Source organism: Novosphingobium mathurense (assembly GCF_900168325.1).
Lineage (GTDB): Bacteria > Pseudomonadota > Alphaproteobacteria > Sphingomonadales > Sphingomonadaceae > Novosphingobium > Novosphingobium mathurense.
On the sequence record NZ_FVZE01000001.1, the window covers coordinates 1,244,445 to 1,359,133 of the forward strand.

103 protein-coding genes and 1 tRNA gene (2 of these 104 cut by a window edge) are annotated in these 114,689 nt (G+C 64.9%); 47 read left to right on the forward strand and 57 right to left on the reverse strand.

All coding sequences use genetic code 11. The features are described from left to right. From topA to plsY, 3 genes are all read right to left on the reverse strand, one after another. Positions 1-1,854: the 5' portion of a type I DNA topoisomerase gene (gene topA, locus B5483_RS05945; protein ID WP_079729725.1), read on the reverse strand. Its footprint begins 759 nt before the window's first position; 1,854 of the gene's 2,613 nt are visible here — the first part of the coding sequence; its start codon is at positions 1,852-1,854; the stop codon falls past the left edge of the window. A gap of 138 nt (positions 1,855-1,992) precedes the next feature. Next, positions 1,993-3,108 carry a DNA-processing protein DprA gene (gene dprA / locus B5483_RS05950; protein ID WP_079729726.1) on the reverse strand — a complete coding sequence of 372 codons (1,116 nt, stop codon included), beginning with the start codon at positions 3,106-3,108 and terminating at the stop codon, positions 1,993-1,995. A gap of 13 nt (positions 3,109-3,121) precedes the next feature. After that, positions 3,122-3,709 carry a glycerol-3-phosphate 1-O-acyltransferase PlsY gene (gene plsY / locus B5483_RS05955; RefSeq protein WP_054947642.1) on the reverse strand — a complete coding sequence of 196 codons (588 nt, stop codon included), beginning with the start codon at positions 3,707-3,709 and terminating at the stop codon, positions 3,122-3,124. 94 nt (positions 3,710-3,803) lie between these two features. On the opposite strand from plsY, the gene murI reads away from it, so the two are divergent. The 4 genes from murI (at position 3,804) to B5483_RS05975 (ending at position 8,065) form a co-directional block, all read left to right on the forward strand. Beyond that, positions 3,804-4,649: a glutamate racemase gene (gene murI / locus B5483_RS05960; protein WP_079729727.1), complete on the forward strand. Its 846-nt coding sequence runs from the start codon at positions 3,804-3,806 to the stop codon at positions 4,647-4,649. Further along, positions 4,646-5,458, forward strand: a complete 813-nt coding sequence (locus tag B5483_RS05965) for a hypothetical protein (RefSeq protein WP_079729728.1) — start codon at positions 4,646-4,648, stop codon at positions 5,456-5,458. Before murI ends, B5483_RS05965 begins: the two co-directional genes overlap by 4 nt. Before the next feature lie 102 nt (positions 5,459-5,560). Next, on the forward strand, positions 5,561-6,775 hold the full coding sequence (gene hemA, locus B5483_RS05970) for a 5-aminolevulinate synthase (RefSeq protein ID WP_054948342.1): 1,215 nt from the start codon (positions 5,561-5,563) through the stop codon (positions 6,773-6,775). A gap of 189 nt (positions 6,776-6,964) precedes the next feature. Next, entirely contained in the window at positions 6,965-8,065 is a 1,101-nt protein-coding gene (locus B5483_RS05975) for an NADH:flavin oxidoreductase/NADH oxidase (protein WP_079729896.1), read from the forward strand. 81 nt (positions 8,066-8,146) lie between these two features. Here B5483_RS05975 and B5483_RS05980 read toward each other — a convergent pair whose 3' ends face one another. The 3 genes from B5483_RS05980 to B5483_RS05990 form a co-directional block, all read right to left on the reverse strand. Then, the gene (locus tag B5483_RS05980) at positions 8,147-9,373 is read right to left on the reverse strand and encodes a type III PLP-dependent enzyme (protein ID WP_054947435.1); all 1,227 of its coding nucleotides are present in this window, start codon (positions 9,371-9,373) and stop codon (positions 8,147-8,149) included. 369 nt (positions 9,374-9,742) lie between these two features. Next, the gene (locus tag B5483_RS05985; RefSeq protein WP_079729897.1) at positions 9,743-10,945 is read right to left on the reverse strand and encodes a carboxynorspermidine decarboxylase; all 1,203 of its coding nucleotides are present in this window, start codon (positions 10,943-10,945) and stop codon (positions 9,743-9,745) included. A 128-nt stretch (positions 10,946-11,073) separates the two neighbouring features. Then, positions 11,074-12,285, reverse strand: a complete 1,212-nt coding sequence (locus B5483_RS05990) for a saccharopine dehydrogenase family protein (RefSeq protein ID WP_054947434.1) — start codon at positions 12,283-12,285, stop codon at positions 11,074-11,076. Between the two features lie 220 nt (positions 12,286-12,505). Between B5483_RS05990 and B5483_RS05995 the strand changes: the two genes are divergently transcribed. From B5483_RS05995 to B5483_RS06020, 6 genes are all read left to right on the forward strand, one after another. Further along, the gene (locus tag B5483_RS05995; RefSeq protein ID WP_054947433.1) at positions 12,506-13,723 is read left to right on the forward strand and encodes a BtaA family protein; all 1,218 of its coding nucleotides are present in this window, start codon (positions 12,506-12,508) and stop codon (positions 13,721-13,723) included. After that, positions 13,720-14,364, forward strand: a complete 645-nt coding sequence (locus tag B5483_RS06000; RefSeq protein WP_139383914.1) for a class I SAM-dependent methyltransferase — start codon at positions 13,720-13,722, stop codon at positions 14,362-14,364. Before B5483_RS05995 ends, B5483_RS06000 begins: the two co-directional genes overlap by 4 nt. Before the next feature lie 15 nt (positions 14,365-14,379). Beyond that, positions 14,380-15,345, forward strand: coding sequence for a threonine ammonia-lyase (locus B5483_RS06005; RefSeq protein WP_054947432.1), 966 nt, complete (start codon positions 14,380-14,382; stop codon positions 15,343-15,345). Positions 15,346-15,396: 51 nt separating this feature from the next. Next, positions 15,397-15,825, forward strand: coding sequence for an MAPEG family protein (locus tag B5483_RS06010; protein WP_054947431.1), 429 nt, complete (start codon positions 15,397-15,399; stop codon positions 15,823-15,825). A 77-nt stretch (positions 15,826-15,902) separates the two neighbouring features. Next, complete coding sequence (locus B5483_RS06015; RefSeq protein ID WP_041559061.1) at positions 15,903-16,133, forward strand: hypothetical protein; 231 nt, start codon at positions 15,903-15,905, stop codon at positions 16,131-16,133. A gap of 126 nt (positions 16,134-16,259) precedes the next feature. Continuing rightward, complete coding sequence (locus B5483_RS06020; protein ID WP_079729729.1) at positions 16,260-16,520, forward strand: hypothetical protein; 261 nt, start codon at positions 16,260-16,262, stop codon at positions 16,518-16,520. A gap of 31 nt (positions 16,521-16,551) precedes the next feature. Here B5483_RS06020 and B5483_RS06025 read toward each other — a convergent pair whose 3' ends face one another. The 4 genes from B5483_RS06025 to ilvD are packed head-to-tail and all read right to left on the reverse strand — an operon-like array spanning position 16,552 to position 21,521. Continuing rightward, entirely contained in the window at positions 16,552-17,820 is a 1,269-nt protein-coding gene (locus tag B5483_RS06025) for a class I SAM-dependent RNA methyltransferase (protein WP_079729730.1), read from the reverse strand. Further along, positions 17,817-19,256: an NAD(P)H-hydrate epimerase gene (locus B5483_RS06030; protein ID WP_079729731.1), complete on the reverse strand. Its 1,440-nt coding sequence runs from the start codon at positions 19,254-19,256 to the stop codon at positions 17,817-17,819. Before B5483_RS06030 ends, B5483_RS06025 begins: the two co-directional genes overlap by 4 nt. Continuing rightward, positions 19,216-19,659 carry a hypothetical protein gene (locus B5483_RS06035; protein WP_079729732.1) on the reverse strand — a complete coding sequence of 148 codons (444 nt, stop codon included), beginning with the start codon at positions 19,657-19,659 and terminating at the stop codon, positions 19,216-19,218. Before B5483_RS06035 ends, B5483_RS06030 begins: the two co-directional genes overlap by 41 nt. 5 nt (positions 19,660-19,664) lie before the next feature. Next, positions 19,665-21,521 (reverse strand): dihydroxy-acid dehydratase, encoded by a 1,857-nt coding sequence (gene ilvD / locus B5483_RS06040; RefSeq protein ID WP_054947426.1) that lies wholly within the window; start codon positions 21,519-21,521, stop codon positions 19,665-19,667. A 219-nt stretch (positions 21,522-21,740) separates the two neighbouring features. Between ilvD and B5483_RS06045 the strand changes: the two genes are divergently transcribed. After that, positions 21,741-22,166 carry a DUF3806 domain-containing protein gene (locus B5483_RS06045; protein WP_231634730.1) on the forward strand — a complete coding sequence of 142 codons (426 nt, stop codon included), beginning with the start codon at positions 21,741-21,743 and terminating at the stop codon, positions 22,164-22,166. A 65-nt stretch (positions 22,167-22,231) separates the two neighbouring features. Here the strand turns inward: B5483_RS06045 and B5483_RS06050 are convergent, their stop codons facing one another. The 3 genes from B5483_RS06050 to B5483_RS06060 all read right to left on the reverse strand — a co-directional run bounded on the left by B5483_RS06050 (position 22,232) and on the right by B5483_RS06060 (position 25,491). Then, positions 22,232-22,954 (reverse strand): N-formylglutamate amidohydrolase, encoded by a 723-nt coding sequence (locus B5483_RS06050; RefSeq protein ID WP_079729733.1) that lies wholly within the window; start codon positions 22,952-22,954, stop codon positions 22,232-22,234. Continuing rightward, entirely contained in the window at positions 22,951-23,766 is an 816-nt protein-coding gene (locus B5483_RS06055) for a 4-(cytidine 5'-diphospho)-2-C-methyl-D-erythritol kinase (protein WP_079729734.1), read from the reverse strand. Before B5483_RS06055 ends, B5483_RS06050 begins: the two co-directional genes overlap by 4 nt. Positions 23,767-23,841: 75 nt before the next feature. After that, the gene (locus tag B5483_RS06060) at positions 23,842-25,491 is read right to left on the reverse strand and encodes an electron transfer flavoprotein-ubiquinone oxidoreductase (RefSeq protein ID WP_054947422.1); all 1,650 of its coding nucleotides are present in this window, start codon (positions 25,489-25,491) and stop codon (positions 23,842-23,844) included. Positions 25,492-25,594: 103 nt separating this feature from the next. On the opposite strand from B5483_RS06060, the gene B5483_RS06065 reads away from it, so the two are divergent. From B5483_RS06065 to B5483_RS06080, 4 genes are all read left to right on the forward strand, one after another. After that, on the forward strand, positions 25,595-26,350 hold the full coding sequence (locus B5483_RS06065; RefSeq protein WP_079729735.1) for a uracil-DNA glycosylase family protein: 756 nt from the start codon (positions 25,595-25,597) through the stop codon (positions 26,348-26,350). A gap of 87 nt (positions 26,351-26,437) precedes the next feature. Further along, on the forward strand, positions 26,438-28,234 hold the full coding sequence (locus tag B5483_RS06070) for a lytic transglycosylase domain-containing protein (RefSeq protein WP_231634732.1): 1,797 nt from the start codon (positions 26,438-26,440) through the stop codon (positions 28,232-28,234). Beyond that, the gene (gene moaB / locus B5483_RS06075; protein ID WP_054947419.1) at positions 28,224-28,751 is read left to right on the forward strand and encodes a molybdenum cofactor biosynthesis protein B; all 528 of its coding nucleotides are present in this window, start codon (positions 28,224-28,226) and stop codon (positions 28,749-28,751) included. Before B5483_RS06070 ends, moaB begins: the two co-directional genes overlap by 11 nt. 117 nt (positions 28,752-28,868) lie before the next feature. Further along, entirely contained in the window at positions 28,869-30,074 is a 1,206-nt protein-coding gene (locus B5483_RS06080) for a cytochrome P450 (RefSeq protein ID WP_079729736.1), read from the forward strand. Positions 30,075-30,079: 5 nt separating this feature from the next. Here B5483_RS06080 and B5483_RS06085 read toward each other — a convergent pair whose 3' ends face one another. The 3 genes from B5483_RS06085 to B5483_RS06095 all read right to left on the reverse strand — a co-directional run bounded on the left by B5483_RS06085 (position 30,080) and on the right by B5483_RS06095 (position 33,450). Then, positions 30,080-30,922: an arylamine N-acetyltransferase family protein gene (locus tag B5483_RS06085; RefSeq protein ID WP_079729737.1), complete on the reverse strand. Its 843-nt coding sequence runs from the start codon at positions 30,920-30,922 to the stop codon at positions 30,080-30,082. A gap of 141 nt (positions 30,923-31,063) precedes the next feature. Next, entirely contained in the window at positions 31,064-32,698 is a 1,635-nt protein-coding gene (locus tag B5483_RS06090) for an alpha-D-glucose phosphate-specific phosphoglucomutase (protein ID WP_079729738.1), read from the reverse strand. Positions 32,699-32,901: 203 nt separating this feature from the next. Beyond that, on the reverse strand, positions 32,902-33,450 hold the full coding sequence (locus B5483_RS06095) for a helix-turn-helix transcriptional regulator (RefSeq protein WP_054947415.1): 549 nt from the start codon (positions 33,448-33,450) through the stop codon (positions 32,902-32,904). A gap of 384 nt (positions 33,451-33,834) precedes the next feature. Here B5483_RS06095 and purB point away from each other — a divergent pair, with 384 nt between their 5' ends. The 4 genes from purB to B5483_RS06115 all read left to right on the forward strand — a co-directional run bounded on the left by purB (position 33,835) and on the right by B5483_RS06115 (position 37,086). Beyond that, positions 33,835-35,148 (forward strand): adenylosuccinate lyase, encoded by a 1,314-nt coding sequence (purB, locus tag B5483_RS06100; protein WP_079729739.1) that lies wholly within the window; start codon positions 33,835-33,837, stop codon positions 35,146-35,148. Between the two features lie 77 nt (positions 35,149-35,225). After that, on the forward strand, positions 35,226-35,576 hold the full coding sequence (locus B5483_RS06105; protein ID WP_054947413.1) for a LapA family protein: 351 nt from the start codon (positions 35,226-35,228) through the stop codon (positions 35,574-35,576). Between the two features lie 2 nt (positions 35,577-35,578). Next, positions 35,579-36,259, forward strand: a complete 681-nt coding sequence (pyrF, locus tag B5483_RS06110) for an orotidine-5'-phosphate decarboxylase (RefSeq protein WP_054947412.1) — start codon at positions 35,579-35,581, stop codon at positions 36,257-36,259. A gap of 77 nt (positions 36,260-36,336) precedes the next feature. Then, positions 36,337-37,086, forward strand: coding sequence for an SIMPL domain-containing protein (locus B5483_RS06115; RefSeq protein ID WP_054947411.1), 750 nt, complete (start codon positions 36,337-36,339; stop codon positions 37,084-37,086). Between the two features lie 16 nt (positions 37,087-37,102). On the opposite strand, the gene B5483_RS06120 is transcribed toward B5483_RS06115, so the two are convergent. After that, positions 37,103-37,525 (reverse strand): DUF4019 domain-containing protein, encoded by a 423-nt coding sequence (locus tag B5483_RS06120; RefSeq protein WP_054947410.1) that lies wholly within the window; start codon positions 37,523-37,525, stop codon positions 37,103-37,105. A 48-nt stretch (positions 37,526-37,573) separates the two neighbouring features. Here B5483_RS06120 and B5483_RS06125 point away from each other — a divergent pair, with 48 nt between their 5' ends. Continuing rightward, entirely contained in the window at positions 37,574-38,215 is a 642-nt protein-coding gene (locus tag B5483_RS06125; protein ID WP_079729740.1) for a phosphoribosylanthranilate isomerase, read from the forward strand. 91 nt (positions 38,216-38,306) lie between these two features. Here B5483_RS06125 and B5483_RS06130 read toward each other — a convergent pair whose 3' ends face one another. Further along, positions 38,307-38,774, reverse strand: coding sequence for an outer membrane protein (locus B5483_RS06130; protein WP_054947408.1), 468 nt, complete (start codon positions 38,772-38,774; stop codon positions 38,307-38,309). Between the two features lie 248 nt (positions 38,775-39,022). Between B5483_RS06130 and trpB the strand changes: the two genes are divergently transcribed. The 3 genes from trpB to B5483_RS06145 are packed head-to-tail and all read left to right on the forward strand — an operon-like array spanning position 39,023 to position 42,383. Next, entirely contained in the window at positions 39,023-40,264 is a 1,242-nt protein-coding gene (trpB, locus tag B5483_RS06135; protein WP_054947407.1) for a tryptophan synthase subunit beta, read from the forward strand. Positions 40,265-40,267: 3 nt separating this feature from the next. Further along, positions 40,268-41,044: a tryptophan synthase subunit alpha gene (gene trpA, locus B5483_RS06140; RefSeq protein WP_054947406.1), complete on the forward strand. Its 777-nt coding sequence runs from the start codon at positions 40,268-40,270 to the stop codon at positions 41,042-41,044. Between the two features lie 4 nt (positions 41,045-41,048). Beyond that, a complete protein-coding gene (locus B5483_RS06145; protein ID WP_079729741.1) occupies positions 41,049-42,383 on the forward strand; it encodes a bifunctional folylpolyglutamate synthase/dihydrofolate synthase in 1,335 nt (444 codons plus the stop codon). A gap of 79 nt (positions 42,384-42,462) precedes the next feature. Here the strand turns inward: B5483_RS06145 and B5483_RS06150 are convergent, their stop codons facing one another. After that, positions 42,463-44,175: an AmpG family muropeptide MFS transporter gene (locus B5483_RS06150; protein ID WP_054947404.1), complete on the reverse strand. Its 1,713-nt coding sequence runs from the start codon at positions 44,173-44,175 to the stop codon at positions 42,463-42,465. A gap of 97 nt (positions 44,176-44,272) precedes the next feature. Between B5483_RS06150 and B5483_RS06155 the strand changes: the two genes are divergently transcribed. Together B5483_RS06155 and rsmD are read left to right on the forward strand one after the other, a co-directional pair. Continuing rightward, the gene (locus B5483_RS06155) at positions 44,273-45,304 is read left to right on the forward strand and encodes a pseudouridine synthase (protein ID WP_079729742.1); all 1,032 of its coding nucleotides are present in this window, start codon (positions 44,273-44,275) and stop codon (positions 45,302-45,304) included. Continuing rightward, a complete protein-coding gene (gene rsmD, locus B5483_RS06160; RefSeq protein WP_054947402.1) occupies positions 45,301-45,870 on the forward strand; it encodes a 16S rRNA (guanine(966)-N(2))-methyltransferase RsmD in 570 nt (189 codons plus the stop codon). The genes B5483_RS06155 and rsmD overlap by 4 nt, the downstream gene beginning before the upstream one ends. A gap of 67 nt (positions 45,871-45,937) precedes the next feature. On the opposite strand, the gene B5483_RS06165 is transcribed toward rsmD, so the two are convergent. After that, complete coding sequence (locus B5483_RS06165; protein WP_054947401.1) at positions 45,938-46,531, reverse strand: hypothetical protein; 594 nt, start codon at positions 46,529-46,531, stop codon at positions 45,938-45,940. A gap of 147 nt (positions 46,532-46,678) precedes the next feature. Between B5483_RS06165 and B5483_RS06170 the strand changes: the two genes are divergently transcribed. Then, a complete protein-coding gene (locus B5483_RS06170) occupies positions 46,679-48,958 on the forward strand; it encodes an ATP-dependent helicase (protein ID WP_079729900.1) in 2,280 nt (759 codons plus the stop codon). A 53-nt stretch (positions 48,959-49,011) separates the two neighbouring features. Here the strand turns inward: B5483_RS06170 and B5483_RS06175 are convergent, their stop codons facing one another. Together B5483_RS06175 and B5483_RS06180 are read right to left on the reverse strand one after the other, a co-directional pair. Further along, the gene (locus B5483_RS06175) at positions 49,012-50,352 is read right to left on the reverse strand and encodes a DEAD/DEAH box helicase (protein ID WP_079729743.1); all 1,341 of its coding nucleotides are present in this window, start codon (positions 50,350-50,352) and stop codon (positions 49,012-49,014) included. Between the two features lie 157 nt (positions 50,353-50,509). After that, a complete protein-coding gene (locus B5483_RS06180; protein WP_079729744.1) occupies positions 50,510-51,142 on the reverse strand; it encodes a hypothetical protein in 633 nt (210 codons plus the stop codon). 176 nt (positions 51,143-51,318) lie between these two features. On the opposite strand from B5483_RS06180, the gene B5483_RS06185 reads away from it, so the two are divergent. Next, on the forward strand, positions 51,319-52,740 hold the full coding sequence (locus tag B5483_RS06185) for an FAD-binding oxidoreductase (protein WP_079729745.1): 1,422 nt from the start codon (positions 51,319-51,321) through the stop codon (positions 52,738-52,740). Between the two features lie 121 nt (positions 52,741-52,861). Further along, positions 52,862-53,632, forward strand: a complete 771-nt coding sequence (locus B5483_RS06190; protein WP_054947397.1) for a SapC family protein — start codon at positions 52,862-52,864, stop codon at positions 53,630-53,632. Between the two features lie 318 nt (positions 53,633-53,950). On the opposite strand, the gene B5483_RS06195 is transcribed toward B5483_RS06190, so the two are convergent. Next, complete coding sequence (locus B5483_RS06195; RefSeq protein ID WP_079729746.1) at positions 53,951-54,904, reverse strand: N-formylglutamate amidohydrolase; 954 nt, start codon at positions 54,902-54,904, stop codon at positions 53,951-53,953. A gap of 163 nt (positions 54,905-55,067) precedes the next feature. Here B5483_RS06195 and cpdR point away from each other — a divergent pair, with 163 nt between their 5' ends. The 5 genes from cpdR (at position 55,068) to B5483_RS06220 (ending at position 58,696) form a co-directional block, all read left to right on the forward strand. Next, positions 55,068-55,442, forward strand: a complete 375-nt coding sequence (cpdR, locus tag B5483_RS06200) for a cell cycle two-component system response regulator CpdR (RefSeq protein ID WP_041559465.1) — start codon at positions 55,068-55,070, stop codon at positions 55,440-55,442. A 99-nt stretch (positions 55,443-55,541) separates the two neighbouring features. Beyond that, positions 55,542-55,616: transfer RNA gene (locus tag B5483_RS06205), tRNA-Val, on the forward strand. Positions 55,617-55,861: 245 nt separating this feature from the next. Continuing rightward, on the forward strand, positions 55,862-57,085 hold the full coding sequence (locus B5483_RS06210) for an NADP-dependent isocitrate dehydrogenase (protein ID WP_054947219.1): 1,224 nt from the start codon (positions 55,862-55,864) through the stop codon (positions 57,083-57,085). A 146-nt stretch (positions 57,086-57,231) separates the two neighbouring features. Continuing rightward, on the forward strand, positions 57,232-58,302 hold the full coding sequence (locus tag B5483_RS06215; RefSeq protein WP_079729747.1) for a PA0069 family radical SAM protein: 1,071 nt from the start codon (positions 57,232-57,234) through the stop codon (positions 58,300-58,302). A gap of 112 nt (positions 58,303-58,414) precedes the next feature. Further along, on the forward strand, positions 58,415-58,696 hold the full coding sequence (locus tag B5483_RS06220; RefSeq protein WP_054947217.1) for a hypothetical protein: 282 nt from the start codon (positions 58,415-58,417) through the stop codon (positions 58,694-58,696). A gap of 39 nt (positions 58,697-58,735) precedes the next feature. Here the strand turns inward: B5483_RS06220 and B5483_RS06225 are convergent, their stop codons facing one another. The 6 genes from B5483_RS06225 to B5483_RS06250 form a co-directional block, all read right to left on the reverse strand. Continuing rightward, on the reverse strand, positions 58,736-60,334 hold the full coding sequence (locus tag B5483_RS06225) for a long-chain fatty acid--CoA ligase (RefSeq protein WP_079729748.1): 1,599 nt from the start codon (positions 60,332-60,334) through the stop codon (positions 58,736-58,738). Positions 60,335-60,434: 100 nt separating this feature from the next. Beyond that, a complete protein-coding gene (gene dnaE, locus B5483_RS06230) occupies positions 60,435-64,040 on the reverse strand; it encodes a DNA polymerase III subunit alpha (RefSeq protein WP_079729749.1) in 3,606 nt (1,201 codons plus the stop codon). Positions 64,041-64,192: 152 nt separating this feature from the next. Then, positions 64,193-64,705, reverse strand: coding sequence for a glutathione peroxidase (locus B5483_RS06235; RefSeq protein WP_369817935.1), 513 nt, complete (start codon positions 64,703-64,705; stop codon positions 64,193-64,195). Positions 64,706-64,780: 75 nt separating this feature from the next. Then, entirely contained in the window at positions 64,781-65,065 is a 285-nt protein-coding gene (locus B5483_RS06240; protein ID WP_054947224.1) for a hypothetical protein, read from the reverse strand. A gap of 116 nt (positions 65,066-65,181) precedes the next feature. After that, positions 65,182-65,901: an ABC transporter ATP-binding protein gene (locus tag B5483_RS06245; protein ID WP_054947214.1), complete on the reverse strand. Its 720-nt coding sequence runs from the start codon at positions 65,899-65,901 to the stop codon at positions 65,182-65,184. After that, on the reverse strand, positions 65,894-67,135 hold the full coding sequence (locus B5483_RS06250; protein ID WP_054947213.1) for a lipoprotein-releasing ABC transporter permease subunit: 1,242 nt from the start codon (positions 67,133-67,135) through the stop codon (positions 65,894-65,896). Before B5483_RS06250 ends, B5483_RS06245 begins: the two co-directional genes overlap by 8 nt. Positions 67,136-67,430: 295 nt before the next feature. Here B5483_RS06250 and purF point away from each other — a divergent pair, with 295 nt between their 5' ends. The 3 genes from purF to B5483_RS06265 all read left to right on the forward strand — a co-directional run bounded on the left by purF (position 67,431) and on the right by B5483_RS06265 (position 70,048). Beyond that, the gene (gene purF / locus B5483_RS06255) at positions 67,431-68,879 is read left to right on the forward strand and encodes an amidophosphoribosyltransferase (RefSeq protein ID WP_054947212.1); all 1,449 of its coding nucleotides are present in this window, start codon (positions 67,431-67,433) and stop codon (positions 68,877-68,879) included. Between the two features lie 8 nt (positions 68,880-68,887). Beyond that, on the forward strand, positions 68,888-69,619 hold the full coding sequence (locus B5483_RS06260) for an SDR family NAD(P)-dependent oxidoreductase (protein ID WP_079729901.1): 732 nt from the start codon (positions 68,888-68,890) through the stop codon (positions 69,617-69,619). Positions 69,620-69,703: 84 nt separating this feature from the next. After that, complete coding sequence (locus B5483_RS06265) at positions 69,704-70,048, forward strand: PilZ domain-containing protein (RefSeq protein ID WP_054947211.1); 345 nt, start codon at positions 69,704-69,706, stop codon at positions 70,046-70,048. A gap of 22 nt (positions 70,049-70,070) precedes the next feature. On the opposite strand, the gene B5483_RS06270 is transcribed toward B5483_RS06265, so the two are convergent. Continuing rightward, a complete protein-coding gene (locus B5483_RS06270) occupies positions 70,071-71,378 on the reverse strand; it encodes an SAM-dependent methyltransferase (RefSeq protein WP_079729750.1) in 1,308 nt (435 codons plus the stop codon). A gap of 55 nt (positions 71,379-71,433) precedes the next feature. Then, positions 71,434-72,852, reverse strand: a complete 1,419-nt coding sequence (locus tag B5483_RS06275) for a cryptochrome/photolyase family protein (RefSeq protein ID WP_245828833.1) — start codon at positions 72,850-72,852, stop codon at positions 71,434-71,436. A 20-nt stretch (positions 72,853-72,872) separates the two neighbouring features. Here B5483_RS06275 and B5483_RS06280 point away from each other — a divergent pair, with 20 nt between their 5' ends. Then, on the forward strand, positions 72,873-73,589 hold the full coding sequence (locus tag B5483_RS06280; protein ID WP_054947208.1) for a phosphatase PAP2 family protein: 717 nt from the start codon (positions 72,873-72,875) through the stop codon (positions 73,587-73,589). A gap of 111 nt (positions 73,590-73,700) precedes the next feature. Here B5483_RS06280 and B5483_RS06285 read toward each other — a convergent pair whose 3' ends face one another. Continuing rightward, positions 73,701-74,744, reverse strand: coding sequence for a 2-oxoacid:ferredoxin oxidoreductase subunit beta (locus tag B5483_RS06285; protein WP_054947207.1), 1,044 nt, complete (start codon positions 74,742-74,744; stop codon positions 73,701-73,703). A gap of 3 nt (positions 74,745-74,747) precedes the next feature. Then, positions 74,748-76,694 (reverse strand): 2-oxoacid:acceptor oxidoreductase subunit alpha, encoded by a 1,947-nt coding sequence (locus tag B5483_RS06290; protein WP_079729903.1) that lies wholly within the window; start codon positions 76,692-76,694, stop codon positions 74,748-74,750. Positions 76,695-76,944: 250 nt separating this feature from the next. Between B5483_RS06290 and B5483_RS06295 the strand changes: the two genes are divergently transcribed. After that, positions 76,945-77,427 (forward strand): RNA pyrophosphohydrolase, encoded by a 483-nt coding sequence (locus B5483_RS06295; RefSeq protein WP_054947206.1) that lies wholly within the window; start codon positions 76,945-76,947, stop codon positions 77,425-77,427. Between the two features lie 89 nt (positions 77,428-77,516). Here the strand turns inward: B5483_RS06295 and B5483_RS06300 are convergent, their stop codons facing one another. The 4 genes from B5483_RS06300 to B5483_RS06315 all read right to left on the reverse strand — a co-directional run bounded on the left by B5483_RS06300 (position 77,517) and on the right by B5483_RS06315 (position 82,339). Continuing rightward, positions 77,517-78,059, reverse strand: a complete 543-nt coding sequence (locus B5483_RS06300; protein WP_079729751.1) for a tetratricopeptide repeat protein — start codon at positions 78,057-78,059, stop codon at positions 77,517-77,519. Positions 78,060-78,072: 13 nt separating this feature from the next. Beyond that, positions 78,073-79,245: an RsmB/NOP family class I SAM-dependent RNA methyltransferase gene (locus B5483_RS06305; protein WP_079729752.1), complete on the reverse strand. Its 1,173-nt coding sequence runs from the start codon at positions 79,243-79,245 to the stop codon at positions 78,073-78,075. A 10-nt stretch (positions 79,246-79,255) separates the two neighbouring features. Continuing rightward, the gene (gene guaB / locus B5483_RS06310) at positions 79,256-80,713 is read right to left on the reverse strand and encodes an IMP dehydrogenase (protein ID WP_054947203.1); all 1,458 of its coding nucleotides are present in this window, start codon (positions 80,711-80,713) and stop codon (positions 79,256-79,258) included. A 105-nt stretch (positions 80,714-80,818) separates the two neighbouring features. Further along, a complete protein-coding gene (locus B5483_RS06315; RefSeq protein WP_079729753.1) occupies positions 80,819-82,339 on the reverse strand; it encodes a M20/M25/M40 family metallo-hydrolase in 1,521 nt (506 codons plus the stop codon). 229 nt (positions 82,340-82,568) lie between these two features. On the opposite strand from B5483_RS06315, the gene ypfJ reads away from it, so the two are divergent. Next, on the forward strand, positions 82,569-83,435 hold the full coding sequence (ypfJ, locus tag B5483_RS06320; protein WP_079729754.1) for a KPN_02809 family neutral zinc metallopeptidase: 867 nt from the start codon (positions 82,569-82,571) through the stop codon (positions 83,433-83,435). A 51-nt stretch (positions 83,436-83,486) separates the two neighbouring features. Further along, the gene (locus tag B5483_RS06325; protein WP_079729755.1) at positions 83,487-84,158 is read left to right on the forward strand and encodes a hypothetical protein; all 672 of its coding nucleotides are present in this window, start codon (positions 83,487-83,489) and stop codon (positions 84,156-84,158) included. Positions 84,159-84,191: 33 nt separating this feature from the next. Here the strand turns inward: B5483_RS06325 and B5483_RS23645 are convergent, their stop codons facing one another. The 7 genes from B5483_RS23645 to sdhC all read right to left on the reverse strand — a co-directional run bounded on the left by B5483_RS23645 (position 84,192) and on the right by sdhC (position 90,999). Further along, the gene (locus B5483_RS23645) at positions 84,192-85,838 is read right to left on the reverse strand and encodes a M56 family metallopeptidase (RefSeq protein ID WP_079729756.1); all 1,647 of its coding nucleotides are present in this window, start codon (positions 85,836-85,838) and stop codon (positions 84,192-84,194) included. Next, the gene (locus tag B5483_RS06335; protein ID WP_054947198.1) at positions 85,835-86,233 is read right to left on the reverse strand and encodes a BlaI/MecI/CopY family transcriptional regulator; all 399 of its coding nucleotides are present in this window, start codon (positions 86,231-86,233) and stop codon (positions 85,835-85,837) included. Before B5483_RS06335 ends, B5483_RS23645 begins: the two co-directional genes overlap by 4 nt. Positions 86,234-86,295: 62 nt before the next feature. Then, positions 86,296-87,492, reverse strand: a complete 1,197-nt coding sequence (locus B5483_RS06340; RefSeq protein WP_054947197.1) for a S8 family serine peptidase — start codon at positions 87,490-87,492, stop codon at positions 86,296-86,298. Positions 87,493-87,693: 201 nt separating this feature from the next. Beyond that, complete coding sequence (locus tag B5483_RS06345; RefSeq protein ID WP_245828835.1) at positions 87,694-88,434, reverse strand: hypothetical protein; 741 nt, start codon at positions 88,432-88,434, stop codon at positions 87,694-87,696. Then, positions 88,397-90,205, reverse strand: coding sequence for a succinate dehydrogenase flavoprotein subunit (gene sdhA / locus B5483_RS06350; protein WP_054947195.1), 1,809 nt, complete (start codon positions 90,203-90,205; stop codon positions 88,397-88,399). The genes B5483_RS06345 and sdhA overlap by 38 nt, the downstream gene beginning before the upstream one ends. Further along, positions 90,205-90,591, reverse strand: a complete 387-nt coding sequence (gene sdhD, locus B5483_RS06355) for a succinate dehydrogenase, hydrophobic membrane anchor protein (protein WP_054947194.1) — start codon at positions 90,589-90,591, stop codon at positions 90,205-90,207. The genes sdhA and sdhD overlap by 1 nt, the downstream gene beginning before the upstream one ends. Before the next feature lie 12 nt (positions 90,592-90,603). Then, entirely contained in the window at positions 90,604-90,999 is a 396-nt protein-coding gene (gene sdhC / locus B5483_RS06360) for a succinate dehydrogenase, cytochrome b556 subunit (protein WP_054947221.1), read from the reverse strand. 149 nt (positions 91,000-91,148) lie between these two features. Here sdhC and blaMIM point away from each other — a divergent pair, with 149 nt between their 5' ends. From blaMIM to sciP, 3 genes are all read left to right on the forward strand, one after another. After that, on the forward strand, positions 91,149-92,069 hold the full coding sequence (gene blaMIM, locus B5483_RS06365) for an MIM family subclass B3 metallo-beta-lactamase (protein ID WP_079729758.1): 921 nt from the start codon (positions 91,149-91,151) through the stop codon (positions 92,067-92,069). Then, a complete protein-coding gene (locus B5483_RS06370) occupies positions 92,066-92,965 on the forward strand; it encodes a 50S ribosomal protein L11 methyltransferase (RefSeq protein ID WP_054947192.1) in 900 nt (299 codons plus the stop codon). The genes blaMIM and B5483_RS06370 overlap by 4 nt, the downstream gene beginning before the upstream one ends. Positions 92,966-93,523: 558 nt before the next feature. Beyond that, positions 93,524-93,826 carry a CtrA inhibitor SciP gene (gene sciP / locus B5483_RS06375; RefSeq protein ID WP_054947191.1) on the forward strand — a complete coding sequence of 101 codons (303 nt, stop codon included), beginning with the start codon at positions 93,524-93,526 and terminating at the stop codon, positions 93,824-93,826. Positions 93,827-93,890: 64 nt separating this feature from the next. On the opposite strand, the gene ligA is transcribed toward sciP, so the two are convergent. After that, complete coding sequence (gene ligA, locus B5483_RS06380) at positions 93,891-95,981, reverse strand: NAD-dependent DNA ligase LigA (RefSeq protein ID WP_245828853.1); 2,091 nt, start codon at positions 95,979-95,981, stop codon at positions 93,891-93,893. Between the two features lie 118 nt (positions 95,982-96,099). Here ligA and B5483_RS06385 point away from each other — a divergent pair, with 118 nt between their 5' ends. Next, positions 96,100-96,384 carry a DUF2165 family protein gene (locus B5483_RS06385; protein ID WP_245828837.1) on the forward strand — a complete coding sequence of 95 codons (285 nt, stop codon included), beginning with the start codon at positions 96,100-96,102 and terminating at the stop codon, positions 96,382-96,384. Here B5483_RS06385 and B5483_RS06390 read toward each other — a convergent pair. The 4 genes from B5483_RS06390 to B5483_RS06405 form a co-directional block, all read right to left on the reverse strand. After that, entirely contained in the window at positions 96,368-97,060 is a 693-nt protein-coding gene (locus B5483_RS06390) for a DUF4396 domain-containing protein (protein WP_079729760.1), read from the reverse strand. The two genes, B5483_RS06385 and B5483_RS06390, sit on opposite strands and share 17 nt — an antisense overlap. 55 nt (positions 97,061-97,115) lie before the next feature. Continuing rightward, complete coding sequence (recN, locus tag B5483_RS06395) at positions 97,116-98,780, reverse strand: DNA repair protein RecN (RefSeq protein ID WP_079729761.1); 1,665 nt, start codon at positions 98,778-98,780, stop codon at positions 97,116-97,118. A 113-nt stretch (positions 98,781-98,893) separates the two neighbouring features. Next, positions 98,894-99,337 (reverse strand): RrF2 family transcriptional regulator, encoded by a 444-nt coding sequence (locus B5483_RS06400; protein ID WP_054947188.1) that lies wholly within the window; start codon positions 99,335-99,337, stop codon positions 98,894-98,896. An 86-nt stretch (positions 99,338-99,423) separates the two neighbouring features. Then, positions 99,424-100,221 carry an outer membrane protein assembly factor BamD gene (locus B5483_RS06405; protein WP_054947187.1) on the reverse strand — a complete coding sequence of 266 codons (798 nt, stop codon included), beginning with the start codon at positions 100,219-100,221 and terminating at the stop codon, positions 99,424-99,426. A gap of 183 nt (positions 100,222-100,404) precedes the next feature. Here B5483_RS06405 and B5483_RS06410 point away from each other — a divergent pair, with 183 nt between their 5' ends. Next, the gene (locus B5483_RS06410; protein ID WP_079729762.1) at positions 100,405-102,186 is read left to right on the forward strand and encodes a cation:proton antiporter domain-containing protein; all 1,782 of its coding nucleotides are present in this window, start codon (positions 100,405-100,407) and stop codon (positions 102,184-102,186) included. Here the strand turns inward: B5483_RS06410 and B5483_RS06415 are convergent. The 7 genes from B5483_RS06415 to smpB form a co-directional block, all read right to left on the reverse strand. After that, positions 102,177-103,136: a glutaminase gene (locus tag B5483_RS06415; protein ID WP_079729763.1), complete on the reverse strand. Its 960-nt coding sequence runs from the start codon at positions 103,134-103,136 to the stop codon at positions 102,177-102,179. The two genes, B5483_RS06410 and B5483_RS06415, sit on opposite strands and share 10 nt — an antisense overlap. Positions 103,137-103,164: 28 nt before the next feature. Further along, on the reverse strand, positions 103,165-105,816 hold the full coding sequence (gene alaS / locus B5483_RS06420) for an alanine--tRNA ligase (protein WP_079729764.1): 2,652 nt from the start codon (positions 105,814-105,816) through the stop codon (positions 103,165-103,167). 213 nt (positions 105,817-106,029) lie between these two features. Beyond that, positions 106,030-107,106, reverse strand: a complete 1,077-nt coding sequence (gene recA / locus B5483_RS06425; RefSeq protein WP_054947183.1) for a recombinase RecA — start codon at positions 107,104-107,106, stop codon at positions 106,030-106,032. A gap of 200 nt (positions 107,107-107,306) precedes the next feature. Next, positions 107,307-109,700 carry a hybrid sensor histidine kinase/response regulator gene (locus B5483_RS06430; protein WP_245828855.1) on the reverse strand — a complete coding sequence of 798 codons (2,394 nt, stop codon included), beginning with the start codon at positions 109,698-109,700 and terminating at the stop codon, positions 107,307-107,309. Positions 109,701-109,756: 56 nt separating this feature from the next. Beyond that, entirely contained in the window at positions 109,757-110,338 is a 582-nt protein-coding gene (locus B5483_RS06435) for a DUF2062 domain-containing protein (RefSeq protein ID WP_054947181.1), read from the reverse strand. 41 nt (positions 110,339-110,379) lie between these two features. Continuing rightward, a complete protein-coding gene (locus B5483_RS06440) occupies positions 110,380-110,946 on the reverse strand; it encodes a DUF2062 domain-containing protein (protein WP_054947180.1) in 567 nt (188 codons plus the stop codon). Further along, positions 110,943-111,425: an SsrA-binding protein SmpB gene (smpB, locus tag B5483_RS06445; protein WP_007014746.1), complete on the reverse strand. Its 483-nt coding sequence runs from the start codon at positions 111,423-111,425 to the stop codon at positions 110,943-110,945. Before smpB ends, B5483_RS06440 begins: the two co-directional genes overlap by 4 nt. A 236-nt stretch (positions 111,426-111,661) precedes the next feature. Between smpB and B5483_RS06450 the strand changes: the two genes are divergently transcribed. Next, the gene (locus tag B5483_RS06450) at positions 111,662-113,593 is read left to right on the forward strand and encodes an alpha/beta hydrolase family protein (RefSeq protein WP_342743649.1); all 1,932 of its coding nucleotides are present in this window, start codon (positions 111,662-111,664) and stop codon (positions 113,591-113,593) included. 41 nt (positions 113,594-113,634) lie between these two features. Here B5483_RS06450 and dapA read toward each other — a convergent pair whose 3' ends face one another. Further along, positions 113,635-114,516: a 4-hydroxy-tetrahydrodipicolinate synthase gene (dapA, locus tag B5483_RS06455; protein ID WP_054947178.1), complete on the reverse strand. Its 882-nt coding sequence runs from the start codon at positions 114,514-114,516 to the stop codon at positions 113,635-113,637. Positions 114,517-114,628: 112 nt separating this feature from the next. Between dapA and B5483_RS06460 the strand changes: the two genes are divergently transcribed. Next, positions 114,629-114,689: the start of a lytic transglycosylase domain-containing protein gene (locus tag B5483_RS06460; protein WP_176167956.1), read on the forward strand. The gene runs 1,916 nt beyond the window's last position; only the first 61 of its 1,977 coding nucleotides appear in the window; its start codon is at positions 114,629-114,631; its stop codon lies beyond the right edge, outside the window.

Sequence of the window (114,689 nt, forward strand, 5' to 3'; positions counted from 1 at the left end):
GGTGAACTTGCACTCCGGATAGTTCGAACAGGCGACGAAGGCTCCGTAGCGCCCTCCGCGCAGCGCCAGTCTGCCATCGGCGCACTTGGGGCAGGCGCGCGGGTCGGACCCGTCATCCTTCGGCGGGAACAGGTAGTCGGACAGGAACTCGTCGAGCACCTCGGTCACTTCCGAGGGCTTGCGCTCCATCACCTCGTCGGACTTCGGTTTGAAGTCGCGCCAGAAAGCCTCGAGCAGTTCTTTCCACGCATGGCGACCACCCGACACGTCATCGAGTTCCTCTTCCATGCCCGCGGTGAAGTCATAGGCCACGTAGCGTTCGAAGAAGCGTTCGAGAAACGCGGTGAGAAGTCGCCCCGATTCCTCTGCGAAGAAACGGTTTTTCTCTGTGCGAACGTAATTGCGGTCCTTGAGGACCTGGATCGTCGCGGCATATGTCGAGGGACGGCCGATGCCCAGTTCCTCCAGCCGCTTGACGAGGCTTGCCTCGGAGAAGCGCGGCGGCGGCTGGGTGAAGTGCTGCTCGGCAGTCACGTCCTTCTTCGCGGGCGCATCGCCGTTGCGCATCATCGGCAGCAGGCCGGATTCGTCGTCGTCGTCCTTCTGGTCGCGCCCTTCCTCGTAGACTGCGAGGAAGCCGGGGAACTTCACGACCTGACCGGTGGCGCGCAGTTCGTTGCGCCCGGTGCCGTCGCGCAGCGTGATCGTCGTACGCTCCAGGGCGGCAGAGGCCATCTGGCTCGCCATCGCGCGCTTGAAGATCAGGTCGTAGAGGCGAGCCTCGTCGCCCGAGCCGAAACGGTCGCGTGTGAACTCGGTAGGACGGATCGCCTCGTGGGCTTCCTGCGCGTTCTTCGCCTTGGTCTCGTAGTGACGCGGCTTTTCCGGGAGATAGTGCCCGTCGTAGCGGTCCGAGATCGCCTTGCGGCAGGCGGAAATGGCCGAAGGGTCCATCTGCACGCCGTCGGTACGCATGTAGGTGATCGCGCCCGCTTCGTAGAGCGACTGCGCCACGCGCATCGTCTGGCTGGCCGAGAAGCCGAGCTTGCGCGAGGCTTCCTGCTGCAGCGTCGACGTCGTGAACGGCGGCTGCGGATTGCGGCGATGCGGCTTGGTCTCGACGTTCTCGACCTTGAAGGCGCCCTGCTCCACGGCGGCCTTGGCGCGCATCGCGGTGCCTTCGTCGCCGATGCTCAGGCGATCGAGCTTCTGGCCCTCGAAGGCGACCAGCTTGGCAGTGAAGGGCGTTCCGTCCTGCTCCATGAGCGCGGCGACGGACCAGTATTCCTGCGGCCTGAATGCCTCGATCTCACGCTCGCGGTCGACGATCAGGCGCAGCGCCACGGACTGCACGCGACCCGCAGACTTGGCACCCGGCAGCTTGCGCCAGAGGACCGGCGAAAGCGTGAAGCCGAACAGGTAGTCGAGCGCGCGGCGGGCGAGGTAGGCATCGATCAGGTCCTGATCGAGTTCGCGCGGGGCCTGCATCGCCTTGGTCACCGTGTCCTTGGTGATGGCGTTGAAGGTCACGCGCTGCACGTCCTTGGGCAGCGCGCGGCGCTTCTTGAGCAGTTCCAGCACGTGCCACGAAATCGCCTCGCCTTCGCGATCAGGGTCAGTCGCGAGGATCAGTCGGTCGGAAGCTTTCGCGGCATCGGTGATCGCGCGGACCTGCTTCTGCTTGTCCCCGTAAAGCTCCCAGTCCATTTCGAAGCCCTCGTCAGGGCGAACCGAGCCATCCTTGGGCGGAAGATCGCGGACGTGGCCGTAACTCGCCAGGACCTTGAAGTCCTTGCCCAGGTACTTTTCGATGGTTTTCGCCTTGGCCGGCGATTCGACGATGACAAGCTGCATTTCAGACTTTCGATAAGCGCTACGCGCGTGCGCATGTACGCACACATATACACACGTACAAGTTGGGTCGGGCTTTGAGCAGCCGTCAAGGGGGCATCAATCTCGCTGCGAACAAGGCCGGAAAACCATCGCCGGGGATTACGCCAGACTGACGCGGCCGCCCGCGTGACGCACCAGCGCGCCGGTGATCTCCAGTTCGAGGAGTGCGAGCTGAACCGCCGAAGCGCTGGCTCCCGACTGTCGGATCAGTTCATCCACCGGCACTGGCGCGGTGGTGAGCAGATCGGCGATCGGCGCAGGCTCTGCATCGGAAAGGTCGTCGCACAGGGCCCAGTCCGGCGCCGCTTCGCGCAGAGCGGATTGCGGCGCCCCGGCAAAGCCCCCGAGCAGCTCGGTCACGTCCTCTGCCCGCTGCACGAGTATCGCACCATCCCGGATCAGCTGGTTGCAACCGTGCGAACGCGGGTCGAGCGGCGAACCGGGGATGGCCATGACTTCCCGGCCCATCTCCCCGGCCAGCCGCGCCGTGATCAGCGAACCGGAACGCGGTGCGGCCTCGACCACCAGGGTTCCTGCACAGAGCCCGGCGATGATCCGGTTGCGCGCGGGGAAGTGCCGCGCCAGCGGATCGGTGCCCGGCGGCTGCTCGGCGATCAGCAGACCCTCTCGGGCGATACGTTCCTGCAGATCGGCGTGTTCGGGCGGATAGGTCACGTCGATGCCGCTGGCGATGACGCCCACCGTCGCACCCGATGCGCTCAGCGCGCCGTCGTGCGCGGCGCCATCGATGCCGCGGGCGAGACCCGAGACGACCGTGACGCCCGCCTCGGCGAGCTCTCCGGCGAGCGTCCGGGCCAGCCGGACAGCCGCTGCCGAAGCGTTGCGCGCGCCCACCATGGCGACGCAAGGTGCCTCAAGGATTGCGGTATCGCCCCTGACGATGAGGATCGGCGGCGCCCCCTCGCTGGCGGCAAGCAGCGGCGGATAATCGGGCGCGTCGTGAAACAGGTAGCGAGCCCCCGCACGGCGTACGGCCCGGGCTTCATCGAGGGCGACATGCTCGGGCACCGCCCGATAGCGCTTTCCGGATCGCCCCGCGATTTCGGGAAGCGCATCGACGGACCGGCGCGCATCGCCGAAGCGCGCGAGCAGGTGCGCGTAAGTGACGGGACCGACGTTGGGCGAGCGCAGCAGGCGAATGCGCGCGAGCGCTTCATCCCTGTCGATTGCGGCGAGCGTCTGCCCCCCGCTCACACGCAGGCCCCTGTCAGGACTTCTTGCTGCCGCCCACCCTCGGTTCGGTTCCGGCGCGCAGCCGCGCGATGTTCTCGCGATGCTGGAACAGCACGATCGCTGCGATCACGGCCAGCACGAGCGCGGCGTCCTGATGCCCCAGCACGAGAGCCACCAACGGAGCCACCACCGCCGCGGTCATGCCCGCGACCGAGGAAATCTTCACTGTCAGGAGCAGGCCGATCCAGGTCAGCGCATAGGCAAGCCCCACCGGCCAGGCGAGGCCGAAGGCGATGCCCGCCGTCGTCGCCACGCCCTTGCCGCCGCGAAACCTCAGCCAGACCGGGAAACAGTGCCCCAGGAAGGCGCCGAGAGCGGCCAGCCAGACCCATTCCGGCCAGACGGCCGCGGCAATCAGGACGGCGGCCAGACCCTTGAGGAGATCGAGCAGGAGCGTGGCCGCAGCCAGCCCCTTGCGTCCGGTACGCAGCACGTTGGTTGCGCCGATGTTGCCCGAACCGATCGAGCGCAAGTCGCCCGCACCGGCAATTCGGGTGATGATGAGGCCAAAGGGTACGGAGCCGAGCGCGTAGCCCAGTGCCAAAGCGAATATCCACTGCATGCGCCTCCCTTAGCCGTTTGCTCTGGAATGGCGAAGCCTAGTTGCTCTTTCGTCATGGCAGCGGTTAACAGGTCGCAAGGTTCAGGGAAAAACGATGTCCTCCGATAGTTCCAGCACCGGGCAGACCGCAGGCAAACGGGCCTGCAGCGACCCGTCCGCGCCGATTCTCCTGTTCGACTCGGGTGTGGGTGGCCTCACGGTCCTGGAAGAAGTGCGCAAGCTCCAGCCCGCCATGCCGGTGATTTACGCAGCGGATACGGCCGGTCTGCCCTATGGCTCCAAAAGCGAGGCGCAAGTCGCCGCGCGCGTCGCCGGGCTGCTCGGCCGCATGACGGAGCGTTTCAAGCCCCGACTCGTGTGCATCGCCTGCAATACCGCGTCGACGATCGCCCTTGGCATGGTTCGCGACGTTCTCGAGGTTCCGATCGTGGGCACCGTGCCCGCGATCAAGCCGGCTGCGGCAATGACGCGCAGCGGCGTGATCGGCCTGCTCGGCACCGAAGCGACGATTCGGCAAGCCTACGTCGACCGACTCGAGCACGAGTTCGCCGCCGACAAGATCCTCCTGCGCCACGGTGCTCCGGGCCTCGTCGAGGCTGCCGAAGCGAAATTGCGCGGCGAGCAAGTGGACATGAAGATCATCCGCGAGGCAGCAGAGGCCCTGCGATCGAGGCCCGACGGGGAGCGGATCGACACCGTCGTTCTCGCCTGCACGCATTTCCCGCTGCTCAGGACCGAACTGGCCGAGGTTTTCGGTCCGGATGTGCGCTTCGTGCATGGCGCCGCAGGTATCGCACGCCAGATCGCACGCCTCACTGACGGGCAGGAATGCAGTCGCCATGTACCCGACCGGGCGTTATTCACCGGCTCGGAAGGCACGCCGGATGCATACCGGGAAGCGCTGGCGCATTATGGGCTGACTGAGAGCGGTAAATTTTGACTCCAAGGCTGAACCTGTTTCTTCTGGCACTGATCCTTTTCGTCGGTGTGCCCTACTACTGGTTCCAGCTCGACGCCGACCGCTACGATGCCAGGCCCAAGTCGCTGAGCATCGCGCAGTTGCGCTCCCTTGCCGAAAGCATGCCCGGCCAAAAGCCGATCGCACTGAACTACGAGCAAGTCGGCATTCGCTACATCGTCAGCAACAGGCTCGCAGCTGGTACCGGCCTGCGCCCTGCCCGCACCGCGCTGCGGGCCTATGAGCTGATCGTGCCGGGCCATGCCCCGATCATTATCGACGGCGGCCCGACGGCCGCCGTCGCCAAGCAATACGATGTCCGCGATTTCGACAGCATGGCCGAGCGCCGGATCAACACGGCGGCTCGGAAGGCCAGCCTTTCACTGGCGCTCGTCAACCACCCGCTGCACAATGCCAACGACGGATTCAGCCTGCTGCGCGCCAGGGAGATGTTCGCGGCCAAGACGGAAGAGCCGCAAGCCGTGGCGCCAGGTGTCGTGGTCATCCCGCTTACCGGCCTCACCGTGGCTTCGAACATGGTCTACACCCGCCTTGCGGACGGGCACGAATTCCTCTTCACCGGGGATGCCGCGATGATCGACAGCAGCTGGAAGGACGTGCTGCCCCCGGCGCGCATGGTCACCGGCCACTTGCGCGCGCCGGAGCGCAGGGAAATCGTCTCCTGGTTGATGACGATCAATGCCCTGGCACGCTCCGCTCCGCATATGACCATCATATCGGGCCATGAACCGTCTGCGCTCACCTCGGCAAAGCGCGGATTCTCCAATTAAGGTGACTGAGACAACTGACTGGTCATGAACCGAAGTATAATGTAAACGGCCGCCGTCTATAGGGTAGAAGGCCCGGCACAAGTAACGCAGGACAACGCCTACGTGAACTACGAGCACATTTTCGACCAGGCCATCGAACGCCTGCACTCCGAAGGCCGCTACCGAGTCTTCATCGACATCCTGCGCAACAAGGGGGCCTACCCCAACGCACGATGCTTCGCCGGTCATAACGGCCCGAAGCCGATCACGGTCTGGTGCTCGAACGACTACCTTGCGATGGGCCAGCACCCCAAGGTCATCGAAGCGATGGAAGAGGCGCTGCACGACGTCGGCGCCGGTTCGGGCGGCACCCGCAACATCGGCGGCAACACACACTATCACATCGAGCTTGAGAGCGAGCTGGCCGACCTGCACGGCAAGCAGGGCGCGCTGCTGTTCACCTCCGGCTACGTCTCGAACGACGCCACGCTGTCGACGCTGGCCAAGCTGCTGCCCGGCTGCATCATCTTCTCGGACGAACTCAACCACGCCAGCATGATCGCGGGCATCCGCAATTCGGGCTGCGAAAAGAAGGTCTTCCGCCACAACGATCTCGAACACCTCGAGGAACTTCTGGCCGAAACCGATCCCGCAGTGCCCAAGCTGATCGCGTTCGAGTCGGTCTATTCGATGGACGGCGACATCGCCCCGATCCACGCGATCTGCGACCTGGCCGACAAGTACAACGCCCTCACCTACATCGACGAGGTTCACGCAGTCGGCATGTACGGCCCGCGCGGCGGCGGCATCACCGACCGCGACGAGGCGGCTCACCGCATCGACATCATCGAAGGTACGCTGGGCAAGGCATTCGGCGTCATGGGCGGCTACATCGCGGCCGATACCAAGATCATCGACTGCATCCGTTCGTATGCCCCGGGCTTCATCTTCACCACCTCGCTCTCGCCGGTCCTCGTTGCGGGCGTGCTCGCTTCGGTGAAGCACCTCAAGAGCTCGAGCGAGGAACGCGACGGCCAGCAGCGCTCGGCCGCCATGCTCAAGCAGATGTTCCGCGACGCGGGCCTGCCGGTCATGGATTCGACCACGCACATCGTCCCGCTGATGGTGGGCGATCCGGTCAAGGCCAAGAAGATCAGCGACATTCTGCTTGCCGAATACGGCGCCTATGTCCAGCCGATCAACTTCCCGACCGTGCCGCGCGGCACCGAGCGCCTGCGCTTCACCCCCGGCCCGGCCCATACGGAAGCCATGATGCGCGACCTGACCAACGCGCTGGTCGAGATCTGGGAGCGCATGGAGATGAAGCTGGCCGCCTGACAATCGGGCTTGACCAGGCTCTCTTTGACGCCTGCAACAATTTCTACTCCTCAGGGCTCCCCGCTGGTGCGGCGGAGCCCTTTTTTCTGATACCGCCAATCCCCAAGTGCTCCCCGTCGCGGCTGCGCGCGCCTCCTCACGGGACGCATTCGCCCTCCCCCCGACCGCGACATGATCATGAGGAATGACATGGCAAAGCTTTTCGAGCCGATTCAGGTCGGCAAACTGACCCTCGCCAACCGGATCGTCATCGCGCCGATGTGCCAGTACTCCGCCCAAGACGGTCGCATGACCGACTGGCACACGATCCACCTGGGCACCCTTGCCCAATCCGGCGCGGGCATCCTCACCATCGAGGCCGCTGCGGTCGCGCCGGAAGGACGTATCACTTACGCCGACGTCGGACTGTGGGACGATGAAACCGAAGCGGCGATGGGCAAGGTCCTCGAAAGCGTGCGGCGCTGGTCGGACATGCCGATCGCACTGCAACTCGCCCATGCGGGCCGCAAGGCCAGCACGACGCGTCCGTGGGACGGCGGCGCGCAGATCGCACCCGGCGAGGAAAACGGATGGCAGACCGTTTCAGCGTCGGCAGCGCCCTTCCAGACCCATGAGAACCCACCTGAAGCCCTCGATGCCGCTGGCCTTGCCCGCATTCGCGATGCCTTTGCGGACTCCGCACGCCGCGCTGCCCGCCTTGGCATGGATGCCATCCAGATCCACGCGGCGCACGGTTACCTGCTGCACCAGTTCCTCTCACCGCTCTCCAACCGACGCGAGGATGAATACGGCGGCAGCCTCGAAAACCGCCTGCGCTTCCCCCTCGAAGTCTACGACGCCGTGCGCGCGGCATTCCCGGCCGACAAGCCCGTGACCGTACGCGTGTCGGGCACCGACTGGGTCGACGGTGGGTGGGACGTCGAGCAGACCATCGCCTTTGCCCGCGCGCTCGAAGCGCGCGGCTGCGATGCCATCCACGTCTCCAGCGGTGGCCTGCATCCCGATCAGAAGATTCCCGTCGGCCCCAACTATCAGGTTCCGCTGGCACGAAAGGTCAAGGAGTCGGTATCGATGCCGGTCATCGCGGTCGGCCTGATTACCGAGCCGGAACAGGCAGAAGCCATCGTTGCCACCGGGGACGCCGACATGATCGCGATTGCCCGCACCGTCCTCTACGATCCGCGCTGGCCCTGGCATGCCGCCGCCAAGCTAGGCGCAAGGGTCAAGGTGTCCCCGCAGTACCTGCGTTGCCAGCCGCACACTTACAGGGACCTGTTCGAACAGGCCTGACCGGCATCGCAGCCAGAAACGAGAAAGCCCACCGCAGCCTTGCTGCGGTGGGCTTTTCAATTCCGGTCTGTGCCGTGCAGGTCAGCGCAGCGAGACGACGTTGTCCGAAACGCGCGGATCCTTGCGGCCGGTGTAGAGGCTCGCCATCGGTTCGTCCGACACGGTCACGACATCGCCCTGACCGAAGCCGTTGAAGGCCGTGCGCATGGCCGCGCCGTAAGCGCCGAGCATGCCGACCTCGATCCAGTCACCCGCCTTGATATCCGCCGGCAGCATGAAGGGGCCCTCCATGAAGTCGGCATCGTCGCAAGTCGGGCCGTAGAACGAGAATTCCTGCATTTCCGCAACGTCGATCGCAACATTATCGTTGCTGCCACCGCGCGGCAGGTGCCGTACCGGGAAGCGCCATGCGACATGCGCTGCATCGTAGAGTGCGCCGTAAGCGCCATCGTTGATGTAGAGCTCGTCGCCGCGACGCTTCTCGACCTTGACGATCAGCGAGTTGTACTCGGCCGACAGCGCCCGGCCCGGTTCGCACCAGAGTTCGGCGTTGTAGGCGATCGGCAGGGCCTCGAAGTGGCGATGGATGATCGCGAAGTAGTCCTCTAGCGGCGGCGGCTCCATGCCCGGATAGCTCGACGGGAACCCGCCGCCGACATCGATCATGTCGATGACCACGCCGGCATCGGCAATCGCGGCACGTGCGCGTTCCAGCGCCTGGACATAGGCGAAAGGCGTCATCGCCTGCGAGCCCACGTGGAAGCAGACGCCGAGCCAGTCGGCGACCTGGCGGGTCGCCTGCAGCAGCGGCGCGGCATCGGCCAGGTCGATGCCGAACTTCGAGGCCAGGCTTAGCTCCGAATACTCGGAAGAGACGCGCAGGCGCACGCAAAGGCGCAGGTCAGTGGCGACATTGCCTTCATCGTCGACGGTCGCGGCGAGGATCTTTTCCAGTTCCTCCTGCGTGTCGAGGCTGAAGGTACGCACGCCATGAACGCGATAGGCCTCGCGAATGGCGCTCGCCGTCTTGACCGGGTGCATGAAGCACAGCGTTGCCTTGGGCAGGACGCCGCGGACCATGCGCACCTCGGCAATCGAGGCGACATCGTAATGCGTGATGCCGTTATCCCACAGGATTTGCACGAGATCCGGGGAGGGATTCGCCTTCACGGCATAGAGCGACTTGCCCGGGAACTTCGTTGCAAAGAAGCGGGCAGCGCGCGCAGCAGCGTGCGGGCGGTTCAGAATAACGGGTTCGTCGGGCGCGAGGGCGCGAACTACAGCCGGTGCGTCAGGATGTTCGAGCAACTCAAGGGACCCCCAATCGGTGTGTTAGCGTCAAAAGCTGCCTTGCGGTTTGGAAGTCCCCATGGGGCAGCGAGGGGCGGGATATAAGCCTGCGGTGATGAATCGCAAGTGAAAATCCGGAGGATTCACAAAAACGTCACATAGGGTTTCCAGCCCTGCTCGGCAGGGTGGTTACCGGTGACTATCTCCTGTGATTTCCGTAGGTTACCCAGAAATCTCTCCACTCGGAAAAATGCAAACCCGAGGCGGCAAATCCGCCCCGCACACCATTATCAACGTCAGCGCTAACATGAAGGTCCCGGCGACTCGCCGCCAAGGGGACCGACAGGGCCTGTGTTGAGACGAAACGCCCCTACTCGCCTAAGCCTTTCAACTCAAGCGGTCGCGGAAATCCTCGTATGCGAACTTGCGGACGCACTCGAGCGAATCCGTTTCCGAATCCCACAACCAGATCGAAGGAAGCGGCACCCCGTTGAAGGTCGTGGTCTTGACCATCGAGTAGTGGGCCTGATCGAGAAAGGCGAAGCGTTCGCCCGGCTTGGCCTCGACCGGAAGCGCATAGTCGCCGATCACATCGCCTGCGAGACAGGACGGCCCGCCAAGACGGACCCTGCCCCCTTGCGCCTCATCGACGAGGTCGTCGCCGTCGATGGGCACTTCACCCAGCATCGCCGGGCGGTAGGGTGCCTCGATCACGTCGGGCATGTGGCAGGTTGCCGAAATGTCGGTAATCGCCACCGGCATCCCGTTGAAGCCCACGTCGAGGATCGTGCCGACGAGGATGCCGGCGTCGAGTGCCACCGCCTCACCCGGTTCCAGATAGATTTCCGCACCGGTGTCCTCGGCCATGTCGCGCAGGAACTCCACCAGCTCGTCGCGCTGGTAGTCGGCACGGGTGATGTGGTGGCCACCGCCGATGTTGATCCACTTGAACTGGCCGAAATAGGGTTCGAGATAGTCGAACACCTTGTCCCACGTCCGGTGGAGCGGTTCGAAATCCTGCTCGCACAGCGTATGCATGTGCACGCCGTCGATCATCGCGACATGCTCGTCGGTCAACTGGTCGATCGGGAAACCCAGTCGCGAATGCGGCGCGCACGGATCGTAGCGGGGCACTTCGCCCTCGGGATGCAGCGGGTTGATACGCAGCCCGATATCGAAGTCCTCACCCCGGGCACGGGCGGCCTCGATGATCGGCCAGCAACGCTCGATCTGCTGGGGCGAATTGAAGATCACGTGGTCCGAAAGGCGCAGGATCTCGTCGAGGTCGTCGGGCTTGTAGGCCGCGCAATACGTCGCGATCTCGCCGTCGTAGAACTCGGAGGCCAGCCGCGCTTCCCACAGGCCAGAAGTGCACACGCCGTCGAGATACTCGCCGATGATCGGTGCAGTCGACCACATCGAGAACGCCTTGAGCGCCGAGAGCACTTTGGCGCCCGAACGCTCGCCGATTTCGGAGAGTATGCGCAGGTTGTCGCGCAGCTTGGCGGCGTCGACGACGAAGCTGGGACTGTCGACGCGCGACAGGTCGAATTGGGCGAAGGCGCCCGGATCACCGGCTCTGGTTTCCATATCTTTCACACCTGCAGCATCGCCCCGTCACTGCGAGGCGCAATTGCGTCGAAGCAATCCGGAGCCGATCCTGCAACACCCCGGATTGCTTCGCTACTTTCGCAATAACGGCCTTGCGGCCGAAAACCTCAGAACGGCAGCGGTTCGGCCAGTTCCTCGCAGGTCCACGGCAGACCGTGCTCGTTGAGCATCGCCATGAACGGATCGGGGTCGAACTGCTCCATGTTGAACACGCCCTCACCCTTCCAGGCGCCGGTCAGCACCATGGCGGCACCGATCATCGCCGGAACGCCGGTGGTGTAGCTCACCGCCTGGTTTCCGGTTTCCTCGTAAGCGTCCTCATGGTCGCAGATGTTCTTGATGTAGAACGTCTTCTCACCCGATCCGTCGAGTGCCTCGCCGGTCGCGATATCGCCGATGTTGGTCTTGCCCTTGGTCGTCGGGCCGAGCGAGGCCGGCTCGGGCAGGACCGCCTTGAGGAACTGCAGCGGGACGATCTCGACACCGTTGTAGATGACCGGATCGATGCGGGTCATGCCCACGTTCTGCAGCACGGTCAGGTGCTTGATGTACTCGTCGCCGAAAGTCATCCAGAAGCGCGCGCGCTCCATCTCGGGGATGAACTTCGCAAGGCTTTCCAGTTCCTCATGGTACATCATGTACATGTTCTTCGGGCCGACCGCCTCGAAGTCGAACGACTGCTTCACGCCCATCGCCGGGGTCTCGACGAATTCGCCGTTCTCCCAGTGGCGCGCGGGCGCGGTCACTTCGCGGATGTTGATTTCCGGGTTGAAGTTGGTCGCGAAGGCCTGGCCGTGATCGCCGCCATTGCAGTCGAGAATGTCGAGCGTGCGGATGGTCTTGAGCTTGTGCTTCTTGAGCCACATCGCGAACACGCTGGTAACACCCGGATCGAAGCCCGAACCGAGCAGCGCCATGAGCCCGGCGTCCTTGAAGCGGTCCTGATATTCCCACTGCCAGCGGTACTCGAACTTCGCCACGTCCTTGGGCTCGTAGTTCGCCGTGTCCATGTAGTTCACGCCGGTCGCAAGGCAGGCGTCCATGATCGCCAGGTCCTGGTAAGGCAGCGCGAGATTGACGACAAGCTCGGGGCCGATCGAGCGGATCAGCGCCGAAGTGGCTTCCACATCGTCGGCGTCGATGGCGTAAGTGCCGATCGTCACGCCGGTGCGATCCTTCACCGATTCCGCAATCGCCTCGCACTTGGAGACCGTGCGGCTGGCGAGGTGGATGTCACTGAAGATATTCGGGTTCATCGCCATCTTGTGGACTGCGACCGAGCCGACGCCGCCTGCGCCGATCACCAGAACCTTGCTCACCGGGTATTCTCCTTCAATTCGCCTGCAACTGCGGCGCGCACGAACAGGTGCGAAAGGCCGCATATAGAATGCCTGTGTGACAACTCAACGCCGATCCGCGCCCGGGGTTCACGGATTTTTCGATTCCCGGGCTGTCATAAACTGCCATCGTCGCGTCATCACCCGGTCACGCACCGCGCACAAAAGCCCCAGAACCGTCAGCGGCGAAGGACTGACCCAGATGCCCAAGAGTGCCTCGACCCTCATCGAGAAGGCTGTTGTCCGCCACGAATCCCCCCGCCTCTCGCGCCTGCTCGACAAGGCTTTCGCCATGGCTTTCAAGGGCCTGGTCTATGCCCAGATCTGGGAAGACCCGGTGGCGGACATGGATGCGCTGCAGATCGGACCGGAAAGCCGCATCATCACCATCGCCAGCGGCGGCTGCAATGCACTGAGCTACCTGACGGCCAACCCGCACTCGATCACCTGCGTCGACCTCAACACCGCGCACATCGCCCTCAACAAGCTCAAGCACGCCGCGGTGCGCCACTTGCCGGACTATGCGAACGTGCGCCGCTTCATCGCCGAGGCCGATCATCCTTCCAACGTCGAGACCTACTCTCTGCTGCTCGCCCCCCATCTCGACGAGGCCACGCGCCGCTATTGGGAAGGCCGCGACATCGTCGGCCGCCGTCGGATCGGCGCCTTTACCCGGGGTATCTACAAGCACGGCCTGCTCGGCAACTTCATCGGCCTCGCCCACATCCTTGCCAGGCTGTACCGGATCGATCCGGCCGAGATCCTCGGTGCAGGATCGCTCGAGGACCAGCGCCGCGTCTTCGACGAGCGGTTCGCGCCCATCTTCGAACGGCGCCTCGTGCGCTGGCTGACCAATCACCCCGCCTCGCTGTTCGGGCTTGGCATTCCCCCCGCGCAGTACACCGCTCTGGCCGGCGAGCAGCGCATGGCCGACGTCCTGCGCGCCCGGCTCGAAAAGCTGGCGTGCCACTTTCCGGTCAACGACAACTACTTCGCCTGGCAGGCCTTCGGACGCGGCTACGGGCGCGGCGCGGAGCACCCGCTGCCGCCGTACCTGCAGCGCGGCAACCTGCCCCTCGTGCGCGAACGGCTCGACCGGCTCACCGTGCGCCACGCCAATTTCACCCAGGTCCTCGCCGAAGCCGACGATGTATCCTACGACCGCTACATCCTGCTCGACGCGCAGGACTGGATGACCGACGGGCAACTGGCCGAGCTATGGAGCCAGATCTCCCGCACTGCCCGACCGGGCTCGCGCGTGCTGTTCCGCACGGCCGCCGAGCCCTCGCTGCTGCCGGGCCGCGTGCCCGACGCCATCCTCGATCGCTGGGAATACCGCGAGGCGGAGTCGCAGGCCGCGACGCGAGCCGACCGTTCCTCGATCTATGGCGGCGTCCACCTCTACGCGTTGCGCCCGTGACCGGTTCGACACCTGCGACCGACCATGCCGCGCTGATGGACAGGGTCTATCGCGGCCAGCGCCACATTTACGACCTGACGCGCAAGTACTACCTGTTCGGCCGCGACCGGCTGATCGACGAACTCGAATGCCGCGCCAGTCACGCCGTACTCGAACTGGGCTGCGGCACCGGACGCAACCTGCAGCTCATCGCCCGACGCTGGCCCGGCGTGCAGTGCCACGGCCTCGATATCTCCGCCGAAATGCTCAAGAACGCCCGCAAGCGGCTTGGCTTTTCCGGTCACCTGGCACTCGGCGATGCCACCTGCTTCGATGCACGCAACCTGTTCGGACGCGAGGGCTTCGATCGCGTCGTCCTGTCCTATGCACTCTCGATGATCCCGGGCTGGGAAGCCGCACTGGAGCAAGCGGTCGCGGCGCTGGCCCCGGGCGGCTCCGTGCGCATCGTCGACTTCGGAGACCTCTCAGGCCTACCGACGCCGCTCGCCGGGGGATTGCGCAAGTGGCTGGCGCATTTCCACGTCACCCCGCGCGTGGAGCTGCAAACGGTGTGCGCCCGGATTGCGAACGACAGGCGCCTGAAACTGGAGCACATGCGCGGGCCGCTCGGCTATTACCAGATGGTGCATATCTCGCGCTGAGCCTATAGCGCGGCGATGAGCAATGCATCCCCCCGCAAGCCGACCGCCGAGGGCGTCAGCCTCGCCGCGCGCAAGGTCGGCGAAATCCTGCCCATGACTCCCCTGCTCCCGCTCGAGGTCGAGGGCACGACGATCTGGTGCAAGGCCGAGTGCCTGCAACCGGTCGGCGCCTTCAAGATCCGCGGCGCCTGGCATCGCCTGACGGCGTTGTCCGGGGACGAGCGCAAGCGCGGTGTCATCGGCGTGTCGAGCGGCAACCACGCCCAGGGGGTCGCCTGGGCCGCGCGCGAACTGGGCATCGCCGCAACCATCGTCATGCCTCTCGACGCACCGCAGGTGAAGCTCGCGAACACCCGCGCGCTGGGCGCAGAAGTCGTGCTCTACGACAGGCCGGGCGGCGAGGACCGCGACGAAGTGGCCGAGCGCCTTTCTGCAGAGCGCGGCGCCACCCTCGTCCATGCCTTCGGCGACCCGTGGATCATCGAGGGTCAAGGCTCCGTCGGGATCGAGATTGCCCGGCAGATGGACGGTGCGCCCGATCTCCTCGTCACACCTTGCGGCGGCGGCGGTCTTGCCGCAGGCCTTGCCCTCGCCTGCCCCGATTCGCGCGTGATCCCGGTCGAACCGGAAGGGTGGGACGACGTCTGCCGCAGCCTTGAAGCGGGCGAGATCGTCCCGGTTTCACGCGATGCGCCGCCTACCGCCTGCGATGCCCTGCAGACGCCCGCAACACGACCGGTCAATTTCGAAGTGCTCAAGGCACGTTGCCCCTTCGGCCTTGTCGCCACACCTGCGGAAATTCGGGCCGCGCAGCGTCTGGCATTCCAGAAACTGCGCCTTGTCGTCGAGCCGGGCGGTGCGGCGGCACTGGCCGCCGTTCTGGCGGGCAAGGTCGAACTGGCGCCGCGCACCGCAATCGTACTGTCCGGCGGCAATACCGATGCCGCTAGCTTTGCCGCGGTACTCGCCGGGAACGATTGACAAGTTCCCCGTCTCGGCAGACGCTTAGGCACTGGCAGAGGGGGAAATCTAATGATCGGAATGGCGATACTGCAACCGGTGGTGGCGCTGGCCGCTTGGACCATGATCATGTGGTTCTGGCTCTACGGCACCCGCATTCCGGCCCTCAGCGCCGCCAAGGTCGATCCCGAGGAACTGGTCAACGATCCCGCGCTGACGCTCGACAACATCCTGCCGGCGCAGGTGCAGTGGAAGGCCCACAATTACAACCACCTGCACGAAGCGCCGACCGTCTTCTATGCCGTAGCGATCACCCTTGCCATCATCGGCCAGGGCGACGGGCTCAATGCCCAGATCGGCTGGGCCTACGTTATCCTGCGGGTGATCCATTCGATCGTGCAGTCGACGATCAACAGGGTCACCCTGCGCTTCGGGATCTTCGCGCTCTCGAGCTTCTGCCTGATGTTCCTCGTCGCACGCGCGGCCCTCGCCATGTTCTGAGGCCCGGCAGGCTCTGGACCGAGGCGCCGAATCGGCATATTGTACTTTCAAGAAACAATGAATTTGGGAGTTCGAGCGTGGCAGCTGGTCGCTCTTTTCCGGCTATCAAGCCGGGAAAATACGCCTTCTTCGGCGTAGTGGTCTTCTTCATCCTGCTGACCCTGACCTCGCTGGTGGACAAGGTCCTCCAAACCGGGTGGGGCCTGAACTGGTACACATTCTTCGTCGGGTTCATCGCCAGCGCCTGGGGCATCGTTTCCTACCAGCTTTGCGCTTCCTGCCTGGGATGGACGAAGCGGCGCGACTGAACCCTCGGCCGCCCGCCAACCGGCACGGCCGTCACCGAATGCCCTGCCTCACTCCGTCTTGCATCACACCCCACTGCATAACATTGCAGCTTCGCGTGATGCGCGCCTGCTGCTAAGGCGTGGCGCATGGATTTCGACGACCAGCTCCGCCGCTACTTCGGCACCGAGGACCTCACCACCATTGCCCCGACCACGCTGGAGGTCGGGATCGACCGCATGAAGGTCGACTTCGGGATGGAGAAGGACCGCAGCCGCAAGTTCGCGCTGTGGACGCTGATGTACATGTTCGGCGCTGCGCCCGACCTCGACATCGCCTTCAAAAGCGAGGAAGACCGCGAGGCCGCGCGCGACTTCATGGACATGATGGCCAAGGCCGCCGGAGAATAGCGCAGCAGCGGCCCAGGCCGCCCGCGCCCGCTCAGTCCCTTACGAACAGGCTCGCCAGCTCGACGTGCGTCGACCAGCGGAACTGGCCAACCGGGCGCAGTTCGCCGAGCCGGAACCCCGCCTCGATCAGCCGTGCGGCATCGCGCGACCAGCTCGACGGGTTGCAGGAAATGTAGACCACCCGCCCGACGCTCGATTCGGCGATGCAATCCACCTGTTCGCGCGCGCCGGCGCGCGGCGGATCCAGCAGAACGGCGGCGAACTTGCCCAACTCGTCCGCCTGCAGCGGATTGCGGAACAGGTCGCGGTGAACGGCGAAAACCGGTTGCTGCGAACGATCCGCAGCGGCCTTGCAGGCAAGGTGCGCATCGCGCGCGGCCTCTGCAGCCAGCACCTTCGTGTCCGGCCCGGCCAGTGCGAAAGCGAAAGTGCCCAGCCCGGAGAACAGGTCCGCGACCGTCGGCATCCCGGCAAGCCATTCCTTCGCTGCGCCGACCAGCGTCTCCTCGCCGTCGAGCGTTGCCTGCAGGAAGCTGCCCGGAGGGAACGGCACCGAGACTTCGCCCAGCTTTACCGTGACCGGCTCGGGCTCCCAGACGACCTCATGCCCATAGCCGCCGTCCATGGTCAGGCGCGCAAGGCCATGGTCCCGCGCGAAGTCGAGCATGGCCTCGGTCGCCGCGAGCCCCTCTGTGGCCAGGCCCTTCACGCCAAGGTCAACGCCCTGCTCGACCAGCGTCATTTCGATATCGGCAGCCATGCGCGGCATGGCGCCGCCCTTTTCCGCGCGCCGTCCCTGCTTCCCGCCCTTCTTCGGCTTGGCCGCGCCCTTGCCCATCGTGATCAGCAGCTTGCGCAAGGGTGCAAGAAGCGCCGCAAGCTCAGGCGCCATCACATGGCATTCCTCCAGCTCGACAAGCCGGTGCGAACGCGCCTCGCGGAAACCGACGACGATGCGGCCACCCGAACTTTCCGCACGCAGCGACACGCGGCGGCGGCTCATCGGCGGCGAGAGATGCGGCGGCGTGATCGTCTCGGCGCCCAGCTCCTGCGAGACCGAGGCATTGGCCACGCGCGCCTCGACGAACGCGGCAAGGCTCTCTTCGTCGAGCTGCTGCAGCTGGCAGCCACCGCAACGGCCGAAATGGCGGCACGGCGGCTCCACGTGGTGCGGTCCCCATTCCAGGGTGCCGTCCTCGCGCAGCAGGTCCCCCGGGGCGGCACCCCAGGCAAATCGGCCACTTGCGGTAACGCCATCGCCCTTGGAGGCGATGCGCAGGATTTCTTCGGTTTCGCTCACAGACAGGCCGCTAGCGCAGCCGGTATCCTCTCGGCAAGCTGTCCGGCCGTGAAAGCCGGCGGACAAACCCGCGCAGCCTCGCCGTGGAGCCATATGCCCTCGCAGGCTGCCTCGAAGGCGGGCACTCCGCTCGCAACGCGGCTGGCAATGGCCCCGGCAAGCACGTCCCCGGTTCCGGCGGTCGAAAGCCACGCAGTTGCGCGCGGCGCGCAGGCCAGACGGCCATCGGGCGCGGCGATGACCGTATCCGGCCCCTTGGCAACCACGACCATACCGCTTTCCGCCGCCAGCGCGAGGGCGCGCTCGGGCCGCGAACCGCTGCCATCGAGGTCGAAGGCACGTTCGAGCGCAACCATTTCGCCTTCATGGGGCGTGGCGATCGTCGCCGCCTGCCGCTCGGCAAGTTGGCGCGGACCAAGCAGGATCAGCGCGTCGGCATCGACCACGGCAGGCACCGCATCGGCGAGTGCGATCGCCAATCTCTCGCGCGCCAGAGCGTTGCGGCCGAGGCCCGGGCCAACCAGAACTGCGCTGTTGCGGTCGTCGGCCAGCACATCGGACAGCGCGCCGGTATCGACAACGAGATCGGCAGGCGCATTGCGCTTGCTGTCGGCAAAGAGTTTCACATAGCCCGCGCCCGCGCCCTGCGCCGCTATGCTGGCAAGGATCGCCGCGCCCGGCATGGCCCCGCCCACGACGGCGAGAAGTCCGCGCTTGTACTTATGCGAATCCGGGGCCGGTGCGCCAATTGTCGGGCGCGCAACCGCGACGGCAGCACCCTCGACCGGCTCGACGCCGATCGGGACCAGCCGCAAGGCCCCCATGCGCGCCGAAGCAGGCATCAGGAAATGCGCGAACTTCCAGGCCCCCAGGGCAATCGTCAGGTCGTACTGCGGCAGGCACTCGTTGAGCAACATGCCGCTATCGGACTGGACCCCGCTCGGCAGGTCGACCGCCACCGACAGGCGGTGCGATGCCGCCAGCACGTTGACGATGGCCGCGTGCTCCGCGGTCAGGGGACGTGCTAGGCCGCTGCCGAACAGGCAGTCCACGAAGACGTCGCCTTCGAGCCGGGCATCGCCGCCAAGGCCATCGAGGGCGATCACTTTGCCCTTGTAGAGCGTCCGCGCATTTCGGGCGGCGTCCGTCTTAGGCTCGGTTGCGGCGATGACCACGGCATCGCCCCCGCGCTCGCGGATCGCCTCGGCAATCACATAGCCGTCGCCGCCGTTGTTGCCCGGACCGCACAGGACCGTGACCTTGTGCTGTCCGGCCAACCGCCAGACCCAGTCAGCAGCTCCGCGCCCCGCCACCTGCATCAGCTCGTCGACCGATGTCCCGGCATCGATCAGCGCCTGTTCGGCATCGCGCATCTGCGCGACAGTGAGGATCTGGTCAGTTTGCGTCAGATTGCAGTGCGTCTGTTCGCTGGACATCAGGTTCTCCGGTGGCATCCTGCATCGGTCGCACCTTCGCAGGGAAGACATAGCGGTCCGTGCCCACGGTTACGTCGAGCGAACCATCCCTGAGCGCGGTCACCGCCTCGTCCGCACCGTCGGCCACGGCAACGCCGCGCCCGTCGGTCAGCACTTCGAAGCGGCGAAAGGCGCCATCGGGATGATGCACGACGAGCATGAGCTTGCCGTCGACCTCGTCGCGCTCAACCGCGCAAACATCGGCCAGATTGTCAGCCCCGCTCACCGCGCAGGCGACGTGATCGGCGCCTGCGGCCGTTGCGGGCGCCTGCGGCTCCCCGCCCGAGCAGGCTACGAGCGCGAGGAACGGCAAAAGCGCGAGCGCGCCACGCGAAAGTCCGTCAACCACCGCGCAGTGCGCCATGCGGATCAGCTCCGCTTGAGCTGGCTTACGTCGCGCACTGCGCCGCGTGCGGCACTGGTGGTCATTGCCGCATAGGCCTGCAGTGCGACCGAAACCTTGCGCTTGCGCGGATGGACCGGCGCCCAGGCGTCGGCCCCGCGCGCTTCCATCCTGGCGCGACGCGTAGCCAGTTCCTCGTCCGAGATCTTGAGCGAGATGGAGCGGCCCGGAATGTCGATCTCGATCACGTCGCCGTTCTCGACCAGACCGATCGCCCCGCCTTCGGCCGCTTCGGGCGAAACGTGGCCGATCGACAGGCCCGAAGTACCGCCCGAGAAGCGTCCGTCGGTGATCAGCGCACAAGCTGCGCCGAGGCCCTTCGACTTGAGGTAGCTGGTCGGATAGAGCATTTCCTGCATGCCCGGTCCGCCCCGCGGTCCTTCGTAGCGGATGACGACAACGTCGCCGGCAACCACTTCGCCGCCGAGAATTCCGGCAACCGCCGCATCCTGGCTTTCATAGACCCGCGCCGGGCCGGTGAACTTAAGGATGCTGTCGTCCACGCCCGCCGTCTTCACGATGCAACCGTCGAGCGCGACATTGCCCGACAGGACAGCAAGGCCGCCGTCCTGGCTGAAGGCATGTTCCTTGGAACGGATCACGCCGCCTTCGCGGTCGATATCCAGTTCCTTCCAGCGGCGCGACTGGCTGAACGCGGTCTGCGTGGGCACGCCTCCCGGAGCCGCCTTGAAGAATTCCTGCACCGAGGCGTCCTTGGTGCGCACGATGTCCCAGCGCTCCAGCGCATCGCCAAGGGTGCGGCTGTGAACGGTGGGCAGATCGCGATGGATCAGTCCGGCCCGGTCCAGCTCGCCGAGGATCGCCATGATGCCGCCGGCGCGGTGAACGTCTTCCATGTGGACGTCGGACTTGGCCGGAGCGACCTTGGACAGGCACGGCACCTTGCGCGAGAGCCGGTCGATGTCGGTCATGGTGAAGTCCACGCCGGCTTCGTATGCCGCGGCAAGCAGGTGCAGCACAGTGTTGGTCGAACCGCCCATGGCGATGTCGAGGCTCATCGCGTTCTCGAAGGCGCCGAAGCTGGCGATCTTGCGCGGCAGGACGCTTTCGTCCTCCTGCTCGTAGTAGCGGTGGCACAGGTCGACGACCAGACGGCCCGCCTCGCGAAACAGCTTCTCGCGGTCGGCATGGGTGGCCAGCACCGAACCGTTGCCCGGCAGCGAAAGGCCCAGCGCTTCGGTGAGGCAGTTCATCGAGTTGGCCGTGAACATGCCCGAGCACGAACCGCAAGTCGGACAGGCCGAACGCTCGATCGCGGTGACTTCCTCGTCGGTGTAGCTCTCGTCGGCAGCGGCGACCATGGCATCGACCAGGTCGAGCGCATGTTCCTTGCCCTTGAGGACGACCTTGCCCGCTTCCATCGGCCCGCCCGAAACGAAGACCGCCGGAATGTTCAGACGCAGCGCGGCCATGAGCATGCCCGGGGTGATCTTGTCGCAGTTCGAGATGCACACCAGCGCGTCTGCGCAGTGGGCATTGGCCATGTACTCGACACTGTCGGCGATCAGGTCACGGCTCGGCAGCGAGTAGAGCATGCCGTCGTGACCCATGGCGATGCCGTCGTCGACCGCGATGGTGTTGAATTCCTTGGCAACGCCCCCCGCGGCCTCGATCTCCCCGGCGACGAGCTGGCCAAGGTCCTTGAGGTGGACGTGACCGGGCACGAACTGGGTGAAGGAATTGACCACGGCAATGATCGGCTTGCCGAAATCGCCGTCCTTCATGCCGGTCGCGCGCCACAGGCCACGGGCACCGGCCATGTTGCGGCCGTGGGTGGAAGTGCGGGAACGATAGGCAGGCATCAGCGAAACTCCGGTCGAAACAGGCGCCCCACAGGGCGCATAGATACTTGGTGCGCCCCCTACGCCATATGCGGCCGCAGCCGAAGCGAAAAAATAACATGAACTGCGCCCGCACAGCACCCTTTCTTGCGCGGCCGGCCCCCACGGCGATTGCTCACAGGCAATTCACAGGCCGGTTTTGGCCACCGGGCGCCATGCTGCTATTATGGCTCCATGGACATGCCGGAACCCCTTACCCTCGCACCCGAGGAGCAAGAGTGGCTCGATCTGGCCAGGGGATGGATCAAGGGCCACTTCGCCAACAACCCCGACGAGGCCTATGGTACGATCGAGGGCAAGCTGGCCGTGATCCGCGCCAATCTGGCGCAAGGGTGGGTCGGCCCCGAAGACACCTGGAAGCTGCAGTCGCTGGGAATCGCCATGGGAGACGCGCTGGCGCAGGACCTCATGCTCGACTGGGTCACGGTGGACGACGAGTATGGCCGCCAGCCCGCGCTCAACTGGCCGGGCACCAGCATCCTGTGCTTCCCGGTCACGATGATCTCGCAGCGCGTCGAGGAAGGCGAGCGGGTCGACATCGACATGATGTACGAACAGACGCGCGAACAGCTGAACGAGATCGCCTTCGGCGGCGAGGCGGAATAGCGCAAAGGGAGAGCTTTGCCACGGTCAGGCTAAGCCTGCCGAAACCTTCGGTCGCGTCCCCAACCCTACTCCAGCCCGATCGCCACCTGATTGCAGATGCGCGTCAGGCGCTCGGCCCACTCCTCCTGCCCGGCATCGTCGGCGATCAGGTCCTGCCGCACTTCGAGGTAGAGGTAGGGGCGCCCCTCGCTTTCGACGTGGCGGCAGATCGTCGAGTTATAGATCTTGCCCGAGTAGGGAAGCTGGTCTCCGACGATCAGGCCGTCCGCCTCCAGCAAGGGCTCGGCAAGGCGCGCGCCGCGATCGTCCTCGTCGTAGAGCAGGCCGCAGTGCCAGGGGCGCTCCTCGTCCGGCCGGGTTTCCAGCGCCGGGGTGAAGCTGTGCAGGATCAGGGTCAGTGCCTGCGGGGTGCCGTGAAGGATCTCTCCCAGCGCGTCGTGAAAGGGGCGATGGAAGCGCGCCAGTCGCGATTCCCGGTCGATGTCGAGATTGCCGGGAATGACGCGGCCGTCGCTCTTTTCGGGGATCGCGGCAGGGTCGCTCTCGTCTCGGTTGGTGTCGCACACGAGGCGGCTGACATTGCCGAGAAAGGCGGCCGTGCCGGTATTGCGCGCCATCTTCTCCGCGATCCCGGCAACGCCGATGTCGATGGCGATGTGCTCGTCCATCAGCGGCGCATCGATGCCGAGCGCGATGTCCTCCGGAACGCGGTTCGAGGCATGATCGGCAACGACGAGGATGCCGCCGAAACGCGGGGTTCCGACGATACGATAGGCTTCGTGAATCAACGCAGGGCTCCGGTCATCTGCCAGTATTCGGGATGGTCGCGCGCAATCGCCTCGGCAGCGGCCAGCATGGCATCGCAGCTGTCGTAGAGGGCAAAACAGGTCGCGCCCGAGCCGGACATGCGGGCGAGGAAGGGTTCTGTGCGCTTCAGGGCCGCCAGCACATCGGCCACCTGCGGACAGATGCCGATGGCCGGGTCCTCCAGGTCGTTGCGCCCGCAAAGCGCAATCTCGCGCAGCGAGCCTTTCGGCATCGCCCCGCGATCCTTGCCGTCCCACGCCTTGAACACCGGCCCGGTCGGCACCGGCACGCGCGGATTGACGAGCAGGACCGGGCACCCGGCGAGATCGTTTTCGGCCACTTCTTCCAGTTCGGTTCCGGTCCCCGTACCAATGCACGGCCGCGAGAGGACGCAGGCCGGCACGTCCGCGCCCAGCTTCGCCGCCTTCGCCTGCCAGTCGTCCGGCAGGCCCCGGGCCCGCTCGACCATGCGGAACACCGCGCCCGCGTCCGCCGACCCACCGCCCAGCCCCGCCGCGACAGGCAGGCGCTTGTCGAGATCGACCGCCCAGCCCTTGCCATGCGGCAGGGCCTTGAGCGCCTTGGCGACGATATTGCCGAAGGGATCGTCGATCTTCCCGGCGAATTCGCCGTGCGTCGTCAGGTGGTCGCGATCCGCGGGGGAGGCAGAGAGACGGTCGCCGTCATCGACGAAGGCGAAGAGGGTCTCCAGCTCGTGATAGCCGTCCTCACGACGCCTGCGCACGTGCAGCGCGAGGTTGATCTTCGCATAAGCGGTTTCGGAAAGAGTCATCGCCCCCTCCCTGAAACGAGTGAAGCGCCGGAGCAACCCCCGACGCTTCACTGTCATTGCGCTATGATCCGAAAATCACATGTTCGGATAGTTCGGGCCACCGCCGCCTTCGGGCGTGACCCATTCGATGTTCTGGGTCGGGTCCTTGATGTCGCAGGTCTTGCAGTGGACGCAGTTCTGCGCGTTGATCTGCAGGCGCGGCCCCGCGCCGTCCGGATCGACGAACTCGTACACGCCGGCCGGGCAGTAGCGCGCTTCCGGCCCGGCATAGACCGGCAGGTTGATCGCCGTCGGCACCGTCGGGTCCTTGAGGCGCAGGTGACAGGGCTGCTCTTCCTCGTGGTTGGTGAACGAGTAGGACACGCTGGTCAGGCGATCGAAGCTGATGACGCCGTCGGGCTTGGGATATTCGATCGGCTTGTACAGATCGGCCCGCTGCAGCGTCGAGGCGTCGGTGTGGTGCTTCATCGGCTTGGCGAGACCGAAGCCGAACAGGGTGCGCAGCCACATGTCCGCACCGGCAAGGATCGTGCCCAGTTCGCCGCCCCACTTGGCAACCATCGGCTCGGCGTTCTGCACGAGCTTGAGTTCCTTGGCGATCCAGCTTTCGCGCACGGCGGTGTCGTATTCCATGAGCGCGTCCTGCTCACGGCCCGCCTTGATCGCAGCGGCGATCGTCTCGGCGGCGAGCATGCCCGACTTCATCGCGGTGTGCGTACCCTTGATGCGCGGCACGTTGACGAAACCGGCAGAGCAACCGGCCAGCACGCCGCCCGGGAAGGCAAGCTGCGGCACCGACTGCCAACCGCCCTCGTTGATCGCACGCGCGCCATAGGCCACGCGCTTGCCGCCCTCGAGGATCTTGCGGATTTCCGGGTGCTGCTTCCAGCGCTGGAATTCCTCGAAGGGGTAGACATAAGGGTTCTTGTAGTCGAGCGCGGTCACGAAGCCGAGCGAGACCTGGTTGTTGGCCTGGTGGTACAGGAAGCCGCCGCCCCAGGAATCGCTCTCGCTGAGCGGCCAGCCCTGGGTGTGGATGACGCGGCCCGGCGCGTGCTTGTCGGGATCGATGTCCCACAGTTCCTTGATGCCAAGGCCATAGATCTGCGGCTCGCAGTTCGCCTCGAGGTCGTACTTGGCCTTGAGACGCTTGGTCAGGTGACCGCGCGCGCCTTCGCAGAAGACGGTATACTTGCCGAGCAGGTTCATGCCCGGCTGGAAGTCGTCCTTGGGGTTACCTTCCCGGTCGACACCCATGTCGCCGGTCTGGACACCGATCACCGCGCCGTTGTCGTCGTAAAGGATTTCGGCAGCCGGGAAGCCGGGGAAGATCTCGACTTCGAGTTCCTCGGCCTTTTCGGCAAGCCAGCGGCACAGGTTGCCCAGCGAGCCGGTGAAGTTGCCTTCGTTCGACATGAAGGGCGGCATCAGGATCTCGGGCATCGAGACCTTGCCCTTCTTGGTCAGGTGCCAGTGCAGGTTGTCGGTCACCGGCGTTTCGGCCAGCGGACAGCCGTCATCGGCCCAGCCCGGAAGCAGTTCGTCCAGCGCCTTGGGATCGATGGTCGCACCCGAAAGGATGTGGGCGCCGATCTCGGAACCCTTCTCCAGAACGCAGACCTGCAATTCGGGATCAACCTGCTTGAGCCGGATCGCCGTCGACAGGCCTGCCGGACCGCCGCCGACGATGACGACGTCATATGGCATCTCTTCACGTTCAATCATGGGGGCCCCCAACTCCGATCCTGTTATTCGGTATCAACTTAGTCGTACGATTAATTTCTCTTGTGCCTTGATTGCTCGTCGCCGACAGGTCAAGACCCCGGCGATGGTTCAAGCCACGAATACGCAATTTCTGGACGAAATCACAGGCGCGCTCGACTGGTGGCGGGGCGCGGGTGTGGAATATGCCTTCCTCGACGAGCCGCGCCAATGGCTGGCCCCGCCCGAAGACGAACTGGCCGACGCCTCCGCATCGCAGCGTCCCCGCCGCGCACCGGTCGAACAGGCGGAAGTGGCACCGCCGCCCAGCCGCTTCGACCCCGCGGCGCTGCCCGGCGACCTGGCCGCCTTCGGCCAGTGGTGGCTGAGCGAGCCCCTGCTCGACGATGGCTCCACCGAGGGCAGAATGCTGCCTCGGGGCCAGGCGGGCGCGAAACTGATGGTCGTCGTCGATATGCCGGAGCCCGACGACAGCGAGGCACTGCTTTCCGGACCGCAAGGCCGTCTGCTCGATGCCATGCTGGCCGCATTCGGTACGCGCCGCGACGATATCTACCTCGCAAGCGCCCTGCCCCGCGCCGCACCGGCGCCAGACTGGCCGGCGATGAACGAACGCGGGCTTGGACAAGTCCTCGTTCACCACATCAATCTGGTGGCGCCTGAGCGGCTTATCGTACTGGGAACAAACGTTCTACCGCTCATCGGGCACGAATTGCCGCAACGCTCTGCCGTTTTGCACACATTCGATCATGAAGGAGGAACGATACCTCTGCTTGCTTCGAGGGGGCTACCCGCACTGCTGGCGCAGCCGCGTTGGAAAGCCGTTCTCTGGCAGGCCTGGCTCAAGTGGACGGCCGGCTGAACCGGCCCAGCGCAGACACCACGCGGGCAGGTTGCGCCGGAACGGTCCGGGCTGCACCGGACAGGCAGAGTGATCGAACGATCGGGGATGCGAATTTTGAGTAAACTTGCCAAGGCAGGATGGATCGCCGGTATCGCCATCGCGTGCACCGCGACAGTGGCGACCGCTCCTGCATATGCGAACAGTGCCGCCGTCGACTATTTCCGCACCCGGGCGGACCGCACCGCCGTGCCGTCGCTACTGAGCCAGGACGACCGCGCCTACTACAAGCAGGTGTTCGACGCGATCGACGCCAAGAACTGGTCCAAGGTCCAGCAGATGCTGTCCGAGCGGCCCGATGGTCCGCTGCACCAGCAGGCCCGCGCCGAGTACTATCTTGCCGCTGGTTCCCCGAAGATCGAACTGCCCGACCTGCAGGATTGGCTGGCCAAGGGCACGGAGCTTCCCGGCGCCGACCAGATCTCCCGCCTCGCCCTGAAGCGCGGGGCCGATGCGATCCCCGACCTGCCCACCGAACAGCAGTTCGCCCGCCTGCCCTCGATGACCAAGCGCACCCGTCCCGCCTCGATCAGCGACGGAACGATGCCCGAGGCGATTTCCTCCAGCATCCTCGAGCGCATCAAGAACGATGACCCGATGGGCGCGCGCGTCCTGCTCGATGGGATCGATGCCGGACTGAGCAATTCGGCGCGCGCCGAATGGCGCCAGCGTGTCGCCTGGAGCTTCTACATCGAGAACCAGGACACATCGGCCTACCAGATGGCACAACTGGCTGCCCTGGGCACCGGCCCGTGGGTAGGTGAGGCATGGTGGACAGCCGGCCTCGCCGCATGGCGCCTTGGCGACTGCGACGCCGCCAGCGACGCCTTCGCCAAGGCCGCGAAAGCGTCCGAGAATGCGGAACTGACTTCCGCTTCCTATTACTGGCAGAGCCGCGCCCTCGTACGCTGCCGCCGCCCCGACCTTGCCACGGAACCCCTGCGCATGGCGGCGAAGCGCGACGAGACGCTTTACGGCATGCTGGCGAGCGAACAGCTCGGCGTGCACCTGCCCGAACAGCACGCCGGCGCTGACTTCACCCAGACCGACTGGCAATCGCTGCGCAACAACACCAATGTGCGTGCTGCCGTGGAACTGGCCGAAATCGGCGAGGTCGGCCTCGCCGACGAAGTCCTGCGCCATCAGGCGCGCATCGGCGATCCTAAACAGTACGAACCGCTCTCGCGCCTTGCACGCGACCTCGGCCTTCCTTCGACCCAGCTGTGGATGGCCTACAATGCGCCGCGCGGCGGCAAGCCCGAGCCGGCTACCCGCTTCCCCACACCGAAGTGGACGCCCATCGGCGGCTGGAAAGTCGATCCGGCGCTCGTCTATGCCCATGCGCTGCAGGAATCGATCTTCCAGACCAGCGTCGTCAGCCCCGCCGGCGCGCGCGGCCTGATGCAGATCATGCCCTCGGCCGCACGCGACCATGCGTCAGACATCGGCGTATCCGGATCGCCCAGCGATCTCAACAAGCCCGAAATCAATCTCGCCTTCGGCCAGCGGCATCTCGAAATGCTGAAGAGCGCGTCGGGGACGCAGGGCCTGCTGCCCAAGGTCATGGCAGCCTACAACGCAGGGCTCGCGCCGATCACGCGGTGGAACACCGAGATCAAGGACGACGGCGATCCGCTGCTCTGGATGGAATCGATTCCCTACTGGGAAACCCGTGGCTACGTGAACATTGTCCTGCGCAATTACTGGATGTACGAGCGCCAGGCGGGTGGCGTTTCGGAAAGCCGGGTGGCGCTCGCTCAGGACATGTGGCCGACTTTCCCCGAACTGGCCGGGTCGAAGGCCGTGCGCATGGCAGCGAACGGAGCGATCTTGCGTGGCCATTGATCTCGAGCGGACTTTCAAGCCGATAAATATTGCCCTTCTGACAGTATCCGACACCCGAGGCCCCGAAGACGACACGTCGGGCGACATTCTCGAACAGCGGATCCGGGATGCCGGCCACAAACTGGTCGAGCGGGCCATCGAACGCGACGATGCAGGTCGCATCGTCAACCGGCTGAACAACTGGATCGACGATCGCGGCATCGACGCCATCATCTCGACCGGCGGCACCGGCCTCACCGGCCGCGACGTCACGCCAGAGGCGCTCGACAAGATCAAGGACAAGGAAATTCCGGGCTTCGGGGAGCTGTTCCGCTGGCTTTCCTACAAGACCATCGGCACCTCGACCGTGCAGAGCCGCGCCTTGGCCGTGGTTGCGCGCGGGACCTACATCTTCGCCCTGCCCGGATCGAACGGCGCGGTGAAGGACGGCTGGGATGGCATTCTGGCCGAACAGCTCGACAGCCGTAACCGGCCCTGCAACTTCGTCGAGCTGATGCCGCGCCTGCGCGAAGTCTGACCGCCACTCACCGGCTTCATCGACATACCGGCCCGCACCACCTCGCCCTTGTGCGAGTAGGCTACCTGAACCTGCAGACCTAGCGTCTCACCCGAAAAGACATTGGGAGAGAGTGCGATGGCAACTGTGACGGCGAACCGTCCCGACCATGTTCCTGCAGACCGGGTTGTCGATTTCGACATCTTCGCCCCGCCCGGCGCGGAGGACGATTACTTTGCGGCCTGGGCGTCAGTACGCGGAGACCATGCACTTGTCTGGACCACGGCCAACGGCGGCCACTGGATCGCCGCCGATGGCGAGACGACGCGCAGGCTCTGGAACGATGCCGAGAACCTGTCCAACGAGGCGCTGGCAGTAACCCCGGGTCTTGGCGAAGCGATGGAGTTCATCCCGCTCCAGCAGGACGCCCCCGAGCACAAACCGTTCCGTATGGCGGTGATGAAGGGCTTCGCCAACAACCACGTCGTCGCGATGGAGCCGCTCATCCGCGAGGTCGCGCGCGAACTGACCGCGCAGATCGCCCCGCACGGCGAATGCGAGTTCATGGAGGAATACGCCGAAGTCCTGCCGATCCACATCTTCCTCACCCTGATCGACGTGCCGACGCAGGACCGCCTGCGCCTTCGTCCGCTGGGCCAGCAGCTGACCCGGCCCGACGGTTCGATGACGGTCGAGCAATTGCGCGATGCGGCCGACGGCTACTTGCGCCCCTATATCGAGGAACGGCTGCGCAATCCCGGGCAGGACCTGTTCAGCCGCATTCTCTCCATCCCCATCGAGGGCCGCGCATGGACCTTCGACGAGGCCCAGCGCATGTGCCGCAACCTGCTTTTCGGCGGGCTGGACACGGTCGTCTCGATGTTCGGCAACATCGCCCTGCACCTTGCGCGCCATCCCGAGGACCAGGACCTGCTGCGGCAACGTCCCGAGCTGATCCCGCAGGCCGCAGACGAACTGATGCGCCGCTATCCGATGGTCTCGGTCACCCGCAATCTCGTGAGGGACGTAGAGATCGACGGCATCACGCTCAAGGCAGGCGATCTCGTCTACCTCAACAGCTCGATCCACAACCTCGACACGGCCTGCTTCGACAACCCCCACAAGGTCGATTTCGAACGCAATCTCCCGCCAGTGCGCCACACCACCATGGGTGTCGGCCCGCATCGCTGCGTGGGTGCGGGGCTCGCCCGGCTGGAGGCGATCCTGTTCATCGAGGAATGGCTCAAGGGCATTCCGCCGTTCCGGGTCAAGCCCGGCTCTCCTCCGCGGTACCGCGCAGGCAATGTCGGCGCCCTGACCGAGCTACGGCTTGAGTGGGACTGACCCGCTCAGGTAAACAGCGGTAGCTCGGCGACCTCGTCGTCGGTCATCGCGATGCGGAAAAGATCGCGCAGGAGACGCCCATAATCTCGCGGATCGTCGATAGTGCGCGTCTCGCTTGTGCCGTCACGATAGACCGTCAGCTGTCTTTCGCTGAGCGCTGCAAAACCACCCGGCAGGACAATGCTGGCGATATGCAGCGCGGTGAAGCGCGTATCGGGCCGCGTCGCAGTCCAGTGATTGCCCATCTCCAGGTCATCGGGAGCAACCTGCGTGAGGTCGAAGGCGTACTGCGGCTGCCAGTCGCCGTGCGGGGCACTGCGGCCATCGGTCGCACTCACCGGCCCGGCACGTTCGAGCCGCCATTCGCCCAGCAGCGAACCCGGTTCGCCCGCGCGCAGCAGGCGATGGCGGGCACCGTCCGACGTCCCCACTTCCGCGCAGTGTTCGAGCGGCAGAGGCGGCACGAAGCTGCCTCCGAAGCCCGCATCGGCAATCCACGGCTTGCCGTCGACTTGCACAAGGAGCAGCGTGTGCGTGCGCGGCGGAGCGACACCCTCGGGAATGCCGAGCAGGACCCGTGCCAGCAACGGGCGATTTTCAGAACCCAGCAGCGTGAGCATGTCCGCATAGAGGCGGTTCTGCTCGAAGCAGTAGCCACCCCGCTCGCGCACCACGAGCTTGTCGAACACCGACGCGCTGTCGATGCGGATGCCGCGTCCCAAGCGGATATCGAGATTCTCGAAACCGATGGCGCGCCGGTGCGCGAGCTGCAACTGGGCCAGCCCGCCCGCATCGAGGGCCGGCGCTTCGCTCAGGCCGATACGGCCAAGGTACTGTTCGAGTTCCATTCGCGGCGGAATGGCATGTTCACGCGGCCTTGGGCAAGCCTGTGAATAACTCGGGGATAACCGGTGCATGGACGGGGGAAATGCTGTGCGTGAACGGGGGACTATTCAGCGCCCCCTGTCCTCCCCTTGCGATACTGCCGATCAGGTAATGACGTCAGGCGCCGTGCGTCCGGTATGTTCCACGATGCCCGCAATCGCCTCGGCTGCCACGATCTGGTCGGCCAGCATCGCCCCGGTTTCCTCGTCGAGCCTTCCGTCTGCCGGTTCGTATCTTTCGAGATAGACGCGCAAGGTCGCGCCCTGCGTGCCGGTGCCGGAGAGACGAAAGACGATGCGCGAGCCGTCCTCGAACAGCACACGGATGCCCTGGTTCTCACTGACCGAACCGTCGACCGGGTCGGAGTAGGAGAAGCTGTCGGCCAACTTCACCGTCAGGGGGCCGAAGGCATGGCCCTTGAGCACGCCAAGGCTGTCCTTGATTTCAGCCATCAGGGCATCGGCGCCGTCCTTGGCGATCCCCTCGTAGTCGTGGCGGGCGTAGTAATTGCGACCGAACCGCGCCCAATGCTCTCGGGCAAGCTGATCGACCGGGATCTGCCTTGCCGCCAAAATGTTGAGCCACAGGAGCACGGCCCAAAGGCCGTCCTTCTCGCGCACGTGATCGGAACCCGTGCCCGCGCTCTCCTCGCCGCAGATCGTCACCTTGCCCGCATCCAGCAGATTTCCGAAGAACTTCCAGCCCGTCGGCGTCTCGAAACACGGCACGCCCAGCGCTTCGGCTACGCGGTCGGCCGCGGCGCTGGTCGGCATCGAACGGGCAATTCCGGCCAGGCGTCCCTTGTAGGCCGGCGCGATCTCGATGTTGGCTGCCAGCATGGCCAGCGAATCCGAAGGCGTGATGAAGCGACCGCGCCCGATGATCAGGTTGCGGTCCCCATCGCCATCGGAGGCAGCGCCGAGGTCGGGCGCGTCCTCACCCATCATCAGGTCATGAAGTTCCTTGGCGTGGATGAGGTTGGGGTCGGGATGATGACCGCCGAAATCCTCAAGCGGCGTGCCGTTGACGACGGTGCCCTTCGCGAAGCCCAGTCTGTTCTCGAGGATTTCGACGGCATAAGGGCCGGTCACCGCGCTCATCGCATCGAAGCGCATGGTGAACCCGTCCGCGACCGCCTTGCGGATTGCGGCGAAGTCGAACAGCTCTTCCATGAGGTCCGCATAGTCGGCGACCGGATCGATCACGCTGACCGTCATCCCTGCCACTTCGACATCGCCGATCCGATCGAGATCGATGTCATCGGCCTCCACGGTGAGCCAGCGGTCGATCTCCAGCGTGCGGGCGTGGATCGCCGTGGTCACGCCCTCCGGCGCGGGACCGCCGTTGGCGATATTGTACTTGATGCCGAAATCCTCGTCCGGACCGCCGGGGTTGTGGCTGGCCGAAAGGACCAGTCCACCGCTTGCCGTGTACTTGCGGATCACGTGGCTGGCTGCCGGGGTCGAGAGAATGCCGCCGCGCCCCACGAGCACCCGACCGTAGCCGTTCGCCGCCGCCATGCGGATCACCTGCTGGATGACCGTGCGGTTATGAAACCGGCCGTCTCCACCGATAACAAGCGTCGCCCCGGGATCACGCGTCACGGAATCGAAGACGGACTGGATGAAATTCTCGGCATAGTTCGCTTGCTGGAACACCTTCACCTTCTTGCGCAGGCCGGACGTGCCGGGGGCCTGTCCATCGAAGGGCTGGGTTTGAACCGTGACGATCTGGGTCAATCCGAAGTCTCCACCGGGATGAGCTGAACAGCATAAACCAAAAAGGGATGAACCGCGGGGCAGAACCACCGGCGGAACGGCGCGATTGCACCTGCGAACACTTTCATGGCGTTTCCATTGAAGTCAAACGCCCGATGGGATGACGCGAGTGCGCAATTGGCTGAATCGAAAAGGACCGGTTCCCGGACCGATCCGACTTCGGCTCACATGACCTTGTGCAACGTCAATACGATGCCAAGCGACACAAGCACGACGAGGATCGTCCCACCGGTGATGATCAGCGCCTTCGCCAACGGACTGCGCGGCGACGGCTCCGGAAGAGGAGAAGCGGCTCGTGCTAGGCTCCCAGGTGTCAAGGGATCGACCGCGATAGCGCCACTGACGATAACAGCATCGACATCGGGCACGCGGACTTGTTCTTCACCATCGTCCACGGTCGCATCCGGCTCTTTGGACGCAGGCGCCAGTTCTATGAATGCTGGCGCTGGCTCTTCCGGCTCCGCAGTCTTTTCCTGCTCCAGCAGGTAGGTCCGGTAGGCGCGCGCCAGTTCGGCACGCGGCGGAGATCCGGTGCGATTGCGGATGCTCTCGATACGCTGATTGACGGCACTCACCGAAATGCCGAGTTCGAACGCGATTTCCTTGCTCGTGCGATTTTCCGCCACGTATCCCAGGACTTCATGCTGCTTTGGCGTCAGACTGGGAAACACATCGAGCGGACTTGGCGCCCGATCGGCGCCGTCGTCACCCATGCCCCGCCCGACAGATAGTAATGTTCATGTATAAACCCCAGTTTCGCGCCGACACCCTTTCCCGGCACTTAACTTGTTGCATTATAAGGCTGACTTTGACTTCCTAGCAAGCCAAAGAGACGAAAAAATGTCCGGCCCGGTATCGTTTCTTCCGGGGCATAAAGCGGCGCCCATCCGCGCACCCGAATGTCGAGAAGGCGCACCGGACAAGAACACGCCTGGCAACATGGCACTGCAGGCTTTCCAAGGCCTTGGCGCGCCATCGGCCGGACGAGGAGCGCAAGAACGGCGCACCGGCTTCTGCAATTCCGCCTTGCCCGCCCTTGCCTTTCGCGCGCCCTGCCCCTAGCGGCACACGCGCGTCAGGTCTGAAGGAGTCGAACCATGGTCCCCCGTTATGCCCGCCCCGCGATGTCCGCGATCTGGGAACCCGAAGCCCGTTACCGCATCTGGTTCGAGATCGAGGCTCATGCCGCCGTCAAGATGGGCGAGCTTGGCGTCGTGCCGGAAAGCGCCGGCAAGGCCCTGTGGGACTGGTGGGCCACCAACCCGGTGATCGACGTTGCCGCGATCGATGCCATCGAGGCTGTCACCAAGCATGATGTCATCGCCTTCCTCGACTGGGTCGCCCAGCAGGTAGGCCCCGAAGCGCGCTTCATGCACCAGGGCATGACCAGCTCGGACGTTCTCGACACCACCCTCAACGTCCAGCTCGTCAAGGCTGCCGACATCCTGCTTGCCGACCTCGACGACCTGCTGGCCGCGATCAAGCGCCGCGCCGAAGAGCACAAATACACCCCGACCATCGGCCGCAGCCACGGCATCCATGCCGAACCGGTCACCTTCGGCCTCAAGATGGCCGAGGCCTATGCCGAGTTCGCCCGCTGCCGCAAGCGCCTCGTCGCCGCGCGCGAAGAAATCGCCACTTGCGCCATTTCGGGTGCCGTGGGCACATTCGCCAACGTCGATCCTTCGGTCGAAGCCTATGTCGCCGAGAAGATGGGTCTCGAGATCGAACCGGTTTCGACCCAGGTCATCCCGCGCGACCGCCATGCGATGTTCTTCGCCACCCTGGCCGTGATCGCCAGCTCGATCGAGCGCATCGCCGTCGAGGTTCGCCACCTGCAGCGCACCGAAGTGCTCGAGGCCGAAGAATACTTCTCGCCGGGCCAGAAGGGCTCGTCGGCCATGCCGCACAAGCGCAACCCCGTGCTGACCGAGAACCTCACCGGCCAGGCGCGCATGATCCGCTCCTATGCCTTCCCGGCGATGGAGAACGTGGCGCTGTGGCACGAGCGTGACATCTCGCACTCCTCGGTCGAACGCTTCATCGGTCCGGACGCGACGATCACCCTCGACTTCGCGCTCGCGCGCCTCACCGGCGTGATCGACAAGCTGCTCGTCTACCCCGAACGGATGCAGAAGAATCTCGACCGCATGGGCGGCCTGGTGCACTCGCAGCGCGTCCTGCTGGCCCTCACGCAGGCGGGCCTGACCCGAGACGAGAGCTACCGCCTCGTCCAGCGCAACGCGATGAAGGTCTGGGAATCCGACGGACAGCTCAGCCTGCTCGAATTGCTCAAGGCCGATGCCGACGTTGCCAAGGCCCTGCCTGCCGAAGTGATCGAGGACAAGTTCAACCTCGACTACCACTTCAAGCACGTCGACACGATCTTCGCGCGGGTCTTCGGCAACTAAGCCTTCTGCCCGGTCTTCCAATGCCCTGATTTCACGCCTAGCATCGTGAAATTCCCTCAGGGAGCACAGGAGGAAAAATGCAGGTCATTCGTACCGTCCTGTGGATCGCGCTCACCGCGATCCTCGTGGCGTTCATTGCCATGAACTGGACCAAGGTTCCCGTGAACTTCTGGCCGCTCGACGATGGCAATTACGTCCACTTCGAATGGCCGGTGGGCGTCGTCGCCCTGCTGTTCTTCCTCCTGGGCATGCTTCCGGTCTGGCTCTACCTGCGTGCCGTGCGCTGGCGTCTGACCCGCCGCATCGCTTCGCTGGAGAACTCGATCCGGGCAAGCTCGATGCCGTCCATGACTTCGCAGCCAGGCGACACCCCGCTGGCTGCCGAACCACTCGATACGCCAACGCCCACCCCCTCTCCGGAAGCCTGAGAATGAGCAACAACCCCATCTATCTCGCCCTCGACGTGCCCCGCCTCGACGCCGCCGAAACGCTGGCGCGCAAGGTTGCGGGCCATATCGGCGGGATCAAGCTGGGGCTCGAATTCTTCTGCGCGCACGGACATCACGGCGTGCACGAGTTGCACAAGCTCGGCCTGCCGATCTTTCTCGACCTCAAGCTGCACGACATTCCCAACACGGTCGCCGCCGCGATGCAGGCGATCCACGTGCTGGAACCGGCGATCGTCACCATCCACGCCGCCGGTGGGCGCGCCATGATGGAAGACGCCAAGGCCGCTGCCGGGGAAAACTGCAAGGTCGTGGCCGTTACCGTGCTCACCAGCCTCGACGATGACGACCTGACCGCGATCGGCGTCCAGTCCGACCCCGGCGAACAGGCCCTGCGCCTTGCCGACCTCGCCCATTCGGCCGGGCTCGACGGCATCGTCTGCTCCGGCCACGAAGTCGGCGCGGTGCACAAGCAGTGGAAGGACGGATTTTTCGTCGTCCCCGGCCTGCGTCCTGACGACGGCAAGGGCAACGGCGACCAGAAGCGCATCGTCACCCCGCGCCAGGCGCGCGACAACGGCGCCAGCGTGCTGGTAATCGGCCGCCCGATCAGCCGCGCCGAAGATCCCCTCGCCGCTGCGCGGGCCATCGAAGCCACCCTGTAACGCGCGCACTCGGTTCAGCGCGCAGAAACCTCTTTCCGTCCAGATCGTTGCACGGTCACCAAGACGGAGAATACCCAATGAAACGCCTGAGCCTGATTGCCGCCGCCGCGCTTGCCACTGCCATCGCGCCGCCGGCTCTTGCCCAGCAGAGCGATGTCGTCCCTGCCATTGCCGCAGGGCACACGCTACTGACTGTCACTGCACAGGGTAGTTCCACGCGCACGCCCGACATGGCCAGCTACTCGGCCGGAGTCGCCACCCAGGGCCGCACCGCCAGCGAAGCGCTGTCCGCCAATTCGCGGCAGATGGCGCAGGTCATGGCTGCCCTGAAGAAGGCGGGCATCGCCGACAAGGACATCCAGACCAGCGACCTCAACCTAAACCCGGTCTATTCCCAGCCCAAGCGCTTGCCCGACGGCAGCTATGACAGCGACGCGCGGACCATCGTCGGCTACGAGGCCAACAACAACGTCATGGTGCGCCAACGCAAGCTCGACGACATGGGCAAGGTGATCGACGCGCTGGTCAGCGCCGGTGCCAATCAGGTCAACGGCCCCAACTTCATGCTGGCCGAGCCCGGCGCGGCAAGCAACGAATCGCGCGTCGATGCCATGAAGGAGGCCCGCGCACGCGCCGATCTTTACGCCAAGGCGGCCGGACTGCGCGTGGTACGCATCGTATCCATCAGCGAGAGCGGCGGATACTCGCCGCCGATGCCGATGGCCGTACGCATGGAAGCGAGCAAGGTCGGCGCAGCCCCGCCGGTCGCTGCGGGCGAACTGGAACTCAACACCAACGTCACGGTTCAGTTCGAACTGGCGCCCTGAGGCCTTCAGCAACCCGTCAGTTGAGCATCATGTCCTGCGACTGGATATTGTAGCGCACCAGCGCCATAGCCTTCCCTTCGCCGCGACGAAAGACGAACTCCTCGGTGCCGGTGCCTTTTGCAAACGTGGTCTGCATGATCACGGTCACGAAAGTGCCACCGGTGCCGGAATTCACGTTGAGGCTGACCTGCCTGCTGTCCCTGACGGCTCCCAGCTTGCGATGGACCGCTTCGAGCAGTTTTTCGAACTGCGCCTTGTCGGTCCCCTTGCGCAGATCCGGGTCGGCGGCGATCCAGATCTTCTTCCACTGGCCGCCATCCAAAGCGGCATGGAACTCGCCGACTTCGACCTGGGCGTCCTTCACCGACTCCTTGATCCCGCAGCCCGCAAGCATTGCGGCTGCGGCAAATGGCATTAGATAGCGCGCGACACGGTACATCTTCGTCCCCGGAATGGCTGGGGCCAATACATAGGCGACGACTGCGCGATGCCAACACCCGAGATCAAGATATGCGGTATCCGCGAGCCCGGTTCGCTCGACGCGGCGATCAGGGCGCGTGCCGCCTATGCCGGGTTCGTCTTCTTCCCCAAGAGCCCGCGCAACGTCACGCCCGCTGAAGCCGCCGCACTCTCTGCCCGCGCGCAGGGGCGCATTGCGCGCGTCGGCCTGTTCGTCGATGCGGACGATGCCATGCTCGCCGAAGCGATGGCCGCAGCCCGCCTCGACGTCCTGCAGCTCCACGGCCAGGAAACGCCCGAACGCGCAGCACAACTGCGTGCGCGCTTCGGCATTCCGGTGTGGAAGGCACTTTCGGTGGCGAGCGCCGAGGACGTGGCGCGCGCCGAGACCTATGTCGGTGCCATCGACCGGGTCCTGTTCGACGCCAAGACGCCGAAAGGCACGCTGCCCGGCGGCATGGGCCTGAGCTTCGACTGGACGCTGGTGGCGAACTGGAAGGGCCCGATGGCCTGGGGCCTCGCCGGCGGGCTGACGCCGGACAACGTTGCGCAGGCGGTCGAACTTACCGGCGCACCGCTCGTCGATACATCGTCGGGCGTGGAAAGCGCGCCGGGCGTGAAGGACAACGACCGGATCGCCGCCTTCTGCCGCGCAATCCAGGCACCCTGACGCCACAACGAGAAAGGGCGGCCCCTCATGGACCGCCCTTCCCCTGGCTTACGCTCCGAGGAGCGAATTCAGATCAGGCCTGAGCCCAAAATCAGAACTTCACGCCAACGCCGATGAGGCCGAGGTCGGCATCGGGGGTGTTGTCGCCAACGAGCAGGTGCTTGTACTCGACCTTGGCGTAGACCTTCTGGCCGAGGTCCTGCTGCCAGCCACCGCCAACGCCCACGGCGCTGTTGCAGGTACGGCAGAACTTCGACTGCCAGTTTGCCGCAGCATAGAGCTTGCTGCCCGGGAGCACCTTGAAGCCGGCGCGGCCGCCTGCACCCCACGAAACGCGGGTGTCGTCAGCCAGAACCTTGTCAGCCGAACCTTCGATGCCGACGAAAAGCTTGTCGCCGAGATCGTAGTCGTAGCCGGCTGCGACGCCCGCAACTGCATCGCTGTCGCTACCGTTCCAGATGAGGCCGGTGCGCGCCTCGATGCGGGCTTCATTGGCCATGGCGGGGGTGGCAGCAGCTGCGGCAGCAACCGCGGCGAGCGAAACAAGTGCAATACGCATATTTTATAACTCCAGAATTCTTCCCCCGACCCTCATCGGGGACGGCCCCGCTGCGCCCGCCTTCCTTGCCGCCAGATGAACAAAATAATTCAGGAAAGCTCGAAAGTGTCACAAATCCGCCATTTAAGGATACTATCGTGTTATATCCTCATGTTAAGATGCATAATTTGCAATTGAATTCGGTCGTCAGCCACCCACCGCGCGAAGGCTCTGGACTTGGCCGCGCTCGTCTGCCAAGCGGCCCGATTATGACTACCATCACGCCCGTGAATTCGCTGCGTTCCCTGCCCGACGAGACCGGCCACTTCGGCAAGTTCGGTGGTCGTTACGTCGCCGAAACGCTGATGCCGCTTATCCTCGATCTCGAGAAGGAGTATCGCAAGGCCAAGCAGGACCCTGCGTTCGAAGCAGAGTTTCAGGACCTGCTGAAGAACTTCGTCGGCCGTCCGAACCCGCTCTATTTCGCGCCGCGCCTGACGGAGCATTTCCGCAAGCTGGCGCCCGCGGGCAAGGGTCCGAAGATCTACTTCAAGCGCGAGGACCTCAATCACACCGGCGCGCACAAGATCAACAACTGCATCGGCCAGATCCTGCTGGCGATCCGCATGGGCAAGACCCGGATCATCGCAGAGACCGGCGCCGGCCAGCATGGCGTTGCCACGGCCACCGTCGCCGCCCGCTTCGGCCTGCCCTGCACCATCTTCATGGGCGCCAAGGACGTTGAGCGGCAGAAGCCCAACGTGTTCCGCATGAAGCTGCTGGGCGCGCAAGTGCAGCCCGTCACCAGCGGCGCGGAAACGCTCAAGGACGCGATGAACGAGGCCCTGCGCGACTGGGTCGCGAACGTCCACGACACGTTCTACATCATCGGCACCGCAGCAGGTCCGCACCCCTATCCGGAACTCGTTCGCGATTTCCAGAGCGTGATCGGCCACGAGACCCGCCAGCAGGTCCTCGAAGCCGAAGGTCGCCTGCCCGACATGGTCCTGGCCTGCGTCGGCGGCGGATCGAACGCGATCGGCATGTTCCACCCCTTCCTCGATGACCCGGAAGTGGCGATGGTTGGCGTCGAAGCGGCAGGCCACGGTATCGAGACCGGCCAGCACGCGGCCAGCCTCACCGGCGGCAAGCCCGGCATTCTGCACGGCAACAAGACCTACCTGCTGCAGGACGAGGACGGCCAGATCACCGAGGCACACTCGATCAGCGCCGGACTCGACTATCCCGGCCTCGGCCCCGAGCACTCCTGGCTGCATGAAAGCGGCCGCGTGCGTTACGTGCCGATCACCGATGACGAATCGCTCGAGGCGTTCCAGCTGTGCTGCGCACTCGAAGGCATCATCCCGGCGCTCGAAAGCGCCCATGCGCTGGCCGCCCTGCCCCAGCTCACCGCCGAAATGGACGAGGACAAGATCCTCGTCGTCAACGTCTCGGGCCGCGGCGACAAGGACATCTTCACCGTCGCCGAAGCGCTGGGAGTGGAACTCTAAGACATGACCCGCTTCGAAACTGCCTTTTCCAAGGGCCCTGCGCTCGTCTGCTTCATTACCGGCGGTGACGGCGATACCGCGGCCAATCTCGACGCGCTCGTCGAGGGCGGCGCCGACGTGATCGAACTGGGCATGCCCTTCACCGATCCGATGGCCGATGGCCCGGCGATCCAGGAAGCCAACCTGCGCAGCCTGGCCAAGGGCACGCGCACGGCTGACATCTTCCGCATGGCGGCCGAATTTCGCGCGCGTCACCCGCAAGTGCCGCTGGTGCTGATGGGCTATGCCAACCCGATGACGATCCGCGGCCCCGAATGGTTCGCCGAGGAGTGCCGCAAGGCCGGCGTCGACGGCGTCATCTGCGTGGACATCCCACCCGAGGAAGACGCCGAACTCGGCCCGGCACTGCGCGGAGCCGGCGTTTCGCTGATCCGCCTCGCCACGCCGACCACCGACACCGCGCGCCTTCCCGCCGTTCTCGAAGGCTCCTCCGGCTTCCTCTACTACGTCTCCGTCGCGGGGATCACCGGCATGCAGCAGGCTGCACAGGCTTCGATCGAGGATGCCGTCGCCCGCCTCAAGGCAGCCTCGGACATCCCGGTAGCCGTCGGCTTCGGCGTGCGTACGCCTGAACAGGCCGGCAAGATCGCCAAGGTCGCCGATGGCGTCGTCGTCGGCTCCGCCTTCATCGACCTGGTGAAGCAGCACGGCGACAACGCCGCCGGTCCCTTGCGCGAACTGACCGCGGCATTGGCCGAAGCGGTACATTCGGCACGCTGATCCCATGCGCGACTTTGCGGTTTCGGACGACCCCCGCGTCCAGGCCCAGCTCGATCGCCTCGGCGCACTCTCGGTGCCGCAGGGGCGCATCGGTCTCGACGTCGTGCGCGTGCTGCTCGATCGCCTCGGTAACCCGCAGCGCAACATGCCGCCGGTGTTCCACGTCGCCGGCACCAATGGCAAGGGTTCGACCTGCGCCTTCCTGCGCGCCGCGCTGGAGGCGGCGGGCAAGACCGTCCACGTCTTCACCAGCCCGCACCTCGTCCGCTTCAACGAGCGTATCCGCGTTTCGGGCAAGCTGATCGCAGACGAAACGCTGGCAGAGCTGCTGAACGAAGTGCTCGACGTTGCCGTAGCTGCCGGAATCGGCGCAAGCTTCTTCGAGGTTTCGACCGCGGCGGCCTTCCTTGCCTTTTCACGCTATCCTGCCGATGCCTGCGTGATCGAGGTCGGCCTTGGCGGACGCTTCGATGCGACCAACGTCATCGAGGCACCGGTGGTGTGCGGCATAGCGTCGCTGGGCATCGATCACGAGGCCTTCCTCCTCTCACCCGAAGACAACGTGCCGACCGATGCCATGGCCCGCATCGCCTTCGAAAAGGCAGGCATCGCCAAGTCCGGCGCGGCGCTGGTCACCCTCGACTATACCCCGGCGATGAACCAGGCGATCCAGGGTCAGGCCGCCATCGTCGGTGCGCCGGTGATCCGCCGCGGCCAGGACTGGGCGATCGTCGCGTCGCCCGAGGGCCTGACCTACTCCGACGCGCAAGGCAGCCTGCCCTTGCCGACCCCGCGCATGCCGGGCCTGCACCAGGGCGTGAACGCCGGGCTGGCCATCGCCATGCTGCGCCAACAGCAGGCCATCGACATACCGCAAGGCGCCTATGCCCAGGCCATGGAGCAAGCCAGCTGGCCTGCCCGCCTGCAACGGCTGGGCGATGGTCCTCTGACTGCGCTGCTGCCCTCGGGCACGACATGCTGGCTCGACGGCGGGCACAACCCGGATGCGGGCAATGCCATCGCCACCCACTTCCGCCGACCGACCAGAGTTCACCTCATTCTCGGCATGCTGGCCAACAAGGTGCCGCAGGCCCTGCTCGATCCACTGCGCGAAAGGCTCGCCAGCGTCACGGTCGTGCCGGTACCCGGCCACGATTGCCATGGCCTCGACGCTTTTCTCCAGGTTCCGGAAATTCCCGTCCCGGTGGCTGCGGCCAGTGTCCGAGCGGCGCTGTCGACACTCGAGATCGATCCCGCGCAGGATGAAGTCGTGCTGATCGGCGGCTCACTTTACCTTGCCGGTACCGTGCTTCGGGACAACGACGAGATTCCCGAGTAACCGAAGCAAGCACCCGCGCGCCCTGAAACAGGGGCTCTGGGTGAGCGGTGATCCACAGCAGTCCGGAGCGGCTAGCCGGTCAGGCGCCTTCCAGCGCGGTCGCGTCGATGCCCGATGCCCGGCCCAGCCGCGCAACGCGCGCCCATTCGATCAGGCACAGCACAACCGCGACCATTCCCATCGCGGTGGTAAGCAGGAACACCGGATAATATCCGTATTCTTCGATCATCTGCCCGAGCGCGCCGCGCCCGAGCGTGCCGACCAGCAGGGTCAGGGACGACAGCAGGGCGTACTGGACGGCGCTGTATCCTCTGGCGACGACCGAAGAGAGATAGGCAACGAAGGCTGCCCCGGCGATGCCCACGGCGATGTTCTCGCCCGCGATCGTCAGCATCAGCTTGGCCAGCCGCTGGTCTCCGCCAAGGTGCGAGACGAGCCAGGTGAAACCGGTCGCATCGCTGACGGCGGCCATGCGCGCGCCGCCAACGGCAAGGTCGGCATAAAGCAGGTTGGTCAGGGCGGCGATCAGAGCGCCGAAGGTCAGCGTGGCCATGCGCCCCATGACCGTCAGCAGGGTCCCACCCAGCGCCAGCCCGATGACCAGCGCACCGACGCCGAAGAACTTCGAGGCAATCGCGACTTCGTCTTTCGAATACTTCAGTTCGCCGAGGTAGAACGGATAGGCAAAGCTGCCCCAGATCGCGTCGGTGATGCGATAGGTGAGCACCAGCGCGAAGACGAGGATGACCGCCCAGCCCAGTCGCCCCACGAAATCGGTCAGGGGCAGGATCAGGGCGCGATAGCCGTGGTCGACGAAGCGGTCCATCGCGCTGCGGGCAGGCGCAGCGGCCGTCAGCACGTAGCGCCCCTTGTCCTTCATGCGCACCAGCCAGGCGGCCACCAGCGCCGGCACGACGACGGTCGCAATGACCACCAACGGCCCTTTCGTGGCAATGAAGGCGACCGAATCGGGCCGGGTTCCGGGGTCACTGCCGAGCGAGCGGACCATGAACACGCCGACGGTGATCAGTGCCCAGGCCCAGAGCAGGCCGATGCCGAAAAGCGCCCACTTGCGCACGCGCGGGTCGATCTCCCCCACATCGCGCAGCGCCAGCAGTTCGTCCTCGGCCGCGCCGATCGTGGCGGCAGTGACTTCTGCATCGGGTGCGAACAGGCCCAGCACGCCGACAAGGGCCATGATCGCACCCATCGTCGCATAGACCGTCGGCCAGTCGGTGCGCTCGGCCATGAACAGCGCCAGCGCACCGCCGACCAGCGCGGCGATGCGATAGCCCATCTGGTAGACGGTCGAGAGCATGTCGATCGTCGCTTCCTCGTCGGCGACATCGACGCGCCAGGCATCGACCACAACGTCCTGCGTTGCCGAGGCGAAGGCACCGATCCCGGCGAGCAGCGAGAACCAGCCGAGCGCGGTCAGTGGATTGAGCGTCGAGAGCACCAGCAGGATCAGCCCAAGCATGAGCTGGGCCGAAACGATCCACTGCTTGCGCTTTCCGAGCCGTTTGAGAAGCGGCAGCTCTACCCGGTCGAGCAAGGGCGACCAGAGGAACTTGAACGAGTAGGCAAGGCCGATCAGCGAGAAGACGCCCATCGTTTCCAGATCGACCCTGGCGTCGGACAGCCAGGCGTAGAGCGTGCCGAGCAGCAGTGCGTAGGGCAGACCCGATGCGAAGCCGAACAGGGCCATGAAGCCCGTCTTTCGGTTCCTGAGTGCGAGAAGGACGCGGCGCCAGCCCGGCTTCTTCGGCTGATCTGTCGCGGCTTCGGCCATTCATGAAACTCCATCGGCGTTCGAGGCTTCGGGATACGCAGGCCCCACCTGTATGGGAAGGCTGGATGAACCGGCGATCAACAGCTAAGGCGCTGCCATGGCCAGACCTCCCCAGAAACCCGGCGAACCGAGGCGCCCGCGCGCCGCGACCGGCAGCAAGCGTCCCTTCAACAGCCGTTCCGGCAAGCCCGAGGACCGTTCCGGCGGCGAAAAAGGCCGTTACGGCAATGACAAGGGCCGATCCGGCGGAGACAAAATCCGATCCTGCGGTGACAAAATCCGTCCGGGCAAGGACGACGCGCGCGGCAATGCGCCGCGCAAGCCGCGTACTGCGCGTCCCGCGGCCGCACCGCCGACACCGCGCGATCCTTCCCTACCCGAGCGCGAGGGTGAGCGCATTGCCAAGCTGCTGGCCCGCGCCGGCGTCGCCAGCCGCCGCGAAGCGGAGCGAATGATCGCAGAGGGCCGCGTAAAGCTGGACGACGAGCCGATCACCGCACCTTCAACCGTGCTGAAGGACCTGCGCGGAGTGACCGTCGACGGCAAGCCGGTGAAGGCGCCCGAGGAAACCCGCCTGTTCGTGTTCCACAAGCCTGCCGGGCTGCTGACCGCCGAACGCGATCCCGCCGGTCGCCCGACCATCTACAACGCCCTGCGCAATGCCCTGCCCGCCGGAACCGGCCGAGTCATGCCGATCGGCCGTCTCGATCTCAATACCGAGGGCCTGCTGCTGCTGACCAACGACGGCGAATTCAAGCGCCAGCTCGAACTGCCCGCCAACGGCGTCCCGCGCACCTATCGCGCGCGCGCCTTCGGCGACATTACGCAGGCCCAGCTCGAGGACCTGATCGACGGCATCGAGATCGACGGCATCCACTACGGCAAGATCGACGCCAACATGGAGCGTCGCACCGGGCGCAACCAGTGGATCGAAATGACCCTGACCGAAGGCAAGAACCGCGAAGTGCGCCGCGTGCTCGAGCATCTCGGACTGAAGGTCAGCCGGCTGCTGCGCATCTCCTATGGCCCCTTCGTGCTGGGCGACCTGCCCAAGGGCACCGTAGGCGAAGTATCGCAGCGCGATCTCGACAACTTCCGCCGCTCCCTTGGAAAGGGCAAAGGCGAATGAAGGGCGCAAGCACCGGCCTGCGAATCGTTGCCGGCACGTGGCGCGGGCGCAAGCTCGCCGCGCCCGAGGGGGACACGACGCGCCCGACCGCCGACCGCACCCGCGAGACGCTGTTCTCGATGCTGACGAGCCGCCTCGGCACGTTCGAGGGGCTGAAGGTGGCCGACCTGTTCGCAGGTTCGGGCGCGCTCGGCCTTGAAGCCCTGTCCCGCGGCGCGGCGCATTGCCTGTTCGTCGATCAGGACGCTGCCGCGATCCGGGCGATCCGGCGCAACATCGCCAACCTGCAGGCCCAGTCGCAATGCGACGTGCGGGCCTGTTCGGCGCTCTCGCTCGGCCCGGCTAAGGAGCCGCTCGACCTCGTTCTGCTCGATCCGCCTTACGATACGGGCGCGGGTGCTGTCGCCGTCGACAAACTGACGCGGCTTGGCTGGATCGGCGAATCGACCTGGGTGAGCCTTGAGACGGCACGCGGCGAGGACGTCTCTATCCGCGGGTTCGATACCGATGCCGTGCGCGATGTCGGCAAGGCACGACTTCACATCCTGCGCCGCGTCGAAGCCTGACACTACGCGGCTGTAAAAAGGGCCCCGCCAAGCGGCGAGACCCTTCCCGTGCGCAAAGGCAAGATCGTTACTTGCCGCCGGGATTGCGGCAGTTGTCCTGCACGGTCTTGCTACAGACCGGGTAATCCTTGTTCATGGCCGAGGCCGGAGGCGGCGTCAGCGCGCCCTTGTAGGGCCCGCCCTGATAGCTCTGATCCGCAGGCATCGCGGGGCGCACGGCCTGCTCGGCGGTTTCCGGTGCCGGCACTCCGGCAGTGGGGACGCCTTCGCCCGGGGGATTGGCCTGTGTCGCCGGCGTCGTCGGGGTCTGTCCGTTCAACTGCTGGATGATCGAAGTCCACGCCGCCTCGCGCTGCTGCGGGCTCATCTTGTAGACCTGTCCGCGCTGGTCGGGCGTCAGGGCCCAATAGCCCTCCTGCCGCTCGGGGACGAGCGTCCAGAAGTAGCCCTTGTACTCGTCGGGCCATGCATCGTACTCGGCCTGACGGTCTGCCGGCCAGCCATCGTACATGGCCTGCTGCTCAGCTGTCAGCGTCACCGGCGCCGCCGGACTGACCTGCGCGGAATCGCCTGCCGCGGATGGCGCATTCTGGGCCAACAGCGCATTGGGCAAGGTTGCAAGTGCGAGCGCCGATGCGCCCGCGAAAATCAAGTGTCGCATGGTCTCTCTCTTCTGTGTACCTGTTGCCAAGCGGACGTTTCGCGCTCGGGAATGTTCCATGTTTGCGGCAAAGCGGCCTTGCGCCGCGATGTTCCGTTCCCTAGTTGTTCGCATGTGAACAGCCTGCAAGATACCTCGCGCGGCGGCATGCCTGCCGAAAGCAACGATCCCCTGATCGAGGGCCTCAACGCGCCCCAGAAGGAGGCCGTGCTGACCACCGAAGGGCCGGTGCTGATGCTGGCGGGCGCGGGAACCGGCAAGACCGCCGCCCTCACCCGGCGTCTTGCCAACATCATCCGCAATCGCCTTGCCTGGCCGAGCGAAGTTCTGTGCGTCACGTTCACCAACAAGGCTGCGCGCGAGATGCGCGACCGGGTCGGCCAGCTCGTCGGCCCTGCGGTCGAAGGCATGCCATGGCTGGGCACCTTCCACGCCATCGCTGCCAAGATGCTGCGCCGCCATGCCGAACTGGTCGGCCTCGAACCCAATTACACGATCATCGACACCGACGATCAGCTGCGCCTGCTCAAGCAGCTCATCCAGGCCGAAGGGGTCGACGAAAAGCGCTTCCCCGCCCGCCAGCTGGCGGGATGCATCGATCGCTGGAAGAACCGCGGCCTCAATCCGCAGGATCTCGATGCGGCGGAAAACGAAGCCTATGCCAACGGCCGCGGCCAGAAATTCTACAGCCTTTACCAGGACCGCCTGAAGACGCTCAACGCCTGCGACTTCGGCGACCTGCTGCTGCACATGCTCAACATCCTGCGTACCAATCACGAGGTGCTGGAGCAGTACCAGCAGCGCTTCAAGTACGTCATGGTGGACGAGTATCAGGACACCAACCAGGTCCAGTACCTGTGGCTGCGCCTGATCGCGCAAGGCCGCCAGAACATCTGCGTGGTGGGTGACGACGACCAGTCGATCTATTCATGGCGCGGCGCAGAAGTCGCCAATATCCTGCGCTTTGAAAAGGATTTTCCCGGAGCGAAAGTGATCCGGCTCGAACAGAACTATCGCTCGACGCCCGAGATCCTTGCCGCCGCCTCCGGCCTCATCAACGAGAACAGCCAGCGCCTGGGCAAGACCTTGTGGACCGAGCGCCATGCCGGGGACAAGGTTCGCGTCATCGGCGTCTGGGACGCACCGGAAGAAGCGCGCCGCGTCGGCGACGAGATCGAGCGACTCGAACGCGAGGGCGCCCCGCTGGACCAGATGGCGATACTCGTGCGCGCGCAGTACCAGACGCGCGAGTTCGAAGACCGCTTCATCTCGATCGGCCTCAAGTACCGCATCGTCGGCGGCTTTCGCTTCTATGAGCGCGCGGAAATCCGCGATGCGCTGGCCTACATGCGCGTCATCGCCCAGCCCGCCGACGACCTGGCTTTCGAGCGCATCTACAATGCTCCCAAGCGCGGCCTTGGTGCCAAGGCGCTGGAGAAGCTGCACCAGCTCGCCCGCCGCCAGGGCATTCCGCTTGCCGCAGCCGCCATCGAGATCGTCGATACCGACGAACTGCCCGCGCGTGCGCGCAACACCTTCCTGTCGCTGATGCGCGACTTCGCCCGCTGGCGCGATCTGGAGAAGACGGAGAACCCGGCGGACCTGATGCGCACCGTCCTCGACGAAAGCGGCTACACCGACGCGCTGCAGGCCGAGCGGACGGCCGAAGCCTCAGGGCGACTCGAGAACCTCGTTGAACTCGCCCGCGCCATGGAAGAGTACGAAAGCCTCGGCGACTTCCTCGAGCATGTCAGCCTCGTCATGGACAACGACGCGGCCAGCGACGAGGAAAAGGTCACGATCATGACCATGCACGCCGCCAAGGGCCTGGAATTCGACCACGTGTTCCTGCCCGGATGGGAGGAAGGCGTATTTCCCTCGCAGCGCTCGCTCGACGAAGGCGGCCTTGCCAGCCTCGAGGAAGAGCGGCGCCTCGCCTACGTCGCGATCACCCGGGCGCGCCGCAAGTGCACGATCCTCCATGCCGCAAATCGGCGCATCTACGGGCAGTGGACGAGTTCGATCCCCTCGCGCTTCATTGCCGAACTGCCCGAAGATCATATCGACAGTGAGACGACCCTGACCGGCGGCGCCTCGCTGTGGCGTGCGCAATGGTCCGAACATGCCGATCCCTTCGCCGACGTCGCCCGCGCCCAACCGGCCCGCACGATGACGCGCGGCCCGGGTTGGCAGCGGGCCGCCGCGCGCGAATTCGAAACAAAGCCGCGCCGGATCGCCGAAACGACGCGCAGCGCAGCCAGCTTCGCCGCCAAGCCGCGCACCGACATCGCCATCGGCGCGCGCGTGTTTCATGAAAAGTTCGGCTACGGCACCGTGGCCGGGCAGGAAGGCAACAAGCTGGAGATCGACTTCGAACAGTCGGGACGCAAGCGCGTCATCGACAGCTTCGTCAAGCTTGCAGGCTGAGGCCGCAGGGACCGGACCGGTCCCTGCCTGCCCTCACCCGCAACCGGCCTTGATCAGGCCAGTGCGGAAACGCGGAGGAATTCGGGAACCGGACCGTTCCAGCCATCGTCGGCCGGCTCGGGCTCGCTGCGGCGCTGGCGACGTTCGCGGCGCGGTTCCTCGGTAGCAGCGCGCGGTTCGCGACGCGGTGCTCGCTCTGCCGGCTCTTCGCGCTCTTCCCTGACCTTCGATGTGCGGCGCGACTTCGGCTTTGCCTCGCGCGGCACTTCGGCGTCTTCGATCTTGAGGTCGAACAGCGGGATCTTGTGACCGGTCAGCTTCTCGACGCTGTCGATCGCTTCGGCATCTTCGGGGGCCACGAACGTGAAGGCCCGGCCCGAAGCACCGCCACGACCGGTCCGTCCGATGCGGTGGACGTAATCGTCGGGGTGCCAGGGCGTGTCGAAGTTGAAGACGTGGCTCACGCCCTTCACGTCGAGGCCGCGGGCCGCAACGTCGGAGGCGACGAGAATGTTCAGGTCGCCCGACTTGAAGCGTTCAAGTTCGGCCAGGCGCGCGGGCTGGTCCATGTCGCCATGGATTTCACCGGCGCCGAAACCGTGCCGCTTAAGGCTCTTGGCCAGTTCGCGCACGGTCGTCTTGCGATTGCAGAAGACGATCGCGGTCGAGACATTGTCGGTCTGCAGCAGGTGGCGCAGAACTTCGCGCTTCTTGCGCGCGTTCACGGCAACCTTGTGCTGGACGATGTTGATGTTCGCAGTCGCCGGACGCGCCACTTCGATATACTTCGGGTTCGACAGGAAGCGGTCGGACAGCTTCTTGATCGGCGGCGGCATCGTGGCCGAGAACAGCATCGTCTGGCGATTGGTCGGCAGCTTCGAGCAGATGTTCTCGATATCGGGAATGAAGCCCATGTCGAGCATGCGGTCGGCTTCGTCAATGACGAGCAGCTCGCAGCCGGTCAGCAGGATCTTGCCCCGCTCGAACAGGTCCATCAGGCGGCCCGGAGTCGCGATAAGGACGTCCACGCCCTCTGTCAGCGCCTTGACCTGATCGCCCATCTGCACACCGCCGATAAGCAGCGCCATCTTGAGATCGTGGTTCTTGCCGTACTTCTCGAAGTTCTCGGCAACCTGTGCGGCGAGTTCGCGAGTCGGCTCGAGGATCAGCGAGCGCGGCATCAGCGCGCGGCGGCGGCCATGCGCAAGAATGTCGATCATCGGCAACACGAAGCTGGCTGTCTTGCCGGTGCCGGTCTGGGCGATGCCGATGAGATCCTTCATCATCAGGACTGGCGGAATCGCCTGCGCCTGGATCGGAGTCGGTTCGGTATAGCCCGCGGCTTCCACCGCTTGCAGCAATTCTTCAGACAGGCCGAGATCGGCAAAGTTCATAGGCGAACAAGTTTCCGGAAATACGAGAGTAACAGGTTGCAGGGACGCTTGCGGGATTACCCATCACCACGCGCATCGTTTGTGCAACTGGCCGCGCCCTATGCGTGATCCAGCACAAAAGTCAAGGAAATCCGCGATAGAGCCGCGCACAAAGGAGTCAGTGATCGACTTCGACCAACTGGCGGATACGGGTGAGCCTGCAATTCATGCCACTGCGCGAAAGCAGCGTATCGCGGTCGATGCACAATTGTCCGTCGGACGTATGCGAAAGGTAGAAGCCGGAATAGAAGTCCCGCGCCCGGCAGGCGCGCTCGAGTTCGGCGCTGACGAGCCGCCTGTCGCGCATGAACAGGAGCAGGCGATTGTCGCCATCGGGCTGCACGCCTGCAATACCCGCGATCGAGAGACACTTGCCGATCTTGCGCTCGGAAAAGTGCGAACCGATCTCGCCATCGGGCAAGCCGACGAACATGTCCGGCGGCGCCGTGCGCGGACTGCGCGGGCTGATGCGGATCGTCATGCGCTGTTCGATCCGGATCTGCCAGGCATCCTGCGGCTCTACACGCTGGAAGGCCGAGACGGAGAACGGCCAGGCGGGAAGCGCCGCGCGGGCCTCATCGTCGAACGGCGTGGCATCGGATTCGCGCCAGGAATAGACCGCCGTGCCATCTTCGCCGGACGTCCAGGCGGCATCGAACCCGCTCTCGTCCGTCGACCGCTCGCTATCGACCAGGCTTGCTGCCGGAAGCAGCGCCATGATCGGATAAAGCATCGCAGTCGCAAGATTCATCGTCGAGCAGGTTCCCTGAACACGGTCATGCCGCTTGTGTAGCCATAGCCCATGAGCTTGAACCACCGCTTAACTCGAAACGAAAGTTCCTCACTCGGCGCAAGGCTAGGCAATGCATGCAAGCAGTTGCAAGGATTGAGGATGAAACGGCCAAATCGCTGTGGCATAGCGCACCCATGACACATGCCGACACATTCTTCGAAGAAGCCCTCGCACTGCTCGGTCCGCGCGGAATTACGCGTGACGCCGATCTCGTTGCCCCTTCGCTGACCGACTGGCGCGGACGCTATACCGGGCGCGCCATCGCCCTCGCCTCGCCCGCAAAGACCGCAGAAGTCGCCGCCCTCGTCCAGCTATGCGCGAAGCATGGCGTGCCGATCGTCCCGCAAGGCGGCAACAGCGGCATGTCGGGCGGAGCGACTCCGGACGAATCGGGCACGGCCATCGTCCTCTCGCTGCGGCGCATGAACGCCATCCGCGAGATCGACATCGAAGCCCGCCGCGCCACCTGCGAAGCCGGCGTGGTGCTCCAGACGCTGCACGAAGCAGCGGACGCCAAGGGCATGCGCTTTCCGCTCACTCTTGGCGGCAAGGGCTCTGCGACCGTGGGGGGCCTGATTTCCACCAATGCCGGCGGCTGCCAGGTCCTGCGCCATGGCTCCATGCGCGCGCTCGTTCTCGGGCTCGAAGCGGTCCTCCCCGACGGTCAGGTCTACTCGATGCTGACGCCACTGAAGAAGGACAATCGCGGCTTTGACGTCAAGCAATTGCTGATCGGCTCCGAAGGCACGATGGGTGTCGTTACCGCGGCCACGCTCAAGCTGCTGCCCGCCGTCGCGGACCGCGTGGTGATCTGGGCTGGCTTGCCCACCCTCGGGGATGCGCGCAGGCTGATGCTGTTTTGCGAGGATGCCATGGGCGATGCCCTCGAAGGTTTCGAGGTTCTCCCCCAGGCCTGCCTCGATGCCGTGCTGAACCACCTGCCCGATTCGCGCGCCCCGCTGGAGGGCCGCCACGGCTGGCATGTGCTGATCGAGGTCGTGGCCGATCGCGCTGCGGCGGACACACTGCGCGAGCGCTGCGAAGACATGATGGCCACTGCCTTCGCGCAGGAGCTGGTCGAAGACGCCGTGATGTCCGCCAGCGAAGCCCAGGCCGAAGCCTTCTGGCTCCTGCGCGAATCGATTTCTCCGGCCGAGCGCGAGCGCGGACCGGCGATGCAGCACGACATCTCGGTTCCCGTCGAGAAGATGCCTGAGTTCGTCGAGGCGACGGCGCCGATGATCGAAGCGAAATGGCCCGGCACGGAGGCCGTCGCATTCGGGCACTTGGGCGACGGCAACGTGCACTACCACGTCATTGCGCCCAACGTGCAGGACCCGCTTGCCTGGCAGACCGGCCCAGGCAAGGACATCAGCCGCTATGTCCATGATCTCGTAACCGAGTGGGGCGGCTCGATTTCCGCCGAACACGGCATCGGCCAGATGAAGCGCGACGAACTGGCCCGCCTTGGCGATCCGGTCGCGCTTTCGATGCTGCGCGCAGTCAAGCAGGCACTCGACCCGAAGGGCATTCTCAACCCCGGCAAGCTCATCTGAGCCAGCCCGCAGAAAGTCGCCGCCCGCCCGTGCGCAACGCGGGCAGCGCGCTTGCGCGCCTGCAGACCAGCCACTAAAGCGACCTATCCAAAAATCTACCCAGCCTGCGGAGAAGATCGTAATGGCCAGCGCGCCGCAAAATTCTGCCCTGCCCTTGTTCTACAAGGACCTTATCCCGCTCAATTCGCAGCAGCATGCTTCGTGGAAGACGCGCGCAACCGACAAGGCCACCTGGCTGGTCGGGGTGAACTCCGTCCCGCTTACGGTCGAGGAATTCCCGCAGGCCCAGCGCAATTTCCCGATCATCTTCACCACCGGCGACAATCCGGTTCCGCTTGCGCTGATGGGCATGAACGAAGGCGTGAATGTCTTCGTCGACGAAGACGGCAGCGTGAACAGCCCGGTCTATATTCCGGCCTATGTCCGCCGCTACCCCTTCATGCTCGCCAAGCTGCGCCCGGAGAGCGAGGAACTCTCGCTGTGCTTCGACCCGACCAGCGACCTTGTCGGCGAACTCGACGAAGGCCAGGCGCTCTTCGACGGCACCGACCCCGCCGAAGCGACCCAGAACATGCTCAAGTTCTGCGAAAACTTCGAAATCGCCGGCAACAAGACCGCCAACTTCATCGCCGAACTCAAGAAGCACGACCTGCTGATGGACGGCGAGCTGAACATCGAGACCGGCCAGGGCCAGCCGTTCAACTATCGCGGCTTCCAGATGGTCAACGAGGAAAAGCTGCGCGAGATGCGCGGCGACATCCTGCGCCAGTGGAACCAGAACGGCATGCTCCCGCTGATCTACGCACACCTGTTCTCGCTCGAGCTCGTGCGTGACATTTTCGGGCGCCAGATCAGCCAGGGCAAGGGCCCGCTGGCGCTCGCCAACGCCTGAGGCAAAAGCCGATGCGGACGAGAGTTTTGACAAATTTGTCACACTCTCGTCCAATTCGCCACGGTCACGTCGGAAACTCCGTGCAAAGCGATTCCGATTTGTTTTAAAGAACCTCTTGAATCTCGCCTCAGGCCTGCATATTATTGCAATGCCTGATCGGCGCTACCCTCATGGCCCGGTCGGGTTGGTGCACATCGTGCACCTCCTCCCTGAACCTTGGCCACCTCGTGCATCGCACGAGGTGGTTTTTTAATGTCTTGAGGGATTTTCAGAAAGCACGCCTGAAACCGCCGGATTTCGCCAGTCAGTCGGCGAATGTCATTCTGCGGCGAGCGGCCATTCCCTGCCGCCGGCCACTTGGCCCAGATCAGCGACGACAGCCGCCAGGCGCCTGACCAGATCCACCAGCACATCGGCGACTCGCGGCAGCCCTTCACCCGGCTCGGCAAGATTCGCATCGAGATAGCAACTGCGATCGATCTCGAGCTGGAAAGCATGCAGCCCACGCTGCGGCTGCGCATGACGTTCGAGCACGTAACCGCCGGCATAGGGACGGTTGTGCGCGGCCGGCAGGCCGCGCTCCGCGAAATGGGCAAAGGCCGTGGCGATCACGCTGCCATGGCAGGTTACGCCGAACCGATCGCCGACGACATATTGTGCACCCGCGACACCGAATCGACTCGGCAACGGCGGCATCGAATGCAGGTCCAGCAGCAGCGCCGCTCCCCAACGCTCACGCAGTGCGGCCAATTGCTCGGCCAGGACCTCATGATAAGGCGAGTGAATGCCCTCGACCCGGGCTGCAAGATCGTCCCTTGCGTGGCGCGAACGCCACAGCTCGCCCAGTCCGGGCAGACGCCGCGGAATCAGTCCCAACCCGCTCAGGACCCGGCGGCTCGGCATCTCGCTACTGCGCTCGGGCCGCGCCGATCGTTCGAACATTTCCCAGTCGATATCGTCGGGCGCGCGATTGAGGTCTATCATCGCCCGCGGAGCATGAGCCATCAGCAGGCTCGCCCCGGTCCGCGCCGCGATCTCCTCGCCCAGACGATCGACGTAACGGTCTTCAAGGCGCAGCGAGACCGATTCGGGATGGCGCATCTCGCGCAGCAGTCCGCTGGGATAGACCCTGCCCGCATGCGGCACGGCGACGAGCACAGGAATCGCCGAGGGCTCGGTTGCAGCGATCGTGAAAGCCGGGCTCGCCGGTGCGCCGGGAATCTGCCCTCCGGTCCGTCTTTGCGAATCGCTCTCGCCCACTTTGCTCACCATGTCCCTGAAACTGGTCTTTTCACTTTCCCGAGTCAAAGCGTCCCGTTCCCGGTCAGTCCCGAATCCAGACGAGAATGTTAACCGGTCTTGGCGTATGACCCTTCATCCGGTCGCGACGAACGCGACCTCGCTCAATGACATAGAAATACGGGACGACATGGCGATGATCCGCATCCTGCTAGCCGAAGACGATGAGGCGATGCGCACCTACCTGGCACGGGCATTGGAAAATGCCGGATACGATGTGGTTGCCGTCGATTGCGGCACGAGCGCCCTGCCCCATCTGGAAACCGAGACTTTCGACCTGCTGCTTTCGGACATCGTCATGCCCGAGATGGACGGCATCGAACTGGCGCAGCGCTGCGCAGAAGTTTCACCGATGACCAAGGTCATGTTCATTACCGGCTTTGCCGCCGTTACCCTGCGCGCCAGCCGCGAGGCACCCCAGGCCAAAGTCCTTTCCAAGCCCTTCCACCTGCGCGATCTTGTGATGGAAGTGCAGCGGGTTTTCGGCCTTCCCGAGCACGCCCGACTTTAATTGAAAAATTCCTGCCAAAGCGTCTTGCATCACCTGAAACATGACGCTAGAGGGCCAGTCCTCCGAGCGGGAACGCCCGCAAGGAGCTCTGAACGGAATGGGCGTATAGCTCAGTGGTAGAGCACTATGTTGACATCGTAGGGGTCGCAAGTTCAATCCTTGCTACGCCCACCATTCCTCAGGCCTGATGGCTAGAAACCCGTCGCGAAAGCGGCGGGTTTTCTGCTTTGGGGAACCGGCTTCATGACTGGCCGGAATTTGCCGGAGCGCACTGCCCGGCGCATCGACAAGTCTCCTGACGATCCGATCATCGCCTTTGCGCAGGCAAACTGGCGCCAAAATGCCGTTCCTTGCCTTGCTAAGCGTTCACCCTCTCCTTAAGAGACGCCCAAATTCCATCCCTAGGGGAGCTTTCAAGCATGGCAAAAATCAAGGTAGCAAATCCCATCGTAGAGATGGACGGCGATGAAATGACCCGGATCATCTGGGAATGGATCCGTGAACGTCTGATTCTCCCCTACCTCGACATCGACCTCAAGTACTACGACCTCTCGGTCACCAAGCGCGACGAGACCGACGACCAGATCACCGTCGACGCCGCCAATGCCACCAAGCAATATGGCGTTGCCGTGAAGTGCGCGACGATCACCCCCGACGAAGCCCGCGTCGAGGAATTCAGCCTCAAGAAGATGTGGAAGTCGCCCAACGGCACGATCCGCAACATCCTTGGCGGCGTTGTCTTCCGCGAGCCCATCGTGATCTCGAACGTTCCCCGCCTGGTTCCCGGCTGGACCGATCCCATCGTCGTCGGCCGTCACGCTTTCGGCGACCAGTACCGCGCCACCGACACCCTGATCCCGGGCCCCGGCAAGCTGCGCCTCGTCTGGGACGGTGAGAACGGCGACAAGATCGACCTCGACGTGTTCGACTTCCCGGCTCCGGGCGTCGCCATGGCGATGTACAACCTCGACGAATCGATCCGCGACTTCGCCCGCGCTTCGTTCAACTACGGCCTCGGCCTGAAGTGGCCGGTCTACCTGTCGACCAAGAACACGATCATGAAGGCCTACGACGGCCGCTTCAAGGATCTGTTCCAGGAAGTGTTCGACACCGAGGGCTTCGCCGAGAAGTTCAAGGAAGCCGGCATCACCTATGAGCACCGCCTGATCGACGACATGGTCGCCTCGGCGCTCAAGTGGTCGGGCAAGTTCGTCTGGGCCTGCAAGAACTACGACGGCGACGTGCAGTCGGACACCGTTGCACAGGGCTTCGGCTCGCTCGGCCTGATGACCTCGGTTCTGATGGCACCCGACGGCAAGACCGTCGAAGCGGAAGCCGCCCACGGCACCGTTACCCGTCACTACCGCCAGCACCAGCAGGGCAAGTCGACCTCGACCAACCCGATCGCCTCGATCTTCGCCTGGACGCGTGGTCTCATGTACCGCGGCAAGTTCGACAACACGCCGGAAGTCGTGAAGTTCGCCCAGACCCTCGAGCGCGTCTGCATCGAGACCGTCGAAAGCGGCGCGATGACCAAGGACCTCGCGCTGCTGATCGGCCCGGACCAGAGCTGGATGACCACCGAGCAGTTCTTCGAAGCCATCGTCGAGAACCTCGAGAAGGAAATGGCCGCCTGGGCCTGACCTTCACGGTCCTGAAATTCGCCCGGTTCCGGCTGGCGCGACAGGATGAGCCCTCCCCCTCGCGGGGAGGGCTTTTTCTTTGCCCTGCCGACACCCGGTGCATGGTGCAGCATTGACTTTTGTTCCTGTTATGTTCACATCGTGCCATGCAACCTCAGAAGGGAAGAGGCGCTGCCAGCAGGGCCCCGAGCTCTCGCTTCAACTTGCCCGGACGGGAAGCCGACGGGGACTGGCTGGACAGCGTCGCCGACATCGATGGCCCTCCCCGCAACCCGATCACGACCGTGACCGAGGAGCATCCCCGCACGATCGTGTCGTTCAACAAGTCGCCGGACATTCCCTTCGATCGCTCGATCAATGCCTATCGTGGCTGCGAGCACGGTTGCATCTACTGCTTCGCACGGCCCAGCCACGCCTTTCACGACCTTTCGCCCGGTCTCGATTTCGAAACCAAGCTCTTCGCCAAGCCCGATGCGGCAAGGCTGCTGCGCGCCACGCTGGCCAAGCCCGGCTATCGGCCGGCACCGATCGCGATGGGTACCAACACCGATCCCTACCAGCCGATCGAAGCGCAGTACCGGATCACGCGTGAGATCCTGGAGGTCTGCCTCGAGACGCGCCACCCGGTGACGATCACCACGAAGTCCGACCGGGTCCTGCGCGATCTCGACATCCTGCGCGCGATGGCACGATTCAATCTGGTCGGCGTGGGCATTTCCGTGACCAGCCTCGATGCCCAACTCTCCCGCCTGCTCGAACCGAGGGCGGCGACCCCGGCCAGACGAATCGCAGCACTGGGAAAGCTTGTCGAGGCCGGCATTCCCGCCCATGTCTCGATCGCACCGGTCATTCCGGCGATCACCGACCAGTACCTTGAGGCGATCCTGGAAGCCGCAGCCGGGCAAGGCGTGCGCGGTGCCATGTGGATCATGGTCCGCCTGCCGCACGAGGTCGCGCCGCTGTTTCGCGAATGGCTGGACGCCCACTTCCCCGACCGGGCCGCCAAGGTAATGGCAACGATTCGCGACATGCGCGGCGGCAAGGACAACGACCCGCGCTTCTTCCAGCGCATGCGCCCCAGCGGCGTTTGGGCGGACCTGTTCCGCAATCGCTTCCGGCTTGCGGCCAGACGCCACGGCTTCGGCCCACCCGACGTGCATCTGGACTGCTCGGACTTCAAGGCGCCCCATGCAAGCGGACAGTTGTCATTCCTGTAAACACGGCTCGCCTCTGAAAATACTCACCTCAGCGAAGGCAATGACACTTTTGAAACAACTCGAGGGGTGGCGGGTTCTTCGGTGCAGATAGGGAATTCAAAAGGAGGTCTTTATGGCCGAAGAATACACCACCACCGAAACCACCCGTGAATCGACGCAGGCCCCGCACACCACCGTAATTCACGAAAAGAGTTCTTCGAGCGGGACCGGAATCATCATGGCGGTCATTGTTCTTGTTGCAGTTATTGGCGGCATTTACCTGTTCAGCCAGACCTCGACCAGCGAAGCGGCGAAGGACAATGCCATTGCCAATGCAGCGAACAGCGTGGGCAATGCGGCCGAGCAGGTCGGCGATGCCGCCGAAAACGCTGCCGGTAACGTCGCCAATCGGTAATCCGAGCGAAGGCGGCTGCCCGGACGGTCGCCGCCTTCGTCATCGCGGTAGCGTGTAGTCCTTGAACTGGACGCGAAGGTCCTTCTTGCTGATCTTCCCGGTGCCGGTATGCGGAAGGGAGCTCACCAGTTCCACCGCATCGGGCAGCCACCAGCTGGCCACCTTGTCGCGCAGGAATTCGCGCACATCTTCACCGCACACATTGCTGCCGCCACGCGGCACGACAATCAGGATGGGCCGTTCGTCCCACTTGGGATGGGCAACTCCGATGGCCGCCGCTTCAACGACATCCGGGTGCCCCACTGCTGCATTTTCCAGCTCGACCGAGCTGATCCATTCCCCGCCCGACTTGATGACATCCTTGGTACGGTCGGTCAGCCTGACCGAGCCGTCCGGCAGGATCGTCGCCACGTCCCCGGTATCGAACCAGCCCTGTTCATCCGAGGCATCTTCCTCCGTCTTGAAGTAGCGCCTGATCGTCCAGTGCCCGCGCACCTGCAGCGCGCCGGAGGTCGTGCCATCGTGCGGAAGCAGCGTTTCGTGGTCGTCCAGCGAAACGATGCGAACCTCGCTGCCGTAGACGACCCTGCCCTGCAGGCATTTGCGATCGACCTGCTCGTCGAACGACAGCGCGTCCCAATCGGCCCCTTCGTAGGAGACCGTTGCGATCGGCGAAGTCTCGGTCATGCCCCAGGCATGGCCCACCCGCACGCCGCTGCGCATCAGCCGTTCCACCACGCTGCGCGGAAACGCCGCGCCGCCTGAAATGGCATATGCGATCGGGGGCATGTCCTTGCCCGTCTCGTCGAGGTGCTGAAGAAAGGCGAACCAGACCGTCGGCACGCCCGCGACATGCGAGACCTGTTCCTTCTCGATCAGCGCGCAAAGGGCCGAAGGATCGTTGACCTGGCTGTAGACCAGCTTCGCTCCCGTCGCCGCACAGCCCCACGGCATGCCCCAGTTGTTGGCATGGAACATCGGCACGATCGGCAGCACACAGGATCGCGGCTCCAGCGCCAGGCATGACGTCCCGATCATCGCCAGCGTATGCAGCATGTTCGAACGGTGCGAGTAGAGCACGCCCTTCGGGTGCCCGGTCGTGCCGCTGGTGTAGCACAGCATGCACGGGTCGCGCTCATCCCCGCTCGTCCACTGGGCCTCGCCGTCTTCGGCGCCGATCCAGTCGTCGAAGGCCGGTGCATGCTCGTGCGAATCGAAGCAGATGTAGTGCTCGATTCCCGGACACAGCGGGCGCAGGCGATCGACTATGGGCTGGAATGCCGCATCATAGATGAGCACCCGGTCTTCGGCATGGTTTATGATGAAACCGAGCTGGTCGTCGAAAAGGCGCGGATTGATCGTGTGCAGCACGCAACCGGCCCCGGGCGCGCCGTACCAGGTCACAAGATGGCGCGAATGGTTCATCGCCAGCGTCGCAACACGGTCCTGCGGCTGCAAGCCGAGGCGCCGCAGGGCCTGCACCATCTTCAGCGCATCGCGCCGAACTTCCCGCCAGTTGGTGCGGGACTGCGTTCCATCGGCCCAGTGCGTTACGATCTCGCGGTCGCCATGCTCCCGCGCGGCGTGGTCGATCAGACCCGTGACCCGCAGTTCCCAATCCTGCATCGCACCCAGCATCGGCTCTCCTCTCTCCGGCTGTGCATTTGCGCACTTATGCCTTGAGACAGGAGGGTAATCATCGGCGCGACACTAGGCCATAGGAAACCGATACTTGCGATCAGGCCGCGCGGCGCAACCCTTCCGGGCCGCGGCGAGCGGTGAGTGAAATGTTGGAAAGACCCTCGATCGTCGCGAGTTGCTCGGCAAATTCGCCGTCGAGCGCGAAGTCGCGGCCCAGCCGGACCTTCTGCTCACGCCCGTTGCCCAGCTTGAGGTTGGCGATGACCTCGCCCCCTCCCGGCGTTCCCGGACGCATCAGCAGCGCCAGTTCCTGCACCGCTTCCACCCGGTCGATATCGAGCCTGAGCAGCATGCGCGCATCGGCCTTTACCTCGGCCAACGGTCGCGCCCCGCGCACGGTCACGCGGGGCGGCTCGTCCGGGCTCGGGCTGTCGAGTTCGACGTTGAGCAGGACGCAGGTGCCTTCCTTGGCCCACTTCACGAAGTTCTCGACGAGGCTTTCCTCGAAACAGGAGGCGGAAAAGTTGCCCGACTGGTCCGAGAAATCGGCCATGACGAAGTCCTTGCCCTTGCGGGTCTTGCGCTTCTGCACGTTCTCCACGAGGGCGGCCATGACCGCCCCGGAACGCCCACCGCCACCAGATCCGCCCGCGGTCAGGCTGGCGTGGGTGCGCGCACCATTGGCCGAAGCCACAGCGCGGAACTGCTCGACCGGGTGCGCCGCGAAGTAGAAGCCGAAATTCTCGCGCTCCTTGGCCATCTGGTCCAACCGGCTCCAGGGCTCGGCATCGACAAGGCGCAGTCCCGGCTCGGCATGATCGTCGCCGCCGAACAACCCGGCCTGCCCGCTCGAACGGCTGCGCGAGGCTTCATCGGCAACAGCCAGCAGCAAGTCGGCATTGGCCAGCACCTTGGCGCGGTTCGGCTCGAGACTGTCGAGCGCACCGGCCGCGCCCAGGCTTTCAAGCTGGCGCCGGTTCATCGATCCGGCCGGAGCGCGCTTGAACAGGTCGTGCAGACTGGTGAACTTGCCGTTGGCCTCACGTTCGGCGACGATCGCGTCCATCGCCTTTTCGCCGACATTGCGGATGCCCGCGAGCGCATAGCGTACCGCGTGGCTGTCGTGGGTTTCTTCGACGATGAATTCCGCTTCCGACATGTTGATGTCGGGTGCGGCCAGTTCGATGCCGTTGCGCCGCGCGTCGTCGACGAAGATCGCCAGCTTTTCGGACTGGTGCATGTCGAAACACATCGCCGCCGCATAGAATTCGTGCGGGTAATGCGCCTTCAGCCAAGCCGTGTGATAGGCAAGCAGCGCGTAGGCGGCGGCGTGCGACTTGTTGAAGCCGTAGCCTGCGAACTTGTCGATCAAGTCGAACAGTTCGTTGGCCTTGGGCTCGTCGATGTCGGAGAGCTCCTTGCAGCCGGCCACGAAACGCGCACGCTGCTTGTCCATCTCCTCCTTCTTCTTCTTGCCCATCGCACGGCGAAGCAAGTCTGCGTCGCCGAGCGAGTAGCCGGCCAGGATCTGCGCGGCCTGCATGACCTGTTCCTGGTAGACGAAGATGCCGTAAGTCTCGGCAAGGATACCCTCGAGCTTCTCGTGCGGAAACTCGATCTGCTCCAGCCCGTTCTTGCGCCGGCCGAAGAGCGGGATGTTGTCCATCGGGCCCGGGCGATACAGCGAGACGAGCGCGATGATGTCGCCGAAGTTCGTCGGCTTCACTGCCGCCAGGGTACGGCGCATGCCTTCCGATTCCAGCTGGAACACGCCGACCGTATCGCCGCGTTTGAGCAATTCGTAGACGGCCGGATCATCCCAGCCGAGCGTCGACAGATCGATTTTGATTCCGCGCCGTTCCAGCAGGTCGCAGGCCTTGCGCAGCACCGACAGCGTCTTGAGGCCGAGGAAGTCGAACTTGACCAGCCCGGTATCCTCGACGGACTTCATGTCGAACTGGGTGACCGGCATGTCCGAACGCGGATCGCGGTAAAGCGGGACCAGCTTTTCCAGCGGACGATCGCCGATGACGACGCCCGCCGCGTGGGTCGAGGAGTTGCGCGGCAGGCCCTCGAGCTGGACGGCCAGGTCGACCATGCGGCGCACTTCGGAATCGGTGTCGTATTCACGGCGGAATTCGGCGACCGGCGGATCCTTGGTAACGCCGTGTTCCTTGCGACCGTTGAGCGCTTCGGTGAGGTTCCACGGATCAGTGGGATGGTTGGGGACCATCTTGCAAAGCGAATCGACGCGGCCATAGCCCATCTGCAGGATGCGCCCGCAGTCGCGCAGCACGGCGCGGGCCTTCATCTTGCCGAAAGTGATGATCTGCGCGACGTGGTCATGGCCGTACTTGCGCTGGACGTAGCGGATCACTTCGCCGCGCCGGGTTTCGCAGAAGTCGATGTCGAAGTCAGGCATCGAGACGCGTTCCGGGTTGAGGAAGCGTTCGAACAGCAGGCCCAGCCTGAGCGGGTCGAGGTCGGTGATGGTCAGCGCCCAGGCGACCAGCGAGCCGGCACCCGAACCACGGCCCGGGCCAACCGGAATGCCATTGTCCTTGGCCCACTTGATGAAGTCGGCAACGATCAGGAAGTAGCCGGGAAAGCCCATGCCGATGATGATCTGCGTCTCGAAATCGAGACGGTCGGCATAGTCGAGGAAATCCTCGGTCACGCCCTTTTCGCGCAAGGCTTCGTAAGCCGCCTTGCGCTCATCGCCCTTGTAGGCCAGCGCCTCGTCCAGTTCACCCTCGGTAACGTCGGGCCAGTAGGGCAGCAGGCGCCGGGCAAGGCCGCGCCGGGCATCGTCCACCAGCATCCGGGCCTCGCCCTCACGATCGCCGGCAAGGCTGGGCAGCAGCGGCTTGCGGCGCGGCGGCGCGAAGGCACAACGCTGGGCAACGACGAGCGTGTTGGCGATGGCCTCGGGCAGGTCCGCGAAAAGCTCCTGCATGACCTCGACCGGCTTGACCCAGCGTTCGGACGAAGAGCGCGGCCGGTCCGGCGCATCGACCTGCGTGGAGTTGGCGATGCACAACATGCCATCGTGCGCGGAGTGGAAGCTTGCCTCGGAATATTGCGCCGGGTTCGATCCGACCAGCGGGATGTCACGCTCATAGGCAAGCGCGATCAGGTCTTCTTCGGAGGCGTCCTCCTCGGGTTCACCGGTACGCGTGATCTCGATGTAGAGACGGTCGCCGAACAGGCCCTGCAGGGTATCGCAATAGCGCTCCGCCTGCTCGGGTCGGTCGTCGGCAAAGAGCCGCGCCAGCGCGCCCTCATTGCCGCCGGTCAGGCAGATCAGGCCATCGGTATGGCCGCGCAGCGATTCCAGCTCGACATGGGGATCGAGTTCGAGCGGGCGGTCGAGGTGGGCACGGCTGACGAGGCGGCACAGGTTGAGCCAGCCGTCGTCGTTCTGGGCGAACAGGGCCAGCCAGTCGATCGGGAGGTCCTGTCCCTGCGCAACCGCACCGGGTCGGGCGACGGCAAGGAACGTGCCGACAACGGGCTGCACGCCTGCGTCCATGCAGGCACCGGCGAAAGTCGGCGCACCGTAAAGGCCATTGCGGTCGCAGATGGCGATGGCGGGAAACTTGCGTTCCTTGGCCAGCTTGGCGATCGCCTTGGGGTCGATCGAGCCGTCCAGCATCGTGAAGCTTGAGAAGATGCGAAGCGGGACGAAAGGCGAGAACGACATAATGGGAATTTAGGCATCGCGCGCCCGCGCGATCAAGGCCGCGCTGGGGACAAAGCGGGGGATAGCGCGCAATGCCGAAACGGGAATTTGCCAGAGTGGGAATTGCGAACGCTTGCCCGGCCTACGCGCAATCGCGGAACGCGCCTGCCGGATCAGAGCAGCGCCTCGATGTCCTTTTCGAGGCTTTCCGGCTTGTCGGTCGGACTGAACCGTCGCACGACCTTGCCATCCCGGTCGATCAGGAACTTGGTGAAGTTCCATTTGATCTTCTTCGTGCCCAGCACACCGGGTGCTCCTGCCTTGAGCCAGTCGAACAACGGGTCCGCTCCCGGGCCGTTGACCTCGATCTTGCCCATGAGCGGGAACGAAAGGCCGAAATTCACTTCGCAGAATTCGGCGATCTCGTCGGCAGAGCCCGGCTCCTGCCCGCCGAACTGGTTGCAGGGAAAGGCGATCACTTCGAAGCCGCGGTCGCCGTACTTGCGCCAGAGCGCTTCGAGCCCCCTGTACTGCGGGGTGAAGCCACACTTGCTCGCCGTGTTGACCACCAGCAGGACCTTGCCCGCCTTGTCGGCAAGGCTGATCTTTTCGCCGTTGGGAAGTGTCGCATTGAAATCTGCGATAGTCTTCACGGTACCGGCCTCTTCATCGCTGATCAGTTTCAAGGAAGTGCTTTGCGGACGCCCTTTCCGCAGCAAGGCGAGGCCGGCAGTCAGCCGGCCTCAAGCCGTAACAGCAGATCAGTCGGGGCTTTTCGGGAAATCGGCGCGGCGGAAAAGCGCACGGATTTCGCCGATCGACAGGCGGTGATCGCCTTCCTTCTGGATGGCGTATTCATTCTGCTTTTCCGCAGGCAGATCCATCACGAAATCGATCAGCTGGGCCACGGTGCCGCGACGGATCGTCTTGAACCGGTGAAACAGACCGCCCCCATCGGCACATTTGTGCAATTCCGCCGAATCATTCCAGCCGAAACCGCGCGGCGCCTCCGGTTCACCCTGGATCGTGGAGGGAGTGTCGCTCATCTGCGTGGTCCTTTCGTTTTCCCTGTGGTTTTCGTTCAACTTGGGCATTGGCCGCAGCGAAATCAACGCAGATCCTTGCGGCGTCCTGCAATGATGCAGGCCCCGGAGTTGCAAGGCTATTGCAGCACACCGTCATGCAGCCGCACGACGCGGTCCATGCCCTGTGCCAGCCGTTCGTTGTGCGTGGCGACCAGAGCGGCGCTGCCCTGCCCGCGCACAAGGCGCAGGAACTGGTCGAAAACCTTGTCCGCAGTCGCCTCGTCGAGGTTGCCGGTCGGTTCGTCAGCCAGCACCAGCCGCGGCCGGTTGGCCAGGGCACGGGCCACCGCGACACGCTGCTGCTCACCGCCGGAAAGCTTGCTCGGGCGATGTTCAAGGCGTTGACCAAGACCGAGTGCGCCCAGCAGTTCGCGCGCGCGCTCCTCGCATTCCTCGCGCGGCTTGCCGGTGATCAGTTGCGGCAGCACGACATTCTCGATCGCGTTGAAATCGGGCAGCAGGTGGTGAAACTGGTAGACGAAGCCGATGTGGTCGCGCCGCACCCAGGCGCGTTCGTCCTTGCCCAGCTTGGAAGCATTGATCCCGGCGATCTCGATGTGGCCGCCAAAGCCCCCTTCGAGCAGACCGATTGCCTGCAGCATCGTCGACTTGCCCGAGCCCGACGGGCCCAGCAGCGCCACGATCTCTCCGGGACGGATCACCAGGTCGACGCCGCGCAGCACGTCGATGGTCACGCCGCCCTGCTCGAAGCTGCGGGTCAGTTTCTCGATGCGCACGACCGGGGCGCCGCGCTCGGCGCCGACGTGCGGTTCCTCGAGGTTCACCGGATCACTCATAACGCAGCACCTGCACGGGATCGGTGCTCGCCGCCTTGAAGGCCGGGTAGAGCGTGGCGAGGAAACTGAAGGCCAGCGCCATCAGGCAGATCACGGTTATCTCCACCGGATCGGAACGGGCCGGCAATTCGGTCAGGAAGCGGATCGAAGGGTCCCACAGGTTCTGTCCGGTCACGATTTCCACGAGGCGCACGATCGGCTGGCGGAAATAGAGGAAAACGAAGCCCAGGATCACGCCTGCCCCGGTGCCCAGTGCGCCGATGCAGAAGCCCGTCGTCACGAAGACCTTGAGCAGCGATTTTCGTGTCGCCCCCATCGTGCGCAGGATCGCGATGTCGCGCGTCTTCGCGCGCACCAGCATGATCAGCGAGGAAAGGATGTTGAACACCGCGACCAGCACGATGATCGAGAGCACGACGAACATCGCCACGCGCTCCACCGCCAGCGCTTCGAACAGCGAGGCGTTGATCGTCTTCCAGTCGGTAACGATGGCCTGCCCGGCGAGCTTGCGCTCCAGCGGAGCGAGAATCTGGTCGACGCGGTCGGGGTCGGTCGTGGTCACTTCGATCATGCCGATCGAATCGCCGGTCAGCAGCAGCGTCTGCGCGTCCTTCATCGGCATCACCACGAAGGCCTTGTCGTAGTCATAGACGCCGATCTCGAAGATCGCGGCAACCCGGTAGGCGATCTGGCGCGGCACGGTACCGAACGGGGTCGAGCGCCCCTGCGGATTGATCACCGTGATCATGTCACCCACCTGCGCGCCCAGGTTTTGGGCAAGCTGCGAGCCGATCGCCACGTTGTTGCTGTCGGGCTGGAGCTGGCCGAGGCTGCCGGCCTTAACCTTGTCGCGCAGCCGGGCGATGTCCTGATCGGTGTTGCCGCGCACGAGGATCGCTTCGACGCGTCCGTTGAAACTGGCCAGCAGCGGCTGCTCGATCAGCGGCGTGGCGCGGGTGACGCCGGGCGTCTTGCGCACGTCCTCGAGCACGCTCTGCCAATTATCCAGCCGGCCGCCGTATGCCTGGATGATGGCGTGACCGTTCAGGCCCACGATCTTGTCGAACAGCTCTGCGCGAAAGCCGTTCATGACACTCATGACGATCACCAGCGCCGCAACGCCGAGCATGACGGCAGCCAGGCTGATGCCCGCGACGAGCGCGATGAAGCGCTCGCCCTTTCCGGGCAACATATAACGTTTGGCGATAGTCCATTCGAAGGAAGAAAGGATCAAGCGACGGGTCCGTCTGTGATCTGGTCAATGCGCAGCTGGCATTAAGGACATGAACAAGGGCTTGCAAGCCGCGGGCGAACTTGGCCGGGGACGCGATGCGACACCGGGTTTGTGCCCAACCGACAAGCCCGCTATGTGTTCCCTCGACGAGCGGGTCGTGGCGCCGTCATGACCCGGTCACGAAGCGCGCGCAGGAGGCAAAGCTGCACAAGCCTTTTCCATCCCCCTTGCAATTGCGGGCGATCCCCGCCAAATGCGCCGCAGATATTGACGCGCCAGCGGGCCGGACGACTCCATGAACCTAACTCACCCCTTTCGTGACGCCGACGGGGACAAGCTGCGCGAAGAGTGCGGCGTGTTCGGCGTGATCGGTGCCAAGGATGCGGCAAATGTTGCCGCAGCCGGGCTCCATTCCCTGCAGCACCGCGGCCAGGAGGCCGTGGGCATCACCAGTTTCAGCGGGACGGAGTTCCACTCCCACCGCGGCCTGGGCCATGTCGCCCAGGTCTTCTCGCAGAGGGAACTGGACACGCTGCCCGGCACCATGGCCTCGGGCCATGTGCGCTATTCGACGACCGGTGGATCGGGCCTGCGCAACGTGCAGCCGCTCTTCGCCGATCTCGCTGCGGGCGGCTTCTCGATCGCCCATAACGGCAACATTTCCAATGCGATGACGCTCAAGCGCGATCTCGTGTCGAAGGGGTCGATCTTCCAGTCGACCTCCGACACCGAGGTGATCATCCACCTCGTCGCGACCAGCCGTTACCCCACCCTGCTCGACCGCTTCATCGATGCCCTGCGCATGGTCGAGGGTGCCTATTCGCTGATCTGCATGACCTCCGAGGGCATGATTGCGTGCCGCGATCCGCTGGGCATCCGCCCGCTGGTCATGGGCCGTCTCGGCGATGCCACCGTGTTCGCTTCGGAAACCGTCGCCCTCGACGTGATCGGCGCGGAATTCACCCGCGCGGTCGAGCCGGGCGAACTGGTGCAGGTCGACCACAAGGGCACGATCTCCAGCCACCGTCCGTTCGGCAGTCCGGCCCCGCGCCCCTGCATCTTCGAACACGTCTATTTCAGCCGCCCCGATTCGGTTATGGACGGCCGCTCGGTCTACGGCGTGCGCAAACAGATCGGCGTCGAACTGGCCAAGGAAGCACCGGCTCCTGCCGACATCGTGATCCCGGTGCCCGACAGCGGCGTCCCCGCCGCCATCGGCTATGCGCAGGAATCGGGCATTCCCTTCGAGCTGGGCATCATCCGTTCGCACTATGTCGGACGCACCTTCATCCAGCCGGGTGACGCTGCCCGCCATGCCGACGTGAAGCGCAAGCACAACGCCAACCGCGCCCTCGTGGAAGGCAAGCGCATCATCCTCATCGACGATTCGATCGTGCGCGGCACCACCTCGCTCAAGATCGTCGAAATGATGCGCGATGCCGGCGCTGCCGAAGTGCACATGCGCATCGCCAGCCCGCCGACCAGCCACTCGTGCTTCTATGGCGTTGACACGCCGGAACGTTCGAAGCTGCTCGCCGCGAAGATGGACATCCAGGCCATGGCCGAGTTCATCAAGGCCGACAGCCTCGCCTTCGTGTCCATCGACGGCCTCTATCGCGCCGTCGGCGAAGCGAAGCGCAACAAGAAGTGCCCGCAGTTCTGCGACGCGTGCTTCTCCGGTGAATATCCGACCAAGCTGACCGACTTCACCGAACTTCGTCCGCAACAGCTTACGGCTGCGTGACCGACACGATGAGCGACACGGGAAGCGACAAGCCGTTCGAGGGGCAGATTGCGCTCGTCACCGGTGCCAGCCGCGGCATCGGCGCCGCCACCGCGCATGCTCTGGCTGCAGCGGGGGCGCATGTCGTGCTGACCGCGCGCGATACCAAGGCGCTCGAAGGTGTCGAGCAGGCGATCTTCGAAGCCGGCGGTTCGGCCACGATCGCTCCTGTCGATCTCGTGGAGCCCGACGGCATCGCCCGCCTCGCCACGGCAATCTCGCAGCGCTGGGGCAAGCTCGACATTCTCGTCGTCAATGCCGCGATCCTGCCGGAGCTGACTTCGGTGGCGGACATCGACCAGAAGGCTTTCAACAAGGCCCTGACGACCAACGTGCTGGCTACCCAGGCGCTGATCGCCAATTTCGACCCGCTTCTGCGCAAGAGCGCCGATGCCCGGGTGATCGGCATGACCACCACGGTCGCAGGCCAGCCCCGTGCGTTCTGGGGCGCCTACGGGGCGTCAAAGGCCGCCTTCGAGGTCCTTCTGGACTGCTACGGCCAGGAAACCGCCAAGGTTTCGAAGGTCCGCGTCGCCATCGTCAATCCCGGAGCCACCCGCACCGCGATGCGCGCCCGCGCCTATCCCGGCGAAGCGCCCGCTTCGGTCAAGCCGCCCGAAGTGGTGGCCGACCGTCTGGTTGCGCTGCTTGGTGAACCGTTCCCTACGGGACATCGCGAGACCGTTAACCAGCCGGCTTAAGTCCCCGTTAACCCCTGCCTGCGATCTTTCGGAGTCATTCCGGGCATCTTGCCCGGTTTCCGGCTACGACAGGATTGCATCTCCATGGTAGGAACGGAACAGGACAAGTACGAGTTCGCCGCTCAGGAAGACCGCAGCGCACATCGCGTGAAGCTGACCATACCGGCCGGGCTCCGCCCGTCCGGGGGCCGCAGCTTCCAGACCGTCGTGCGCGATCTCTCCCTTTCCGGCTTCTCGGCCACGGCGGTCAGCCGCCTGCACCCCGGCACGCGCTGCTGGATCACCTTGCCGGGAATGGAATCGCTCTCGGCGAAAGTCATCTGGTGGGACAACGGCCTGACCGGCTGTGCCTTCGAGAACCTGCTGAGTCCGATCATTCTCGAGAATATCGTCTCGCGCTGGTCGGACGACCCGACCTACCGCAACTGACGGATCGGGAAACCGCGCCCGTTCAGCCGCGCTTGACCAGCGTGACTTGCGCGACGTCGATCCCGCCGCCGCGAAAGCCGCCCTCGCAATACATCAGGTAGAAGCGCCAGAGCCGCACGAAGCGCGCGTCGAAGCCGGACGGGAGCCGACCTTCCTCGACCGCCGCATCGAAATTGCGCCGCCATTCGCGCAAGGTCTTCGCATAGTCGAGACCGAAGCTGGTGCGGTCCTCCCACGAGAGCCCGCGTTCCTCGGCCAGCCGGTGGAATTCCGATTCCCGGATCAGCATGCCCCCGGGGAAGATGAAGGTCTGGATGAAGTCCGCGCTGCGCGCATAGCCTTCGAAGATCTCGTCGCGCATCGAGATAAGCTGGAGCCCGGCCCTGCCCCCGGCCTTGAGATTGCGCGCAATGCAGTCGAGGAAATCGGGCCAGTACTCGCGCCCCACCGCCTCGACCATCTCGACCGAAACGACCGCGTCGTACTGGCCGCCTTCGTCGCCAAGGCCGACATCGCGATAGTCCTGCTTGCGGAAATCGACGGTTCCGTTCTCGATCTCCCAGCGCCCGCGCGCATAGGCCAGCTGCTCGTCGGACAGGCTGATCGCATCGACGTGGACGGCCTCGTTCCCGGCCATGAAGGCCGCCAGGGTGCCCCAGCCGCAACCGATCTCCAACACCTTGTCGTCAGGCGCGAGATCGAGGCGCTCGACGATCGCTGCAACCTTGTTCGACTGCGCCATGTCGAGCCGGGTAACGAACTGGCTCAGCGCGTTTGGCCCGTCACCGGGTACCGCGAAGATGCCGCTCGAATAGAGCATCGTCTCGCCCAGCCACTCCTCGTAGAAGTCGTTACCAAGGTCGTAGTGGGCATGGATGTTTCGCAGCGAACCGGTGCGGGTGTTGCGATGCAGCCAGTGGACGAGCCGCGTCAGCAACCGCCATGGGCCATGGGCGCGGCCCGAATTGCCCAGCGATACGGCATTGTCCATGAACAGCGCGAACAGCGGCACCGGATCGGGACTTTCCCACTCCCCCGCATCCCACGCCTGGTACCAGCCGACCGAACCGGCCGTCGCCAGGCGTAGGATCGCGCGCCACGAATTGATCTTCACGACGGCATCGAAGCCGGACTCGCGCCCGCCCAGCAAGCGCGTCTCGCCCGAGGGCAACGTGGTCAAGATGGAGCCGCGGTCGAGGCCGCGGTCGATCTCGTCGAGGACCCGTTTGACGCCGCCCGACCAGAGCCGGGCGAACCATTGCGGTCCCACGCCAATGGCGCGGCCGCCTTCCACGAGTTCCTCACCCCTCCCGGAAACTGGCGCGTTCATGTGTTTGATATGAACACAAACTCACGGCGGGGCAATCCATCAGCAACCTTTGCAGTCAGCCTTTTGCCTTCTCCCAGGCCGCCAGCGCCCGCTCCCGGGCGGCACGATGTTCGATAATCCGCGCCGGATAGCCCTTGGGCCGGTACATCGGTCCCGGATCGTGGACCTCGGCATCGGGCAGGTCCGCAAGTTCCGGCACCCATTCGCGGATATAGGCAGCCGCGTCGAATTTCTCCGACTGGGAGAGCGGCGCCATGATCCGCACGAACATGTTGGAATCGACGCCCGATCCGGCCGTCCACTGCCAGTTTACCGCGTTCGAGGCATAGTCGGCGTCGACCAGTGTATCCCAGAACCACCGCTCCCCTTCCTGCCAGTCGATCAGCAGGTGCTTGATGAGGAAACTGGCCGCGATCATCCGCACGCGGTTGTGCATCCAGCCGGTATGCCAGAGCTGGCGCATCCCGGCATCGACGATGGGGTAACCGGTCCTGCCCTTCTGCCAGGCGCGAAGATCCTCCTGCGCCTCCTTTCCGGAGCGCCAGGGGAAGTTGTCGAAGGTATCCCGTGCCGAACGGCTGCCATAGTCGGGTAACTGCAGGATTACGTTCTGCGCATAGTCGCGCCAGCCGATCTCGCCCAGGAAGGTGGCGACCGACCCGCCCGCCGACGCGGTTGCATGCCAGACCTGCGCCGGAGAAACTTCACCGAAGTGCAGATGCCCAGACAGGAACGAAGTGCCCTCCACCGCCGGCAGGTTCCGCTGCCCTTCGTAGCGCGAGGCTTGATCGACAAAGGCGCGCAGGCGCTTCTTCGCGCCGTCCTCGCCCGGCTCCCACATGTCGCGCATGCCGCCCGCCCAGTCGGGCTGGGTCGGCAGCAAACCCCAGTCGTCGAGCTTATCGGATGCAGGCCAGCTATCGGGCGCTGCAATCTTCTGCGGCCGGCGCTGCGGTTCGGGCGGCGGCATACGCTCGCTCAACGCCCGCCAGAACGGGGTGTAGATCTTGTAGGGGTTCCCAGAGCCCGTCGTGACCGTTCCGGGCGGGGCAAGATAATTCCCGTGATGCAGATGCAGGGTCAGGCACTTGCCGACGCCTTTCTCCGCATTGCGCCACCACGGCTCGTAATGGTGCAGGGCATGGACTTGGCTGGCGCCGGTCTCCTGCGCCAGCGCCGCCAGCACGTCCTCGCACTTGCCCTTGCGCAGGATCAGCCGCGAACCCTTTTCCCGCAAGGTAGCATCGAGGCTTTCCAGGCTGTAGTGCAGCCACCAGCGCGAAGCGCCGCCCATGGCCCGGTGCCTGGGCGTCTCGTCGTCGAGGACATAGACCGGCACGACCGGGCCCAGGGCAGCGGCTGCGGCCAGTGCCGCCTGGTCCGACAGCCGCAGGTCACGGCGAAACCAGACGATGACAGGAGGGTGAGAATTGGTTGACGATTGGGCTGACATGGGACCGGAACGCGATTGCATCTGAGACGTTCCTTGACCCTATGGTAGGCGCAGACAAATCCGCAAGCTTTCCGAGTTCCAGTTACCGGATCGATCCGCGGAAGGCACTGATCGCCGCAGGCCTGTGCTGGCTCGGCCTCGCGATGATGGTCTGGGCGGTCGAGACGGGACACATTACCGCGATCGACAAGGCCGGCCTGCTGTTCTGGCGTGACAGCGACTTGCGCCCGGTCGGGCCGACGCGCCTGCTCGAAGCGGTGCGCGACGTCACTGCCCTGGGTGGCACCCTGCTGCGCAACCTGTTCACGCTTTGCGCCGTCGTCGCCCTGCTCTTCCTGAAGCTGCGGCGCGAAGCCGCTTTGCTGGCCCTGACCGTAATCGGCGGCCTGATCGCGAACAGTACGGCCAAGATCCTGGTCGGCAGGCCAAGGCCGGAAATCGTGCCCCATCTCACCGAGGCCGGCGGGATGAGCTTTCCCAGCGGCCACAGCTTCAACTCCGCCGTCGTCTATATCGCCATGGCCCTTGCCTTCGCGGCGCTGAGCCCGCGGCAATCGGTACGCATGACGGTGATCGCTGGCGCCGTGCTGGCCAGCATGGCGATTGCCTGGAGCCGGGTCTGGCTTGGAGTCCATTGGCCGAGCGACGTCATCGCGGGATGGCTGGGCGGCGCAGGCTGGGCCTTCGCCGCCTCTGCCCTGCTCTATCGGCCCGCACAGATGACGGCCGATCGCCTGGAACACGCGGAGCGCGATTGAAATTGCGCCGCGCCAGGATTCGAAATTGGAGAAGTAGTCGCGGCACCCCTTCGGGGCCGCCCATGAGCGCGAGGTGAAAGCGGCCCTCGGGCCGCTCTCACCCCGGCGTCATCAGTCCATCAGCCCGTGCGCTGCGTCCTTTTCCTCGACAGTCCAGGTCTGGCCCTTCGAGAGCAGCTTGCCCAGGTTGGCAGTCTTGCCTTCGATCAGCTTCGCGCGTTCGGCCACGACTTCGCCTTCGAAGGTCGGACGCGGATCGTCGTAGATCACGCCCAGCGCCATCGGGAACGGACCGAAGGGCATTTCGACCAGCATGTGCGCAAGGCCACGGTTCTTCACGTTGTGAACCGCAACGTCGGCTGCCTGCCAGTCACCGTCGACGACATCTACGACCTTGAGGGTCAGCGTGTCATGATCGAGCGAAAGGCCCTTGGTACCCTTGGCGAAAAGCAGCGGCTCACCGTCGGTGCACCAGATCTGGTTCTCGGCTGCCACCCCCTTGGCGGTGAAGTCGTCGAAGCGATCCTTGTTGTAGACGATGCAGTTCTGGAAGATCTCGATGAAGGCCGCCCCCTTGTGGGCGTGGGCCGCCTTGAGCACTTCGGGCAGGTCCTTCGAGACGTCGTAACCGCGCGCCACGAAGCGAGCGCCCGAACCCAGCGCGAAGGCGCAGGGCAGTGCCGGCCGGTCGACCGAGCCGACCGGCGACGTCGGCGAGCTGGTGCCGACGCGACTGGTGGGCGAGTACTGGCCCTTGGTCAGACCGTAGATCTCGTTGTTGAACAGCATGATCTGACAGTCGAGATTGCGGCGCAGCACGTGCATTGTGTGATTGCCGCCGATCGACATGCCGTCACCGTCGCCGGTGACCAGCCATACGTCGAGCTCGGGATTGGCGAGCTTGATGCCGGTGGCGAAGGCCGGGGCGCGGCCGTGGATCGTGTGGAAGCCGTAGCTTTCGACGTAGTACGGGAAGCGGCTGGAGCAGCCGATGCCCGAGACGAACACGGTGTTCTTCGGATCGGCGCCGATCATCGGAAGGGTGCGCTGCACGGCCTTGAGGATCGCGTAGTCGCCGCAGCCGGGGCACCAGCGGACTTCCTGATCGGATTCCCAGTCCTTGAGCGTGGTCTGGATGGGGGTCATGTCGTTCATGGCTCAGGCCTCCGGATTCGGGAGCTGGGTATCGTTGACGGGCACTTCGCCTTCGGCATGGCCGGGCACGCCATCGAAGAAGGATGCAATGGCTTCCTCGATCTCGGCGATGGCGAAAGGCTGGCCGCTGGTCTTGTTGAGCGGCACGGCATCGACCAGGAACTGGTCGCGCAGCACGGTCTTGAACTGGCCGGTGTTCATCTCGGGGACGAGCACCTTCTCGAAACCGGCAAGCAAGTCGCCCATGTTGGCCGGCAGCGGCCAGACGTGGCGGACGTGGATGTGGCTGACGTCGTAGCCCTTGCGGCGCGCACGACGCACCGCCTGGTGGATCGGACCGTAAGTCGAACCCCAGCCGACCACCGCAAGCCTGCCGTTCTCGTTGCCGAGGCAGACATCCTGTGCAGGCACGGCCGCGGCAATGCCATCGACCTTCGCCTTGCGCGCATCGGTCTGGGCCTGGTGCGTCGCGGGCGAATAGTCGAGGTCACCGGTGTCGATGGCCTTCTCGATGCCGCCGACGCGGTGCATCAGGTCGGCCGTGCCGGGCTTGATCCACGGACGCACACCACGCTCGTCCCGCTTGTAGGGAAGAACCTTGCCGTCCGGGTTGTTGGTGTCCTCGAGGAACTTGACCGGGAAAGGTTCGAAGGTCGACGGATCGGGCACCAGCCACGGCTCCGAAGCATTGCCGATATAGCCATCGGTCAGCAGCATGACCGGGGTCATGAACTGGGTGGCGATGCGGCAGGCCTCGATGGCGCACTCGAAGGCGTCGGCCGGCGAGCGGGCAGCGATAACCGGCAGCGGCGCGTCGCCATTGCGGCCGTAGACCGCCTGATAGAGGTCCGACTGCTCGGTCTTGGTCGGCAGGCCCGTCGAAGGACCGCCGCGCTGCGAGTTGACGATGACGAGCGGCAGCTCGGTCATGATCGCAAGGCCCATGGCCTCACCCTTGAGCGCGATGCCCGGGCCCGAGGACGAGGTGACGCCGAGCTGACCGGCGTAGGATGCGCCGATGGCCGAGCAGATCGCAGCGATCTCGTCTTCCGCCTGGAAGGTGGTGACGCCGAATTCCTTCATCTTCACGAGGTTGTGAAGGATCGCCGAAGCCGGGGTGATCGGGTAGCCGCCGAAGAACATCGGCAGTTCCGCCAGCTGCGCACCGGCGACGAGGCCAAGCGAGACAGCTTCCGCGCCGGTAATCGTACGATAGAGGCCCGGTTCGGACGGCACCGGATCGATGTGCAGCTTCTTGAGCGGACCGGCCAGTTCGGCGGTTTCGCCATAGGCATGGCCGGCATTGAGCGCGGCGATGTTGGCATCGGCGAGGACCGGGTTCTTGGCGAACTTGGTCTTCAGCCAGTTCACCAGCGGCTCACGGTCGCGGTCGAACATCCACAGGGCCAGGCCCAGCGTCCACATGTTCTTGCAGCGCAGCGCTTCCTTGTTGCCAAGGCCGAACGGCTTCACCGCCTCGAGCGTCAGCGCCGAGATGTCGAAGGCGAGCACGTCCCACTTGGCGAGGCTGCCATCCTCGAGCGGGCTGGTCTCGTACTTCGCCTTGTCGAGGTTGCGCTTGGAGAACTCGCCGGTGTCGGCAATGACGAGACCGCCGGGCTTGAGCGCCTGGACATTGGTCTTCAGAGCGGCCGGGTTCATCGCCACGAGCACGTCGGGCGCGTCGCCCGCGGTCGTGATCTCGCTCGAACCGAAGTTGATCTGGAAAGCCGAGACGCCGAACAGCGTCCCCTGCGGTGCGCGAATTTCCGCCGGGAAGTCCGGGAAAGTCGCCAGGTCGTTACCTGCCAGTGCGGTCGACAGCGTGAACTGACCGCCGGTGAGCTGCATACCATCGCCCGAGTCGCCAGCGAAGCGCACGACGACGGCTTCGGGCGATGCTTCCTGCACGGAAGCCGGCTTTTCCTGTTCGGCTGTAATTGATGCCATCATTTTCCTCTTCGGCTGCACGCCGGAACTGCTCTTGCCTCTGTGCACGTGGGCTTTCCGGGGCCCGGGTGCAATTTAGAAAATCTCTCAGGCGGACAAACCTGTCATTTCCGCAAGAGAACCATAAAAGACGCTAGTCAAGAGCATCGCCTTCGGTCATTCTCTGTTTCATGCGTTGCGCGGACCGGCTATTGCAGCATCCCTTCTCTCCCGCCGCATCCCCTCATAACCCACGGAATCCTTATTCTCGATGAACGATTTCTCGTCCCTGCCCTATCGCCCCTGCGTCGGCGTCATGCTCGTCAACGCTGACGGCAAAGTGTTCGTCGGCAAGCGGATCGACACCAAGGAAGGCGACTGGTGGCAGATGCCCCAGGGCGGCGTCGACGACGGCGAGGATCTGCGCGAAGCGGCCCTGCGCGAGCTTCACGAGGAAACCGGCGTAACGGAACGGCACGTGACGATCCTGAGCCGCACCAAGGAAGAACTGCTCTACGACCTGCCCGACGAACTGTTGGGCAAGCTCTGGAAGGGCAAGTACCGCGGCCAGCGCCAGCACTGGTTCCTCGCCCGCTTCGAGGGCAGCGATGAAGACGTCGATCTCGAGGCGCACAATCCGCCCGAATTCTGCGACTGGAAATGGGTCGAGGCCGCCCTGCTTCCGGACCTCATCGTGCCATTCAAGAAGCGCGTCTATCGCTCTGTCGTTGAAGAGTTTCGCGCGCTGATCTGAGCGCGCTCAACACGCACGCTCTCACCTGACATATTGACGCACATCGGCCGTCATGCTGAAGACGTTTCAGCGTAACGGCCGGCATGCGATCAGTTTTCGCTGACGATGGGCCTGGGCGTCACGGCCTCGGCAGTGACCATGCGCGGGCTTGGCCCCTTGGCGATGGCCGCAGCGAGCTTTTCCGTGGCCGCGCAGGAATTGCCGCAAAGCGCTTCGAGCCGGGCGAGGTTGCGGTTCGCCTTTTCGGTCGCGCCCTTTTCGGCCAGCGCCATGCCTTCACCGGCAAGCGCATCTAGATTGCGCGGGTCGGAGGCCAGCACCATGCGGTAGTAGTGCACGGCCTTGCCCTGCATGCCGGTGCGCCGGGTGGCTTCGGCCAGCGCGACCAGCACCGAGACATCGCCCGGTTCGACGGTCAGCGCCGCTTCATAGGCATCGATCGCGGCCTGCAGCTTTCCGGAAGAGACGGCGGCGCGTCCTTCGCTCATGAGCTTCGCGGCACGCGGATCGAGCGCCTCCGAGGGTTCGGAGAGGATGGCGCTGGAAGAAACGGCAACGAGAAGCGAAAGAGCAATGGCAGCGGGCGTGTAACGCATCAGCATGTCCTTGGCCGAGGGTTTCGTCCTCATCATGGGGATTACGCTATCATACGCAAGTCATACGTGCGACGAAAAAGCCGTCGGTCCCGTCATGATACGGTGAGAGGCGCAGGCCGGAGCCGCGCTCGGTTCCGGCGGCAAGCGCCGGGATGTCGGCCCGCCAACCGGGATTGCGGGCCAGGAAGCCGCTCGCCTGATCGGCCCCTTCCTCGTCCAGCAGCGAGCAGGTCACGAATACGAGGCGTCCACCGGGCCGGACCAGCCCCGCCGCAACATCGAGCAGGCGCGACTGGATCGCGACATAGCGTTCGAGCTGCCTGGACGTGAGACGCCAGCGCGCTTCCGGGTTGCGTCGCCAGGTACCGGTTCCCGAACAGGGCGCATCGACAAGCACCGCATCGGCCCTGCCGCGCCAAGGCGCCAGCGCCTCGACCTCGCGGCCGGGATCGAGCAGGACGGTCTCGACCATCGTCACTCCCGCGCGTTCCGCCCGCGGAGCCAATCGCGACAGGCGCGTGCGGTCGGCGTCGCAGGCGATCAGCTTGCCCCGATTTTCCATCGCTGCCGCCAGCGCAAGGGTCTTGCCGCCGGCCCCGGCGCACAAGTCGATCACCGTCTCGCCCGGCTTTGCCGCCACCGCCTCGCAGGTCAGCTGCGATCCGGTGTCCTGCACCTCGATGGCACCCGCCACATAGGCATCGGACTGCTCGATGCGGGTTTCGGGCGGATAGCGCCAGCCATGCGCGGCGACGGTCCGCTCGCCGCCCTGAGGCAGGGTCACGCGCCCTGCCCGCAGCGTATTGACGCGAATGTCGAGCGGCGCGCGGTCGAGCAAAGAAGCCGCGTCGTCTGGCATCACCCCGCTGGCAGCAAGGCGATCCTGCAACCAGCCGGGCGCGATCCCGCCTTCGGCCCTTGGCTCATCCGGTTCGACAGGCGCCGGGGCATGGCGCGATCCGTCGAACAGGGAGGCGATGACGGGGTCCTCGGCCGCGACACGCAACATCGCCGCGCGGCCGGTCTCGGGCACTTCGCCGCAGGCCCTGATCGCCCGGTAGGCCAGCTCGCGCACGGCCCTGCGGTCCTTGCTGCCGGCAAAGCGGCGCGCACGGAACCAGTCGGCGATCAGCCGGTCGGCAGGCGCGCCATTGGCGCGCACGGCGGCAATCACGAGATCGAGGATCTCGATCGCGGCCTGAACGCGGGCGGCGGGCGTCATCGCCCGCCCCTCAACGCGACGGGTAGTTCGGCGCCTCGCGGGTGATGGTGACGTCGTGGACGTGGCTCTCGCGCAGGCCGGCATTGGTGATGCGCACGAACTGCGCGTTCTTGCGCATGTCCTCGATGGTGGCCGAACCGGTGTAGCCCATGGCAGCCTTCACACCGCCCACGAGCTGGTGGATGACATCCTTGGCCGGGCCCTTGAAGGCCACCTGACCCTCGATGCCTTCGGGCACGAGCTTCATCTGGTCCTTGATATCGCCCTGGAAATAGCGGTCCGCCGATCCGCGACCCATCGCGCCGACCGAGCCCATGCCACGGTACGACTTGTAGGCGCGTCCCTGATACAGGAACGTCTCGCCCGGGGCTTCCTCGGTACCGGCCAGCATCGAGCCGACCATGATCGTCGAGGCACCGGCGGCAAGCGCCTTGGCCGCATCGCCAGAAGTACGCAGACCGCCATCGGCGATGACCGGGACGCCCGACTTGTCGGCTTCCTCTGCGGCATCCATGATCGCGGTCAGCTGCGGCACGCCGACACCGGCGACGACGCGGGTGGTGCAGATCGAGCCGGGGCCGATACCGACCTTCACGCAGTCCGCACCGGCATCGATCAGCGCACGGGCCGCTTCGGCCGTGGCGATGTTGCCGGCAATGACCTGTGCCGAGTTCGACAGCTTCTTCACGCGCTCGACGGCCAGCGCGACGTCCCTGTTGTGGCCATGCGCGGTGTCGATCACGACGACATCGCATTCAGCGGCTAGCAGCGCCTCGGTGCGCTCGAAGCCCTTGTCGCCCACGGTCGTTGCCGCAGCAACGCGCAGGCGGCCGGCGGCGTCCTTGGTGGCGTCGGGATACGTGACGGCCTTCTCGATGTCCTTGACCGTGATCAGGCCGACGCAGTGGAAGGAATCGTCGACGACCAGCAGCTTTTCGATGCGGCGGTGGTGAAGCAGGCGGCGCGCCTCTTCCTGCGAAACGCCGACCTGAACCGTCGCGAGGTTCTCATGGGTCATGAGCTCGCGGACCGGCTGGTTCGGGTTGTCGGCGAAGCGCACGTCGCGGTTGGTCAGTATGCCGACCAGCTTGCCGGGACCTTCGACGACCGGGATGCCGCTGATGCGGTTGGCAAGCATGATCGCCTGTGCCTCGCCAAGCGTCGCATCGGGCGAAATCGTGATCGGGTTGACCACCATGCCGCTTTCGAAGCGCTTGACCGCGCGGACCGCGGCGCACTGTTCCTCGATCGTGAGGTTGCGGTGAAGAACGCCGATGCCGCCCATCTGCGCCATGACGATCGCCATGTCGGCTTCGGTAACGGTATCCATCGCCGAGGAAATAACCGGGATGTTGAGACCGATTTCGCGGGTGAGACGCGTGCGGGTATCGGCCTGGGTCGGGACGATGTCGGACTTTGCCGGACGCAGCAGGACGTCGTCGAAAGTAAGTCCGAGCTGGATTTCCATGTGTGCCACCATGCCTTGTGCGGGGGAGAATCGTGGCGGCCCATGTAATCAAAGGTGCCCAATTGGGCTAGTGCCTGATTTCGCCAAGGTGGCACGGATTGCCGGTCATCCGGCGCCGGGCTCCACCGGCACCTTGCGCAGATCCCCGAACCAGCGACCGAGCGCAGTCAGCATCTTCACGTCCTGGACGGCCCCGCCCAGTTCGATGGGATGCGAAAGATCGTCGCTAGGTCTATGATAATCCCCGTCGAAAAAGGCGCGCATCCGGTCGATGTCGCCATAGGCGGTGGTCACCATGACAGTGGGAATGTCATGCTGCAGCAGGGCCCAACCGTCCTGGCGCTTGACGAATTCGTTGGCGTCGTCGTTGTCCCGCAGGCGAAATTTCTCTGCCTTCGCGACCTTGGCGATATCCGCATCGAGCGCGGTCATCCCGCGCCCGACAATGGCGAAGGGCGTGCCCTTGGGGGCAATGGCAACCGAATCGATGTTGAAGGCCGCAACGATCCGGGTGAGCGGGAGCGGCGGATTCTCGGCGAAGGCATGGGCGCCCAGCAGGCCCAGTTCCTCTGCCGTCGTTGCCAGGAAATAGACATCGCGGTCGAGCGGCTGGCCCCGGGCAAGACGGCGTGCCACTTCTGTCATCGCCGCAACCCCGCTGGCATTGTCGACCGCGCCATTGCAGATCCGGTCCTCCGAGGTCGGCTCGCCGCATTCGCCGAAGTGATCCCAGTGCGCCACGTAGAGCACGGCGCCGGCCTCGGGATGGCGTCCGGGCAGCTTGCCGATCAGGTTGTGCGTGTGGATCGTGGTTTCGCGCGTCGTCGCCTCGAGCGAGGCTGTCAGGTCGAGGGTGATCGGCGCGAAGTCTTCCGCATCGGCCAGTTTCTCCAGCCCTTCGAGGCTTTGCGAAGTACCCTTGAGCAGGGTCGTCATGTCTTCGCGGGTGATGAATGCCTCAAGGTCACCGCCGATCGCATCGTCGGACAGTGCGTAACCGGAGCGCTTGCGACGCGCGGCGACCTGCTCGAGGCTGCGATCGCCGTCGAGCACGGTCAGCACTGCCGAGGCGCCAAGTGCCAGCAGTTCGTTCTGCCGCTCGCTGTCGGGGCGGCTGCCGTCGAGGATCACCGCGATCCGGCCCGCCAATTCGTTGCGGGTAAACGCGTCGCCACGCACCCGGCCGACGAAAAGCAGCGGCGCATTGCGCACGAGGCTGCGATGACCCGAGGTCAGCACCAGCACGTTGCGCGGCGAAATGGCGGTGCGATAGCCCTTGCGCTGGAAAGTCGCGTTGGAGGCTGCCGGTTCGCGCGCAACGAGCGTGACCGGCATGAACCATTCGTTGCCCGGATCGTTGGTTCCGGAAACGAGGCCGATGTCGAACCACTGCCTCGCGATGTAGCGCAAGGTCTTCGCCTCGCCCTCGGTACCCGGCTCGCGTCCGTCGAAATCGTCGCTGGCGAGCACCTTGATCTGGGCGAGAAGTTGGGCCTGGATCTCGCGGTCGACCCGCGAGCTTGCAGCGAGTGCGGGGACAGGCGCGGACGCAAAAGCAACGAAAAGCAGGCCAAGAGCGATAGCCCTGATCGTTCGCATCGAACCTGTCACTGGACCCCAATTCATTGCTGCTCTTCTATACGACGTAAATTCCGCAAGTCTCAGAAAACTTCGCGATCCCAGTCGTTTTTGCCCGTCCAGGGGCCACAGCGTTGCAGCAGTGCCGCACGCACGGGAGGGAACCGACGGCAGGCAATTCAATTTCACTTTCGATAGCAGTCCGGATAGGCAGGTTCGATCCTGCCGGTCCGGTGCCCGGCCGGATGGCGTAACGGGCGGGAAAGGATAACAAATCATGCGGCTGAACCGGTTCGATCCTGCAAATATCAAGGTCCGCCGGGGCGGTGGCGGCGGCTTTCCCGGTGGCGGTGGAGCCAAGCTGGGTTGCGGCTCGATTGTCCTCGTCCTGATCGGCGCTTTCGTCTTCGGGCTCGATCCGGCGCAGATGCTCGGCACCATCAGCGAAGTGCAGCAACAGCAGCAGCCTTCGACCGACAGCCGCGCGGCCCCGGGCGATGCCACCGCGATCTGCGAAGCCAATGCCTATTCGCTGGAAGCGTGCAACGCGCTCGATTCGCTCAACCGGACATGGCAGCCGCTGTTCGCGCAGGCGAACATCCCGTTCGACCAGCCGACGCTCAACTTCTTCACCGGCGGCACCCGAACCGGCTGCGGCGCGGCGCAAAGCGCAATGGGACCATTCTATTGCCCGGCCGACCGGGGCATCTACATCGACACCTCCTTCTACGACCAGCTCGACCGCCAGCTCGGCGCGCGCGGCGACTTCGCCCGCTACTACGTGATCGCCCATGAATACGGTCACCATGTGCAGAGCCTGCTCGGCCTCGACCGGAAGGTTCGCAGCGCGCAGCAGCAGAACCCCTCACAGGCGAATGCCCTGTCGGTGCGCATGGAACTGCAGGCGGACTGCTACGCGGGCGTCTGGGCCGGCAAGCATGCCGACCTGATCGAACCGGGCGACATGGAGGAAGGCATGACCGCCGCCAGCGCCATCGGTGACGATGCCCTGATGCAAGGGGCGGGCCGCTCGGTCAGCCCGGAGAGTTTCACCCACGGCAGCAGCGTCCAGCGCATGAAGTGGCTGCGGCGCGGGATCGAGACCGGGAACGAGGACGCCTGCGATACGTTCAATCAACAGTAGGGGAGATGGCTGGGCCCGGTCTCCCGCGCGGAACTGGCCTGGAGGATTGAAGTGCTCAGATCGTGTTTCCTGGTAACCGTGGCCGCCGCGCTCTCGCTCGGCCATGCAGAGGCTCGCAGCCAGGACAAGCCGATCACGGACAGCGACCCCGACGTCATGGACGTCGCCAAGACGCCCACCACCGACCTCAACATCACCAAGGAAGAAATTCCGCCCATCCTGATCGAGGCGATCGACAAGCCCTACGACCTGACAGACCTTGGCAGGTGCAAGCAGCTGATTGCCGCGGTGGAGCGGCTCGACGCGATCCTCGGACCCGACGTGGACCTGCCGCAGGAGGCCCGCGACCGGGTCAGCGCCGGTCGCGTCGCCAAGTGGGTGGTCAGCTCATTCATTCCTTTCCGCGGGCTGATCCGCGAACTGTCAGGCGCCAATGCCCAGGAGCGCGCCGTGCGCACCGCCATCCAGGCGGGCCTCGCCCGTCGCGGCTTCCTCAAGGGAGTCGGCGCGCAGCGCGGCTGCGCCTACCCCGCCTCACCCGCAACGCCCAAGGTGATCAACGCCTATCTCGCCCAGAACGAGAAGGATGATGACAAGAAGGACGACGACAGGAAGGCGCAGGAAGAGCGCAAGGATGAGGAAAAGCAGGACGACAAGGCGCAGGAGACGACAAGCGCCGGCGTTCCCATCGTTTCCGAACCGGTCGTCCAGAAGATTCCCTGATCAAACGCGAGAGCTTGCCCTGCCCGGCCCGGATCAGCTCTTGCTCACACCCATACCCCTGCGCGCCCGCTCGATTTCCCGGTCGAGGTCGAGCAGGATCTCGCTGCGCACATCTTCCTTGATGGTGCGGTCGGTGACGACTGCCGCGCGGGCGGACTGGAGCGACTTGATCACGGCCCTGTGAATGCCCTTCGGCTCACCCGCACAGATCCGGAGGGACCTGCTCTGGCCGTTCGCCTCTTCAGCCCGCGGACTGTCGGCAGGGCAGGTTTCATCGATGACCATTTCCCTGGTCAGGACGTTCCGGCCATTTTCGTCCTTCGTCACCATGCGGATGTGGCGGACCTTGCCATCGGGCGAGACAGTCTCGCTCACTTGCGGGGCGCGGGTCAACGCCCGTGCGGCACTGCGCTCGACTTCGGCTGCGCGCCGTTCGGCCTCGGCAGCCCAACGCTCGGCATCGGCGGTGTGGCGTTCCACTTCGGCTTCGGCACGATGCAGTTCGGCTTCCTGCCGAGCCTCGGCGACGGCTGACGGCGGGGCCGGAGGGGCCGGAGGAGCCGGGGGTTCAGGCGGTACCCTCACGTTGCCCGTTCCGTGCAAATCGGAAACCGAAGGCGGCTCGGGCGCCTGTTGCGGTTCCGGCGGGACGGGAGGCGCCGGGGGTTCCGGCGATTCGGGAATCTCGGGCTCTTCCATCGCTGCATAGCTGACCGTCGCCGTCATCGGCACGGCCACGAGCGATACGGCGAAGAGGCTTCGTGCCAGCACGCGGCGGGCCGGCGAAATGTCGTTGCAGGCCAGAGCCTTGAGGCGGTGAATGATCGGCTTGTCGCCACCCAGCGGCCCGGCGATCGGAGCCGCCAGCGTGACGCGCGAGCCAGCGGCATAGGAAGCAATGAGCCTGCCATAACGCGCCCGAGTCTTGCGATCGCAACCGGCCATGACCCGCGCATCGCACGCCGCCTCCTGATCGCCGCGCAGCGCCCGCCATGCCGCCCATGCCAACGGGTTGAACCAATGGAGCGCGAAAAGCGGCTGGACAGCGATAATCGCGATCAGGTCGTTGCCCGCGTGATGCTCCAGTTCATGGGCAATCGCGAAGTCGGAACTTTCGGAGTCCGTCTCGGCCAGAAACCCGGTCGGCAAAGCGACGACCTTGTCGAAGATGCCGAAGGCGAGCGGCGCGCCAGCGGCCGGGCTCTCGACGATGCGCACGCCTTCGGCCTGCGCCACCTGTCGTGCCCCCGCCAGCAATTCGCGCCGCATGGACGCATAGCTCCAGGCACGCCAGCACAGGAATACGGCAGCACCGCCAAGCCAGAGCGCAATCAGCATACCGGCCCAGGGCGCTTGCGCCAGAAGGCCGGGATCGGCCGCTGCCACAACGGGAACTGCCGTGGTGGAAGGACCCTGCCCCGCCGAAATCTCCGCAAGCTCCACCGAGGCCGGAGCCACGATCATCGCACTCGCCACGATCGGCTCAATCGTCACTTCGGGCCGCGGCAGCAGGCCCTGCGGCAGAGCCAGCGGTGGCAATAGAAAGCGCACCATCGGCAGCGCCCAGAGCGCGTAGGCCGCCGCCGGACCGAACCAGCGCCCGACCGGGCGGCGAACCACGAGCACCAGCGCCATCAGCACACCGGTCATCACAAGCGTATCGGTGAGCCACGCGATCATGACTTGAGCTCCTTCAGCAGGGCCTCGATCTCGGCAATGTCATCTTCCGTCAGTGCTTCGTTCTGCGCAAGATGGGCGAAGAGCGGAGCCGCGCGTCCGCCGAACAGGCGGTCGACGAGGCGGCGGCTTTCAGTCCCGACATAAGCTTCGCGCGCCATTTTCGGTGAATACAGGAAGCGCTTGCCGTCCGGCTCGGTAGCGACGGCCTGCTTGGCGACAAGACGCGAGAGCAGCGTCTTGACCGTCGCAAGGCTCCAGCCGCGCGGACCGCAGACTTCTTCGCAGACTTCCTGGGCGGTGAGCGGGCTGCGTTCCCACAGCGCCTCCATCACCGCATGCTCGGCTTCCGAGATGCGCTCGGGCTGCACGGACTCGTCGGACACCCTCACCTCCATCGTTTACAGACGTAATCGATTACGTCTGTAAACATGAACGCCGGATGAACGGCATCGACCGATCAGGGCAGCACTCCGATCGGATCGGGACTGCCGTCCCGGTCGCCGGAAACCGTTCCGCCCGACACAACAGTGGCATTGCCGGTCAACAGGATGCCCGAGAGATGGGGCGCAGCCATCGAGGTTCCGTCCTTGGAAGTCGTACCGGTGCTGTTCGGGACGAGCGAAACAATTCCGACGCCCGGTTCGGCCCAGTCGACGGAACCGCCATAGTTGGAGAACGAAGCCTTCCGGTCGCGCTTGTCGGATGCAGAAACGGTGTAGAGCCCGGTCCCATTCTGGTCGGCCGGAGACACCTTCCTGATGTCGACGTCCACATTATCGTTGCCTGCCGCCATCACCACGTGAAAGCCGACAGCGGCCAAATTCACAACGGCCTGGTCGAGAACGGTCGAATTGGGATCCGCGTTGAGACTAAGGTTCACAACATCGCCTGCCGTGCCAGCCGTGGCAACGTAATTGAGACCCGCCAGCACATCGGTATCCGGCGCAACGCCCAGCGAGTCCAGGACCCTTACCGATACCACCGTGGCCCCGGCCGCCACCCCGGCAATCCCGATGCCATTGCCCCTGATCGCCGCGATTGTCCCGGCAACGTGCGTGCCGTGGCCGTTGAAGTCGGCGTAGGAGACCGTGTTACCGCCAAGAGTGTCACCGGTCAGAAAGGACCTGCTCAGGCCCCCATTGATCACAAGATCGGTGTTCGGGCCGACACCGGTATCGACGACCCAGGCCAGCCTGCCATTGGGCGTCCCCGGGCCGCCCACGCGCTGGATGTCCCAGGGGATCGTTTCCCCACTGCCACTGCCGCCATTGCCGCCCCCTCCTCCGCCACCGCTTCCCGGAGGTCCCCCGCGCGAAGGCATGGCCGTCGCACCGGCTTCTCCATCCGGCAAACCGACATAGTGCGCCTGCGTGCAGGAGGAGAGGTCGAGGTCCTTGTCCAGCAATTGTGCAATGGCCTGCGCCGATGCGCGGATGGCAAAGCCGTTCAGCAAGGCGGAATAGACGTGAAGGAGGCGCCCGCCAGTGGCCTGAACGGCCATGTTCGCCGCATACGTCGCGGTGATCGGTCCGGGCTTGAAGGTACACAGGAAAGTGTTCGGAACAGGATCGCCGATCTGCTGCGCCCCTGCCGGCTGCGTGGCGATGAATGCCGAAACTGCAGCGGCAACGAAAAACCTTGCTCGACCTATCATATCGCCCCTCCCGAGTATCCCTGAACCCACCTCACGCCTTCTTTTTGATGCGATCAGGATAAGTCATCGGAGACAATTCGGCAATTCGGCAAGGGTATAGCGACTTGCGGACTATTGACGACAAGGGGCTGCAACCCAACGCTTGGCGCAAGCGTCTGGACTGATTCAGGTAAAGCCCCGCGGCAGCTGCGCCGGGTTCGCCTACTCCGAGACCTTTCGGAAGGTTATTTCCCGTCCGTAGCGTTCAAGCAGGAACATGCCGTCGCTCTCGAACAGGCCCGTATGGTCGAACGCCTTGAAACCGAGGTCATTGGCATGGAACGCAAAATACAGAGACTTGCCCGATGGCTGCGGCACCGGGATCGGTTCCCCGCGCACTTCGAAGATCGGCAGGGCGAGGCTTATCGAAAGAAGCTGGTCACTGTCGGAAACCGGAATCTGGATAGCGCCATCGGAAAAGTCGGCGATCGTGCCGGTCCCGTCAGCGCGTTCGACGATGGCGCTGAACAGCGAGACCGGCAGGTTGCCGTTCCCTTCGAGGTGGAGCGTCACGGCATCGGGTGCGCCCGATCCCTGCTCGGTGCCCAGCAATTCAAATTGCGGCGGCGTGGAAGGATCGCTGTTCAGGACGATGCCGCCGTCCTGTCGGGTCCAGGTTCCCGTCGAATATTCGTCAACAGCGCCGTAGCTCAGCGCATAGCGGTAACGGCCATCCTCGCCCAGTTCCAGCCAGGCAGCCATTTCCGTCCGCGAACCGTCGTAAGTGCCGGCAATCGATGCAGGCTCAGCCACCTCCTGGGCGGCAGGCTCCTGCTTCGCGGCGACGGGGGCCGGGTGAAGCAGGGCAAGCAGGGGCGCGGCGGCGACCCAGGATTTCAGGATCGCCGCGCGCCCCGCCATGGTCTTAGTAAACGCGCGCCTTGGGCTTGATGTACTCGACATCGTCGGTCAGCGTGTATTCGTGGACCGGGCGATAGTCGAGACGGACTTCGCCACCCTTGCCGCCCCAGCCGTTGAACCAGCCAACGGTGTGCTTCATCCAGTTCGCGTCGTCGCGGTTCGGGAAGTCCTCGTGCGCGTGGGCACCGCGGCTTTCCTTGCGCGCCTGGGCGCCATGCAGCGTGACCGAAGCCTGCGAGATCAGGTTGTCGAGTTCCAGCGTTTCCACCAGGTCCGAGTTCCAGATCAGGCCGCGGTCGGTGACCTTGATGTCCTGCATGCGCTCATAAGTTGCGGCCAGCTTCTGCTTGCCTTCGACCATGAGTTCATCGGTGCGGAACACCGCGGCGTGAGCCGACATCGTACGCTGCATCTCGGTGCGCACTTCCGCCGTCGGCGAACCGCCGTTGGCGTTGCGGAAGTGGTCGAGGCGGGTGAGCGACATGTCTGCCGAGTCCTTCGGCAGTTCGGGCTGCGCAGCGCCGGCCTTGACGATTTCCTTGAGGCGGTGACCGGTCGCACGGCCGAAAACCACGAGGTCGATCAGCGAGTTCGAGCCCAGGCGGTTGGCGCCGTGAACCGAGACGCAGGCAGCCTCGCCCACCGCGAAGAGGCCCGGAACCACGGTGTCCGGATTGCCGTCCGGACCGATGGTCACGACTTCGCCGTGGTAGTTACAGGGAATGCCGCCCATGTTGTAGTGGACGGTCGGGACGACCGGCAGCGGCTGGCGGGTCAGGTCGACGCCTGCGAAGATCTTGCCACTCTCGGTGATGCCCGGGAGACGCTCTGCCAGCACCTTGGGATCGATGTGATCGAGATGCAGGTAGATGTGGTCCTTGTGCGGGCCGACGCCGCGGCCTTCGCGGATTTCCAGCGCCATCGAGCGCGAGACGACGTCGCGCGAGGCGAGGTCCTTCGCGGAAGGCGCGTAACGCTCCATGAAGCGCTCGCCCTCGGAGTTGGTGAGGTAGCCGCCCTCGCCGCGCGCGCCTTCGGTGATGAGCACGCCCGCGCCGTAGATGCCGGTCGGGTGGAACTGCACGAATTCCATGTCCTGCAGGGGCAGGCCCGCGCGCAGGACCATGCCGCCGCCGTCGCCGGTGCAGGTATGGGCCGAAGTGGCGGTGTAGTAGCTGCGGCCGTAACCGCCGGTCGCGAGCACGACGGCCTGCGAGCGGAAACGGTGAATCGAGCCGTCATCGAGGCACAGCGCGATCACGCCGACGCACTTGCCGCCGTCCATGATCAGGTCGATCGCGAAGTATTCGATGAAGAAGTCCGCGTCGTACTTCAGCGACTGCTGGTACAGCGCATGCAGCATGGCGTGGCCGGTACGGTCGGCGGCGGCGCAGGTGCGCTGCACCGGCGGGCCTTCGCCCATGTTCTGCATGTGGCCGCCGAACGGGCGCTGGTAGATCGTGCCGTCGGCATTGCGGCTGAAGGGCACACCGGCATGCTCCAGCTCGTAGACCGCGGCCGGGGCTTCGCGCACCATGTATTCGATGGCGTCCTGGTCGCCCAGCCAGTCAGACCCCTTGACGGTGTCGTACATGTGCCAGGTCCAGTGGTCCGGCGTGTTGTTGCACAGCGAGGCGGCGATGCCGCCCTGTGCCGCAACGGTGTGCGAACGGGTCGGGAAAACCTTGGTGATGCACGCGGTCTTCAGGCCGGCTTCGGCCGAACCCATCGTGGCGCGCAGACCCGAACCACCGGCGCCGACGACGACGGTGTCATAGATGTGGTCGATGATCTTGTAAGCAGGGGCGGACATCAGGCGTGGGCTCCCAGCGCGAGGCGGACGACGCAGAAGACGCCGAAGGCGGCGCCAGCGAATGCGGCAAGGTTCAGGGCGGCGATGCAGGCGAACTTGTTGGCGTGCTCATGGACGTAGTCCTCGACCACGACCTGGAGGCCGAGGCGCGCGTGCCAGAAGGTCGACACGACCAGCAGCGCCATCGCGGTTGCCGGAACCGGCGTGGCAAGCCACTCGGAAACCGAAGCATAGGTCAGGTCCGGCAGGAGCAGGATCGAGACCGCAAGCCAGAGAACCAGCAGCAGGTTGCCGATGGCGGTGAAACGCTGCACCAGCCAGTGGTGCGGACCGGTCTTGGCCGAGCCGAGGCCGCGGACGCGGCCGATGGATGTTCCGTTACCCATTGTTTTCGTTCCTCAGCGAAGCAGCAGGATCGCCCAGAAGGCGACGGTGAGAACCACGCCCAGGACCGGCGAAAGGATCGACCAGGTGCGGTTCGTCTTGAGTTCGAAGCCGGCGCCGATGTCGAGCACGAAGTGGCGCAGGCCGCTCATCATGTGGGTAAAGAAAGCCCAGGAGATGCCGACCAGCACGATGTAGCCGATCGGAGTGGTCATCGCCCACGCGAAAGTCGCGTAAGCGGCGGGCCCACTTGCGAGTGCGCCAAGCCACCACAACAGCACGCCCAGTCCTGCGAAAGCCAATCCGTTTCCGGTCACGCGATGCATGATCGAAACGAACATGTGCGGACCCCAGCGCCAGATCTGGAGGTGCGGCGACAGCGGACGGTTCTTGGTACCGGCGTTTGCCATGCTCTTGCGAATCCCCTTGCCTGCGGCAGCCAGTGACACTGCCTTCGTCGAAGTCCCCTTAGCCAAATCACGGCAGCGTGCAAGTTCCGCAAGGCAACTTATCGCTCGCCTACTGGCCTATGTAACGGGTGGGGCCTAAAGCGGCGACCATGAGTCGCATCGTCAATAACCTGGTGCTGGCAGCGCTGGTCGCCGCCGCCACCCCCTCGATTGCGCAGGCCCGCGACAAGGCGGCCGTTGCGCCCTCCCCCAAACTGTCGAGCGCCTGTGCAGGCATGGACGGGCCCGAAGGCTGGTCTCACCCTGCACCACCTGCGCATATATATGGCAACACCTGGTACGTGGGCACCTGCGGCATCGCCTCGGTCCTCGTCACTTCGGATGAAGGGCACGTGCTGATCGACAGCGGCCCGGCCGATGCCGCTCCGCTGGTGCTCGCCAACATCCGCAAGCTGGGCTTCGATCCCGCCGACGTGCGCTGGATTCTCACCAGTCACGAACATCACGACCATGTCGGCAGCATCGCCGAACTGCAGAAGGCCACCGGTGCCCAGGTCGCCGCGCTGGCTTCGGCACGACAGGTGCTGGAAAGCGGCAAGCCTTCTGCCGACGACCCGCAGTCAGGCCAGATCGAGGGCTTTGCGCCCGCCCCTGTCGCGCGCAGCCTCGTTGACGGGGACTCGGTTACGCTTGGCCGGCTTGCCCTGACGGTTCATGCCACTCCGGCCCACTCACCCGGTTCGGCAAGCTGGACCTGGCAGGCCTGCGACGAAGCCTTCACCTGCAAGATGATCGCCTATGCGGACAGCGCCACGACGATCTCGGCAGACGGCTATCGCTTTTCCGATCATCCCGATCGCATTGCGCGGATCCAAACCGGCCTGTCGCGAATCGCGCAGCTGCCCTGCGACATTCTCGTCACGCCCCACCCTTCGGCCAGCAACCTGTTCGACCGTCTCTCGGGCAAGGCCCCGCTGGTGAACGCGCAGGCCTGTGCCGCCTATTCGCAGGCAGCGGGAGCCTATTTCGCCAAGCGCCTTGCCGGCGAAACCGGGGAGGCCGGGAAATGAGCTGGAAGATTACCGCCTTTGCCCCACGTAGCGTCATCGAAGGTGCTCTCGTCGCCCATGAAGACGCCTTCGACTGGGACCCGCAGATCGTCCTGTCCGGAAGCGAAATCGCCGAGGACAAGCCTGACGACTGGCAACTGGAAGCCTGGCTCGCCGACGAACCGGGCGACGCGGAGAAAGGCGCGATCGCCGCACTCTTTTCTGGCAATGTCCCGGAACTGATCGTCGAGCAATTGCCCGACACCGACTGGCTCGTCACCAGCCAGCAGGGTCTTGAGCCGATCCGGGCTGGCCGCTTTCACGTCCATACGCCCGAACACCCGGCCGTGAACGAACCCGGCGTGACCGACTTCACCATTCCTGCCAGCCAGGCTTTCGGCACGGGCCAGCACGCCACGACAGCAGGCTGCCTTTCGATGCTTACGCACATGCGCAAGCAGGGCGTGGTCGTGCGCAACTGCGCCGACATCGGCACCGGCACCGGCCTGCTCGCCTTCGCCGCGCTGACACTGTGGCCCTCGGCACTCGCCACCGCCAGCGACATCGACCAGGTCTGCGTCGACGTCGTGCGCGACAATGCCGCGGCGAATGGCATCGCAATGGGGCCGCGTGGCGGTCAGTTGGTGATGACGGTGGCCGACGGCATGAACCACCCCCTGCTTGCAGCGCGCGGGCCCTACGACCTGATCATGGCGAACATCCTGGCAGGGCCGCTGGTCAGCCTCGCCCCGGACTTCGCGACCTCGCTGGTCCCGGGCGGCCACCTTGTCCTGGCCGGCCTGCTCGAGACCCAGGAAGCCGCCGTGCGCTCCGCGTGCCGCAGGACGGGTATGCGACTCGCAGCGCGGCTCGTGAACGGCGACTGGTCGATTTTGTGGTTGCGCAAGCGCCGCTAGGACCCTGCGCATAGATCCCGATGGGCGGCTTAACATTTAGCCGTCCATCGGGACGCCTCTCCCTGTCAATTCGATTCCGTCCGGAGCGTCGCTCCGGTCGCCGCAACGCGCCCTGAGATCACCACGCGAGCGACATCCGGGAGCCAAACGGAAGTTCTCGACAACAGCCCATCGCACCTCTCGCGCAGGTCGTCCCGATTACCCCGACCAAAAGCCATTTCAGGCCCTTTCGCCGGCCTTTTCGTCGCCGGCAAGGGCCGGGCCGCAGCGCCGGCCAAGACCTCTCTCGCACCCGCATCGCCCACAACGCAAACCACATTCCCGCGTAAATTCAGGGACTTGAGCAAGCATCCCGGACCGGGATCGAGAGGTTAAGACAAGTAAAGCGAACGTAAACGGTCGCCCACCTGCCCTCGGGGAAATTACTCAAGTTACTCAAACTCTTGGAGTTCATTGCCTAAGGCCGAATTAACCATTTCAAGTGAGCTGCCATTAACACTTTGAGCCAAGAATCCGAGGCCAAGGGGGGCTGGTACTAACTAGCTCGAAAGGCATGAAATGCTGCAAACTGAACGGACCCGTCCTGAGACGGTCGTCGGGCCCCTGGGTGAAGCTCTCAAGCGAGAGAATCTGCCTCCAGCGAATACGTCGCGCTGGGTCGTAAGGCGCAAGGCGGAAGTCGTCGCAGCCGTCAACGGCGGGCTGCTGACGGCGACCGAAGCCTGCGAACGCTACGGCCTGACCCTCGAGGAATTGGCCTCGTGGCAGCGCGCGATCGAACGCGAAGGCATGCCCGGGCTCCGCGCGACCCGTGTTCAGCACTATCGCCAGGTCCACGAAAGGCAGAGCCGCCGCGCCTGACCGGCCCCGGTCATGGAGCGGTCGATGGGCGGAAATCACCGGAGCACAGGCGGCTGATGCGTGTTCAGCCGGCAGCCTTCACGATTTCCGCCCATTGCGCCTCGTCGATCACCTCGATCCCGAGATCTGCCGCCTTCTTCAGCTTGGATCCCGCGCCCGGCCCGGCAACGACCAGATCCGTTTTCGGCGAAACCGATCCGGATGCCTTGGCCCCCAGGCGCTCGGCCTGAGCCTTGGCTTCATCGCGGCTCATCGTTTCCAGCTTGCCGGTAAAGACCACCGTCTTGCCCGCAACCGCGCTGTCCCGGGTCTCCACGACGAAAGGCGGCGGTGACACCAGCGAGAGCAGGTCGTCCCAGACCTCGCGGTTGTGCTCCTCGTGAAAGAAGTCGCCCAGCGCTTCGACCACGGCCGGACCGATCCCGTCGATGGACGTGAGTTCGGCATAGGCTTCCGAAGCTTCTGCCGCCTGTTCCTCGCCTTCCTTGACATGTGCCTTCTCGGCGACGGTGCGCAGGGCCGGCAGCGTTTCGAACCGCTTCATCAGGTCGCGCGCGGTGACCGCGCCGACATGGCGGATACCGAGGCCGAACAGCAGGCGCGCGGCATCGGGCTCGCGCTTGCTTTCCACAGCGCTCAACAGGTTTTCCACAGACTTGTCCTTCCAGCCATCAAGCGCGAGGATATCGTCCCTGCGATCCTTGAGACGGAAGATATCCGCGGGGCTTTCCAGCCAGCCCTTGGCGAAGAATTCGTCGATGGTCTTTTCGCCCAGCCCCTCGATGTCGAGCGCGGCGCGGCTCACGAAATGCTTGAGGCGCTCGGTCCGCTGGGCCGGGCAGATCAGGCCGCCGGTGCACCGCACGTCTACCTCACCTTCCTCCGCGACGGCTTCCGAACCGCATTCGGGGCAATGATCGGGAAAATCGAAGGGTTCGCGCTCGGCTTCGCGGGTCAGGTTCTCGACGACCTGCGGGATCACGTCCCCTGCCCGCTGCAGCACTACGGTATCGCCCGGTCGCACACCAAGCCGCGCGATCTCGTCGCGGTTGTGCAGCGTGACGTTGGTGACGGTGACGCCACCGACCAGCACGGGCTTGAGCCGCCCGACCGGCGTCAGCTTGCCGGTGCGGCCGACCTGGATGTCGATCGATTCCAGCGTCGTTTCGGCCCGCTCGGCAGGAAACTTGTGCGCCATCGCCCAGCGCGGCGCCTTCGCAACGAAGCCAAGCCGCTGCTGCCAGTCCAGCCGGTCGACCTTGTAGACCACGCCGTCGATCTCGAACGGCAGGTCAGGACGACCGTCGCGGATCTCGCGATAGGCGGCAAGCATTTCTTCGAGCGAGTGGCACTGGCGGAACTGGGGCGAGACCGGCAGGCCCCAGCCCTCGATCTTGCGCACCACCTCGTGCTGGCTCTCGCCCGGCACTTCGCTCGCCGCGCCCCAGCCATGCGCCCAGAAGCGCAAGTGACGCCGGGCGGTGACGCTGGCGTCCTTCTGCCGCAGTGAACCGGCAGCGGCATTGCGGGGGTTGGCGAACTGGCGGACCTTGCTCTCGTCGAGCGGTTCGCCCTTGGCTTCGGCAGCCTTGCGCGCATCGTCCATCAGCGCTTCGTTGAGCGCGAGGAAGGCGGACTTTTCCATATAGACTTCGCCGCGCACCTCGAAGACTTCGGGCACACCCTCGCCCTTCAGTTCCTGCACGATGTCCGGGATGTGCGCGACATTGGCGGTAACGTCCTCGCCCACCTGCCCGTCGCCGCGCGTCGCCGCGCGAACCAGCTTGCCGTCCTCGTATCGCAGCGAGCAGGACAGGCCGTCGATCTTGTCCTCGGCCGTCATGACCACCGGTTCGTCGGCCGAGAGCGAAAGGAAACGCCGCACGCGGGTAACGAATTCGCCCACTTCCTCATCGGTGAAGGCATTGTCCAGGCTCATCATGCGAACTTCATGACGAACCTTGGACAGCGGCGAGGCCGCGACTTCGTGACCGACCTGGTTCGAAGGGCTATCCGGCCGCACGAGATGCGGGAAAGCCGCTTCCAGTTCCGCGTTACGGCGCACGAGGGCGTCGTACTCGGCGTCGGGAATCTCCGGCGCGTCCTCGGCATGGTAGAGCCGATTGGCGCGGTTGATCTGGCGCGCAAGGCGCATCAGTTCGTTGGCGGCTTCGGCTTCGGTGATCGATTCGCTGTCAGATGCCACTTGGCGGTCCGTTTCCTTATTCGTCCCGGCCCATGTTAACCTGCGGGCGGGCAACAGGGAGATAGCCATGATAGACAGGCTCCTCAAAGCGCTTTTCGCGCTCATTCTCGGTGCCATGGCACTGCTCTATGTCATGCACAACATTGCCAATATCGAAGCTGCACAGGCCATCTTCACTTATGTGACCAGCCATGCCGACCAGGAGGCCTATCCGGTGACGCTGCTACCGGTGGCGTCGCCCGCGCTGGTCGTGGTCGCCATGATCGTCGTATTCGCACTGGAGATCGGCGCAGGCGTCCTGCTGCTCATCGTACTCAACCAGTGCGGCGAAGAGGCTACATCCGCTCCTTAATTCCGGCGCGCACCAGCCACCAGTTCACCGGGTAGGCCGTGACGAAACCGCCAAGCATGGCGATCTGCATGAGGAACCAGAATTCGGGCGAGGCGACTTCGGCGATGTCGCCATAGGCGGGCCGGAACCAGAGGAACTGTCCGGCGGCCATCAGGCCGTACATGCCCACCTGCCACGAGCCGATCGAAAGGAAGTCCGCCTTGACCGCCTCCGTCACGCCCTTGCCAAAAGACAGGTCCCGCATAGGCACGATGGCCCAGTACTGGAAGGCTATGCCGATGCCGAAAGCCAGAACGTAATCGAGGATCCAGACCGCGAACGTCTTCTCGGCAAAGACCGTGTGCCAGCCCAGCCAGACGACAATCGCCGGGAAAGCGAAGGCCAACCATTCAGCGATGATGTCGCCCAGTGTGCAACCCGCGCCGCAGTGGCTTGCCCCCTTGGCAACCGTCAACCACATCGGCACGTCTTCGTCTGCCCGCTGTGCCCGGAAATAGAGCGCCAGCCAGATCGCGCTGCCGAAAAGCGCGGCCAGCGGCCAGACCCACTGCATGACCGCCATTCTCGGCGGATGGCTTCGCTGATGGATCGCGATGACGATGGCACAGGCAAGGCCAAGGATCAGCGAGACAAGGGACAGCGCGTGGAGCCAGTAGGGAAATTGCAGCGTCGCCATGCCCTCTGCAACGGCTCGCAGGGCAATTGGCTCCGAACCCGTTGCAGGAGGCCGTTCAGACGCCTTCGAGCAGCCTGTCGGCCTGGGCCCGAGCCTCGTCCGTCACTTCCGCGCCGGAAAGCATGCGGGCGATCTCTTCCTTGCGGTCGCCATCGCCCAACAGGGTGACGGAAGTACGCGTGACAGTGCCTTCGCTCGACTTGGCGATCATGTAGTGCCGCCGCCCACGCGCCGCGACCTGCGGGCTGTGCGTGACGGCCAGCAACTGCCCGTCGCTGGCGAGCCGCGCGAGGCGATCGCCGATCGCCGAGGCAACCGCGCCCCCCACGCCCCTGTCGATCTCGTCGAAGATCACCGTCGATGCCCCGCCCTCTTCGGCCAGGGCCACCTTCAACGCGAGGATGAAGCGCGAAAGCTCGCCGCCCGAGGCGATCTTGGCCAGCGGCGCAAAATCGGCGCCGGGGTTGGTGCTGATCAGGAACTCGACCGCGTCCATCCCCTGCGGCCCCCAGCGCTCCTCGGGCAGTTTTGCGACCGAAGTCTGGAAGCGCGCCGCATCGAGCTTGAGCGGGGCCAGTTCCGAAGCCACGGCTGCGTCGAGCCGCTTGGCCGCCGCCCGGCGCAAGTCGTGCAGTGTGCTCGCCGCCTGGTGATAAGCCAGCGCGGCCTTGCCCGCTGCCCTTTCAAGGGCCGCCACATGCTCCTCGCCGCCCTCGATGGCTGCCAGTTCCTCACGCATCTGCGCCATGCGCCCGGGCAGATCGTCAACCTGGCAACCGTGCTTGCGGGCCGCGGCGCGCAGATCGAACAGACGCGTCTCGATCCTGTCCAGCTCGGCCGGATCGAAGGCCAGCGCTTCAGCGGCGCGTTCGAGCTTTTCTTCCGCCTCGCTCGCCTCGATCACCGCCCGGTCCAGCGCGGCGAGCGCCTCGGCCAGCAATTCGTGCTCGCCGGCAATGCGGTCGAGCCGCCGCGCCGCACCGCGCATGCTGGCCAGCGCCGAATCGGAACCTTCCCACAAGTGCTGAAGGGCCGAGAGATCCTCGGACAGCTTCTCGCCCTTCTGCATGTCGGCGCGGGCGTGGGCGAGTTGTTCCTCCTCGCCCTCTTCCGGCGCGAGCGCATCGAGTTCGGCAAGGTGCGCGACCAGCAGGTCCTGGTCTTCAGCGGCCTTCGCGACCCGGGCGCGCGCCTCGTCGAGCGCGTCCTGCGCCTTGCGCCAGTCCTTCCACGCCGCCTCGACCCCTGCGACGTCGCCACCCGCGAAGCGGTCCAGCAGTTCGCGGTGGCCGCGCGGATTGACGAGGCCTCGATCGTCATGCTGGCCATGGATCTCGACCAGCACCGGCGCGATCTCACGCAATAGTGCGACGCTCACCGGCTGGTCGTTGAGGAAAGCCTTGGAGCCGCCATCCGCCTTGAGCTGGCGCTTGAGGATCAGCGGTTCGCCCGGCTCGACATCGATCTCGGCATCCGCGAGCACTGCACGGACGGCAGGCGGAAATGCTGAAAATTCGAAGCTGGCGGTCACGCTGGCCTTCGCCTCACCCGCCCGCACCAGCCCGCTGTCGGCACGGTTGCCGATCACGAGGCCCAACGCATCAAGCAGGATCGACTTGCCCGCACCCGTCTCACCGGTGAGGACGCCAAGCCCTCCGGCGAAATCGAGATCCAGCGCCTCGATCAATACGATATTGCGGATGGAAAGCCGGGTCAGCATGTTCGCGAAGCGTTCTAGCGAAGTCTTTTTCGCGCGTCACCCGGGATTGCGCGCCTTGCCTGCCAGTTTCCCCCAGCTGTGCGCGACGCGCAACGCAACGATCCCAGGGGCAATCAGTATTCGGGCTCGGCCAGGACTGGCGGTTCGGGATCGATCGGGTCGGCCAGGGTCAGGCGGTCGAGCATGTTGGCGGTCTCGTCCCGCAAGGTCAGCATCAGACCGCGCAGCCGGCATTCGGCCTCGGGCAGGCAATTGGCGCAGGTCTCATGCGCATTGCGGCTGGCGCAGGGCACGAGTGCGAGGCTGCCGCGGGTGATGCGGATGATGTCGCCATAGCGGATGTCGACAGGCGGCAGCGCCAGTTCATACCCGCCCGAGCGCCCCCTGTGGGAGATGACGATGCCGTCGCGCGCCAGTTCGGAGAGAATCACCGTCAGGAACTTGCGCGGAATGTTCTGGGCCACCGCAATCTCGTCGAGACGCACGGAGCCCTTGCGGTAATTGTCGGCCAGATGTTGCAGGGCGCGGATCGTGTAACGGGTTTTCTGCGACAGCATGCGACGACACTGCGCGGGCGCACGGCGTCATGTCAACCGGCCAAGTAGAGAAAAAGCCCGCCTCCGGCAGGATGGGGCAGCCGCGATCAGGCTGCGGCGTTCTCCGGAGCGTAGCGCGTCATCAGCTTGTAGGCGCGATCGTACCATTTGCTGTTCGGGTAGTTCGCCTCGAGCACGGCCGCGGCCTTCTGCGCCTCTTCGGGGATGCCCATCGAGAGGTAGCCTTCGACGAGACGGAACAGCGCCTCGGGCGTGTGGCTGGTGGTCTGGAAATTGTCGACCACGTTACGGAAGCGCAGCGTTGCCGCCAGCCACTTGCCACGGCGCTCATAGGCGCGGCCGATGGTCATTTCCTTGCCGGCAAGGTGATCGTTGACAAGGTCCAGCTTGAGCTTGGCGTCGGCCGCGTAGGGCGTGGTCGGATAGCGGCGGGTGATATCGGTCAGCGCCTGCTTCGCCTGCTCGGTGGTGCGCTGGTCGCGCGTCACGTCGCTGATCTGTTCGTAGTAGCAGATGGCGATGAGGTAATAGGCGTAAGGCGCGTCCTTGTTGCCCGGGTGGATCGACAGGAAGCGCTGCGCCGACTGGATCGCCTTGTTGTAATCGCGCGCGGCATAGTAGCTGAAGGCGCTCATCAGCTGGGCACGACGGGCCCAGGGCGAATAGGGATGCTGGCGCTCCACTTCGTCGAACAGCGCGGCGGCCTGCTTGGTGCGCCCCGTGTCGAGGCGCTGCTTGGCCGCGGCATAGAGCGTGTCGACGTCCCGTGCGACGTAGGCAGTGTCCTTGTTTCCACCCCCGCGACCGGCGCAACCGGCAGTGAGGACAATCGCGCCAGTGGCGGCGGCAAGGAGAGCGGTCTTCAGACGCGAGCGTTCGAACATGGCGGGGTCTATAACCAGCGCTTTGCTGAACGCCAAGTGAAGTTACGCGGGTATGCCCAGTCGTCCACGTCATAGCCCCTGTGGTCCGTCGTGGATGCAAGCCCCTGCCCTGCCAGTGCAAATGCCCCGAAAATGCAGCTTCGAAGGTGACAAATTCGCCTCGCCTGCCATAGTGAGCGGCACATGGCCGGCTCCAGCGAACTATACTCCCCCGTTCTTTCCGACGCTCTCGTCATCCTCGGTGCGGCAGGCATCGTCATCCCGGTATTCTCGCGCTTCCGCATCACGCCGGTGATCGGGTTCATCCTCGTCGGCGTCCTGGTCGGGCCGTTCGGACTGGGACGTCATGTCTTCGACTATCCCTGGCTCGCTCACATAACCATAACCGACCCCGGCGGGCTGGAAGTCTTCGCCGAATTCGGCATCATCCTCCTGCTGTTTTCCATCGGGCTCGAGCTGTCATTCGGCCGCCTGTGGGAGATGCGCAGACTGGTCTTCGGGCTCGGCTCGCTCGAACTCATCGTCATCGGCGGGTCGCTGACCTTCATCCTCTCGGCCATCGGGCAGAACTTCACGGGCGCTCTGGCGCTGGGCCTTGCCCTTGCCCTGTCTTCGACCGCGCTGGTCCTCAAGATCACCAACACGACGACGCCGGTCGGACGTGCGGCGCTCTCGATGCTGCTGTTCGAGGACATCGCGCTGGTCCCGATCATCTTCCTGCTCGGCGCACTGGCACCCCATGCCCAAGCCGACGGGATGGGCAACCTCATCAACACGCTGATCTGGGGCACCGTCGTCATTGTCGCCCTGCTGGTGTTCGGGCGCTACCTGCTGCCACCGCTTTTCACGCAGGCGGCACGCACCAAGAGCCCGGAGCTGTTCCTGGCCGCCAGCCTGCTGGTCGTCATCCTGGCCTCGCTGGCGACCGCCGCCGCGGGCCTTTCGCCGATCGTTGGCGCCCTCGTCGCCGGCCTGCTGATCGCCGAGACCGAATACCATTCCGAAGTCGAAGAAATCACCGAGCCGTTCAAGGGGCTCGCGCTTGGCGTCTTTCTCATCACCATCGGCATGAGCATCGACCTGCAGGTGATCTGGGAGAACCTCGGATCGATCCTCGTCGCCACAGTGGGCGTCATCCTGCTCAAGGCCGTCGTGACCGGCCTGCTGCTGCGGATGATGGGCGCGCGTCGCGGCACCTCGACCGAGACCGGCATCCTCATGTCGAGCCCTTCGGAGACCACGCTGATCGTGCTCACCGCTGCCGGCTCGGCGCAACTGATCCAGCCGGGCACCGCGATGTTCTGGCAGATCGTCACCGCCATCGGCCTGACCGTCACGCCGCTGCTCTCGCTTTTCGGCCGCATGATGGCGCGCCGCGTCGATGCCGGTGAGCCGCTGCACCAGCCGCCCGAGCATACCGGCGAGCCGCACACGGTGATCGTCGGCTTCGGCCGCGTCGGCCGCCTCGTGGCCGACATGCTTGCCAAGCACAACAAGCCCTACATCGCCATCGATTCGGACACCGATCTCGTCAGCCAGGGCAAACGTCTGGGCTACACCGTTTCCTTCGGCGATGCCGGGCGCGGCGATGCGCTGATGCGGCTGGGCGCCGACCAGGCCAATGCCGTGATCCTGACCATGGATGAGCCCGTCACGGCCCAGCGCATGGTGCGCAAGCTGCGCCAGCAGTTCCCCGACCTGCCGGTTCTCGTGCGCGCCCGCGATCCCGAGCACGCAGCCCAGCTCTATCGCGCCGGGGCGACCCACGCGGTGCCGGAAACGCTGGAAAGCTCGCTGCAACTGTCGGAAGCCGTGCTGATCGAAACCGGCGTCGCGATGGGGCCCGTCATCGCCTCGATCCACGAAAAGCGCGACGAGTTCCGCGAAAGCATCATGGAACAGGGCGGGCTCTCGGAGAAACCCGCGCTCAAGTCCTCATCGCTGGAGGACAGCCTTCACGCCTGACCGCCCCCGCGCGGCTCGAAAACCGACCACCCGGTCCGCTGGACGAGCCGTTCGAGCGCGAGTTGCCCCAGATGCGAATTGCCGCTGCGGTTCAGCCCCGGCGACCACACGGCAATGCTGGCGATGCCCGGCGCGATCGCCAGGATGCCACCGCCCACGCCCGACTTTCCCGGCAGGCCGATGCGATAGGCGAAATCGCCCGAATTGTCGTAATGACCGCAAGACATCATCAGCGCATTGATGCGCCGCGCCCGCCGTGGATTGACGACGCTATGGCCACTCACCGGATTGCGACCGTCGGCCATCAGGAAACGTCCGGCCAGGGCAAGCTGGCGGCAAGTCATGGTCAGCGCGCAAAAGTGGAAATAGGTCCCCAGCACCAGGTCGACGGGCGCATGGATATTGCCGAAGGCGCGCATGTAGTTGGCCAGCGCCATGTTGCGAAAGCCGGTTTCCTGCTCCGCTCGCGCAACCACCTCGTCTATGGCTATGCTGTCGTCGCCCGCCAGTTCGCGCACGAAGCGCAGCATCTGGCCGATAGCCTCGCGCGGCTGCAGCCCGCCAAGGAGCACGTCGCACAGAACGATCGCCCCGGCATTGATGAAGGGATTGCGCGGAATGCCCTGCTCGGTTTCGAGCTGGACGATCGAGTTGAAGGCCGAGCCCGAAGGCTCGCGCCCCACCCGCTTCCAGACCTGATCGCCCACTGCGCCCAGCACGAGAGTCAGCGCGAAGACCTTGGAAATCGACTGGATCGAAAACGGCTCTTCGGCATCGCCCGCACAGTGGACAGTGCCATCGGCCATGACCACGGCAAGGCCAAATTTCTCGACCGGCACGCAGGCGAGCGGCGGAATGTAGTCGGCCACTTTGCCGCGGTGCTCGTGTCCGCGCATTTCCCCGGCGATCTCGGCAACGATCCGGCCAACGTCACAGTGCCCCGGATCCATTGCCGACATCTCCTTCCAACCCGACCGATCAGCCGGCGAGCGCTGCCTTTACCGCGGCAATGGCATCGGCGCCCTTCGAACCGTCGGGACCGCCGCCTTGCGCCATGTCCGGACGCCCGCCGCCGCCCTTGCCACCAAGCGCTTCGACGCCCTTGCGCACCAGGTCGACTGCACTGGCCTTGTCCTTGAGGTCGTCGGTCACGGCCACCGCGATGGAAGCCTTGCCGTCATTGACCGCAACGATCGCCGCAACGCCCGAACCGAGGCGCTGCTTGGCCTGGTCGAGCAATCCGCGCAGTTCCTTGGGGTCGAGACCTTCGAGGACTTGCCCCGAGAACTTCACGCCACTGACTTCCTCGTCGGCCGGACCGGCAGCGGCTGCACCGCCGCCGCCGAGCGCCAGCGCCTTCTTGGCTTCGGCCAGTTCTCGCTCGAGCTTCTTGCGCTCGTCCAGCAGCGCCGCGACGCGCGCTTCGACATCTTCGGGCGTGGTGCGCAGGATACCGGCGGCATTCTTCAGCGCTTCCTCGCGCGCAACCAGCCACTGGCGCGCACCTTCGCCGGTCAGCGCCTCGATACGGCGCACGCCGGAGGAAACGGCGCTTTCCGAAACGATGCGGAACACACCGATATCGCCGGTGGCATTGACGTGGGTACCGCCGCACAGCTCGACCGAGTAGGTCTTGCCGCCATTGCTGCGGCCCATCGACAGCACGCGCACTTCGTCGCCGTACTTCTCTCCGAACAGGGCCATGGCGCCGGCGGCAATGGCATCGTCGGGCGTCATCAGGCGGGTCATGACCGCCTCGTTGCCGCGGATCTCGGCGTTCACTTCAGCCTCGATCGCGGCGATGTCCTCGACCTCGAGTGCCTTGGGATGCGAGAAGTCGAAGCGCAGGCGATCGCTCGCCACCATCGAACCCTTCTGCGTGACGTGATCGCCGAGGCGATTGCGCAGGGCGGCGTGCAGCAGGTGGGTGGCGGAGTGGTTGGCGCGGATCGCATCGCGGCGCGCTTCGTCAACGACGAGGTTGACCGTCTCGCCGACCTTGATCTGCCCGGCCTCGACCTTGCCGGTCATGGTGTGCAGGCGGCCAAGCGGCTTGGCGGTTTCGGCAATCGCGATGACGAGGCCACCGGGCCCGGTGATCGTGCCGGCATCGCCGACCTGGCCGCCCGATTCGCCATAGAACGGGGTCTGGTTGGTCAGGACAATGACTTCGTCGCCGACCGAAGCCGATTGGACTTCCTTGCCGTCCCTGACGAGCGCCACGACGCGGCCCTCGCCCGAGGTCGAAGTGTAGCCGGTGAATTCGGTCGCACCTTCACGCTCCGCGATGTCGAACCAGACTTCGTTGTCGGCGGCCTGCCCGGACCCCTTCCAGGCGGCGCGGGCGGCGGCCTTCTGCTGCGCCATGGCAGCGTCGAAGCCGTCCTTGTCGACGCTGATGCCGCGCGAACGCAGGGCATCCTCGGTCAGGTCATAGGGGAAGCCGTAGGTGTCGTAGAGCTTGAACGCGGTCTCGCCGGGCAGCCGGGCGCCCTCGCCCATTTCGGCGGTGGCTTCGTCGAGCAGCTTGAGGCCGTTCGACAGGGTGCGGCGGAACTGCACTTCCTCGCGTTCCAGGGTTTCCTCGATCAGCGGCTGCGCGCGGCCGAGTTCGGGATAGGCCTGGCCCATCTCCGCGACGAGCGCGGGCACCAGACGGTGCATCAGCGGATCCTTGGCGCCCAGCAGGTGCGCATGACGCATGGCGCGACGCATGATGCGGCGCAGGACGTAGCCGCGGCCCTCGTTCGAAGGCAGTACGCCGTCGGCAAGCAGGAAGCTGGTCGAGCGCAGGTGATCGGCAATAACGCGGTGGCTCGCCCGGCTCTCGCCCTCGGCGGCTACGCCGGTCAGGTGCTCGGAAGCGGCGATCAGCGCCTTGAAGGTGTCGATGTCGTAGTTGTCATGGACGCCCTGCATGACCGCCGAGATGCGCTCAAGCCCCATGCCGGTGTCGATCGAGGGCTTGGGCAGATTGCCGACGATCTCGCCAGCTGCCTGCTCGAACTGCATGAACACCAGGTTCCAGATCTCGATGAAGCGGTCGCCGTCTTCCTCGGGGCTTCCCGGAGGGCCGCCCCAGATGTGGTCGCCGTGATCATAGAAGATCTCGGAGCACGGACCGCACGGGCCATCGTCGCCCATCGCCCAGAAGTTGTCCTTGGTGGGAATACGGATGATCTTCGATTCCGGCAGACCGGCGATCTTCTTCCACAGGTCGAAGGCTTCGTCGTCGGTGTGATAGACCGTGACCAGCAGCTTCTCGACCGGAAGCGCCCATTCCTTCGTCAGCAGGGTCCAGGCATGGGTGATCGCCTGTTCCTTGAAGTAGTCGCCGAAAGAGAAATTCCCCAGCATTTCGAAGAAGGTGTGATGGCGCGCGGTGTAGCCGACATTGTCGAGGTCGTTGTGCTTGCCGCCTGCGCGCACGCACTTTTGCGAGGACGTCGCGCGCGGGGTGGCGCGGGTCTCGAGGCCGGTGAACACGTTCTTGAACGGCACCATGCCGGCGTTCACGAACATCAGCGTCGGGTCGTTGTAAGGAACGAGCGGCGCGGACTGGACGGCCTCGTGACCATTACTGGCGAAATAGTCGAGGAAGGACCGGCGGATTTCGTTGGTCGTCTGCATAACTCGGGCCGATAAGGCACAGGCGCGAAACCGACAAGCTATAAGGCGCGGTCAGACTGTTCGGTTTTTACGATAATCCGCAGATATGCGGCAAATCGGCTACGCTGAAAGCGTCCGGACGGGCCGCGAAGGGCTCCGCGTTCCAAGTTCACCCCAAGCAAAAACCCCGGCGCAACGCACCGGGGTTCCTGTTTCTGCAAAGGGGCGGAAGCCTTATTCGGCGTCATCCTCGTCCGAGGGGCCTGCCATCATTTCTTCGGCCAGACCTTCGGTCTTGGTCCGGATCGCCTTCTCGAGACGGTCGCAGACCTCGGGATTCTCGCGCAGGTAGTTCTTCGAGTTCTCGCGACCCTGGCCGATGCGGATCGAATCGTAGGAGAACCATGCGCCCGACTTCTCGACGATGCCGGCCTTGACGCCGAGGTCGAGAATTTCGCCGATCTTGGAGATGCCCTCGCCGTACATGATGTCGAACTCAACCTGCTTGAACGGCGGCGCGACCTTGTTCTTGACCACCTTGACGCGGGTTGCGTTGCCGATGATCTCGTCGCGGTCCTTGATCTGCCCGGTGCGGCGGATGTCGAGGCGAACCGAGGCGTAGAACTTGAGCGCGTTGCCGCCCGTCGTCGTCTCCGGGTTGCCGTACATGACGCCGATCTTCATGCGCAGCTGGTTGATGAAGATCACCATGCACTTGGAACGGTTGATCGAGCCGGTCAGCTTGCGCAGCGACTGGCTCATCAGGCGGGCCTGGAGGCCGACGTGGCTGTCGCCCATCTCACCTTCGATTTCGGCCCGGGGGACGAGCGCGGCGACCGAGTCGACCACCAGCACGTCGATCGCGTTCGAGCGCACCAGCGTATCGGTGATCTCCAGCGCCTGCTCACCGGTGTCGGGCTGCGAGACGATCAGTTCGTCGATGTCGACGCCCAGCTTCTTGGCATAGACGGGATCGAGTGCGTGCTCTGCGTCGATGAAGGCAGCGGTGCCGCCAGCCTTCTGCGCTTCGGCGATGACATGCAGCGCCAGCGTGGTCTTGCCCGAGCTTTCCGGCCCGTAGACTTCGATCACGCGGCCCTTGGGAAGTCCGCCGACTCCAAGCGCGATATCCAGCCCGAGCGAGCCGGTCGAGATCGCTTCGACCTGCATCGTCTCCTTCGAGCCGAGCTTCATCGCGCTGCCCTTGCCGAACGCGCGATCGATCTGGGCGAGCGCTGCGTCGAGCGCCTTCTGACGGTCCATGGAGTCCTTATCCTTGCCTTCCTGGATCAGCTTGAGCTGAGCAGCCATTTCACTTCCCCTTTGCTACCGGCCTGACCGGAAAGGTCAACGTCGCGGACCCCGATGTATCTTGTTTGTTCCCCGTGAACAAGAGGGGAACAAAGGGAGTTTTCCCAAATTTAATTGAGGCAGGCGCAGGCATGGCGAAAAGACGCCGGACCGCAGCACGGCGAGCGGGCCGGAAATCAACGCCTTAGGAAACCGGAGCCTTACTTGGCCGTGCGCGCGAGGACTTCGCCCACCTTTTCGGAAAGCTGCTGGACCGAGAACGGCTTGGGCATGAACCAGGCATTCGACAGGCCGATTTCCTTGCGCAGCTGTTCCTCGGCATAGCCCGACATGAACAGCACCGGCAGGTTCGGCTGCAGCCTGCGGATCTCGCGCGCCATGGCCGGACCATCGAGCGAAGGCATGACGACGTCGGAAACGACGATATCGAACTGGCCGCCCTCTTCAACGAGCGCGAGTCCTTCTTCGCCGTCGCGGGCGCTGGTCACTTCATAGCCCTGCCGCGTGAGCGAGCGCTCCGCGACCATGCGCACCGGGTCTTCGTCCTCGACCAGCAGGATGCGTCCACCGCCTGCCCACTGGCTCGGCGGAGGTGCTTCCTCCTTCACCGCCGGAGTCGGCGTCGTGCCCGGAGCCACGTGATAGACCGGCAGGTAGACGATGAAGCGCGTACCCTTGCCCACCTCGCTTTCGGCGAAGATGAAACCGCCCGACTGCTTGACGATGCCGTAAACGGTCGAGAGGCCGAGCCCGGTGCCCTTGCCCTGCTCCTTGGTGGTGAAGAACGGCTCGAAGATCTTGCCCAGGTGCTCGGGCGCGATACCGCCGCCGGTATCCTCGACGATGAGCGCGGTGTACTCGCCCGCCGGGATAATCTCGCTGCGCATCGCGCGCACGTCGGTCGTCGTCACCTTGCGGGTCGCGAGAGTGAGGACGCCCGATCCGTCGCCGCCCTTCTTGGCACTGGACGACTGCATCGCATCGCGCGCGTTGACCGCGAGGTTGACGATGACCTGCTCGAGCTGTGTCGGGTCGGCGCGCACCGGCCCGAGATCACGGTCATGCGAAACGACCAGCTCGATCTTCTCGCCGATCAGGCGGCGCAGCATCTGCGACACATCGGCAACGACGTCGGGAAGCTGCAGCACTTCGGGGCGCAGCGTCTGCTGGCGCGAGAATGCGAGGAGCTGGCGGGTCAGCGATGCCGCGCGGTTCGAATTGGCGCGGATCTGCTGGATGTCGTCATAGTCCGAGTCGCCGGGCGTGTGGCGCATCAGCATGAGGTCGCAGGTGCCCAGGATCGCGGTCAGCACATTGTTGAAGTCATGCGCGACGCCGCCGGCCAACTGACCGACCGCCTGCATCTTGGTGGCCTGGGCGACCTGCCGCTTGAGGCGGGTTTCCTCGGATGTGTCGGTCAGGCCAAGCAGGACCGCAGGCTCACCCAGCCCGCGCACGCCGGCAAGGCTGAGCGAAACCGGATCGTCGGGCTGCGCGGTCAGGCGGATCGCGATATCGCCGGCGGCAGCAGGCCCTTGCGCGAAACGGCGGATCGATTCGGACAGCGCGCGCTTGTCCTCACGGACCACGAGATCGGTGGGATAAGTCGGCGGCAACTGCCCTTCGCGCCCGGCCGCCCGCATGAACGCCGGGTTGGCGAACAGGAGGTGTCCATCGCGGTCGGCCATCGCGAGGCCGAGCGGCAACTGGCTGAGAAGAGCTTCGAGATGCGGCGCGGAATTCCCGCCGCCGCCCGCAGCACCGATGCCCTGCCCGGCTTCCATCACCAACATCAGCGAGGGCGTCGTGTTGGGGTCGGGCTCGACGGGCGAATCCGGATCGGCGACGGGCACGTGGTAGAGGACCAGAGGGCTGCCGCGGCCATTGTCGCGGGCCCAGCCGATGCGCTCGCCTTCTTCCTGGCTCAGGAGCGAGACGAAATCCTCGCCGGTAAGATCGATTGCCTCATCGCCGGCAGCGCGCAGGGCAAAGCCCTTGTTGGCGGCGCGGATCATGCCGTCGGGTTCGACCAGCGCCGCAGCGATCCCGGCCCGGGCGAGGCCCTTGCCAAGCTTGCCGCCAAGCTGGGTCACGATATCACCGATGAGATCCACAGAACTGACGGGTGCGATACGCCAGACGAGAAAGTCGTCACCGCGGCCGGAGCGGTGCACTTCGATCCGCCATTGCCGCGCGCCGCCCGGATGCTCGGCTCCGGCCGTCACATCGGCAGCAGCCGACCCATCGCGCCATGCCGCGCGACTGGCGTCGGCCAGACGCTCAAGCGAAGGTTCGTCGAGGGGAAGGCGCGGCGGCGCGTAGCCGGTGCCGAACCACGCTTCGAAGCTGGCATTGGCGCACGTCAGCCTTCCGGCGCGATCGGTCACCGCGATGGCCATGTCCGGCCGGTCAATCGCGGCGACGGTTACCGACCAGTCAGGCTGGGCGAACTCGGCCTCGGCCTCCTGCGGCCGGTTGCGCACGATCATCCAGGCAAGTCCCGCCAGCGCGATCAGGGCACCGAGATAGACGGAAGTGGCCAGCGAATCCTGGGTAACGATACCGACCAGCAGAACACTGAAGGCCATCGCCATGCCGACCACCAGCAGGTCGGTCTGGCGACTTTGGCGCACGGCCTCGTCGATCAACTTCACGCAGCCGCCTCAAACGAGGCGGCGCTAGCGGCGACTGCCTCGTGAGCGCGGGCTTCTCGTTCGGCCCGGGCCTGGGCATGCCGGACCCGGCGCGCACGGTGCTTGCGGCCGATCCAGCTGCGCCAGATCAGGCCTGAAAGAACATAGCCGAGCGCCGAAGCGACGATGGCCAGCACGACGAACCCGACGGCTGCGAAGCCCGCGGACTGCGCGAACCAGATGAGCGTGTCCCAGGCACTGTCGTCCATGCCGCTGCCGACTGCCGAAGCGACTCCGGTCGGATCGACATGCAGGAAGAAGCGGCCAAGCCGGTTGGCGACCACCACCCAGAAAGGCAGGGTAAAGGGATTCGTGACGAAGGTCACGAGCGCGGCGATCGACACGTTGGCGCGCGCGGGAAGCGCGAGGAAGGCGGCAAGGAAGATCTGCCCGACCGGGACGATAAAGCCGGCAAAGAGGCCCAGCGCCACGCCGCGCGGCACCGAGCGACGGGTGAAGCGCCAAAGTTCCGGGCTCAGGACGCGGTGGGCGATCGGCGCAATCCAGCGATTGCGCTCGAAGTCCTCACGCGACGGCATACGCCGGAGCAGCGAAGCGGATATGCGACGGAAAATGCCACTCACGAATCGAAATCCCGACCAGAACGCCTGAGCCTTGCACGGTGCTTGCGCCCTATCCAGAATCGCCAGAACCATACAGTCACAAAATAGCTAACGACGGACGCTACCACCGATTGCACAAACAATCCGATAACGATGGCCGGCGCAGTATCCGAAAGCAGCCACGTCCACCATTGATGAACGGGCGCACCTGAACGAACCATGGCATTGACCGTCTCGACATCGGCGTGGAAGCCGAAACTGTTTCCGATCGCCACCGACAGCGGCAGAATGATCAGGATCGTCGTGACCGGGTTGCTGATGAAGGTCATCGCCGCGGCCAGCGGAATGTTGCCGCGAACCGGAACGCACATCAGCGCAGCGCCAACAATCTGCACGCCGGGGATCAGCGCGAAAATGCCGACGAACATCCCGACGGCAACCCCGCGCGGGACCGAGCGACGCGTGAAGCGGAACAGTTCGCGTCGCCGCGAAATAGGAGCGGTAAGCCGATTCGCCTCGAGTTGCTCGTGCGTCGGCATCTGGCGATGGAGCCAGGCTGACAGTCGGGCCAGCAGCGCGCTCATCCGTGGTCCCGCAAGATCCTGCCCTGCTCGCGCTTCCAGTCGCGTTCCTTGATCGTGTGCCGCTTGTCAGCCGCATTCTTGCCCTTGGCAAGCGCGAGTTCGACTTTCGCCCGCCCCCGGCTGTTGAAGTAGATCGACAACGGCACCAGCGTCATGCCCTTGCGCTCGACCGCGCCTTGCAGCCGCGCGATCTCGCGCTCGTGCAGCAGCAGCTTGCGCGGACGCTTGGGCACATGGTTGTAACGGTTGCCGTGGCTGAACTCGGGCACGTTGGAGTTCACCAGCCAGCATTCGCCGTTCTTGATCTCGGCATAGGATTCGCCGATCGACCCTTCGCCGAAACGCAGCGATTTCACCTCCGTGCCGGTCAACGCGATGCCGGCCTCGAAAGTGTCTTCAATGTGATAGTCGAAGCGGGCCTTGCGGTTTTCCGCGACGCTCTTCTTCTTGTCGAATGTCTTGTGCTGCGGGCGTGCCATGTCGGTGGGCCATGTAGGGATTCAAAAGCGAAAAGGAAACGCCCCTTCGGGATGAATCGCAGCACGTTTGTGCCGAATTCCCCGGCGCCTTCAGTACAGGTCCCGAGAGGCGCGCGCAGCAAGTCCTGCCGGGATGCACATTACAAAGATTTAAACGGACAAGCCGGGCTGCCCGACTTGCCTTGCGGCATCCTTCCCGAAATACCGAATCGCGAATATCGGGGGAATTCAGACCAGTGCGAAAGATACTTCTTGCCACGGCGAGCCTGATTGCTGCGGCCCTTCCATCGCTTGCCGATGCCGCACCGCCACCGCTCGAGGCTTATGGAGAGTTGCCCAGCGTCGAGGATATCGCGATCTCGCCCTCCGGCAACCTCGCCACGATCGCCTGGATTTCGGGCGTTCGCCGGATCGTGACATTGGATACCGCCGGGCGCCCAACGACCAACGCACCCACCGGCGATGCCAAGATCCGTGGAATCAACTGGGCGGACGACGACATCCTGCTGATCACCAACAGCGCCACAGTCGGACTCGGCCCCTACTTCACTGCAAGCAAGTACGAGCTGACTGGAACGCTCGTCCTTTCGGTCAGCAATTCCAAAGCCGAACTCGTCTTCGCCAACACGAGTGCCATCGCCAACACGACCCGGGGCAGTTACGGGATCCGCAAGGTCGACGGCAAGAGTGTCGGCTATTTCGGAGGCATCGAGTTGGGGCGCTCCATGGGGAACGCCTATTTCAAGCATGGGCGCGCCCTCCTCTATGCCGTGGACCTGTCCACCAACCGGGCGCGGCAGGTGGCGCGCGCGCCGGCCGAAAACCATTACAGGGACTGGCTGGTCGACGCGCAGGGCGAGGTCGCCGCGACCCTGGACATCGCCGAGACGAGCGGTTCCTGGCAGATCGCCAATGCCAAAGATGACGTGATCGCCCGCGGGGTCAGCCCCACCGGCGACGTCAGCCTCCTGTGGTTCGGATACGGAGGCTCGACGGTGATTTACCAGTCGGAGGACGAAGAGGGAACGTCCCACTGGTACGAAGTTCCCCTGACGGGTGGTCAGACGAAGGAAATCCTCGCCAACGTGTCCACTTCACGCACTTACGTCGATCGGGCGAGCAGCCGGATGATCGGCTACCGTGAGCGTGGCGACAGGCCCAAGGCGGTCATGTTCGACCCCAAGCTCAACAGCACGATCGCCAAGATCTTCGCCGCCTTCCCCGACCGCAACGTCGGCCTCATGGACTGGACGCCCGACTTTTCGAAGATCCTCGTACGCACTGAAGGCAACCGGGACAGTGGCACGTGGTTCCGGGTAGACCTTGCCACCCGCAAGGCCTCGCCAATCGGTGACGAGCGCCCGCTCATCGGCCCGGATGACATCGGCCCAATTTCGCGCGTTAGCTACACGGCGGCCGACGGGCTGGAGATGGACGGCATCCTCACGCTGCCGCCGGGTCGCGAAGCGAAGAACCTTCCCGTCATCATGCTTCCGCACGGAGGCCCCTCGGCTCAAGACGATCTTGGCTTCGACTGGTGGGCACAGGCGTTCGCCTCGCGCGGCTATGCCGTGTTCCAGCCCAACTTCCGCGGTTCCACCAACCGCGACGACGCCTTCCGCCACGCCGGTGACGGGCAATGGGGCCGCAAGATGCAGACCGACATCACCGACGGGCTGGCCGAACTCGTCCGCCAGGGGATCGTCGATCCGCGCCGCGCCTGCATCGTTGGGGCCAGTTATGGCGGATACGCTGCACTGGCAGGCGTAACGCTGCAGCATGGCTTCTATCGCTGCGCCGTTTCGGTTGCCGGCGTTTCCGATGTCGACCTCATGTACCAGACCGACCTGACCGAAAGCGGCCACTCCCGCATGACCGGGCGAGCGCTGCGCGCGCAGCTTGGTGAAACCGGCACCTACGACGAAATCTCGCCGCGCCGGTTTGCGGGCAACGCAGATGCGCCGGTCCTGCTCATCCACGGCAAGGACGACACCGTCGTTCCGTTCAAGCAGAGCGCGGTCATGGCCGACGCGCTCAAGGACGCCGGCAAGCCTTACGAAATGGTCGTCCTCAAGGGCGAAGATCACTGGCTCTCGCGCAGCGCAACCCGCAAGGAAATGCTGAGCGCCGCCATGCAGTTCGTGCAGAAGCACAACCCGGCGGAGTGAAGACTTTCCGGCGATCCGATCGGATCGCCGGACCGCCGGCCTCAGAGCAGGCCGGCGTGAACGAGGGCCTCGTCGACCGCGAGGCGAGCCCTGTCATTGCACGGGACGAGCGGCAGGCGCAGCTCGTTTTCGATCCAGTCGTGGACCTGTGCCAGCGCATACTTGCACGGGCCCGGCGAGCTGTCCTCGAACATGGCGTAGTGCAGCGGGTAGAGCAGGTCGTTGAGGCGGCGCGATTCCTCGAGGTCGTTGGCCGCGCAGGCGGCCTGGAACTCGGCGCAGAGCTTGGGTGCGACGTTCGCCGTCACCGAAATGCAGCCGACGCCGCCCGCTGCGTTGAACGGCAGTGCCAGTTCGTCATCGCCGCAAAGCTGCACGAACTCCTTGCCGATACCGCGACGGTGGTCGGTCACGCGGCTGAGGTCGCCGCTCGCGTCCTTGATACCGATGAAGGTATCCGGGAAACGGCGCGCCAGTTCGCATACCGTCTCGGGGCGAAGGTCGGTCACGGTACGGCCCGGCACGTTATAGAGCACGATGGGCAGCTCAGCGTTTTCAGCCAGATAGCTGAAATGGGCGAGCAGGCCCTCCTGGCTCGGCTTGTTGTAGTAGGGCGCGACCACCAGTGCGGCGGCGGCTCCGCACTTCTTCGAAAAATTCATGTGGAGAAGCGCATTCATCGTATCGTTGCTGCCGCAGCCGGCAATGATCGGCACGCGCCCGGCCGCCTGCTCGATGCAGACCTCGATGACGCGGTGGTGCTCGGCGTTGGAAAGCGTCGAATTCTCGCCCGTCGTGCCGCAGGGCACGAGCGCGGATGAGCCGCATTCGATCTGCCAGTCGACCAGGCGACGGAAAGCCTGCTCGTCGAACGCCCCGTCGCGAAACGGTGTGACAAGAGCAGGAATGGACCCCGAGAACATGGACTTTACCCCAACTGACGTTCATTGATCGTCCGGCAATCGGACCCCGGAATACCGGGAACCTGATGCACGGACTTCGTGTTCAGCGCCTGATAAGGAGCCTTTTCCCAAAATGTCCAGCATGCAGCGAATATCTCCCCTCATCTTGCTCGCCTCGACCGCTCTTTTGAGCG

Coding starts and splice junctions, on each gene's coding strand:
- B5483_RS06060 (WP_054947422.1), bottom strand. CDS start 25,491: ATGATTGAACGTGAAGAGATGCCATATGACGTCGTCATCGTCGGCGGC.
- sciP (WP_054947191.1), top strand. CDS start 93,524: ATGCTGCAAACTGAACGGACCCGTCCTGAGACGGTCGTCGGGCCCCTG.
- B5483_RS06180 (WP_079729744.1), bottom strand. CDS start 51,142: ATGAATCTTGCGACTGCGATGCTTTATCCGATCATGGCGCTGCTTCCG.
- purB (WP_079729739.1), top strand. CDS start 33,835: ATGGTCCCCCGTTATGCCCGCCCCGCGATGTCCGCGATCTGGGAACCC.
- plsY (WP_054947642.1), bottom strand. CDS start 3,709: ATGCAGTGGATATTCGCTTTGGCACTGGGCTACGCGCTCGGCTCCGTA.
- sdhA (WP_054947195.1), bottom strand. CDS start 90,205: ATGTCCGCCCCTGCTTACAAGATCATCGACCACATCTATGACACCGTC.
- B5483_RS06275 (WP_245828833.1), bottom strand. CDS start 72,852: ATGCAATCGCGTTCCGGTCCCATGTCAGCCCAATCGTCAACCAATTCT.
- B5483_RS06400 (WP_054947188.1), bottom strand. CDS start 99,337: ATGCTGTCGCAGAAAACCCGTTACACGATCCGCGCCCTGCAACATCTG.
- B5483_RS06370 (WP_054947192.1), top strand. CDS start 92,066: ATGAGCTGGAAGATTACCGCCTTTGCCCCACGTAGCGTCATCGAAGGT.
- B5483_RS06125 (WP_079729740.1), top strand. CDS start 37,574: ATGCCAACACCCGAGATCAAGATATGCGGTATCCGCGAGCCCGGTTCG.
- B5483_RS06385 (WP_245828837.1), top strand. CDS start 96,100: ATGATAGACAGGCTCCTCAAAGCGCTTTTCGCGCTCATTCTCGGTGCC.
- B5483_RS06055 (WP_079729734.1), bottom strand. CDS start 23,766: ATGACTCTTTCCGAAACCGCTTATGCGAAGATCAACCTCGCGCTGCAC.
- ypfJ (WP_079729754.1), top strand. CDS start 82,569: ATGCGGCTGAACCGGTTCGATCCTGCAAATATCAAGGTCCGCCGGGGC.
- B5483_RS06295 (WP_054947206.1), top strand. CDS start 76,945: ATGAACGATTTCTCGTCCCTGCCCTATCGCCCCTGCGTCGGCGTCATG.
- B5483_RS06030 (WP_079729731.1), bottom strand. CDS start 19,256: ATGTCCAGCGAACAGACGCACTGCAATCTGACGCAAACTGACCAGATC.
- B5483_RS06065 (WP_079729735.1), top strand. CDS start 25,595: ATGGTTCAAGCCACGAATACGCAATTTCTGGACGAAATCACAGGCGCG.
- ligA (WP_245828853.1), bottom strand. CDS start 95,981: ATGCGCCTTGCGCGCCAGATCAACCGCGCCAATCGGCTCTACCATGCC.
- B5483_RS06130 (WP_054947408.1), bottom strand. CDS start 38,774: ATGCGTATTGCACTTGTTTCGCTCGCCGCGGTTGCTGCCGCAGCTGCT.
- B5483_RS06260 (WP_079729901.1), top strand. CDS start 68,888: ATGAGCGACACGGGAAGCGACAAGCCGTTCGAGGGGCAGATTGCGCTC.
- sdhD (WP_054947194.1), bottom strand. CDS start 90,591: ATGGGTAACGGAACATCCATCGGCCGCGTCCGCGGCCTCGGCTCGGCC.
- B5483_RS05975 (WP_079729896.1), top strand. CDS start 6,965: ATGGCAAAGCTTTTCGAGCCGATTCAGGTCGGCAAACTGACCCTCGCC.
- B5483_RS06240 (WP_054947224.1), bottom strand. CDS start 65,065: ATGAGCGACACTCCCTCCACGATCCAGGGTGAACCGGAGGCGCCGCGC.
- B5483_RS06305 (WP_079729752.1), bottom strand. CDS start 79,245: ATGACGCCCGCCGCCCGCGTTCAGGCCGCGATCGAGATCCTCGATCTC.
- B5483_RS06270 (WP_079729750.1), bottom strand. CDS start 71,378: ATGAACGCGCCAGTTTCCGGGAGGGGTGAGGAACTCGTGGAAGGCGGC.
- B5483_RS06145 (WP_079729741.1), top strand. CDS start 41,049: ATGCGCGACTTTGCGGTTTCGGACGACCCCCGCGTCCAGGCCCAGCTC.
- B5483_RS06165 (WP_054947401.1), bottom strand. CDS start 46,531: ATGCGACACTTGATTTTCGCGGGCGCATCGGCGCTCGCACTTGCAACC.
- B5483_RS06095 (WP_054947415.1), bottom strand. CDS start 33,450: ATGGGTGACGACGGCGCCGATCGGGCGCCAAGTCCGCTCGATGTGTTT.
- B5483_RS06390 (WP_079729760.1), bottom strand. CDS start 97,060: ATGGCGACGCTGCAATTTCCCTACTGGCTCCACGCGCTGTCCCTTGTC.
- cpdR (WP_041559465.1), top strand. CDS start 55,068: ATGATCCGCATCCTGCTAGCCGAAGACGATGAGGCGATGCGCACCTAC.
- B5483_RS06405 (WP_054947187.1), bottom strand. CDS start 100,221: ATGTTCGAACGCTCGCGTCTGAAGACCGCTCTCCTTGCCGCCGCCACT.
- B5483_RS05995 (WP_054947433.1), top strand. CDS start 12,506: ATGCCCAAGAGTGCCTCGACCCTCATCGAGAAGGCTGTTGTCCGCCAC.
- B5483_RS06410 (WP_079729762.1), top strand. CDS start 100,405: ATGGCCGGCTCCAGCGAACTATACTCCCCCGTTCTTTCCGACGCTCTC.
- B5483_RS06300 (WP_079729751.1), bottom strand. CDS start 78,059: ATGATGAGGACGAAACCCTCGGCCAAGGACATGCTGATGCGTTACACG.
- B5483_RS06345 (WP_245828835.1), bottom strand. CDS start 88,434: ATGTCGAGTACATCAAGCCCAAGGCGCGCGTTTACTAAGACCATGGCG.
- B5483_RS06005 (WP_054947432.1), top strand. CDS start 14,380: ATGAGCAATGCATCCCCCCGCAAGCCGACCGCCGAGGGCGTCAGCCTC.
- B5483_RS06085 (WP_079729737.1), bottom strand. CDS start 30,922: ATGGAACTCGAACAGTACCTTGGCCGTATCGGCCTGAGCGAAGCGCCG.
- pyrF (WP_054947412.1), top strand. CDS start 35,579: ATGAGCAACAACCCCATCTATCTCGCCCTCGACGTGCCCCGCCTCGAC.
- B5483_RS06280 (WP_054947208.1), top strand. CDS start 72,873: ATGGTAGGCGCAGACAAATCCGCAAGCTTTCCGAGTTCCAGTTACCGG.
- B5483_RS06225 (WP_079729748.1), bottom strand. CDS start 60,334: ATGCTGGGTGCGATGCAGGATTGGGAACTGCGGGTCACGGGTCTGATC.
- B5483_RS06435 (WP_054947181.1), bottom strand. CDS start 110,338: ATGCCGTCGCGTGAGGACTTCGAGCGCAATCGCTGGATTGCGCCGATC.
- recA (WP_054947183.1), bottom strand. CDS start 107,106: ATGGCTGCTCAGCTCAAGCTGATCCAGGAAGGCAAGGATAAGGACTCC.
- B5483_RS06340 (WP_054947197.1), bottom strand. CDS start 87,492: ATGATAGGTCGAGCAAGGTTTTTCGTTGCCGCTGCAGTTTCGGCATTC.
- B5483_RS06215 (WP_079729747.1), top strand. CDS start 57,232: ATGCAACCTCAGAAGGGAAGAGGCGCTGCCAGCAGGGCCCCGAGCTCT.
- B5483_RS06035 (WP_079729732.1), bottom strand. CDS start 19,659: ATGGCGCACTGCGCGGTGGTTGACGGACTTTCGCGTGGCGCGCTCGCG.
- B5483_RS06415 (WP_079729763.1), bottom strand. CDS start 103,136: ATGGATCCGGGGCACTGTGACGTTGGCCGGATCGTTGCCGAGATCGCC.
- B5483_RS06045 (WP_231634730.1), top strand. CDS start 21,741: ATGCCGGAACCCCTTACCCTCGCACCCGAGGAGCAAGAGTGGCTCGAT.
- trpB (WP_054947407.1), top strand. CDS start 39,023: ATGACTACCATCACGCCCGTGAATTCGCTGCGTTCCCTGCCCGACGAG.
- B5483_RS06315 (WP_079729753.1), bottom strand. CDS start 82,339: ATGAATTGGGGTCCAGTGACAGGTTCGATGCGAACGATCAGGGCTATC.
- B5483_RS06335 (WP_054947198.1), bottom strand. CDS start 86,233: ATGGAGGTGAGGGTGTCCGACGAGTCCGTGCAGCCCGAGCGCATCTCG.
- purF (WP_054947212.1), top strand. CDS start 67,431: ATGAACCTAACTCACCCCTTTCGTGACGCCGACGGGGACAAGCTGCGC.
- B5483_RS06115 (WP_054947411.1), top strand. CDS start 36,337: ATGAAACGCCTGAGCCTGATTGCCGCCGCCGCGCTTGCCACTGCCATC.
- B5483_RS06265 (WP_054947211.1), top strand. CDS start 69,704: ATGGTAGGAACGGAACAGGACAAGTACGAGTTCGCCGCTCAGGAAGAC.
- murI (WP_079729727.1), top strand. CDS start 3,804: ATGTCCTCCGATAGTTCCAGCACCGGGCAGACCGCAGGCAAACGGGCC.
- guaB (WP_054947203.1), bottom strand. CDS start 80,713: ATGGAAATCCAGCTCGGACTTACTTTCGACGACGTCCTGCTGCGTCCG.
- B5483_RS06155 (WP_079729742.1), top strand. CDS start 44,273: ATGGCCAGACCTCCCCAGAAACCCGGCGAACCGAGGCGCCCGCGCGCC.
- B5483_RS23645 (WP_079729756.1), bottom strand. CDS start 85,838: ATGATCGCGTGGCTCACCGATACGCTTGTGATGACCGGTGTGCTGATG.
- ilvD (WP_054947426.1), bottom strand. CDS start 21,521: ATGCCTGCCTATCGTTCCCGCACTTCCACCCACGGCCGCAACATGGCC.
- dnaE (WP_079729749.1), bottom strand. CDS start 64,040: ATGTCGTTCTCGCCTTTCGTCCCGCTTCGCATCTTCTCAAGCTTCACG.
- trpA (WP_054947406.1), top strand. CDS start 40,268: ATGACCCGCTTCGAAACTGCCTTTTCCAAGGGCCCTGCGCTCGTCTGC.
- B5483_RS06285 (WP_054947207.1), bottom strand. CDS start 74,744: ATGAACGACATGACCCCCATCCAGACCACGCTCAAGGACTGGGAATCC.
- smpB (WP_007014746.1), bottom strand. CDS start 111,425: ATGGCACGCCCGCAGCACAAGACATTCGACAAGAAGAAGAGCGTCGCG.
- B5483_RS06105 (WP_054947413.1), top strand. CDS start 35,226: ATGCAGGTCATTCGTACCGTCCTGTGGATCGCGCTCACCGCGATCCTC.
- sdhC (WP_054947221.1), bottom strand. CDS start 90,999: ATGGCAAACGCCGGTACCAAGAACCGTCCGCTGTCGCCGCACCTCCAG.
- B5483_RS06120 (WP_054947410.1), bottom strand. CDS start 37,525: ATGTACCGTGTCGCGCGCTATCTAATGCCATTTGCCGCAGCCGCAATG.
- B5483_RS06190 (WP_054947397.1), top strand. CDS start 52,862: ATGGCCAGCGCGCCGCAAAATTCTGCCCTGCCCTTGTTCTACAAGGAC.
- B5483_RS06080 (WP_079729736.1), top strand. CDS start 28,869: ATGGCAACTGTGACGGCGAACCGTCCCGACCATGTTCCTGCAGACCGG.
- blaMIM (WP_079729758.1), top strand. CDS start 91,149: ATGAGTCGCATCGTCAATAACCTGGTGCTGGCAGCGCTGGTCGCCGCC.
- B5483_RS06210 (WP_054947219.1), top strand. CDS start 55,862: ATGGCAAAAATCAAGGTAGCAAATCCCATCGTAGAGATGGACGGCGAT.
- B5483_RS06430 (WP_245828855.1), bottom strand. CDS start 109,700: ATGGCGATGGCCTTCAGTGTTCTGCTGGTCGGTATCGTTACCCAGGAT.
- B5483_RS06440 (WP_054947180.1), bottom strand. CDS start 110,946: ATGAGCGCGCTGCTGGCCCGACTGTCAGCCTGGCTCCATCGCCAGATG.
- B5483_RS06150 (WP_054947404.1), bottom strand. CDS start 44,175: ATGGCCGAAGCCGCGACAGATCAGCCGAAGAAGCCGGGCTGGCGCCGC.
- B5483_RS06290 (WP_079729903.1), bottom strand. CDS start 76,694: ATGGCATCAATTACAGCCGAACAGGAAAAGCCGGCTTCCGTGCAGGAA.
- B5483_RS06195 (WP_079729746.1), bottom strand. CDS start 54,904: ATGGTGAGCAAAGTGGGCGAGAGCGATTCGCAAAGACGGACCGGAGGG.
- recN (WP_079729761.1), bottom strand. CDS start 98,780: ATGCTGACCCGGCTTTCCATCCGCAATATCGTATTGATCGAGGCGCTG.
- B5483_RS06020 (WP_079729729.1), top strand. CDS start 16,260: ATGGATTTCGACGACCAGCTCCGCCGCTACTTCGGCACCGAGGACCTC.
- B5483_RS06170 (WP_079729900.1), top strand. CDS start 46,679: ATGCCTGCCGAAAGCAACGATCCCCTGATCGAGGGCCTCAACGCGCCC.
- B5483_RS06185 (WP_079729745.1), top strand. CDS start 51,319: ATGACACATGCCGACACATTCTTCGAAGAAGCCCTCGCACTGCTCGGT.
- B5483_RS06070 (WP_231634732.1), top strand. CDS start 26,438: ATGCGAATTTTGAGTAAACTTGCCAAGGCAGGATGGATCGCCGGTATC.
- B5483_RS06245 (WP_054947214.1), bottom strand. CDS start 65,901: ATGAGTGATCCGGTGAACCTCGAGGAACCGCACGTCGGCGCCGAGCGC.
- B5483_RS06175 (WP_079729743.1), bottom strand. CDS start 50,352: ATGAACTTTGCCGATCTCGGCCTGTCTGAAGAATTGCTGCAAGCGGTG.
- B5483_RS06220 (WP_054947217.1), top strand. CDS start 58,415: ATGGCCGAAGAATACACCACCACCGAAACCACCCGTGAATCGACGCAG.
- B5483_RS05985 (WP_079729897.1), bottom strand. CDS start 10,945: ATGGAAACCAGAGCCGGTGATCCGGGCGCCTTCGCCCAATTCGACCTG.
- rsmD (WP_054947402.1), top strand. CDS start 45,301: ATGAAGGGCGCAAGCACCGGCCTGCGAATCGTTGCCGGCACGTGGCGC.
- dapA (WP_054947178.1), bottom strand. CDS start 114,516: ATGTTCTCGGGGTCCATTCCTGCTCTTGTCACACCGTTTCGCGACGGG.
- B5483_RS06010 (WP_054947431.1), top strand. CDS start 15,397: ATGATCGGAATGGCGATACTGCAACCGGTGGTGGCGCTGGCCGCTTGG.
- alaS (WP_079729764.1), bottom strand. CDS start 105,816: ATGCAGACGACCAACGAAATCCGCCGGTCCTTCCTCGACTATTTCGCC.